Raw genomic sequence first — 115,343 nt, 5'->3', positions numbered from 1 at the left:
ACGGGGTTGCTTGTGAAGAACCCGAGCACCAAAAAAACAGAAGAACAGATTTTATTGTGCTTAAAATGAAATAACCTCATAACACTTTTGTTTATGAATTAAACTGAAAGCACTTTGACAAAATCAGAAAAATCAAGCCCAGCTTAATAACTACTAACGCCTTACAAAAATATTAGTGTAGAAATAATCTCCCTTTTTATTTTGGATGGCCGATATGCCCATGGCTGTATAATTTCCCTCAATGTTTTTTTTATGAGACTCGCTTTCCAGCCAAGCCTCAACAATACCTTTAGCCGTATGATAGCCATACCCTACGTTTTCCCCAACAGCCACTGCATCTGCGTTATAATGAAGGTTGTGTTCCCTGTCTGCAAAAAAATGATGGCATATTTCATCTTCAGCAATCATGTGCTCTGTATGAACTTTGGCTTCTTGAGATATTATGTTGAGCTTTTCTAAAGGAGAAAGGTTTTTACCAATTCGGTACTCGTTGATTAAATTGAGGACTTCATCTTCAATTTTAATATATGTAACCGCATTTTCAGCATTCAGTTCGTCTACGGTCTCAATTTCATCTGGGCTACAAGAATAGAAAGATGAATAAGACACCAGTAGCAAAATAACTACCATGGCTTTGGTTGGCGCATTCATAGTAAGATTCTTTTTAAGATTTGGTTTTGCTAAATTAGCAAATATCAAAATGTCTCATCTATGAAATGCCTAAAAAATCGACGAAATGCATGTTTTATCAGGGGTTTAACCGCTGAATTAGCCAATCATGATTTTTTTGTAAGATAAATCTTATTCTATCGTGAAGTCTATTCGGTCTTCCTTGCCAGAATTCTATGGCATGTGGAGAGACAATATACCCCCCCCAGTAATCGGGGCGGGTTATTTCTTTCCCCAGATATGCTTTTTCAAGGTTTTTTAATTTAGCTTCCAGTGCTTCCCTAGAGGCCAATACTTCACTTTGATGGGAAACAATTGCTCCTAATTGACTTCCTCTTGGACGGGATTCAAAATATCCATCTGAAAGGTTGGGGGCTATTTTTGCAGCTTTTCCTTTAACAATTACCTGCCGCTCCATATTGGGCCAAAAAAAGGAGAGGCAAACATTGGGATTTGCTGCAATTGCTTTCCCTTTTTCACTATTGTAGTTGCTATAAAAAACAAAGCCGTTCTCATTAAATTTTTTTAGCAGCACTACCCTGTTTTTAGGAAAACCATCCAAACCAATGGTAGAAACCGTCATGGCATTGGCCTCGTCTATACCACCGCTTTTTTCCACCTCGTAAAACCAAGTTTGAAACAACTGCATGGGGCTGTCCGGGATATTGGCTTCCAAAAGTTCCTTTTTATTGTATACTTTTCGGTAATCGCTTAAATCTTTCTCGTTTTCCATATGCCCAATTTTAAAAAGTAAATGCTTTTCCGTCTTCGGCGAGTTCCACATGTTTAAAAAGTTGTTCGGCTTCTTCTTTAAACACCTGTATGTTGTTGTACCTGGTAGAATAGTGTCCTAATATTAAATTCTTTACCTTGGCCTTGCTAGCTATCGAGGCAGCTTGCAAAGCTGTTGAATGCCCTGTTTGCTTAGCTAGCTTTTCATGGGGCTCCAAAAACGTGGATTCATGATAGAGGGCATTTGCATTTTCAATAATAGGGATTATGGTTTCGTTATAGGAAGTATCACTACAGAAAGCGTAACTTTTTGGCGGTAGCGGATCGTTGGTAAGCAAATTATTAGGGATTATCTCGCCATTTTCCAAAACCACATCTTTTCCCTTTTTTATATTTTGATAATAGCATTTATCAATATTATAATTCAGAACAGCATTGATGTCCAATTTTCTATCGCCTTCCTTTTCCTTAAACAAGAAACCATTTGTATACACCCTGTGCGTAAGCGGGATGGTATGCACCTCTACCTTCTCATCTTCAAAAATTATTTCTGATTCCATTGCCGTAAGTTCATGAAAAATTAACGGGTAATTTGTCCATGCATGGCCAACCCTCAACATGGTAACAACGGCCTCTTTTATGCCTTTTGGCCCATACACGTGCATGGGCGCATCCCGCCCCAACAGCCTAAAAGTAGACAATAGGCCCGGTAATCCAAAAAAATGGTCCCCATGAAGGTGCGAGATAAAAATATGCTTGATTCTGGAGAACTTGATTTTTTGCTTCCTTAACTGCACTTGTGTTCCTTCGCCACAATCTATCAAGAACAGATGCCCTTTTATCTCCAATACTTGTGCCGTTGGATTTGTGAATGCTCTTGGCGTAGCGCTGTAACACCCTAAAATATGCAGTTTTAATTCGCTCATTATTTATACAATACACTGTATTTTAGCATACTTTTTAAAAATCCAAATCCCTTTCTATGTCTTCCATTTCAATCACATCGTATGCTTCTTTTAGTGTGGGTGCAACCACCAGTTCTTCATGGACATCATTATAATTTACAGTATCTGTTACAATTACAAATGATTTGCCCGCTTTTCTATGATCCCTTGAAAGTTCTAAAAATTCCATTAAATCGTTTGCTGTCAATTTACTAAGCGACAGTAAATTCAAAATTAAATGATCGTTCTTGTATTTGGGGTAAGATTCATCAAGCCGATCTATAAACTTGCCCAAGGATACATTTTCTTGTGTAATTACAGTAGTATTTTCCTGTCTGTCTATTATCATAATCTTACTGTTTTATTTTAGAAGCTAATAAATAAATAACAGCCATTCTTATAGCGACCCCATTTTCAACCTGATTAAGTATAATAGCTTGTTTAGAATCGGCTACATCGCTTGTTATTTCAACGCCGCGGTTTATGGGCCCCGGGTGCATGATCACAATTTCCTTGTCCAGGGAATCCAACAAGGCCTTATTAACGCCAAACTGTTGTGTGTACTCCCGTGTGGAGGGAAAATAACTTATGTCCATTCGCTCATTCTGTACGCGAAGCATATTGGCAACGTCACACCATTCCAATGCTTTTTTAAGATTGGTTTCCACTTCTACGCCAAGAGATGTTATAAATTTAGGAATTAAAGTCTTTGGTCCGCACACCTTAACATTTGCCCCTTGTAATTTTAGGGCAAAAATGTTGGACAATGCCACCCTTGAATGCAAAATATCGCCAACAATAACTATATTTTTCCCGTTTACGTCGCCCAATTTTTCTCTAATGGAATAAGAGTCCAACAGAGCCTGTGTAGGGTGTTCATGGGCTCCATCCCCAGCATTTACAATGCTTGCTTTTACATTTTTAGACAAGAAAACCCCTGCACCGGGATTCGGGTGACGCATAACCACCATGTCCACTTTCATGGAAAGGATGTTGTTTACGGTATCTATGAGCGTTTCTCCTTTTTTCACCGATGATTGTGCCGCTGAAAAGTTAATTACATCGGCAGACAATCTTTTTTCGGCCAATTCAAAAGACAACTTTGTTCTTGTGCTGTTTTCAAAAAATAAATTAGCAATGGTAATGTCCCTGAGTGAAGGTACCTTTTTTATTGGACGGTTGATAACTTCTTTGAAATGATCGGCGGTTTCAAAAATCAACTGAATATCCGATTCATTTAAATATTTAATTCCCAGTAAGTGGTTTACACTTAATTCGCTCATTGTATGCGGCTATTTATTTATCAAATATACTTTATCTTCTCCCTCTTGTTCCTTCCACATTACCTTTACCTTTTCTTGGTTGATGGCATCTACCTGCCTACCCCGGTAATCGGGCTGAATGGGCAGGTGCCTGCTAAAACGCCTATCGATTAACGTTAAAAGCTCGATTTCATTGGGCCTTCCAAACGATTGTATTGCGGTTAGCGCGGCCCTTATACTCCTTCCTGTATAAAGTACGTCGTCTATAAACACGACGTTTTTATCTTCAACTAAAAAATCGATTTTGGTTTTGTTGGCTTCCAAGGGCTTATCGCTCCTTCTAAAGTCGTCCCGGTAAAAAGTTATGTCCAAATACCCCAGTTTTATATGGGCAACATTATAATCTTCTGTAAGTATTTTTTTTAATCGTTCGGCCAAAAAAACACCTCTTGGCTGAATACCAATTAATACGGTATTTTTAAAATCTATATGATTTTCAATGAGTTGACAAGCCAATCGATGAAGTATGATATTGATTTCTTTAGCGGAAAGCAAGACTTTTTGACTCATATTTTATGGAAATATACGGTTTGTAAAATTACATATTTTTATGGAGAAAACTAGAGCTTCTTCTGTTTATGTATGTTTTTTCTCTTTGAAACAATATAATTTACGGTTAACAGTGTCTTAACCCGCTATTTTATAAGAAGATATATCTTCGCAAAAAAAGAAAAGCAATGAAAACTCAAGAAATAGCCAACCGACTTATACTTCTCTGTAGGAAGGGAGCATATTTACAAGCATATCAAGAACTTTACGACGAACATGCCGTTAGCAAGGAAATGAATGCGGTTTTCAATGATGTTACCGAAGGGAAAAACAACATCATTCGGGAATATTTAAAAAGTAAGGATAATATTGTTGAGATACACCACCAATATATTTCCGATCCCCTTGTTGCCGATCATTTTTTTGTTGTGAAAATGGCGAGCGACATTACCTTTGCCGATATTGGAAGGCAGGAAATGGAAGAATTGTGCCTTTATAAAGTAGAGAACGGCAAAGTTGCCGAAGCTTTGTTTTTTTATGCACCCATCCAACCCCTAAATGGTTTTTTTGTTGATTATAAAAATAAAAAGCCCCTCGAAGAGGAGCTTTTTGTATAATTTTTTAAAGTCCAAAAATCAATCCATGCGCACAATTTTGGCACCAATGGCCTTTAGCCTTCCGTCTATGTTTTGATATCCCCTATCTATTTGTTCGATATTATGAACCGTGGATGTCCCTTTGGCCGAAAGTGCCGCTATTAGCAAAGATACCCCTGCACGTATGTCGGGAGAAGTCATTGTGGTAGCCTTGAGCGTAGATTTAAAATCATGCCCGATTACAGTTGCCCTATGCGGATCGCAAAGTATTATTTTTGCGCCCATATCGATAAGCTTATCTACAAAGAAAAGTCGGCTTTCAAACATTTTTTGATGTATTAAAACACTTCCGCGTGCTTGCGTGGCCACCGTTAAGATAATACTTAAAAGGTCGGGGGTAAAACCTGGCCAGGGCGCATCGGATATGGTGAGCACCGAGCCGTCTATAAAGCTTTGCACCTCGTACCCGTCTGCATGTTCCGGAATAACGATATCGTCATCCTGTTTTTCTACCGTTATCCCCAATTTTCTAAACACATTTGGGATTTGCCCCAAATGGTCCCAACCAACGTTTTTAATTGTCAGTTCGCTCCGTGTCATTGCCGCCATCCCTATCCAACTTCCAATTTCTATCATGTCGGGTAAAATAGTGTGTTCTGTTCCACCCAGTTCTTTTACGCCTTCAATGGTAAGTAAATTAGAGCCAACACCGCTTATTTTTGCACCCATCCTGTTCAACATAGAACACAACTGTTGCAAGTATGGCTCGCATGCGGCATTATAGATGGTCGTGGTTCCTTCGGCAAATACAGCCGCCATTACAATATTGGCCGTACCGGTTACCGATGCTTCATCGAGCAGCATAAAAGCACCCTTTAACTTTTTGGCCTCAACACCATAAAAATATTCTTCACGGTTATACCTAAAAGTGGCTCCTAATTTAATAAAGCCTTCAAAATGTGTATCCAGTCTCCTGCGTCCAATTTTATCGCCTCCGGGCTTTGGTATATAACCTTTCCCGAAACGGGCCAATAGTGGGCCAACAATCATTATGGAACCTCTTAATCCACGGCCGTCCTGTTTAAATTGTTCTGATTGTAAATAATCTAAATGTAGGTCGTCTGCCATAAAAGTATAAGAAGAAGCGCCTATTTTTTGGATTTTAACCCCCAAATTTTCAAGCAGGTCGATTAGCTTATTTACATCTATTATATTTGGAATATTGTGTATTGTTACCTTTTCGCTGGTAAGCAATACGGCGCAAAGTATTTGTAAGGCTTCATTTTTTGCTCCTTGTGGGATAATCTCCCCTTTTAATTGAGCCCCACCTTCTATTTTAAAAGTTCCCATGAAAAAATCCAGTAAGCTTTTTAATATCTTTTTTTACCTCTCCCCTTGTTGTGATGTTTTCTGGGATTATTGTTTCTAGATTTGCTATTGTTCCGGTTACGCACCAAGTTTTTGCTTTCTGCCAGGTCTTCGTCCCATTTGGCAAGGTTTATTTTTCCATTGCTCAACTCGTACAAATGTGCAAAAATAACATCATCCTCAACGGTATCTTTGTTCCAGTTAAGGTAACTTTTTTTCATATGGTTTGCAATGGTAAATTTAAGGCCGTCCTTTAAATCGCCGTCTTCCCAACTTACACAAACATCGATCATACGTTTGATATTGTTACCGTAAAACCTGTATTTGGGATGGTTTTGAGGGTATTCCAGCGGCTCAGGACGCTCCTCCAACAATTCTTTTGTTGGTTTTGGAAATGGGGAATCCACATCCAATTTAAAATTGGAAATGATAAAAAGCTGATCCCATAGTTTATGCTGAAAATCTGGAACGTCGCGCAAATGCGGATTTAAGTTCCCCATAACGGCGATAATAGCCTGCGCTACTTTGTTTCGCTCTTCCTTGTCTTCAATCTCGACGGCATAATCTACCATTTTCTGAATATGGCGCCCGTACTCGGGTATAATAAGTTTGGGACGCTCACTGTTGTATTCTAAATTTTCAACCAAAATATAATGAAATTATTAAATGAAGTTTCTTTTTCAATGTATAGGCATGCAAAATAACAAATTTTACGTTGTATCAAAGCAATTTACAAAGAAATAACACCTTCTACCGTACTTACTTCTTTATATTTTTCAATAACAGCGTCTGAATCTTTCATTTTTACCTCAACGGACAAACTTGTATATTTTCCGTTTGATGACGTTTTTGTGCTGATGACGGCCCCTGTATTATCAAAAATCGTTTCAATCTGTTTTATCTTTTCTTGATCTGTGGGGACTATGAATTTATACAAATATTGAGAAGGCCATTCTGTTGTATTGTCCAGTTCATTTTTCAGCCGTGCATAAAATTCTTCAACCTCTTTTTTATCCTTCATATGCTTTTTTCGTTTTATGCAAAGATATGTTTTTTCAGTTTTATAAACACCAATATGATTATTGGGTTGGACAGGAAATAAAAGGAGCATAGAATAAAAAGGAAGCCTGGGGCTTTTATTCTCCCGGCAATTCATTTTTTAAATCCATTGGCTTTTAGTTATTTTGCGTTTTGAAGCTACAGATGAACGCAAACAAAAAGATAGTTATTACCGGGGGGCCGGGTACCGGAAAAACATCGGTGGTCGATTTTTTAAAAAGTCAAGGGCATTATTGCATGTCCGAAATATCACGTCAGGTTACCCTGGAAGCAAGGGCACAAGGGATAGAACAGTTGTTTTTAACAGACCCGCTTTTGTTCAGCAAAAAATTATTGGAAGGCCGTATCGAGCAATATAAACTGGTGCCGGATACCGAAAAAACCATTTTTTTTGATCGCGGAATCCCCGATGTGCTGGCATATATGGATTACACAAAGGACCCATATCCCGATTATTTTGAAGAAGCGTGCCTAGAATACCGTTACGATCAGGTTTTTTTACTTCCTCCGTGGAAAGAAATTTATACTTCGGATAACGAACGTTACGAAAGTTTCTCGCAGGCCCAGCGAATTTACAAGTTTTTAAAGAGCGCATACCAACGCTACAATTACCAACTAACGGAAGTCCCTACCGGAACTGTTGACTACAGGGCCCGTTTTATACTTAACAATATTCAATAAGATTTTATTTATTTTTATCTGAAAAAGCAGAAAAGTGTATTTTTTATCTAAAACAAGGAAATGAGTTTAAAAAAGGATCCGCGGGAGGTTCTAAAAGAGTTTTGGGGATTTTCTTCATTTAGGGATTCGCAGGAAGAAGTTGTCCATACCATTTTGAACAATCAAGATGTATTGGCCCTTTTGCCCACGGGTGGCGGCAAATCTATTTGCTATCAGGTCCCGGCCATGACAAAAGATGGAATTTGCATTGTTGTTTCCCCGTTGGTTGCCCTTATTAAAGATCAGGTAAATGCGCTAAAAAGCAAAGGGATCAAGGCAATAGCCCTGACGGGAGGCTTAAAATTTGAGGAGCTCGATGCACTTCTCGACAACTGTATATACGGAAATTACAAATTTTTATATGTATCGCCGGAGCGATTGCAACAGGACATAGTACAGGAACGGCTTAAGAACATGAATGTCAACCTTATTGCCATAGACGAGGCTCATTGTATCTCGCAATGGGGAAACGATTTTAGGCCCGCATACAGGAACTGCGCTGTTTTAAAAGATTTTTTTCCTAATGTGCCCATGGTTGCCTTAACGGCCTCGGCCACCAAAAGGGTTGCCAAGGATATAGTTGAAAACTTAAAGCTGGAAAGCCCTTCGACCATAAAAAAAACTTTTCAGCGAAAAAACATATCGTACCAAGTTTGCGAGAGCGAAGATAAAATATACAAGCTGGAACAGCTTTTAAAAGAACATCCGGGACCGGCCATTGTGTATGTTAGGAGTAGGCGCGCAACAGTTGAAACAAGCAACATTTTAAATAAAGTTGGCATGGCCGCCACATTTTTTCACGGCGGACTTACCAATGCCGAAAAAACTAAAAAGCTCGATGCATGGCTCAACGACCAATCGCGAATCATGGTAGCTACCAATGCCTTTGGAATGGGAATAGACAAAGCCGATGTAGAAACCATTGTCCACCTTAATTTTCCCGAATCGGTTGAAAGTTATTATCAAGAAGCCGGAAGGGCCGGAAGGAACGGCGAAAAGGCATATGCCGTTATCTTAAAAAACAGCAGCGATGAAATTCAACTAAAAAATCAGTTTGTTAAAACGCTCCCAAGTGTTGTATTTTTAAAACTCCTTTACAAAAAACTGAACAATTATTTCCAAATACCCTATGGCGAAGGCACTCATCAAACATTCCCGCTAAACTTTAACCAGTTTTGCCATACGTACCAGTTCAATACCATGCTTACCTACAACGGGCTTAGAGCGCTCGACCGGCATTCTGTCATTAGTTTTACCGAAATGCATTTAAAGAAAAGCAACATACAGTTTATATGCACCAACAATCAGTTGTTTTACTATTTGGACAATAATCCTTCCGCAGAAAATATCGTACAAACAATATTAAGGACCTATGGCGGTGTTTTTGACATGGAAACCAATATAAATACTTTATTGATTTCCAAAAAGGCCCATACTTTTGAAGAAAAAGTGCACCATACATTAGAACAACTAAAAAAAGACGGCATTATAACCTATGATGCCACGGACACCGATGCCAGCATTACCTTTTTGGTCCCTAGGGAAGACGACAATACCATTAATATGGTTGCCAAAGACATTGAACAACAAAACAAACTAAAAACACAACAAGTAGAAAGCGTGCTTGCGTATATCAATAACAATACTATTTGCAAAAGCATACAATTGTTGCGGTATTTTGATGAAAATGCAAATGATCCCTGCGGAATTTGTTCGGTTTGTACACAAAAAGAAGAACATATTTCTAAAGATATTTTGGCCATAGCCCAGGAAGAAGTTCTAAAGTGCCTGCAAAAAAAGCCCCTAAACTCCAAAGAGCTGGTTGAAGAAATAACGTTTAAAGAAGCATACATTCTAGAAGCTTTAAAAGCGCTTCTTTTTGAAGAAATAATTACAATAAATGCCAACAACCAATATTGCGTAAAATAAATCTCAAGCAGCTTTTTCTTTCAACTAGTCATTACATCAACACCATATTTTATACGAATCTAAGTATCTTTGACATCTGGAACTATTACGAAAAGACACGATGAGCAAAGAGTTACGAATTGTTTTTATGGGAACCCCCGATTTTGCAGTGGCCACCCTAAAACAAATTATAAATAGCAATTATAAGGTAGTTGGCGTTATAACGGCACCGGACAGGCCGGCAGGAAGAGGACGAAAGTTACAGCAATCGGCCATAAAGCAATATGCCCTCTCTCAAAACCTCAAAATATTACAGCCCACCAACTTAAAATATCCCGCTTTTTTAGAAGAACTAAAGCAACTGGATGCCAATGTACAAGTTGTGGTGGCCTTTAGGATGCTCCCAAAAGCCGTATGGGCCATGCCAAAATACGGCACCTTTAATCTCCACGCCTCTTTGTTGCCCGATTACCGGGGCGCAGCACCTATAAACTGGGCTATTATCAACGGCGAAAAGAAAACGGGGGTCACTACTTTTTTTATAGATGAAAAAATAGACACGGGTGCTATTGTCCTTCAGGAAGAAACAACCATTGCCCCCAATGAAAGCGCCGGTGTTTTACATGACAAACTCATGGAGATGGGAGCCGGACTTGTTGTAAAGACACTCCAACAAATACAAAATGGCACTGTAAGCACAAGGATACAGCCCCAAACTGCCGAATTTAAAACCGCATACAAACTAGACAAAGACAATACAAAAATAGACTGGAATAGCCCGACCGAAGAAATTTACAACTTAATAAGAGGCCTAAGCCCATACCCTACTGCTTGGACCTACCTTGAAAATGGCGGGGAAAATGCCGTTAATGTGAAAATATACAAAGCCGGTAAAGAAATAAAACAACACAACGAAAAAGCCGGTAGCGTATTTGCGAACAAGAACGAAGTACATGTTGCTACAAATGACGGATTTATCTTACTGAAAGAGATACAGTTACCCGGAAAACGAAAAATGAATATCAAAAATGTATTGAATGGATATGAATTTGACAAAAATTCCAAAATGCTGTAAGACCGCATTATTATTGAGATTGGAGAAACCGAACAAAAAAGCTCCACTTTATTAACAATATGACCAAGTTATCAACAAAAATCCGTATTTCCATTGATATTACTTGCGTGAGAAGTAAATCCGTATAAATTTGTGGTGCAATTAAATAAATGTTTAACCGTATATTCATTTAAATCTTTAAATTATGAACAAAACAGAATTAATCGATGCAATGGCTGCTGACGCAGGAATTACAAAAGCAGCAGCAAAGAAAGCATTAGAGTCTTTTTTAGGAAGCGTAGAAGGCACTCTTAAAAAAGGTGGAAGAGTATCTTTAGTAGGATTTGGATCATGGTCAGTATCTAAAAGATCTGCTAGGGAAGGTAGAAATCCTCAAACAGGAAAAACTATCAAAATTGCTGCTAAAAATGTAGTTAAATTTAAAGCGGGTGCAGAATTAGCAGGTGCTGTAAATTAATAAAAAATAGCTCAATATAGAGAATAAAAAGCGTCTAAATAGACGCTTTTTTTGGCTTTATTACGAAAAAATGCAGCATAAATATTTGTTGATTAACCTTTTTTTTATAGATTTAAAAGAAAATCCGATTGCTTATGGTTGCTTTAACTCCAAAGAAAGGCCATTTGCTTATTGCCGAGCCCTCTATAATTGGCGATGTAGCTTTCAACAGGTCAGTAGTACTGCTCGCTGAGCATAACGATGAAGGGTCTATAGGTTTCATTCTAAACAAGCCATTAGAGTTTAGGCTTAACGAATTGGTGCCCGAAATCAACAAATCGTTAAAAGTATACAACGGTGGCCCTGTAGAGCAGGACAATCTTTATTTTATACATAAAATCCCGGAACTTATATCCAATAGCATCGAAATTTCCAATGGCATATATTGGGGCGGTGATTTTGAAACGATTATCGACCTTATCAACCAAGGCGACATTAAGGACTCTGACATTAAGTTTTTCCTTGGCTATTCGGGTTGGGACATTATGCAGCTCGAAAAGGAGCTTTCCAGTAATTCATGGGTTGTTTCAGAAAACAAGTACAAAAGCAATATTATAAAAAAAGCACCAATGTATTTCTGGAAAGAAAAAATGTTGGAACTGGGCGGCGATTACCTTCTTTGGTCGAATGCCCCAGAAAACCCCGTGTTAAATTAGCCGTGCTTTAGCGTTCAATCTTCCTAAAAGTTGTTTTGCCACTTCGTTTGTATATAATTTTTTACGGTATTTGGTTATCGACGTAATTCCCGAAATAACATTTGTTAAAAATAACTCATCGGCTTTTTGAAGCTCAAATGGAGATATTACTGCCTCTGTTATTTCCAGGCCTTCGGTTTTTTCAATGATATCGATTAATTGTTTCCTTAAAACCCCATTTAGGCAACCTTCGGTAATTGGTGGCGTTTTTACGGTATGTCCTTTCACCAAAAACAAGTTTCCGTTTGTCGCTTCAATTACATTTTTATGTTCGTTGACCAACAAGCAATTGTCATAGCCATTTTCTTTTGCAAAAATCCCTGCCAAAACATTTACAATTTTATTGTTGGACTTTAAAGTGGACAATAAACCTGAGTTAACATAATGATCTTTAAATAATTCAACCTCATAGGGTTGCGTGTTCAAAACATAAAAAGGGTTTTCTATTTTTTTTGCTTCAATAATATACAACACATTATTGGTTGCAGGAGTATACAGGCCGCCATTTTCCCTAAAAACCGTAAAGCGGACCCTTACAGCTTGGTCTTGCAACTCATTGTTTTCAATTGTATTTTCAATTTGCTGTTGTAGGAACTCCATGGTAAAGTTCATCGGGATGTCCATCCGCAGTATTCGCATGGATGCCATTAAACGCAAATAATGGGGCTCCCAAAAGAAAATTTTGTTGTTTACAACCCGTATTGTCTCAAACAGGGCATCTCCGTAGCGTAACCCCCTATTCGCTCCGTTTAAGAAATTGGCATTGTTTTCCAGTAGCTGCCCGTTAAAATTTATCATAAAAAAGTGCCTTGAAAATTTCAAGGCACAAATATACTTTTTATGATCAAGGATTCCTAAGCAGACCCCAATACTTGTTTTAAGTCGGATATTTGGTTTTCCCAAAGCATTTTTGCCTCGTCAACTTCATCTTCCTCCGTAAAATCGGTAATCATTAAAGATACATCTTTGGTAATTTCGTCTACCACGATTTTAATTTCGAAGAACGTATCTTCATCGCTTTCTACCCATTTAAACTTAACCAGTTCGCCGCTTTTTTTTCTTACCAGCTTGGCCTGTTCTTCGGTTCCGTCCCAAATAAATGTAAAAAGCTCTCCGCGCGAGTTTACATTATCGGCAAACCACTCTGATAGCCCGGAGGGTGTAGAAATATATTGGTATAGCAGTTGAGGTGAGGAGTGTATAGGGAACTCTAATTCATATTTAACTTTCTCTTCCATACGTTGATCTTTTTATAAAGTGACAATATAATTATTTCTAATTAACTAGTTCAATTTTTTTAAATAAAAATATTTTTCGTGTTTGGTTTGATTCGGATAAATTTGTTTTTATATTTGCACCCGCCTAACAAAAATAGGCGCGTACATAAAGGCAATGTAGCTCATCCCAACAATCAGCGGGAGGTTAGGGGTGCCGAAGACAAAATGGCGAGGTAGCTCAGTTGGTTAGAGCGTCGGATTCATAACCCGGAGGTCTCGAGTTCAAATCTCGATCTCGCTACTGGGAAAAAAGCTTTACAGAAATGTAAGGCTTTTTTTTATGTTTTTTCCTGACCTAAAGAAGGTTACCATAAAAATTAACTTCAATTTATAATATCATTTTTCTTACTATATAATATTATTTTTCTTACTTTGCAGCATCATAAAATAGATTCTATCTATAGCGTTAACTATAATGAATATAAAAGGTCTCCCCCCATATCGTTCCTTTAAAGGCTATTCTTATGTCTTTGTATTATTATTAATTGCCGTTTTATTGATTAGGTTTCCCTTTTTTTTCCGGGATTATATAGACCGTGACGAAAGTACTTTCATCCTTATGGGACAATCCATAGTGGACGGTTACCTACCTTATATAAAACTCTGGGACCTAAAACCCCCGTTGCTTTTTTATTTTTTTGCAGGGATCATCTTCTTGTTTGGCAAAAGTTTTCTTGCTATTCGCTTTATTGGTTGTGTGCTTATTAGCATATCGGCTTTTGTTGTATACAAAATGCTAAAAGAAATATCCAGCAAAAAAATTGCGCTTTTGGGAGGTGTCCTGTTTATTATAACCGCTAGCCTCTTTGGTAACATACAAGGCGTAATGAGCGAACATATTTCCATATTCTTTTTTATACCCGCTCTTTTTATATTGTGGAAAAACCATACCAATTATGTAAGTCTTTTTTTTGTAGGGCTATTACTGGGCTGTTCCATGATGACCAAACTTAATATGGCATACCCTGCATTGTTATTGGGGATTTTTCTGTGCATTAATAAATTATACCACGAAAATATCGTCAAGGCCTTTTTAAGTGGTTTCTTTTTGCTTTTTGGCACCTTGTTGACCATAACCATAACGGCCATTCCTTACCTATTAACCTCGAATTTCAATGTATGGTGGAATTCTGTCATCCTGGCCCCCATTGCCTATAATCCGGCCAGTTCGCTTATTACCAAACTGGTTTTATCTTTCTTTGTGGTATGTGCCATAGGGGTTGCTTATATTCTTTACAAAAAATACAATCACCATATTAAAAAAATACAGCGCTTATATGTCCTAATTGTTTTATCGTTAATAGGAGTATTGATTTCTTTTATTGATGCTGGAAAAGTCAACGGGCATTATTTAATACAGGTATTTCCATTTTTAATTGTATGCCTCATGATTTGGCTTTACAACACAAGGTTTAAAAATTATATTTCATTAAAACTGATAACCATTCTGCTGATTATTACCCCAATGGAATCTTATGTTGAATACGGCACTTTGGCCAACAGGCTTGTTCAGGGAAAAACGCTTTATAACGAAGAAGGTTTTGAAATACCCGAATATTTTACAAAAACACATGTTAATCCCAATAATATACTTTTTGTTGATTACCATATTGGTTATTGGCTGATGAACGAAAACATTCCCTCCAAGGCAATGACGCACCCCAGTAATTTATATCGGGAAGCGCTTTTTCCATACATGGGCATACATTCGTCTTCGAGTGAAGAAGAAATATTTCGCATCTTCAATATTGTAAAACCAGAATATATTGTAGGGCCGGACCCTGATTATTTGTTTTCAAAAAAAGAAAAAGATTATCCCTTGGAAAGCTCTATTTTCGACCGCTTATTGATAAGCAAATACCGTTTGCAAAAAACCATTGGCAATGCAGGCATCTATAAAAGAAAAATTTAGCACATTTTAATTCAATACGGCGCAGCAAATTAACTTAATTTATCCCGTGGTATGTAGCCATTGTCATTCCCCAAACCATTGCACACGACAAAAATATCCCAATGGTATTTGCCAAAAAAGCCTGTTGGTATGGCATCCTAAACAAATAAGCGGCAATGCTTCCTGCGTATACACCGGTACCGGGTATTGGCAGCATTACAAATATCAAGATTCCATAGAAACCAAATTTCCCTACGTTAGTCCCAGCCCCTTTTTTTATCCTGCGTGCAACTTTAATGGCGCTTTTTTTGTAAAAATTCCATTTTAGCAAATGTGCGTTCATATAATCCAAAAAAAACATCATTATTGGGTACACCAATACATTTGCCGCAAAACATACTAAAAAAGACAGGTAAATATTTACATTATTGAATATGGCATATGGAATACCAACTTTTGCCTCGCCAAAGGGGGATACACTCCACAGCATGGCCACGAGTATTTCAGCAATCATTTTTTTTATCAAATATATAAATTATGGCAAAGGAAAATATTTTTTTTCTGATAATTATCAAAAAGACAAAAACAGTTACGGACCTACATCGTATTAAAATTGATTCTTTAAACCTTAGCCAAACGCTATTTTTTATAGAATCGGCAATATTCACATAAAAAAATCAATCACCTCATAATCAAAAACGTTAAAATTAAAACTTTAACAAACTTTAACTTGTATCATACGCAAAATTCCATTCATTTTGAAGCTTCGATGAATTTGAAGCCTTTTTATAGGCCGGTTCATGCTAAAACCCTATTTAAAACGTACTAACTATTTACCCCTCATGAAAGTAAAATACATAGTTTATCTATTGTTGATTATTGGTATTGGCGGCCTCATAGGCTACCGGATCTATAAAAATAATGAACAAAATACCGGTCCCTTAAAAAGTGGCAACGCCTCATCCATAAAAGTTGGTGGCATGGTGCTAAAACCACAGGAGTTTAAGGACAACCTCTCTCTTTCGGGTTCGCTCGAAGCCAATGAGCAAATTGAAATCCGCAGTGAAGTTTCAGGAGTGGTAGAAAGCATTAATTTTGAAGAGGGAAGCAAAGTAAGCGAAGGGCAAATATTGGTAAAGGTAAACGATATTGAACTACGTGCCCAGCTATCAAAAGCAAAAACAGCACAAAAACTTGCTGCCGAGAACGAAAGAAGGGCAAAACTTCTTTTGGAAAAGCAGGCTATTAGCCAAGAAGAATACGATGTTGCCAGTGCCGACCTACAATCGGCGCAAGCAGAATCCGACCTAATCGCGGCGCAGCTCTCCAAAACTTCCATCAGGGCCCCTTTTTCCGGCACCATTGGGTTGCGGTCCATATCAAAAGGAAGTTATGTAACCCCGGTTACCATTATTGCAAAGCTGGTAAATACAAAACGCTTAAAACTTACCTTTTCCATACCCGAAAAATATGCATCGCGCATGCAGCTTAATAGCACTTTTACCTTTACAACCACCAACAACACAGAAGAGCATACCGCTAAAATCTATGCCATAGAACCCGAAGTGGAAGTTGCCACACGAACATTAAAAATGCGCGCCATAACAGACAATAGCGAACAAAAGTTGTACCCTGGAATGTACGTAAACGTTAACCTTCCCCTAGAAACCGTTACTAATGCATTAATGGTACCTACGGAGGCTTTAATACCGATACAAAACGGGAAAAAGATTTTTATAGCGCGCAATGGAAGGGCTCAGGAAATAGAAGTACAGACCGGAGCCCGTACAGACCGTTATGTCCGGGTACTTTCTGGGCTTAAACCCGGAGATACCATTCTAACATATGGCGTAATGGCCCTCGACAATGGTACGCCCGTAAAACTAGACCTCATTAATCCAGACGCTAGCACAGAAAATCCATGAATCTTTCTACCATAAGTATTAAACGTCCGGTTCTAACCATTGTAATGAATATATCAATTATCCTGTTCGGGATTATTGGTTATACCTTTTTGGGAGTTCGGGAATTCCCTTCCATAGATCCGGCCCAAGTATCCGTAAGAACAAATTACGCAGGTGCCAATGCCGATATTATTGAATCTCAAATTACGGAGCCTCTAGAAAAATCCATTAATTCCATTGACGGAATCCGGAACATTACCTCTTCAAGTATTCAAGGTTCCAGCAGGATTAATATTGAGTTCAACTTAGATAAAAACCTAGAAGAAGCGGCCAACGATGTTCGGGACAAAGTTTCCCAAGCCGTGCGCAGCCTCCCCGATGACATTGATGCGCCTCCGGTGGTTTCGAAGGCAGATGCCGATGCCCAGCGTATTTTGTCAATGACCGTTCAGAGCGACACCAAGAACATACTTGAACTTTCTGATTATGCCGAAAACGTAATCGCCCAGCGTATCGAAACCATTCAAGGGGTGAGCAGCGTTCAAATTTGGGGACAGCGCAAATATGCCATGCGGCTGTGGATAGACCCCGTAAAATTAGCTTCTTACGGAGCTACCGTTGCCGATGTGCGCAATGCATTGTTGGCTCAGAATGTAGAATTGCCTTCTGGGAAACTCACGGGCAACAATACCGAGTTGACCGTTAAAACAATAGGCAACCTTTCTACAGAAGAAGGCTTTAACAACATTATCATTTTAGCCGAAGGAGAAAAAGTAGTTCGCTTTAGCGATGTTGGTAAAGCAACCCTTGAAGGCGAAAATATGGAAACGAAAATGAGCGACTCCGGCCAGCCCATGGTAGCCGTTGCCGTAATACCCCAACCCGGAACAAACTATTTGGACATTGCCGATGCTTTTTACAAAGAATACGACAAATTGAAAAAAGACCTTCCCGAAGGCTTTAAGCTAAATGTTGTAATCGATGATACAATTTTTGTTAGAAAAGCAGTTAGTGAAGTTGCCGAAACACTTGTAATTTCGATTATTCTGGTAATTTTGGTAATCTTCCTTTTCTTTAGAAACTGGTCCATGGCATTACGTCCGCTTATCGATATTCCGGTTTCGTTAATTGCTACCTTTTTTATCATGTGGGCCTTGGGATATTCCATTAACGTGCTTACGCTTTTGGCCATTGTTCTTGCTACCGGCCTGGTGGTTGATGATGGAATTGTTGTTACCGAAAATATATACAAAAAAGTAGAAGAAGGCATGAGCCCCATAGAGGCGGCTATTAAAGGATCTAATGAGATTTTCTTTGCCGTAATATCCATATCCATTACTTTGGCGGCCGTATTTTTACCGGTTATTTTCTTGGAAGGCTTTGTTGGAAGGTTATTTAGGGAATTTGGCGTAGTGCTGGCTGCTGCCGTATTGGTATCTGCTTTTGTTTCCCTTACGCTTACCCCCATGCTGAACGCGTATTTAATGAAGCCCGGAAAGCAAAAACACTCAAAATTCTACAACATTACAGAAAACTACTTTGTTGCAATGAACAAAGGTTACGCCAGCTCATTAAGTGGTTTTATGAAACGCAAATGGCTTAGTTTCCCCATTTTATTGGCATGTATTGTAATGATTGGCCTATTTTACAATATTCTTCAGAAGGAAACCGCTCCTTATGAAGACCGTGGTTTTGTAAGCTTAAACGTAAGTGCCCCCGAAGGGTCTTCATATGAGTACATGGACCGGTACATGACACATATTACAAAACTCATCAACGATTCCATTCCGGAGAAAAAAGTAAGCCTCATATTAACCTCGCCAGGATTTGGCACTTCCTCCGTAAATAGCGGAAGGGCTTTTATCGCCTTAGAAGATGTGCACGACCGGGAACGTTCCCAGCACGAAATAGCCAATGATCTTGGACGGTGGACCAAAAGTTATGTCGGTGCAAAAACCAGTGTGTCCGAAAAACCCACAATTTCCGTAAACCGCCGTGGCGGGCCACCCATTCAATACATCATTCAGGCTCCTAATTTTGAAAAATTAGAAGAAAAAATCCCTGAATTCATGAAGGAAGCCGAAAACGATCCCACTTTTTCTTATACGGATGTAGACCTCAAATTTAATAAACCGGAAATCTACGTAACCATCAACAGGGAAAAAGCCGAAAGCTTGGGAGTTTCTGTACGCGATGTTGCACAGACCCTGCAATTATCGTTGAGTGGCCAACGCTTTGGGTATTTCCTCATGAACGGAAAGCAATATCAGGTAATAGGCCAGTTTGATAAAAAAGACCGGGCAACGCCTACCGACCTTACTTCTATTTTTGTTAAAAACAAAGAAGGCCAATTAATTCAGTTGGACAACCTCGTTACAACATCAGAACATAGTAGTCCGCCACAATTGTTTCATAATAACCGGTATCTTTCTGCAACGGTTTCGGCCAGTCTTGCTCCGGGAAAAAGCATAAGCGATGGAATAAATGCCATGAATAAAATCAAGGAAAAAGTTCTCGACGAATCCTTTACAACAGACCTCGGTGGCGAATCCAGGGATTTTGTAGAAAGCAGCTCGAATACCATGTACGCCTTTGGACTTGCACTTTTGCTGATTTTTTTAATTCTCTCGGCACAATTTGAAAGTTTTATCGATCCGTTAATTATTATTTTAACGGTCCCAATGGCGGTGGCCGGAGCAGTATTTTCTTTGTGGCTTTTTGGGCAAACCTGGAACATTTTCAGCCAAATTGGTACCATTATGCTTATTGGCCTGGTAACCAAAAACGGTATTTTAATTGTTGAATTTGCCAACCAGCTCCGTGAAGAAGGCGTTCCCAAAGAGCAGGCCATTGTTAGGGCGGCAGAATCGCGTTTGCGACCCATATTAATGACAAGTTTAACCATTGCCTTGGGCGCACTGCCCATTGCGCTGTCCTTAGGTGCCGCTTCTACAAGTAGGATTGGCATGGGCGTCGTTATTATTGGGGGGACCATGTTCTCGCTTATCTTAACGTTGTATATTATTCCCGCAATCTATTCTATGTGGTCTAAAACCAAAAAGCTTAAAACCGAATATGAAGCTCTTGATAAATATGAAAATGAATAAAAGCACCTCATTATTGCTGCTAGTTTTTGGCTTCTTTATTTTTTATGGATATGCTCAGGAGGCTGAAATCTTAACTGCTGAAAATGCCATAGCCATTACACTCGAAAACAACTATGAAATAAGGCTCGCAAAAAACGACCTAAAAATAGACGAAGTCAACACATCTCCCGGGTTTGCAGGAATGCTCCCGCGGGTAAACGCATCCTTAGACGATAACAACAGTGTATTAAACCTTACACAAACCAGATCGGACGGAACCGTAAATGCACTCGACAATGCCAAAAACAATAATTTGAGCTATGGTGTAGCGTTGGATTGGACTCTTTTTGATGGTTTTGGGATGTTTGCAAAATACGATCAGTTAAAAGAGAATAAAAAACTGGGCGATGCAGAATTAAAAAAATCTATTTTAACCAATGTAAGCAGTGTACTTGTAACTTACTACGATCTTGTACAGCAGCAACAGCAACTTGCTGCTTTAGATAGCACACTTGTAATCTCGCAACAAAGGGTTGAACTCGCTCAAAATAGGTTTACCATTGGTAAAGCTTCCAAACTGGAAGTGCTGAATGCCCAAGTTGATTTAAATACAGATCAAACCCTCATGCTGAAGCAAAAGGAAATTTATGCCAATACAAAAGTAGAATTAAATCAATTACTTGCCCGCGACAATAAAACCGAATTTAAAGTGGTAGACAATATCACGGTAGATGAAGACTTATTTTTGCCACAACTGGAAAGCATGGCAAAAGAAGGCAACCCCGAATTAATGGCCCAGGTTATAAACAAGCGTATTGCCGAACTGAAACTCAAACAGGTCAAATCGCTCCGTTATCCTTCATTAATAGCTACAACTGGATATAATTTTAGCGAATCGGAATCCAGTTTAGGGTTTACCACCAATTCTTCTTCTCATGGATTTAATTATGGCTTTGGCGTTAACTTAACCGTTTTTAATGGCTTCAACCAAAATAGAAACGAAAAAATTGCCAAAATTAAAATAGACAATAGCAAATTGCTTATTGAACAACAGGAAAGAACCCTTTTATCTCAATTAAGTATTGCCTACCAAACCTATCAAACCAATTTAAATCTTATTGAACTAGAGCGGAACAATGAGGCCATTGCCAAAGAAAATTTGGAGATAACCATGGAAAAATACCGTATAGGTGCCATCCCAACCATAGAATTTAGAACAGCTCAGCTTAATTACATCAATGCACAATTACGCTTTAGCAATGCCAATTTCCAGGCCAAATTGTCTGAAATAGCGCTAAAATCATTATCGGGGAGCCTTCCGCTATAGTTTTTATAGAAAAGTCTGCATATACGGGAATAACAATACATTAAAACCAAAGAACACTCTGGGCAAAGCACAAAAATAGGTGCTGCCGTTATTTTAATAATTAAGATGTTTTTTTGAAAACACTTTTGTAAGTTTATACTGTACAATTTAAAAAATAAAGAATGAAATTATTTCGTTTAATCGCTTTTCTTACCCTCGGATTTATACTAACGCAATGCAAGCAGGACAAAAAAGCTTCTGTTGAAGAAATTACAACAAAAGAAACTGCTTCCCTTCCACAGGAAAAGCCCAAGGACATAAAAACCCCAAAGGGAATGATCTGGGTTCCGGGAGGCAACTTTACACAAGGTGCAAGGAACGGCGACGACAAGGCACTTTCTCATGAAAGGCCGGCTCATCCCGTTCATATAGATGGATTTTTTATGGACGAAACAGAGGTTACCAACGATGAATATGCAAAATTTGTTGAAGAAACAGGTTATGTAACAGTTGCCGAAAGACCCGTTGATTGGGAGGAATTAAAAAAACAAGTCCCACCGGGGACACCAAAACCTCATGATTCTTTATTGCAACCAGGTTCTCTGGTATTTAAAAAAACCAAAACGAGCGTTCCAAATCTATACGATTTTTCCCAATGGTGGGAATGGAAAATCGGGGCCAACTGGAGACACCCAAAAGGGCCCGGAAGTACCATTGAAGGAAAGGGAGACTATCCCGTTGTACATATTGCTTACGAAGATGCCTTGGCGTATTGCAAATGGGCCGGAAAAAGACTTCCAACAGAAGCCGAATGGGAATTTGCGGCCAATGGCGGTTTAAAAAACACTTTGTATTCTTGGGGAAATGACACAGAAAAACTTACTGTTGAAGCCAATACATGGAATGGGGAATTCCCCACAGAAAACACCGAAGAAGACGGATACGAAAACAAAGCCCCCGTAAAATCTTTCCCTGCCAATTCTTACGGATTGTACGAAATGTCAGGAAATGTTTGGGAATGGACACAAGACTGGTACAATGTAGATTATTACAAGCAGTTATTAGACCAAGGAGTGGTGAACAACCCATATGGGGCAAAATCTCCATACAACCCAAACAATCCGCTTGTAGAAGAAAAGGTAATAAAAGGTGGCTCTTTTTTATGCAGTGCCAGCTATTGTTCCAGTTACAGAATATCTGCAAGAATGGCAACAGCTACCGATTCTGGGCAGGAACACCTTGGTTTTAGAACTGTTGCAACGCCAGACATGCTTAAAAACTAAGCCTTAAGGTACGGCCACATTTACAACCGGGCTATGATCTATTTTAAAATTGCAGGAATTGGCTATAAAACAATATTCATTTGCTTTATGGTGTAAATCCATAGCCTTTTCCTTCATAGATTCTTCCTCAACTTCTATTACCGGGTTTAGTACCACTTTGGTAAAACGGCCACCCCCATTTTTTGTTTCTTCCATAATACCAGACGGTGTGTCTTTGTAACTTTTAACCACCACGCCCGATATTGCACAAAAATGTAAATACCAAAGCATATGGCAACTCGAAAGTGAAGATAAAAACAATTCTTCAGGATTGTATTTGTCTTTATCGCCCCGAAAAGCAGGATCGGAAGAGGCTTGGATCAATGGTTTATTGTCAGAATTAATGGTGTGGCTCCGCTCGTAGGAACGGTAATCTATTGTTCCCTTCCCTAAGTTTCCCGTCCACCGTATGGTTGTTTTGTACTCGTGTTGTTTGTTCATTATTCTTCTATAACCGATAAAATATTACCCGAAGGATCTTTAAACCATGCTATGTTTGGCCCTTCATTTTTGTTTGAAGACCTAAAAATACCTCTTTTATCGGTTTTAGGGTACTCGTACTGCTCCATTTTTATTCCTATTGATACCAAAAATTCTACGGCATCATCAATATTGTTTACTGTAAAATTCAATACCGTAAAATTTGCAGCTTGGTGCGCATCTCCTTTCGGATAAGCAATAACTTCATTTCCGCCTTTTAAATGCAATTCCAAGGTTCCCATTTCGTTTACCGAAGTATCCAACCCCAATTTATCGCCATAAAATTGTTTTGCCTCGTCAATATCATGTACAGAAAAACTTGAAAATGTGCTTGTTTCATTTAACATCTTATTATTGTTTAAAATTAATCTGCTTCAGAAAGCTCTTTTATTTTTTCCATGGCCAATGGCCAGGTTTTGTCAAAATAATCTATATAATCCTCGGTTATGTCCATATCCACTTTTAAAAGCGTTTCCCCGTTTACAGGTTCCAATCTATAATTTTCATGGGCTCCGCACCACTCGCTTTCTTCCTTTCCAATTACTTCTTTCCCTTTGTGCACTTCGCCCAAATGTTGAAAGGACATATATTCATATGGAATTTTTCTTGCTATTTTACTTACAATCCCATCATCATCCTTACCTAAGAAAAAAATCTTGTCTCCTTCCTCCCAATTAGATTCGGCCCTGGAACCTTCGCCAAAAGCAGCACTCCATTGCACATACGTATCGTTGTTCCATAATACTTCCCATACTTTTTTTCGGGAAACCGCTATTTTAATTGTATAGACTTGTTTTTTCATTGTTATAATTTTTTAATTTGTTGGCATTTTTCCATATCCATATACAACATGCTCCAACGGTGCCCATCTGCATCCTGAAAACCAAAAGCATACATTCCACCCTTGCGATTTGGCGGGTTCGTCATGAACCTTTCCTCGGGCTTTTTACCTTGACCGCCAATACTGATTTTAAAAATTTACACTATAAAATTACTGATATTGTACGCTTTAAGCAATGGGCAATTACGGCAATTTATGAGGCGTATTGCGTAAAAATTTTTCATTTAAGACCTATGTTCGCATTTTGTGAAATAAAAACACAGATGCTTTTACCGCTATTTCTTTCTTATAAATTTACACAAATCACTATTTGTTTAAACTATCGTTATATAACTAAATAAAATTGTCTTTATCGCATAGAAATACTTAATTTTATGCTTTCTAAACATTGTATCCGTCTAAAGTGAAAATAGGAATTACAGCAGACCACGCAGGATTTGAAAAAAAGGGGGAATTAAAAGAACTCCTTGATAAAGCGGGTTATGCATATGAAGATTTTGGTGCCTTTTCCTACGATTCTCAAGATGATTATTCTGATATCATTGTCCCGTTGGCCGAGGCTATCTCTAAAGGGAGTATAGAAAAGGGAATTGCCATATGCGGAAGCGGTGTTGGTGTGTCTATTGCCGCAAATAAATTTCCGGGGGTACGTGCCACACTAATTACCGAAACCTATTCGGCCCACCAAGGAGTCGAACACGATAACATGAACCTAATTTGCCTAGGCGGAAGGGTCATTGGCACTGCACTTATCTGGGAAGTTACAGAAGCATTCCTAAAAGCCAAGTTTCAGGACGAAGAACGCTTTAAGCGCAGGCTGGACAAAGTTATGGATATAGAAAGAAAAAATTTTAAAGAACAAATTAACAATAAAAATTGACTATGAAAGATTTTGATTTTGGTATTGTTGGCCTTGGTGTAATGGGGAGAAACTTACTGCTAAACATGGCAGACCATGGTTTCTCTGTTGCCGGTTTGGACCTGGATGCCGAAAAGGCCGCTTCGCTGGAAAGTGAAGCCGACGATAAACATACCGTAAAAGGTACAACAAACGCCAAAGAATTTGTACAACTTATAAAAAAACCAAGGGCAATCATGCTTTTGGTACCAGCTGGAAAGCCTGTAGATGCTGTTATTAAATCTCTTTTACCTTATTTGGAAGAAGGCGATATTGTAGTAGATGGCGGGAACTCTTATTTCGAAGATACTAACAGAAGGGTTGACGAGCTGGCCGCACAAAATATTCATTACTTCGGAATGGGAATTTCCGGCGGGGAAAAAGGGGCGCGTTTTGGCCCTAGTATGATGCCGGGAGGCGATGAAAATTCATATGAAAGATTACGTCCAATTTTTGAAGCCATTGCCGCAAAGGTAAATGGAGAGCCTTGTGTAACCTACTTAGGACGTGGTTCTGCGGGAAATTACGTGAAAATGGTTCATAACGGTATAGAATATGCAATTATGCAGTTAATTGCAGAAACATACGATGTCTTGAAACGCGGATTTGAATTTGAAGATGACGAGCTTCAAAACATGTTTGCATCCTGGAACGAATCAGAATTACAATCGTATTTAATAGAAATCACGGCTGCTATTCTAAAAAAAGATGATGAAATTACCGGAAAACGTTTGGTCGGCTTGATTTCCGATACGGCCAAAGCAAAGGGAACAGGAAAATGGACCTCTCAGAACGCAATGGAAATTCAAGCACCCGTTCCATCCATAGACCTGGCCGTGAATATGAGGGATATTTCCAAATATAAAGAAGAAAGGACCCAGGCATCCAAAACCTATGCTTGGCACGGGGATTCGGAAAACATTAGCAAGGAGAGCCTAATGGCAAATTTTAAAGATGCTTTTTATTTTGGAATGCTTTCCATCTATGCCCAAGGAATGGCACAGCTTACCATTGCATCCAAAGAGTTTGATTATGGCCTAAACCTAGAAGAAGTTACTAAAATATGGCGTGGCGGATGCATCATCAGGGCAGCCGTTCTGGAAGATTTTAGGAAAGCCTACAAGGCAAACCCAAAACTGCCCAATTTGTTATTGGACGAAAATCTTGCTTCTAAGCTTAACGTTCATCAAAAAGCAATGCGCTCGGTAGTAAAAATTGGTATAGACAAAGGTATTCCCATGGCTGTTTACGGTACCGCACTAACATATTTTGATGCCTACAGAAGTGAGACTTTACCAACAAACCTTATCCAGGCACAAAGAGATTATTTTGGTGCCCATAAATACGAAAGAATTGATAAAGAAGGTATTTTCCATACTGAATGGGAAGAATAATTCATAAAAAATAAAAAGGGGCCTCCATAAATAAATTGGCAATATTCAATAAAATTTGTGGCAAATTCCAACCGCCTGAACCAAATGGGCAGGCCCGACCGATATACAAAATAAAAAAACCATGAAAACGAATAAAAAGGCATCTCCCACAGTTATTGTTATTTTTGGCGGTACCGGAGATCTTGCAAAAAGAAAGTTAATTCCAGCATTCTACAATTTGTTCAATGAAAACTGGATGCCAGAAAATTTTGCTATCTATGGGTTGGGAAGAACAGAACTTACCGACGATCAATATCGTGAAAACCTACACGAAGGATTAAAGGAATTTTCCAGAAGCGGCGAACCAGATCCTAAAAAATGGAATATTTTTAAGGAGTCGTTGCACTATTTCCCATCCAACATAAACGATGAAAACGACTATAAAGAGCTTCTTAAAAAAATTGAAGATTATGATAATAAATGGGAAGTTCGTGCCAATAGGCTGTTTTACCTATCGGTTTCCCCACGTTTTATCGAGCCATTAACAGTCAACATAAAAAATTCCGGACTTGCAACCGATAAATCAAAAGACAGGATAATTATTGAAAAACCTTTTGGTTACAACAAAGAATCGGCCGTTGAGCTCAATAAAATGCTTACCAAAACTTTTCATGAAGAGCAAATTTTTAGAATAGACCATTATTTGGGCAAGGAGACCGTTCAGAATATTCTTGCCTTCCGGTTTGCAAATACACTTTTTGAGCCACTTTGGAACAGAAACTATATCGATTCGGTACAGATAACCGTTGCCGAAAAAGTGGGCGTTGAAGACCGCGGTGGCTATTATGAAGGTGCTGGTGCATTGCGCGACATGATCCAGAACCATTTACTGCAAATTTTGTGCATGGTAGCCATGGAACCGCCAGCCTCTTTTGATGCTGAAGAAATACGAAGCCGAAAATACGATGTACTTAAAGCAATACGGCGCATAAAACCAGAAGAAGTGCATCATTATGCCGTAAGGGGGCAATATTCGGATGGATGGATTGAAGGCGAGAAAGTACCTGGATACCGTGAAGAAAAAGGAGTTAGTAAAAGTTCCAACACCGAAACCTTTGCCGCAATCAAGTTTTATTTAGACAATTGGCGGTGGCAAAATGTGCCTTTCTATTTAAGGACCGGAAAACGCATGCAGGAAAAAACTTCTTCCATAACCATTCAATTCCGACCCGTGCCGCACGCTTCGTTTCCGGCAACGCAGACCGATAGTATCATGCCAAATAGGTTGACCATCAATATCCAGCCACAAATGGACATATTATTGCGCTTTATGACCAAGCGCCCCGGATTGGAAATGAACCTCAACCCTTCTGAAATGATTTTTAATTACGATAACTGCTCTACGCAAACCCCCGAAGCATACGAGACCCTGCTCCTGGATGCCATGCTTGGAGATACAACCCTGTTTATGAGATCGGACCAAATTGAAGAAGCCTGGGATGTAATTTCAACAATTCTCGACGCATGGGAAAATAGGGATTCCATAGATTTTCCAAATTATCAGGCAGGAAGTTGGGGCCCCGAAACTGCGGAAGCACTTATTGCCCGGCAGGGACATGTCTGGGCCGTAAATAAACATTCAACAGAAAAAAAATAACAAATGATTCAAGTATTTGAAAATAAAGATATTCTAAACAAGCAAACAGCCGACCTCTTTATTGAGAAAGCTCAAGAAGCCATTGACAAACGGGATAAATTTACCGTGGCACTTACCGGTGGTTCCTCTCCGGCCGGTTTGTACAAATTATTGGCTTCGTCTGCTTACAAAGAACAAGTTGACTGGAGCAAGGTGTACGTTTTTTGGGGGGATGAAAGATGGGTTCCGCTGGACGATGAAAAAAGCAATGCAGGAGCTGCCTTTAAAGATTTTTTAAACGATCTCCCGATCCCGAACGACCATATTTTCCCTATGTGGAAAAAAAACATTGAACCGGAAGCTTATGCAAAAGAATACGAAGCCATTCTGGAAGATCATTTAGAACTTGGCGATATTTTCGATTTAATATTGCTCGGTATGGGTGACGATGGGCATACGGCCTCTTTATTCCCCAACCAAAAGGTGCTAAACGAAAAAGAAAAAAAGGTAGCTGCTTATTATCTTGCTCCACAAAACATGTACAGGATAACTCTTACCGCACCATTGATAAACAAAGCCCGTAAAATAGTATTTATTGTGTTTGGGGAGAAAAAAACAAACGCACTTTACGAAGTAATCGAAGGGGAACGAAACAGTACTTTGTACCCTTCCCAGCTTATCCAACCGGTATCGGGGAACATAGTCTGGATGGTCGACAAGGTTGCCGCAGGAAAATTAAGCATCTAAAATAATAACCTGAGTTCGGTTAATATAAAAAGAAGAGTGTGAAGGTGCCCAAAAGTAGGTATTACTTGTCTATGGCATGTTCACCTTTTTGTTTTTCAAGCATTTTGTTGATAACCAATTTGCGCTTACCGGAAAGCAGTAAAGGTATATCATTAACATATTTTACTTTTATAATGGCACTTTCGCCCAAATGTGTTTTAAATTCATCAATCATCTCGGTTTCCATGTCAAAATCATCATATACATTTAATTTGAAGAGATAAGTATTTGAATTTTCCTGAATAAACTGAAACTGCTTGATTTTAGGGTATTTCAATAAATGATAGGTAACATACGAGGTAATAAGTTCCCCTTTGGTATTGTATATCATATCCATTTTCCTGCCTTCAATCCGTTCTAAATAAGGTGCTCCATTGAAGCTGTCTTCAATGCCCATGCAACCTATATCTCCGGTATCGTATCTAATTAATGGCATGCTGTAATTGTAAAAGTCGGTCACTACAATCCTGCCCGGTTTTCCTGGAGCCACTGGAACATCTTCATCGGGCTTAAGGATTTCAATAAAATAGCTCGCCCAATTGATATGAAAATTAGTCCCCCCGGGAAATTGTTGCGCCAAAATACCGTTTTCAACATTAGAGTACCTCGATAGGCCTTCCACACCAAAATAATATTTTATTTGTTCTTTAGACTTTGCGCTTAGGTATTCGGACATTGCTATTACCGACTTTACATTGGCATTTATAGGTGGCGATTTCTTACTTTCCAGATAATTGCAAATTGTTGTAAGTGCCGAGGCATAGCCCAATATACTTTTAGGCGAAGGGTCTTCTGCTATTTTGTCCATTAGGCCTTGAATATCGCTATCGGATAATTTGGAGACCGGATGCATCAAAATATTTTGAAGAAATGAAGACAGGGTATCTTTACTATTGTATTGATCCCAATGCCGGATATAAACTAATTTTTGACCAACTTTGTACCCGCTTCTATTGGCAAAATAGAGTGTATCGGCCGTATTTCTATTTTTCTTGTTCCTATTGTAATATATTCTAAAAGGGGTTCCTGTAGATCCGCTTGTGTACCTTGAATAAAGTTTTTCGTCGTGATAGGCATCCGACTTAAATTCTTCAAAATAATCCCTTATAATATTTTTGTTTACAACGGGGAAGTTTTTAAGTTCGTTTAAATTGGTTATGTTTTTGTAATAGGGAACTGTTTTTTTTACATGTACCATTAAAGCTTCCAAGAGTTCCTTTCGTCTATATGCTGCTTGTGGGCTGTTGTATTTTTCCATGATGAATTCAATATCATCATAATGTTTTTTTATGCTGGCCCCTTTAAGTAGGTCCAATAGCCAAAAAGATTTTTCTCGAAACTTATTTATCATTCCCATAGTGCGCAGTAATCAAATCTTTTTATTGGTTAAACAATTGTATTAGTACATTTTTTAGAACAATTCTCGGTCGCCTTCATCTTATAAAACCATATTTATAAAACATAGCGGTTTGGGAAGAATTTCCCATAAAAATAACCGAATTTACCCCCCTGTAATGTAAAACTCCACCAATGGTATGGATTATCTATGAAATACCTATGAAAAGCAAAAACCGTAACCTCAATTCACAATTAAATAAAGTATCTTTAAATCAGAATCTTATAGCTATTTCTGCCCTATAAAAAGAACGCATAATACATGAAACAACATCAACCAACAATAATTGTTCTCGGTAGGTTTTTATTTTTTTTGTTTTTAGTTGTAGGCTCCAAAAATGTTAATGCCCAATTAAAAATAAAAGGAACTGTTTATGCAAACAATAATAACAATACACTATTCCCGATAAGCGGTGCCAAAATACATTGGCTAAACGATAATATTTCTACCATTACGGACAGCGATGGTGATTTTAACATTCCATACAGTAAGGCCTCAAAAAAGATTGTAATAAGCTATACCGATTTTAGAAACGATACCATTTTGGCAAATAGGCCAAACCTTGGAAAAATTATACTCTTTCCCGAAATTGCACTGGAAGCCGTAGTTGTTGAAGAAAGGGTAAACCCATTGCAACGCTCGCTATTTGAAGTTCAAAATGTGGTAACGGTAGACAATAGGGAAATGTTAAAGGCCGCCTGTTGCAATCTCTCCGAAAGTTTTGAAACCAATCCCGCAGTCGATGTAAACATATCCGATGCCGTTACCGGGGCTAAACAGATACAAATGTTGGGGCTTAATAGCCCGTATTTGTTGTTTACACAAGAGAACATGCCATCTATTAGGGGCGCGTCTCAAATATATGGTCTTTCGTTTATACCGGGCTCTTGGATAGAAAGCATACAAATTACCAAAGGGGCCGGCAGTGTTCTCAATGGCTACGAAAGTATTTCCGGGCAAATAAATTCTGAATTGGTGAAACCCTTTACCGACAAAAACCTATTTCTAAATGTATATGCAAACAATTATGCCCGGTTCGAGCTTAATTCCCGCTATAATACGGAAGTAACCGATAAATTGGCTACCGGACTGTATATTCATGGCAATTTAAGGACTGCTAAAGTTGATGAGAATGGAGATAATTTTTTGGACACCCCACTTGCTAGACAGATTAATTTTATGAACAGATGGCAATATACCGATCCAGAAAATGGCTGGGTTGGCTTTTTTAACATACAATATTTAAAAGATGAAAAACAGACCGGGGAACTGGATTTTGTGCCAAAAGAAGATAAATTTACAACAAATGCCTGGGGGAGCGAAGTAAATACCAGCCGATTGGACCTATCGTCTAAAATAGGATATGTATTTCCCGATTTACCGTATCAAAGTTTTGGGGTACAAATGGCATATACCGACCATGACCAAAACTCTTATTACGGGTTTAATACCTACGACATTCAACAACGGTCTATTTATACCAATGCCATTTTTAATAGCATTATTGGAAGTACACAACATAAGTACAAAACGGGCATAAGTTTTACATACGATGCTTTTAACGAACTGGTCAACCAGCAAATTTATGACAGAAAGGACAATTCGGTCGGGGCTTTTTTTGAATACACATACAACAACCTAGATAAGTTGAGTCTAGTAGCGGGGCTCAGGATAGACAACCATAACAGGTTACATACTTTTATTACACCTAGGCTTCATATACGTTATGCTTTATGGGACAAAGCAAGCATAAGGGCTTCCGCAGGAAGGGGGAAAAGAAATGCTAATATTTTTGCCGAAAACCAACAGCTTTTTGCCAGTTCCAGACAAATCAACATAGAAAACAACAACGGAAATACGTATGGCCTGTCTCCAGAAACCGCATGGAATTATGGCATCAGCTTTACACAAAAGCTCTATTTATGGAATAGGACCATGGTTCTTTCGGCCGATTTCTATCAAACGCGGTTTACCGACCAAGTTGTAGTTGACTGGGAAAATCCAAGGGAAATTTCTTTTTATAACCTCAACGGAAATAGTTTTGCAAATAGTTTCCAGTTTGATTTTACCTACGAGATTATCCAAAACCTGTCCGTAAGGGCCACGTATAAAAATTACAATGTAAAAACCCATTACAACAATGGGGAACTTGAAAAGCCCTTACAGCCCGAACACCGCTTTTTTGCCAACTTAAACTTTGAAACCGTAAAACAGCCTACGGGAAAACAATGGCGGTTCGACGCTACTTTGCATTGGCAAGGTGCACAGCGTTTGCCAAACACCTCCAGCAACCCCCTGCCCTATCAACTTAAAGCATTTTCTCCTTCGTATAGTGTAATAAATGCACAAATTACGCGGGTGTTCAGTAATAAATTTGAATTGTACCTTGGCGGAGAAAACATAAACAATTACACACAAAACAACCCGATTGTTGCCAGCAATGATCCTTTTGGCGAATATTTTGATTCTACAATTACTTATGCGCCCATTCTATCGGGAATTTATTACATTGGTATGCGTTTCAAAATATAATAAATAAAAAATTTAACCATACAAGTTCACCTTCATATAAAAAATCATGAAACAGTTAATAATTATCCTGACAATTGTAATGAGCGTTCCTTTGGCAGCACAGGACAAGAACAAAAAAGAGGTTTTTACGGTCAGCGGAAATTGTGCCATGTGCCAAAAACGTATTGAAAAAGCCGCCATTGAAGTAAAAGGTGTTAAATATGCCAGTTGGGACATCCCCAACAAAGAATTAACCATTATTATGGACGAAAGAAAATGCAATCTGGACGATGTTAAAAAAGCCATAGCCCATGCCGGCCACGATACAGAACTTTACACAGCTGCCGATGACAGTTATAATTCCTTGCCGCCATGTTGCCTGTACAGGGATCCCGAAAGCATTAAAATGGAACACCATAAATAGCTTATGGGTATTTTTTACTTTTGCTCCTCAATAATAGTACTGATAAATATATTATTTCTTTTTGGCTGAATGCTGTCTATAACATAGGTATATTTTTTGCCCGATTGGGGGTTTTCAATATAAATACCGTAATTGGTATTTTCGGCAAAGAGCATTAAGACAGAAGACCCTTCGGCTTTTTCTGGCGAAAGTGAAAGTGTTTTTACGGCTGATGCTTCATTTGGGGATAAGGCAATATGCATATCATATTCATAAAGCCTAATGTTAGTGATTGCATAGGGTGTTTTATTAACGATCTTAAACGAAAACCCTTGTTGAAAGCATAAAACGGCAAAACAATACCATATGAGCATCGACCTTATATTTTAATTACTTTTTTAACTACCAACGTTTCGCCATTACCTCCCAAAACTTTTACAAAATAGGTTCCTGAAGACAGTCCGAAAAGATTGTTGATTTCCAAGGTGTTGGTAAATTCGAAAAATTCCTGTTTTATCAATTGTCCTGTCATATTGTAAATTTCAATGACACAATCCCTTTTTTTGTTTAGTTTGATGGTAATCTTGGAATCAAACGGGTTTGGAAATGTCTGCATTACCACAGTTGGGTCGTTGGGATCTATATCTCCTTCGCTCCATAGCCAGACTTGGTCCAGTTGAACATCGTCAAAAGGCTTTTTCTTTCTTTCTTTTTTAACCATGGACCTTGCCGCCAATAACGAAGTAGTTTCCGTATCGATGGCTGCAACAAAATTTGCCCCAGATTCTGCAAAAAAGCCAGGCTTTAAAACCACTTCGGTTATGGATTCCATTTTAGAAGTGGTATTTTCGGGCGCTATAAAATTATTCCCGACCTCTATGGTGTACTGATAATAAAAAAGCTCCTCTGGATTATACGTATTGCTTACAATATAATTGTCGAGCGTGGCCAAACCATCTTCAGCATAAAAAACACCCAAGGCCCTACTATCAACAATATCGTTGGGATTTACCAACGGAATGGTTTGCCCATCAAAAACATAAGTCCCATCGTAACGTATCATGTCTGTACGGACATACGATGAGCTATGGTGCATTTCTTCCCAATCGTGCCAAAGTTTATCCACGAAAGCATGGTGAAGATAAAAAACCGGATCCCTTGGTGAAGCCGATGTCAACATGGGCCCTGCAACCCATCTATGGGCTCCCGAATGTGGCCGTTGGCGCTCAAAAAAGTCCGAAAACTCAAAAAAGTCGGTCATTGCCAACATATTGTCTACTTCCTGTTGTGTGGGCAAGGTTCCAAAACTGCTAAGGTTTCTGTTTAAGTTCCAATTGGAATTAAAACTCCCCATAAAATCTTCGTCCCAAAGAGACGATGTTGTAGATTGATCTACAGACGACTCCCAATACGGAATTGTAAGCTTAGGATTAATATCTTGCATGGCCTGTTCCATTTCAAAAATAAAACGCCTGTGCCACGCTAAAAATATTTCTTTTTCGGGTTCTTCCGGCAAGTTAAAATGTATGTCGAGCCTGTTGGGATCTATATTGTCGAAATTAAAATAATTCATATGAAAATCAGACATATCCGTTATCCGGTCCTCCCCTTCCCTAAGTTGATAAAATGCATTTACCAATTCTGTCTTCTCATAAGTCGTCATTTCCTGATAATTCTTCCGTATGCTCTGTGAATTACCTTGATAGAGAAAAACAACAACTGCAACAAGCGGTATGGATTTCAAGAGTTTTTTATAAAATAACATTGCATGTACCATTTTATACCTCTTATTGGTTGTTTAATTCTTTTTCTATTTTTTCAATACGCTTCAATAAATCGTTCAACGTATTCTTTTCGGCCTGAAGTTCATTTATTTTCTTTTCCTGCTGAAGCGTATACAGCGTAAGTTCTTCAATCTTTCGAAGTAGCTTGACGTCCATATCCCCCAATCCGATTCCGTTTTTTTCAATTTCGGAAGCACTTGGGATATTTATTAAATGCTTATTCTCTTTGATATGATTTTCTACTTCTTCTAAACTTGGCAAAGTATATGCATCTTCAAACACATAATCAGGCCAGTTTCCCTGCAAGGCTACCCTAACCTCTTCCGCAACAATATTTCCTGCAACAGCCAATCGATAACCCAATGTGGCCGAAGTACCAATGCCTACGTTTCCATTGGCAAACAAATTATTGGCCTGCCAATCTACGGTATCCAAATTGGCGTTCTCGGTAGTATATGGGGTCACGCCACCTCCACTTCCAGCAGTAGTCGTTACGTTTGCCGTGTTGCTAACCGCAGAGGTGTTCCCGGCGGCATCATGTGCAAATATTGTAAAGGCATAGCTTGTCGAGGCCGTCAAACCGCTTGCCGAAAAGTTTGTTGCACCCCCCGTTAGCCCAATGCTCGTTCCGTCACGGAAAACCTCATAATCGGTTACCGCTACGTTATCGGTTGAGGCTGTCCAACTTAGGTTTGTGGTGGTGGCTGTCGTTCCCGAAGCTGCCAAATCCGATACCGCCGATGGGGCTTCCGTGTCCCCGGCAGGTGCATTGGTCGTTACGTTTGCCGTGTTGCTAACCGCAGAGGTGTTACCGGCGGCGTCACGCGCAAATACAGTAAAGGCATAGCTTGTCGAGGCCGTCAAACCGCTTGCCGAAAAGTTTGTTGCACCCCCCGTTAGGCCTATGCTCGTTCCGTCACGGAAAACCTCGTAATCGGTTACCGCTACGTTATCGGTAGAGGCTGTCCAGCTTAGGTTCGTGGTTGTGGCTGTCGTTCCCGAAGCTGCCAAATCTACTACCGCCGATGGGGCTTCCGTGTCCCCGGCAGGTGCATTGGTCGTTACGTTTGCCGTGTTGCTAACCGCAGAGGTGTTACCGGCGGCGTCATGTGCAAATACCGTAAAGGCATAGCTTGTCGAGGCCGTTAAACCGCTTGCCGAAAAGTTTGTTGCACCCCCCGTTAACCCAATGCTCGTTCCGTCACGGAAAACCTCATAATCGGTTACCGCTACGTTATCGGTAGAGGCTGTCCAGCTTAAGTTCGTGCCCGTATCGGTAGTTCCCGAAGCTGCCAAATCCACTACCGCCGATGGGGCTTCCGTGTCAAGATCATCTGTTGTAATGTTTACGGCATCGATTAAAACGCCATCGCCTGATATATTTCCCCTGTAACTGGGGCTGGTATATATCCTAATGGTCGCCGTGCTTGCATTTGCCGTTAGGGTAAAATTGTAAGGTGCCCAATCGGGATTGGTAATATTTGTAGTAGAAAAGCCTGTAAAGCCAGACCAGTTTGCAAAGGCAGGCAAATAACTTTGCGGTGCCCTTTTTGCCCAAATGGTAATATTGTAGGTTTCTCCGTTTACAACATTAAAAGTATATTCCCCATTTCTTCCTGAAGAAACGCCAGATGATGAAATCAATAAAGAATAGGTTCCATTTTGGGCATCGGTAGCCGTAGAAGTTATTACGGCTCCTCCAGTCCATCCTGTTGTTGCATCTGCTTCATTTGTTATAGAAGCTGCATTAGCCTGTGTATGTAAATTTTGTGCTGTTAGGCCACAAAAACTCATTAGAAGGATAAAAAAAGTAATTTTCAGTCTCATTTTATTAAGCGTTAGGTTGTTTTATAATGAGATTAAATTACGGCTGGATATGGGGAAGAATACTTTGTAAAAGTAGTTATTCCATGCGCTAGTCTTTTTAAAATTCCATCAAGAACAAGAAAAATCTTTCAAATACACAACTTCCGACAAGAAGCCATTTACTTCGTTGAAATACAATGTATTAAGACAACAATATTAAACTGTAAAGATTTATATCTCTATGAGAGTCCAATACTTATGAGCCTGGCATCCAAAAATTTCTTTTAGCGATATTTATTGCCTTTTAAAGAACAATTTTTATTCTATTTTCCCTTTCAGCTAATTTTACCTTGTCATTAACACAAACAACCAAAACATTTGCAACTATGTACAAAAGCTTTTTTAAACGCTTTTTGGATATTATGTTGGCGGCCTTCGGACTTATATTTTTGTCGCCCGTAATAATTGTTATAACCATTATACTATTGTTTGTAACTAATGGCCGTCCTTTTTTCTTTCAACTTCGACCGGGAAAAGACGAAAAAATATTCAAGCTTGTCAAGTTTAAGTCCATGACCGATAAAACAGATACCAACGGCGAGCTATTGCCCTATAGCGAGCGTATTACCAAGTTTGGCAGTTTTATACGCAAATATTCCCTGGACGAAATTCCCCAATTGTTCAATGTACTTAAAGGTGATATGAGCCTTATTGGCCCCCGCCCACTGCTTATTAAATATTTGCCCCTTTACAATAATACACAAAAACAAAGGCACACTGTAAAGCCCGGTATTACTGGCTGGGCACAAATAAATGGCAGGAATGCCATCTCGTGGAACCAAAAGTTTGAATACGACATACATTATGTAAACCGGTTAAACTTTGCAATGGATTCTAAAATTATTTATTTAACTATGTTAAAGGTACTAAAGAAAGAAGGGGTCAATCAACAAAAAGATATTCCCATGGAACCTTTTAACGGTAACAACTAAAAAATATGGCTATTAATGTATTAATCAATGGAGTTGGAGGGCCAACGCCGCGTAGTATTGCCCGTTCTCTTCACCGTTACAGCAACATGGAATACACTATTATCGGTACCGATATTAACCCACGGGCCCATGGCCTGTATGAAAAAGACCTGTACCATGAAACCTATGTAATACCGCCTGCCGGAAATCCTGCCTATTGGAGTGCAATTAACAACATTATCGAGAAACACGATATAGAAATTGCCATAGTACAGCCCGAAATGGAGGTACTGGAATGGACAAAATATAAAAAAGAAGGCGGTATTTGGCCATGTAAGGTTTTTTTACCCGACCATGCCATTGTAGAAAACTTAATAGATAAGGCTTTAATGACCAATATCCTTAAAAAGGTTGGGGTGGTGCCCGCCTCTATAACCATTGACCCGCTTAATATAGATTATAGCGCCATAGAACAGCAACTTCCCTACCCGTTCTGGATTCGTTCTACCTCTGGATCCAGCGGCTTGGGCTCCCTAAAGGTAAAGGACAAAGCCAGCCTTAAAAACTGGATTACCATTAACCCTAAAGTAAACGAATTTATTGCAAGTACCTTTTTACCGGGAAGAAATCTGGCCTGCAAGCTGCTATTCCATAAAGGAAAACTGCTACGTGCTGCCTGCGGGGAACGTGTAAATTACATTATGAGCAAAGTTGCGCCATCTGGCATTACGGGCAATACCTCTTTTGGGCGGTTGTTAAACGAACCTAAGTTAATAGACGCTTCTGTAAAGGCGCTCGAACTAATATCTATCCATACAGGCCAGGAATTGCACGGTTTTTTTACGGCCGATTTTAAAGAAGACCAAAACGGCACTCCGTTTATTACCGAAATTAACGTAAGAATGGTTGCCTTTAACATGTCTTTTGCGGCCGGGGGCGCAAACTTTAGCGAGGACATAATAAGAATTTTAACAGAAGACTCCACCTTTGATTATTCCTATAAAATGTATGAATTTGAAAAAGATTTAATATTCCTCCGCGATGTGGACGCCGAACCAAAACTGATGAAAGAAACAGAGTTACTAAAACCCTATAACTTAAATACATTTTCCATGCGTTAATCCTGTCGGGTTATGGTTTTGGGTTCAAGGTTTCAGGTTTAAGGTTGTTATATTGCTATGCGTTGGTCGTTGGTAGTTACTCATTGTTTGCATTAAGTCGGTCTAATAACAAATAACATCTCTTTTCCCTATACTTGTAAAACTTTGAACCTTTGCAACTTTGAACCTCTGAAACAAAAAACCTTTCCTTTTTAACTTATTGGCTTATTTCCTTATGATAGTATGCGACTTCTCCTCCGTCGAAGTGACTGTGGATTTGAATGGTTAATTGTTAACTGTTAATAGTCAAGTATACTGATGACAACATAGCTATGTAGCTACCTAGCAGCGTAACATCGAAGTGACTGCTACTTTGAAGAGTGGTTAGGGAAAAGTGAATAGGGACTCGCTATTTGTTCATAATGAGCCTTGAACTTTGAACCTTTGCAACTTTGAGCCTCTGAACCATCAACTCTCAACTCTCAACTAACCAAAATTAAACGTTAAGAAAGATATTGTCTTCAATTTCCATTAGCTGCCGTATTACTTAATGTTGAAGGAGCCGGTGACTTCATAAAAAAATAATTCAAAAAAAATTTTAGCAAACTGTAACAATCTAAAAGGAACCTTATCTTTATAATAAACGAATTACTTTTTGAGCCAACAAAAGTTAAATACCGATCAACTATTAGCACGCTGCAAAGAAGGAGAGCAATCGGCACAAATGGAGCTGTACAACCGTTATTACAAGGCCATGTACAATACTTCGGTAAGGATTGTAAACGACCCCTTTGAAGCAGAAGACGTAATGCAGGAATCGTTTTTAAACGCGTTTACGAAACTTGACACGTATAGGGGCGAAGTTGCTTTTGGAGCATGGTTAAAACGTATTGTAATAAACAACAGTATTCATCATTACAGAAAACAACAAAGGAACAGTGTTGTGCCGCTGGACGATGTTTTACATAGGGTTGAAGACAGTAATGGAATTGAACCTGACCATGAGTTTACCAACATTAAGGCTCAAAAAGTGTTGCAGACCATGAAAATGTTGAAGGACAATTACAGGATTGCTTTAACCCTTCATTTAATAGAAGGATACGATTATGAAGAAATAAGTACAATTATGAACGTGAGTTATGCCAATTGCAGGACCACAGTATCTAGGGCAAAAGAAAGCTTAAGACAAAAATTAAAAGCAGAACCATATGAAGCCTAAAGACAACATAGAACATCTTTTTGATGAACTGAAAAACGATTGGGATGTTGAAGAACCCCAAAAAGGGCACGAAGCACGCTTTTTGAACAAGCTGGAAAAACAGCAAAAAGTAGTGGCGCTCCCTAAAAGGAAGTCACGGGTCCTTGTATGGAAAGCACTCTCTATTGCCGCTTCCCTGGCTATTTTGGTGGCTATCGGGGCGAAACTCTTTTATGAGCCTTCTCCTGTAGTGGAACACGTAAAAGAACCTACCGAGATAGAAAAGACCGAATTCTACTTTTCTTCTTTGATTAACGAAGAAATGGAAAAAATTCAAGCAGAGGCAACACCCGAGACCAAACAGATGATAGACGATGCCATGCTTCAAATAAAAAAGCTGGAAACCGATTATAAAGAGTTGGAAACCGATTTGGCGAACGATGGCAACAGCAAACAAATTTTAAATGCCATGATAATTAATTTCCAGACAAGGATAAATTTATTGCAAGATGTATTGTCTCAAATAGAAGAAGTTAAACAAATAAAAACCTCAAACAATGAAAGTCAGATTATATAAACTAGTATGTGTGCTTATTTGCCTGCCGCTATGGGCCAGTGCATCCGGACCGGGATGGAACGGTAAGTACACCAAAGAGAAAAAAATAAAGAAGGAATTTACCGTAAGCCCCACGGCCCGTTTGGATATCGAGAATAGTTACGGCAACCTGTATATTACTTCCTGGAACGAGAACAGAACCGTTATAGAAGTGCACATAAAAACCAATAGCAACAGCGAGGAAAAAGCACAAAGAAAACTGGACGAGATAGACGTGGAGTTCCATGCTTCGAGCTCTGTGGTCTCTGCCAAGACCATTTTTCAAAAAAACGGTTGGGGCTGGGGAAACAACAACAACATTAGCATGGAAATTAACTATACCATAAAGGTGCCCGTTGGGAACAGTGTAGATCTGGATAACGATTATGGCGGGATCTACCTTGACGAGATTAATGGCCTGGCCAACATTAGTTGCGATTATGGTAAAATGGAAATTGGCAAACTCAATGCCGACAATAACCAGTTGAGCTTTGATTATACTTCTAAATCTACTTTTGAATATATAAAAAGTGGTAAAATAAATGCTGATTATTCAAGTTATGAAGTTGAAAATGCCAGAGATCTTGTAATAAGTGCCGATTATACCACTTCGGAAGTAAAAAATGCCAGAAATATTGAATATTCCTGCGACTATGGCAGTATTAAACTGGAAAATGCCAACAATATAAAAGGTACGGGCGACTATCTTTCCACACATTTTGGGGTCGTGCACGGCAATGTTGATGTAAGCTCGGATTACGGTTCGTTAAAAATCGACGAGATGGCCGCCGATGCCGGGAACTTGAACGTACAAAGCGATTATACGGGTATTAAAATAGGCTATAACAGCGGGTATCATTTTGACTTTGAAATAGACCTTGAATATGCCGGACTAAGTGGTGACACCAACTTTGAGTATAAAATAAAAAGAGACAAATCTACCGAGAAATATTATCAAGGATACCACGGAAGCAGTGGAAAGAACAAAGTATACATAAACTCAGAATATGGGGGTGTGAGCCTTAATAAAAAATAAAAACCTTTGACGGTAACCAGCTACCAATCCTTCAAAAAAAATAATAACTTAAAAACATATAAAATGAAAAGACTCATCTTAATTAGTATGGCCCTAACCGCTACTTTAACGGCCAATGCCCAATGGTTTGGCAACGAAAAGGTAAAAGGGAACGGAAATGTTCAAACATTGGAAAGAAATACCTCTAATTATGCCGAAGTAGACGTTGCAGGATTTTTTGATGTTGAACTTGTTGCCGGAAACGAAGGGAAAATAACCATTTCGGCAGAAGAAAACCTTATTCCGCACATAGTTACCGAAGTTAGGGGCAGCAAACTTGTAATTAAAACCGAAGAGGGTTACGACTTAAGGCCAAGCCACAACAAAGAAATTTTAATAACCGTTCCTTTTGAAAGCCTCGATGCGGTTTCGTTAACAGGATCGGGCGATATTGTTACAAAAAACACCATAAAAACCGACCAGTTTGAAGCCAACCTTACAGGTTCTGGCGACTTACAGGTTATTGTCGAGGCAAATAGCGTAGAAAGCGATTTAACAGGCTCTGGCGACATAAGTTTAAGTGGTAAAACAACCGATTTTGAATGTGCAATTTCAGGCTCTGGCGACATCCATGCCAAGGAATTAAAAGCCACAAATGTAGATGCTTCCATTTCGGGGTCTGGAGATATTGATGTATATTGTGACGGCTTTTTAAAAGCAAGGGTCTCAGGATCAGGAGATGTTGATTATTATGGATCCCCTGAAAAAGAAGATTCTAAAGTATCCGGTTCGGGAGATATTTCCCGCGGGTAAGTTTCGGTGCAACTTTATAAGACCACCGAAAAGATTAACCCACATAGTGGGCAATCAAACAACCTAACTAAAAAACCCCCGAAAGCAATTGTTTCCGGGGGTTTGATTTTTTTAATACAAAGGTTTTTTATTTATGCCTCTATTTCAGCTTCTTTGCTCTCAACGGCTGCCAAATAGCGCTCTGCATCCAAAGCGGCCATACAACCAGTCCCGGCAGCGGTAATAGCCTGACGGTATTCCTTATCCTGAACGTCGCCACTGGCAAAAACCCCGGGCTTGTTTGTCTTTGTGGATTTCCCCTTGGTAACAATATACCCGGTTTCGTCCATTTCCAATTGGTCCTTAAAGATATCGGTATTTGGTTTATGTCCTATTGCTATAAATAAGCCTGTAATTTTAATTTCCTCTTTTTCACCGGTTTGGTTGTTTACCAACTTAAGGCCTTCTACTACTTGGTCTCCAAGAACTTCTTCTATTTCTGTGTAGTATTTAACTTCCAGGTTGGGCGTATTGTTTACCCGGTGCTGCATGGCTTTGGAAGCCCTCATCTCTCCTTTTCGTACCAATAGGGTAACTTTGTTGCAAATATTGGCCAAATAAGTACTTTCTTCGGCAGCGGTATCCCCACCGCCTACAATGGCAACATCTTGACCTTTAAAAAAGAACCCGTCGCAAACAGCACATGCAGATACCCCGCCTCCTCTTAAGCGTTGCTCGCTTGGCAGTCCAAGGTATTTGGCCGTTGCACCTGTAGATATTATTACCGTTTCGGCCTCTATGTTTGTAGCATTGTCTACCACCGCTTTATGGATGCCCCCTACTTCATCGCTCAATTCTATGGAGGTTATCATTCCTATTCTCACTTCCGTTCCAAAGCGTTCTGCCTGTTGTTGCAACTGTACCATCATTGAGGGGCCGTCTATCCCTTCTGGATAGCCGGGAAAATTATCAACCTCGGTTGTAGTTGTTAATTGCCCTCCGGGCTCCAACCCTGTATAGATTACAGGTTTCATATCGGCCCTGGCAGCATATATTGCAGCTGTGTACCCCGCAGGGCCAGAACCTATTATTAAACATTTTATTCTTTCAACTTTTTCAGACATGATATATCCTTTCTAAATATTTATATAGCAAAAGTAGGTTTTTTAGTAAAAAGCTTACAGCCGAAATGATGAAAAGTTATTATCAAACAATAAACAAATTTAATATTGAAAGTCGTGCATTAAAGAATGTTCGTTTTATTTCGTTCATAACATAAAAATTCGTAAATTAACAGTACTCAAATTAATAATTCATCAAAAATAAAGCAGTTATGAAGACAATATTTTATCCATTGGTTATTGTTTTTGCTCTTGTGCTTCTTTCGGGTACTTCTGAAGATGATGATCAAAAAAATTCTATTCAAGGTGTATGGGAACTGGAAAACCGCTATACCTACGACAATAATACCGTTATAGATACCATTCATAATGTTGACGGTTACCGGCAAATTAAAATGTATCATGAAGGTAAGGTTATGTGGACCCGCTTTGTGCCCAAGGATTCTGTTGAATGGTTTGGATACGGGTCTTACAATACTACGGATAATGCTTTACAGGAAAAACTTGAATATGGTTCTGCGTCCATGATGCGTATTATTGATACCATGCGGATTTTTTCGTTTAAACTGGTAACAGACAAAAACCATTTTAGCCAGATTACCATTGATGATGAAGGAAACTCCATTTTCTCGGAAAATTACAAAAGGATAAAATAACATCTACAACCAAAAATGCTAGAATTATCTAGTTTTTTTATTAATATAAATTTTGGTCCTTATCGTTTACTTTTTACTATAATGTACTTTTGGAAGGCCCCGGAGCGTTTCTGCCGCAGATTCTGCCGTGATGTCCCTTTGGGGATTGGCAAACATTTCGTACCCTACCATGAATTTCTTTACTTCTGCCGAGCGCAACAACGGTGGATAAAATGACATATGAAAATGCCATTCCGGGTGTTCCCCACCATCCGTAGGACGTTGGTGTATTCCTGATGAATACGGGAACGAAGTTTCAAAAAGATTATCAAACATTATGGTCAATTCTTTAATAATTTCAGCAAAGGCAACTTCTTCTTTTTCGTTTAACTGGGAAATGGCCTGGTAATGTTCTTTTGGCACGATCATGGCTTCATAAGGCCAAACGGCCCAATAAGGCATTAAGGCCACAAAATGATCGTTTTCCAGTAATATACGCTCTTTTAATTCAAGCTCCTGCTTTAAATAATCCTGCAACAAGCTGCTGTTGTTGGCCTCCCAATATTCTTTTTGCTTTTCCTGTTTTTTTACAACCTCTTGCGGAATAGAAGACTGCGACCATATTTGCCCGTGCGGGTGCGGATTGCTACACCCCATGATGGTGCCTTTGTTTTCGAATATTTGCACATGGTTAATCCCTTCTTTTTCTCCAAGGGATTTATATTCTTCTTTCCATAGTTTTACTACATTGGTAATTTCTTCGACTTCCATTAACGGCAATGTAAGCGCATGATTGGGCGAAAAGCAAACTACCTTGCATCTTCCCATTTCGGTTTCGGCCTGCAACAAACCTTCTTTGTATTGTTCTGGCTCCACATCGGGTAAAAGCGCGGCAAAATCGTTTGTAAAACTATAGGTTCCCTTATAGTCTGGGTTTACGTCTCCGCTCGCCCTTTCGTTGGTTGGGCATAAATAGCAATTTGGGTCGTAAGCTACTTTTTGTAATTCACTTTTTTGATCCTTTTTGCCTTGCCAAGGACGCTTGGTCCTGTGTGGCGAAACCAAAATCCATTCGCCAGTTAAAATATTATATCTTCTATGCGGTTTATTGTTTATTGTATTGCTCATTTTCAATGTATTTCCACCCCATTGCTTATGTTTACTTCGATAGGGCTCAATTCAATATTAAATTTTTCTTTGTAGGCCTTGCCAATTTTTTCAATGTATGAAGAAACATGATCCTGGTGAACTAAATTAATGGTACACCCTCCAAAACCACCGCCCATCATCCTGGAACCTAAAACATAATTGTAATCTTTTGAAAAATCCACCATAAAATCAAGTTCGTCGCAACTAACTTCATATAAATTACGTAACCCATGATGCGATTGATATAGTAAATTGCCAAATACTTCAAAAAGCTCATCCTCCAATGCATTTGCGGCCATGAGTGTCCGTTTGTTTTCCTGTATAACATACAAGGCGCGGTTGTAGACTTTTTCGGGAAGCTCGTCCTTAAATGTCATGATTACGTTTTCTGGTATTTCTACCAAATATTTGTACTGCGGATATTTTTTATTTACAACCCCCAATGCTTCATCGCATTCTTTCCTTCTTGTATTGTACTCGCTACTTGCAAGGTTATGCGATACATTGGAATTTAACAGCACAAGTTGGTATGGCACAAATTCAGATTTTATAAGCTGATGTTCCAAATCTTGGCAGTTGAGTAAAATTAAGTGCTTCTTTTTTCCTTTTACCACTGCAAACTGATCCATTATCCCGCATTTGGTACCTACATAATTATGTTCGGCATCGCGGGAGAGGATTATAATTTCACCTTTGGTAAGGCCGATATTAAAAAGCTTGTTGAGTCCGCTGGCAAAACCACATTCCAAAGCGGCCGAAGAGCTAATACCAGAACCCATTGGCAAATGGCTGTCAATAACGCAATCGAACCCCTTTACCGTATTTGGTTTTAACTCGTGTATGTAATGAATAACGCCCAAAATATAGTTTTGCCATTCTGTTTGGCTGGGTTTAACCTCATCGAGATCGATAGTAAAACCTGTTTGGTAATTTTTAGACCATATATGGCATGCATTCGTGCCGTTTTTTCTAAAAGAAAGGTAAATCTTTTTATCGATGGCAGCGGGCAAAACATGCCCCCCGTTATAGTCTATGTGCTCCCCTATTAAATTAATCCTTCCGGGTGAATGTACAGAAACCTCGCCCTTAAAATTTTTTAAATCCAAAAAGTTTTCTTGCCTATTATCAGATTGCGTCGTATTTTTCAAATCTTGCTAATTTTACGTGAAGCAAATATAATAAAAGTGATATATACTTTTATTGTAATTTTAAAATATTTTCAAATAAATTATAATCATCAATGATTTCAAGCGCAGAAGAATATTATAAAGATGAATCAAAAATGCACGTTGCGACCGACTGCATTGTTTTTGGTTTTGACGATGGAGAATTAAAACTCCTTATATTTAAAAGACGTGTAGCTCCCAAAAAAGGAGCATGGTCGCTCATTGGAAGCTTTGTCCAAATTAACGAAGATGTAGATAATGCCGCTCGAAGGGTATTAAAAGAGATTACCGGTTTAGACAATGTTTTTTTCGAGCAATCGCTAACCTATGGCAAGGCAGACCGAGACGATGGGGCCCGCTGTATTTCGGTTGCACAATTTGCCTTAATAAGAATTGATGAATACGATAGGGAACTTACCGAAAAACACGGAGCATATTGGTACAAACTCGACGAATTGCCCGATTTGGTTTTGGACCATGACCAAATGGTAATAGATGCCTTGGCCAAGCTACGCCGAAAAGCAAAACACCAGCCCATTGGTTTCGAACTGTTGCCCGAAAAGTTTACCATTCCGCAGTTACAAAGTTTATACGAAGCCATTTTTCAGCGTAATCTAGACCCAGGCAACTTTAGAAAGAAAGTGCTTTCGTTCAAGGTGTTGAAAAAACTGGACGAAAAAGATAAGAGTTCTTCCAAAAGAGGGGCCTATTACTATAGGTTCGACCACGAAAACTACAAAAAGCTTTTAGAGTCGGGTTATAATTTTGAAATTTTATAAGTATTATTTACAATCCCATGTAAAATTTGCAATTTTATAGTTTAAAGTGGGCTTGTAATTGTAATGCCACCATTCTGAAGTAATGGCACCAAAACCAAAGGATTCCATGGTGCTTTTCAATAGTTTTCTATTGTCAAGCACTTCTTCTGGAAGGTTTTGATAGGCATGCCTGGCCTTTCTCCCAAAGAAATCAAAAGGTGTACCCATGTCCAGTTCTTTGCCTTCCAAATCGGTAAGTGTTATGTCCACGGCTCCTCCTTTGTTGTGTATGGAGCCTTTGGCCGGATCTGCAACATAGGTTGCATTGGGTACTATTTTCCACATCTTTTTTTGTACATCGTGCGGGCGGTAACAATCAAAAAATTTAATGCGGTAACCCTTTTCCATAAAAGCTTTATTTGCCTTTAAAAGTGCCCTTGCCGTAATTGCCCGTACATAGCATTCGCCACAATCGTACACCTGTGCTTTTAAAAAATTATCGGTTGTGGCATATTTCATCTCATAAACAAAATCGTCGCTATAATCTGCCAAGCGTACAAAAGCAGTGTCCTTTACACTATCAAGAGCGGGCATTTCAACCTTTTTTTCTTCTTTTAACAGTGTACTGTCAACCGTAACTATACTGTCTTTCTTTATAGCCGGTTCCGCAGCTTTGTTAGTTTGTTTTGGTTCGTTTTTACAAGAAATGATTACAATTACAAGTACAAGAAGATAATTTTTCATTTAAAAGCATCTATTTTGTTAAGGTTGGTAAAGATATAAAATTTAAAAAGTTAAAGAATTTATAACACCTTTTTATGCATTTGCTATTATAATTGAAACGAAAAACAATACTCAAAATGGCTGTAATTAAATATATAGGAATATCCCATCAGCAATAAGACCGTATAAAAAAGAATATATTCTACATGGTTTTTAAGTTATTCTTACAATTAACTTATAATTCAATTAACGCTTTTGTATTTCCCTGCCTCCTAATTTTGGATTAACAAATTTGATTAATAACAAACAAAAGACAATTATGAAAAAGCAAGTTTTAATTATAGCAGCCTTACTAATAGGTAGTATTGCAAGTGCACAATCGTGGTCCAGCGAGTTCCAGATTGGGGCACGTGGAGGTGTAAACTTTTCCAGTGTTACCGGAGACGATATTGACAGTCCGGATTCAAGGACAAACTTTTATGCCGGTTTGGTGGCAGAAGCGCCATTAAGCGAGCGTTTTTCTGTTCAACCGGAGGTTTTCTATTCTGGTCAAGGTTTTGAAATAAACGACCGGGAAGACGAGCCCGATGGCGAATTTCAGGTAGATTACATTCAGGTACCACTTTTAGCAAAGCTATATCTAGCAGATGGCTTTAACCTGCACGCAGGTCCACAAGTTGGGTTTAAAGTAAACGAGGAAATTGATTTTGAACCCACTGAAGACGCAGGCGATTTTGATACAGACGCCATTAATGATGTTGATTTTCAATTAACGGGTGGTGCAGAATATAAATTTGAAAACGGATTCTTCCTTCAAGCCAGATATTCATACGGGCTAACAGAGATTGTTGAAGATAGCGATATCCACAACTCCGTATTTTCTGCAGGATTAGGATACATGTTCTAAAAGAACAACCATAAAATAGTAATAGGTAAACCCAAACCCAAAAATCCGTAGGCGTTTTTATAATGCTTACGGATTTTCTTTTTATGCATATGCATCATTAAACCGCTTAAAATTATCCATTTAAAAAATAAACCAACTTCAAATTTACAATTCCATAAAAATAAGTATCCATATCATAATTAAGTATTATACGTATTTTAAATTAAGTATTTTTACTTATATTTGAATTCAGATTTACGTAGTTATGAAGAAAGTCATTGTTATCGGAAATGGAATGGTTGGCTATAAGTTTTGCGAAAAACTGGTAAATAAAGCCAATAGCACGGATTTTTCAATTGAAGTATTTGGCGAAGAACCCAGGCCTGCTTACGACCGTGTTCATTTAAGTGAATATTTTGGCGATAAATCTGCCAACGAACTTTTACTGGCACCTTCAAAATGGTATTTGGAAAACAATATAAAACTGCATACTTCTTCATTGATTTCGTCTATAGACCCTTCAAAAAAAGAAATAAAAACCTATAAAAACGAAAGCTTTACATACGACTATTTAGTTATCGTTACGGGCTCCTCACCCTTCATCCCACCAATTAAAGGCGTAGAAAAAAAGGGTGTTTTTGTGTACCGTACCCTTGAAGACCTGGATGCCATGAAGAGCTATGCCTCTAAATTAAAATCTGAAGGAAAAATAGAAGCGGCCGTGCTTGGCGGTGGTTTATTGGGGCTAGAAGCTGCCAACGCCGCAAAAGAACTGGGCATGAACACACATGTAATAGAGTTTGCGCCCCGGCTAATGCCAAGGCAGCTCGACCTTCCAGCCAGCAACCTGCTCAAACAAAAAGTTGAAGCCATGAACATACAAGTCCACTTGGAGAAAGCAACCAGTGAAATCCTTGGTGAAAATGGCATTGAAAGCATGGCTTTTAATGATAATTCTTCCTTAAAAGTAGATATGCTCATTATCTCGGCCGGCATCCGCCCGCGGGATGAGCTGGCAAGAAACTCTGGAATTAAAATTGGCGAACGTGGTGGTATTTGGGTAAACAATAAAATGCAAACCTCTGAAAAAGATATTTATGCAATTGGCGAAGTTGCCCTGTACAATGACGGAATATATGGGTTGGTTGCACCGGGTTACGATATGGCAAATGTGGCCGTCGAGCAAATTACAGGTGGAGACCTAACCATGGCCCCGTCTATAGACATGTCTACGCAATTAAAGCTTATTGGAACCGAAGTTGCCAGTTTTGGCGATCCCTTTATTGAAAATGATGAAGTCGCGGTAATTTCTTTTGAAAACAAACACAAAGGAATTTACAAACGCATTAATGTTACCAAAGATGGAAAAAAACTTCTCGGCGGAATTTTAGTGGGAGATGCTTCAGATTACAACACGCTCTTTCAACTGTATATCAATGCAATGAAGCTACCCGAAAATCCTGAAGATTTAATCCTTGGCGCAAGGGGCGGCGAAGCTTCTTCCGTGGGAAGTGTTATGGATTTTCCAGATTCGGCACAAATATGTTCTTGCGAAAGTGTTTCTAAAGGGGCCATTTGCGGGATGATACAAGACGAAACTTGCTGCTCTGTCTCAGATGTTGTTAAAAACACTAAGGCTACCACTGGATGTGGCGGGTGTAAACCCATGGTTGTAGATTTGGTAAACGAATCTTTAAAAGCATTGGGGAAAGAAGTAAAGGAAACCTTGTGCGAGCATTTTAGCTATAACCGACAGGAACTGTACGATTTAATAAAAATAAACAAAATAACAACTTTTAACGAAGCCCTAAACCTCTTTGGCAAAGGTAATGGCTGCGAAACTTGCAAGCCTGCACTGGCTTCGCTTTTTGCAAGTATCTATATGGAAACCGCCAATAGACAGATTACCATTCAAGATTCTAACGACCGTTTTCTGGCAAACATTCAACGAAATGGCACTTATTCTATTGTACCCCGTGTTCCCGGTGGGGAAATAACCCCCGAAAAGTTAATGGTGCTCGGGAGCGTTGCCAAAAAATACGATCTGTACACAAAAATTACGGGCGGACAGCGCATTGACCTTTTTGGCGCAGAACTACACGAACTTCCCCTTATTTGGAAAGAACTCATCGATGCCGGGTTCGAAAGCGGCCATGCCTATGGAAAATCTCTTCGGACCGTAAAAAGTTGTGTTGGCTCCACATGGTGCCGGTATGGAATGCACGAAAGCGTTTCTTTTGCCATAGAAATTGAAAATAGGTATAGGGGCCTACGTTCTCCGCATAAATTAAAAGGCGGCGTTTCTGGCTGCATCAGGGAATGTGCCGAAGCCCGCGGAAAAGATTTTGGCTTAATTGCCGTAGAAGGTGGCTGGAACCTATATGTATGCGGTAACGGGGGTGCCACGCCCAAACATGCCATTCTACTGGCCGAGCAACTGGACGACGAAACCTGTATAAAATACCTTGATCGGTTTTTAATGTTTTACATCCGCACTGCGGCACCCCTTACCCGAACCGCGCCATGGCTGGAAAAATTGGATGGCGGGATTGAATACTTAAAAAAAGTTGTTATTGAAGATTGCCTGGGCATTGCCGAAGAACTTGAAAAAGAAATGCAGGGTTTGGTAAACCAATACGAGTGCGAATGGAAACAGGCCATTGAAGATCCGGAAATGATGAAGCGCTTTAAACATTTTGTAAATTCCAACGATACCGATAACAACATAGAATACGTGCCGTTAAGGGAACAGAAAATGCCAAAGGCCTGGAGATAAACACATACAGTGGTCAGCTATATCAGTTGGTAGGATGTGTCAGTTGTAAAACCTGCCAACTGAACGCTGAACCTTATTTTTTTAATAACGAATGCTCTCAAAATAATTATACACAATGGAACAAATACTTCAACAATATCAATCGGTTGCATCAACAAAAGTAATGACTTGGTTTCATGTGGGAAAAATTAATGATTTTCCCGAAAACGGTGGAGCCTGCATAAAATATAAGGCCAAACAGATAGCAGTATACAACTTCACCAGAAAATCAAAATGGTACGCCTGCCAAAATGTATGTCCGCACAAAATGGAAATGGTACTTTCCAGAGGAATGATAGGCGACCTAAGCGGAACACCAAAGGTAGCCTGCCCACTACACAAAAAAACTTTTTCGCTTGAAAACGGTGAAAACCTTAATGGCGACGATTATAAAATTGCAACCTATCCTGTTAAAATTGAAAACGAAAATGTGTATATTGGCTTCACCGATTAATTTATGAAGCTATGAGCCAACCGAGTTTTGAACAAGCCATTGAAAAAATAGACAAAGAAAACGCAAAAGACCCAAACAAAGAGGTCTATCAAGGTAAGGAATATCCAAAAGAGCTTTTATATGCCCAAAGAATGACCAAGGCATTGCTTGATTTTAATCCTCAAGCCAATGAAGAATTGCAAATTGCCGCAAGAGCACAGCATATTGCCCGTTGGAAAATAGACCGCTCCTCGTATCCCATGGACCGCGTTGGGTATTTAAAATGGCGGGAAGAACTTAAAAAGATGCATGCCGACATGACCTCCGAAATCCTTTCCGAAGTTGGTTACAATGTTGAGTTTATTGAACGTGTTTCTTTTTTAATACGGAAGAAAATGCTAAAAAAAGACCCCGATTCCCAAACTTTGGAAGATGTTGTCTGTTTGGTTTTCCTTCATTATTATTTTGAAGATTTCGCACAAAAACATCCTGATGAAAAAGTAGTAGATATCCTTCAAAAAACATGGGGTAAAATGTCGGAAAAAGGACACAAAGCTGCTTTAGAACTACCTTTGGACGAAAAAAGTTTTTCCCTTATTAAAAAAGCACTGGCTTAAAAAGAACCTTAATAAAACAGGAAAGACTTCCAAAATAAGTTATACATTCAATCATGGACAAAAAGGTCACATCGCTCGACCAGAATACCTTTAACCGTTTAAGGAAACTGTACATTATAGCACTTAGTGCCATTGCCTTGTCGGTTATTGTCAGTCAGTTGTTGGTACGCAAATATTTAAGCGATCAGCGGGACGATGCCAAGATTGTAAACATTGCGGGAAGGCAGCGTATGCTAAGCCAGAAATTAAGTAAGGAAGTGTTGCTGCTAAGCCATTCTATTTCCAAAACACAATTGGACACGCTGGAGAACACGCTTCGGTTATGGGTAAATTCACACAGGGCGTTGCAAAATGGAAGCGGACTTATGCAGCTTGAAGGGAATAATTCGGAAGTAATCAAAAGCATGTTCAACGAGCTTCAGCCTTCATTTATAGAAATACAAAATGCCACGAACGATATCCTGCAAAAATCGAAACAAAACGGTTTTTCTTCTGAAAAAATCAGCGGTGAGATTTCCAGCATACTTTTCCACGAAAAAAATTTTTTGACCCTCATGGACCGCATTGTAAACCAATACGACCGTGAAGCCACACAAAAAGTAGAAAAATTACAGAAACTAGAATTTGTACTGCTAATCATTACCCTTGCAATTTTACTAGCCGAATTTCTCTTGATATTCTGGCCGGCAGCCAAACGTACCAAGCAAACCATAAAGAATTTATTGCTATCGGAAGAAAGAGCAAAGGAGATGGCCTACAATGCCGATAAATTAAGCCAGGCAAAGGAAGAGTCTGTTAAACAACTAAAGGCTTTGAGCCTTGTTATGGAGCAAACACTACTGTTTGCCCGCATCTCTACCGATGGTTATTTAATAGAACTGGGAAATAAATTCAGCAGTTTGTTTAATTACAGGAGTTTTTCGGGAAACACAAAATTTGCCGAAGTCATTTCAACCCATGTAAGTGAGCAAGAGCAAATAAAAAAAATTATTGAAGACCACCTACAAACGGGCTGGCAAGGGGAAATTAAGGGAACTACGGCCGGCAATGCATCTGTATGGCTGGAAATGTCGTTAATTCCGTACCACCCGGTAACCCACAAAGAAGAACTGCTTGTAATTTGTTTTGATATTACGGAACGCAAAAAGGCGCAAATTCAAATAGAAAAACTTACAAAAGAGCGCTTCCAGGCCGAAATGGACCAACAAAAAGAGCTGTCAGCAAAAATTATTGAAAATCAGGAACAAGAACAGAACAGAATTGCCAAAGACATACACGACGGTATAGGGCAAATGCTTACGGGACTTAAATACAACATTGAAAGTATAGATGTTTCCAACCGGGAAAAAACGGCCGAAAAAATTTCTCACCTAAAAGAACTTACAAGCAATATTATTAAAGGCGTGCGGACGGCCACCTTTAACCTTACCCCGCCAGAACTTACAGACCACGGCATTGTTTCGGCACTTACAAAACTTACCTTGGAGCTTTCCAAATTTACGGGAAAAGACATTGTACTTTTTAATAAAACCAATTTTAACGATCGGTTAGATTCGCTTACAGAAATAAACATATACAGAATTACGCAAGAAGCAGTCAATAATGCCATAAAGTATGCAGAGTCTTCGCACATCATTGTTTCGATTTCCCATAGCAATGAAGTTTTAAGTATTACCATTGACGACAACGGAAAAGGGTTCGATCCCAAAAAAAACCAGTCCCGGAAAAATGGCGAAGGCGGCATGGGACTTACATTTATGAAAGAACGTATAAAATATATAAACGGACGCTTGTTTATTTCTTCAACACAAGGCGAAGGTACCCGGGTTACCTTAAATGTGCCTGTTTGAAACTTCAAAATGCTTATTGACAATCCCTATAAACGGATTAACCCTGGTTAAGTATTTTTCCGTATTTTCGTACTTAGAAAAGCTACAGGACATTCATGGGCACAATCAATATTATTTTGGCAGACGACCACGTACTTGTTAGAGACGGGATAAAATCGTTATTGGAAGATGAAGAAAACATTCAGGTAATAGATGAAGCTTCAAACGGAAAAGAAGCACTGGAAGTTATCGCCAAAAACAAACCCGATATCTTGGTGGTCGATATTAGAATGCCCGAAATGAATGGCATTGAAGTTGTAAAAAAGCTTAAATCTGCCCCAACCGATATAAAAGCCCTGGTTCTTTCCATGCACGATTCAGAAGAATACGTTGTACAATCCATACAGGCCGGGGCCGACGGATATCTGTTAAAAGGTGCCAGCAAAGAAGAATTCATCAAGGCCCTACATACCATTGCAGAAGGTGGCAAATATTTTGCAGGCGATGTTTCTTCTATCATCATCAATAATTTTGTTGACGGAAAACCTAAAAAGAAAGACACTACAAACACAAACGAATTTAACCTCACCAAAAGGGAAAAACAAATACTGGAACAGGTTTTAAAGGGATTGAGCAATAAAGAAATTGCCGAAGAACTAAAAATAAGCAAACGCACCGCCGAAGTACACCGTTTTAATTTAATGAAAAAACTGGATGTAAAAAACCAGATCGAGCTGGTCAACAAAGCGCAAATGCACAATCTTATATAAGGTTAAACATGCGTAATTCAACTTCGTACCCAATTACCTTCATATTTAAAAAACCACATAATAAATAGTTGATTTTTAGCATTTTTACAAAATAAACCAGCTTAATTCCTTTTTTAATAATTCTTTCTAAATACTTACATAATTTGATTTAAAATTACGTATTAATACTTATTTTTAAATCAAAATTAAGTATTATGAAAACTATAGTTACAACAAAAGCTACAAAATTAAATTTAACCAATTTAAAAAGCATTCCCATAAGAACGTTCTGGATATCTGCTATTGCCTTTTTCATGTGCTTTTTTTCATGGTTTGGCATTGTGCCCTTTATGCCAGATGTGGTAAAAGAGCTTGGCTTGTCTCCAGACCAAAAATGGAACGCGGTTATCCTAGCGGTCACTGGAACCGTGTTTGCGAGATTGCTAATTGGTAAATTATGCGATAAATATGGGCCACGGCTTTGCTACACATGGCTTTTAATATTGGGGGCCATTCCTGTAATCCTGACCGGTTTGGTGCAAACTCCTTTTCAATTTTTGGCGTGTAGGCTTTTTGTTGGCTTTATAGGTGCTTCCTTTGTTATTACGCAGGTTCATACTTCCTTGATGTTTGCTTCCAATGTAGTTGGCACAGCCAATGCCACCTCGGCAGGATGGGGTAATCTGGGCGGGGGAGCCAATCGTTTGGGGATGCCGCTAATTGCCGCGGCCGTAATAAGTTTTGGCGTTGCCGAAACCGATGCCTGGCGCTATGCAATGGTTATTGCAGGAAGCATTTGTTTTTTAATGGGCATTGTATACTATTTTTTTACGCAAGACACTCCCGAAGGGAATTTTAAAGAGTTGAAAGAAAAAGGAAAAAAAATACCGAATGCCAAAAAAGATGAAGTAGGCTTTCTGGAGGCCATTAAAGATTACAGGGTCTGGATTTTATTTATAGTTTATGCAGCGTGTTTTGGAATAGAATTAACCGTATATGGCACCATGGACGACTATTTGCAAAACACTTTTAGGCTGGAAAGGATTACCGCCGGGAACATTGTGCTATCGTTTGCTCTAATGAATATTTTTGCCCGGACTTTAGGCGGCTTTTTTGGCGACAGGTTTGGCAACAAAAAAGGCCTGCGTGGCAGGGTTTTGTTCTTGGCCATAATATTGGCGGTAGAAGGTATCATGCTTTCCGTGTTTTCTACCATTACCAGTTTAACATTGGGCATTTTCTTCCTCGTAGCATTTAGCCTGAGTGTACAAATGGCCGAAGGGGCTACATTTTCTGTTGTACCATTTATAAACAAAAGGGCCATTGGTTCTATTTCGGGTATTGTTGGTGCCGGTGGGAATGTAGGTGCCTTTCTGGCCGCTATTTTACTGAAGTCAAAATCGGCTATTGCCGAAAAAATAGCCATTGCCGAAAGTCAGGGACTAAGCAATGACCTTATTAAAACAGCTCAAGCTGAAGCTGCTGCAAATGCCGTATCAAGTGGATACCTAATTATTGGTTTTCTTGTAATTGTAACAGGCATAACGGCCCTAGCAATTAGATTTTCTGTTCAAGACGAAAAAGTTGCACGCATGGAAACACAACAGCCATCTGGAAAACTCAGCCCTGCAAATGGTTAATCATTAAGGATTAAAATTATGAATCTAAAAATAGTTGGCTGCTAAAATTATTGTATTCATAATAATGGGGAAGCCCTGTTTCATTTTAAAATTAAAATATGCAAATTAGTTTAAAATCGGTGATAGAATGATGACAGAAGAAGTAAAAACAACTTGTTCGTACTGTGGTGTTGGTTGTGGCATAATTGTAAAAAAAGATGCCCAAAACAGGATAACGGTCGAAGGCGATAAAGACCATCCCGTAAACAGGGGGATGTTGTGTTCTAAAGGAATGAACCTTCATTATGTTGCCAATGATATCTCTGATAGGATTATGTACCCCGAAATGCGTTGGAGCAAATCGCATCCACGGGAACGTGTTTCGTGGAAAAATGCCATGGAAAGGGCGGTTTCGGTTTTTAAATCGATTATAAAGAAACACGGCCCGGACAGTGTAGGTTTTTATGTCTCTGGCCAGTGTTTAACAGAAGAATATTACATTGCCAATAAGCTCACCAAAGGTTTTATAGGAACCAACAACATCGATACCAATTCTAGGCTATGCATGAGCTCGGCAGTTGTTGGTTATAAAAAGACTTTTGGCGAAGATTCGGTACCCATTGCTTACGACGACATAGAATTGGCCGATTGCTTTTTAATTGCAGGAGCAAATCCCGCTTGGTGCCACCCTATTCTCTTTAGAAGGATAGAACAGCATAAAGAGAAAAACCCCGAAGTGAAAATTATTGTCGTGGACCCGCGAAAAACCGATTCTGCTAATTTTGCCGACCTTCATTTGCAAATAATCCCCGGTACAGATATTGTGCTGTACAATGCCATTGGAAGGCGTTTATTGGAACGCGGACTTATTGATTACAATTTCATAAAAGAACACACCGAAAACTATCAAAAATACAAAGAGCAAATACTGTCCCTTTCCCTAAAAAAAGCCTCAAAAATATGTGGTGTCCCAGAAAACGATATTAAAAAAGCCGCCGACATGATTGGGCTTTCCAATGGCTACATAAGCATGTGGGCAATGGGGCTAAACCAAAGCGTAATTGGTACCGATAAAAATTTTGCACTGCTCAATTTGTCCCTCATTACTGGGCAAGTTGGCAAACCCGGTTCGGGTCCATTTTCGCTTACCGGACAACCCAACGCCATGGGAGGCCGCGAAGTTGGCGGAATGGCAAATTTATTGGCGGTTCATAAAAACCTTTTCAATGAAACCCACCGTAAAGAAGTAGCTCAATTTTGGGGCGTAAACAGTATTTCGGGGAAAGTCGGTTATACAGCTACCGAAATGTTTGATGCGCTCGAAAAAGGAAAATTAAAAGCCATATGGGTTGTATGTACCAACCCAATGGTGAGCATGCCCAATGCCAGAAAAATTGAAAAAGCCTTGAAAAACGCCAAATTTGTGATTGTTCAGGATATTTCGCATGCTTCAGATACTTCTAAAATGGCCGATTTATTGCTCCCCGCTGCCGGGTGGCTTGAAAAAGATGGTACCATGACCAACTCTGAACGCCGGATTTCATACCTTCCTAAAGCACTGAATGCCCCAGGTGAAGCCAGGCCCGATGTTGAAATATTATGCGATTTTGCTTCAAAAATGGGCTATCGGGGCTTTAATTATAATTCAACAGAAGAAATTTACAGGGAATATTGTTCCATGACCAAAGGAACAAACATCGACATTTCCTTTTTAAATTACGACCGACTTAAAAACGAAGGCACAATACAATGGCCGGTATCAGAATATAGGCACAAAGGAACCCAGCGCCTTTTTGAAGACCGGAAATTTTACACGCCAACGCAAAAAGCAATTTTCAATGTTCCATACAGCACAGAAAATGCATCTATTCCAACCGATGCAATGCATCCGTTAATTTTAACAACCGGAAGAATCAGGGATCAATGGCACACCATGACAAAGACAGGCAAGGTATCCCGCTTGCATACGCATTACCCCAGCCCAGTAATAGAAATAAACCCCGTAGATGCCTATTTGTACCATATAAAAAATGGCGACATTACCGAAGTTAAAAGTAGAATGGGTACGGTACGGCTTCGAGCAAAAGTTACCGACAGTGTTCGTGAGGGCGTTATTTTTATCCCGATGCATTGGGGAAAAGTATTAAAAAGCGACCTTAACCGGGCAAACAACCTTACCAATACCATTGTTGACCCACAATCTAAAGAACCCGATTTTAAATTTACGGTCGTTTCGGTGTCAAAATATAAAAAAGAGAAAGAAAAAATTATAATTGTTGGCGCAGGTGCCGCCGCGTTCAGGTTTGTTCAAAATTACCGGGACCATAACCCACTGGATGAAATTGATGTCTTTTCAGAAGAAGAAAATCCGTTTTACAACCGTGTGCTTTTACCGGAATATGTTACCGAAGAACTTACTTGGGAACAGCTTCAAAAAATGAAGGAAAACGAGCTGAAGAAACTCAAAATAGCCATTCATGGCGGAATTTCCATCACACAAATCAACAGGGAGCAAAAAACCGTTACGGACGCACATGGAAATTTATACAGCTACGACCGCTTGATATTGGCTACCGGAAGCCGGGCCTTTGTTCCAAACGATGTACAATTAAACCTGCCGGGCAGGTATACGCTTAGGAGCAAAGAAAATGCCGACCAATTTAAACTTCATCTGGACAAAATTAAACTCCCAACAAAAGAAAAACATGTGGTTATTGTTGGGGGCGGACTTCTAGGATTGGAGCTTGCCGCAGCTCTTAAGCACCAAGGCATGAAAATTACCATTATTCAACGTTCCTCAAGACTTATGGAGCGCCAGCTGGATAAAACTTCCAGTAAATTACTTGCCATGGACGTCCAGGAAAGAGGCGTACAGATTTATTTTGACAATGAGGTTAGCACTGTTTTTGACGATGAAGAATCTGGCGACCTTTTTATAACGCTTAAAAGTGGTAAAAGCTTTAATGCACATGCCATTGTGTATGCCATTGGTACACGGCCGAACATAGAAATTGCCAAAAAATCTGGAATAAACTGTGGAAGAGGCATCAAAATAAACCAACATTTGCAAACTTCAGATGCATCGATATTTGCAATTGGCGAAATTGCGCAGTTTAACAATCAACTGTTCGGAATTACTTCCGCAGCGGAAGAACAAGCCAATATTTTATCAAATTTTATCGCCGGAGATATCAGCAGTTCATACAAAGGTTCTGTGTTGATGAACATCCTTAAGTTTAACGACCTCAACCTGTGCAGTATAGGAGACCTTAACATTCCCGAAAACGATAGCAGTTATGAAGAAGTTATATTCATGGACGTAAGCAAGCGCTATTATAAAAAATGTATTGTAAAAGACGATTTACTGGTAGGGGCCATCCTTATGGGCGATAAAAACGAATTTGCCGAGTTTAAGGAGATGATCGAAAACAAAACAGAACTTTCGCACAAAAGGGACACCCTGCTCCGCGGAAGCGGAAATACAAAACCCGTAAAAGGAAAATTAATATGCTCGTGCAGCCAAGTGGGCACCGGAAATATAGAGGAGGCCATTTCCAGCGGATGTACCGACTTTACAGCCTTATGCAAACAAACCGGTGCAGGCCTGGGTTGCGGAAGTTGTAAGACTGAAGTAAGGGAACTCCTAAAAAACAGTGCCGTACTCACGTAAAAAACAAAACAATGAGAAAAGAATTGTACCGCTTAATTATAAAAGGAGGCGTTTTATCTCCCGGCGAGCTTAAAAACATAGTAACCTGCGCCGAAAATTCGGGCCTAAAAAGTATTTCTTTTGGCTCCCGGCAGGACATTCTTTTCAACAAAGAGATTAAACGGGAACAGCTCGATAATTTTAACGACCTGGAATGGATTGCGCCCAATGCTAAAGGTACAGAGAACATTATGTGCTCTTATATTTCTGCCGATATTTTCCCAAATACCAGTTGGTTGACGGGAGACCGCTATTTGTATATCTTAGAACAATTTAGGCATCAACCATTATTAAAAATCAACATTGCCGACCCCAAACAAAGGCTCGTTCCACTTTATACCGGACATTTAAACTTTATTGCTTCCCCGCACGAAGATTATTGGTATTTGTACATAAGGCTCCCGCAATGGGAAAAAACGGCCATGTACCCGGTATTGATCTATAGTTGGGATATTGCTAAGGTGTCGGTTGTCATTGAGGCGTTCCTGCAAGAAGAACCCGAAAATGTTTCAACGGTATTCGAGCTGGTAAACGATGCCGTGGATGCTAACAACAGAAATATAGACACTCCCTTGCATGTACCTTTTCACCCTTTTCCTTATTATGAAGGAATGAACAGGATGGGCACCGACAAATATTGGCTGGGACTTTATTGGAGAAACAATAAATATGACCTAGATTTTTTAAAATCCATGTGCGATCTGTGTGCCGAATGCAAAATAGGTAAAATAGGCATTACGCCATGGAAATCTTTTATCATTAAAGGAATCCAGACAGAGTTTAAATTAAAATGGGAAAAATTTTTAGGAAAAAGAGGCATCAATGTCCGCCATTCCATGTTGGAACTAAACTGGCATTTGCCCGTTGCCAATAAAGAAGCTTTGAAACTTAAAAGATACCTGGTCTCCAATTTCGATCAAAACGACATCAGTACTTACGGGCTTACCTTTGGAATTACCGATTATACCCGTAAAGCCTATTATTTTACCTCTATTGTAATTGAAAAGAACAAACAGCCCGAAATTTCGGTCGATTTTAAAATACGCGATACCTATAACCTACTTTATGCCAAAAACTTCGACCCAAATACAATGGAATACCTAATCCATGTGCAGGATGTAGATAAAGTGGAACTCCCCGGCCTGTTAATTGAACTTAGCAAAATGTATTTTGATGTTTTAGGTGAAGGACAAGACACCCCCAATAAAAAAACAGAAAAAAAAGATACCGTTGAAGCAGAAGTATACCAATGTACGCAGTGCCTAACCATTTACGACCCAGAGTATGGCGACATAACACAAAATATCGATCGGCAAACCCCATTCAACGAACTGCCCGAAACCTATTGCTGTTCCCTATGCGAAGCTCATAAAAGTGCCTTCGCCAAAAAAGTATTGGTAAAAGAATTGGAATGATGTGGGATGTTGTTCAATTAATAATTAGGTTTTTTTCGTTGTTATGTAGCTATGTTGTTGAGGGTTGAGAGTCCAGAGGTTCAAGGTTTCAGATTTCAGGTTTCAGATTTCAGGTTTCAAATATCGCTATGGGAGTGTTCAATTAACTAATCCCTAATCACTTTTCCCTAATAACAATTAACAAATAACTAACCCCCTTATCACTAATCACTATTCAAGGTTGTTACGCTGTTATGATGCTATGTTGTTGAGAGTTGAGGGTTGAGAGTCCAGAAGTTTCAGGTTTCAGGTTTCAGGTTTCAGGTTTTAGGTTTTAGGTTTCAGGTTTTAGGTTTTAGGTTTCAGGTTTCAAATGGGAGTGTTCAATTAACTAATCCCTAATCACTTTTCACTAATAACCATTAACCATTAACAAATAACTACCCCCCTTTCCTCATTTACTTATTAACTCATTGCATTATGCGACTTCTCCTTACGTCGAAGTGACCAGAAGCCAAAAACTATAAATCCTTGAATCCTCAACGCTAAACTAGAAAAAAGCCTTAAACTCAATCATGGCCTTGGCCGCGCAGTATTTTAAAAACATGGAGGACATGGGGAAAAATAGCTTCCATGGATTCTCTTGCACCATTGGTAGAGCCCGGTAAAGCAAGTACCAAACAATTCCCAATGGTACCGGCCACACTTCTGGACAACATTGCAAAAGGCATGCGCTCTTGCCCGTAACTCCGTATAGCTTCTTCTATTCCTGGTATTTCCCTATCCAACAAAGGCTTTAATGCTTCAGGTGTGATATCCCTATAAGACAATCCGGTTCCCCCGGTATAGATTAATAAGTTATGGTCACGTGATAATTCTTTGGCTTTCGAGGCGATAATATCTTTTTCGTCTGGAACAATTTCATAATTTAAAACTTCAACATTGCATTCCTTAAGCTTTTTAATAATGGCCTTTCCGGCGGCATCTTCCTTTTTTCCTTCAGAAATAGTATCAGAACACACAACAACTGCTGCCTTTAACCCCAATGGGTACATGCGTTTAAATTTATTGGTCCCGCCCTTGCCAGATACCATTTTTACAGGGCCCAAATCTACGCTCCCATCTGGGTTACCGTTAAAAAACTGCCTTAATGCAATTCCCGCTATCGATGCGCCCAACATGGCCTCTGCATCCAGATTGGTTTTATGGACGCCCTTTACCATAACGGTAAAGGTAAGTTTGTTCTCTTCCAATAGGTCGGTTATTTCAATGGCATCAATTAAAAAAGGATGAGCATTCGGCAATATCGATGGGGTATTTTTAACGGCCAATAAAACCGTAGTCTTTACCTCGGCAAAAACTTCTTTGGTATAAAGCGGCATCAAAGGGGTTCCGAGCGTAAGCGTAATTTCGGCCGTTGAGGCATAAAGTGTTTTTATTGTGGTTGAAATATCTTTCATCTTAAATAATATTTAACGATATATCATAAAAGGAGCGATACCGTTTTTCATTTTGCAATCCTTTTTCAAATATAAGATTATGTGAACGGTAAACGTGCTTAAAAAAAGAAGAATCTGCCCTGTTCGGGAAAAAAATTTCAACCCCCTGATGAATTTAAGCCCAAATACAGCGCTGCATTATATTAAAAACCTCATTATCAATTAAAAGAGATTGAAATATTTATTAAAATAAATACTGTGATGTCAATTAATAAGAGTACCTTTGCGCCCTTATTTTAAATAGATATATGAACAAATTTGAACAATTAGGACTGAACGAACAGCTACTCAAGGCCATAACCGACATGGGCTTTGAAACGCCTTCTGAAGTACAGGAGAAAGCTATTCCGGTCCTACTCGCCAACGAAACCGACATGGTGGCCTTGGCACAGACAGGTACAGGGAAAACAGCTGCTTTCGGATTTCCTATGATTCAGAAAATAGATGCAAATAGCAAGACCACGCAAGGGCTTATTTTATCGCCCACACGCGAACTTTGCTTGCAAATCGCCAACGAATTAAAATTGTATTCCAAATATTACCCATCGCTAAACGTGACGGCCATATATGGGGGCGCCAGTATTACAGAACAGGCAAGACAAGTAAAAAGAGGAACGCAGATTGTAGTTGCCACGCCCGGTAGGATGAAAGACATGATAAGCCGTAACATGGTAGACATTTCTAAAATTGAGTATTGTGTACTCGATGAAGCAGACGAAATGCTGAACATGGGCTTTTACGAAGACATTAAGGACATTCTTTCGCATACGCCAAAAGAAAAAAGCACATGGTTGTTTTCTGCAACCATGCCAAAAGAAGTAGCTACTATTGCCAAGAAATTCATGAAAAACCCACACGAAATTACCGTGGGAACAAAAAACTCTGCATCAGAAAATGTACAGCATGAATATTATGTAGTTAGCGGTAGGGACAGGTATTTGGCCCTGAAACGCTTGGCCGATACCAACCCGGATATTTTTTCGGTAGTTTTTTGCCGGACAAAGCGCGATACCCAAAAAGTAGCAGAAAGGTTAATTGAAGACGGATACAATGCCGGTGCACTTCACGGCGATTTAAGCCAGAACCAACGTGATATTGTAATGAAGGCCTTTAGAAGCCAACAAATACAAATGCTGGTCGCCACAGATGTTGCCGCACGCGGTATTGATGTAGACGACATTACCCACGTTATTAATTACCAATTACCAGATGAAATAGAAACCTATACGCACCGGAGCGGGCGTACGGGAAGGGCTGGTAAATCGGGGATCTCAATGGTTATTATTACCAAAAGCGAACAACGTAAGATACATGCCATAGAACGCATTATTAAACAGAAATTTGAAGCAAAGAAAATACCAACTGCCGACGAAATCTGTGAAATCCAGTTGTACCACTTGGCAAGCAAGATCAAGAACACCGAAATAAACGATGATGTTGAGAACTATTTGCCTGCAATAAACGATGTTTTAGAAGGCATTGACCGCGAGGAACTTATTAAAAAAATGGTCTCTGTAGAATTTGGCCGTTTTGCCGAATATTACAAAAAGGCAGGCGACCTTAATGTTGCTGCAAATTCAAGTTCCAACGGAAACGATTATTCATCAGAAGGAAACACAAGATATTTTATCAACGTTGGTTCCCGTGATGGCTATGACTGGATGGTTTTAAAAGACTTTTTAAGAGAGCAGCTTCAACTGGAAAAAGACGACCTGTTTAAAGTAGATGTTAAAGAAAGTTTTTCTTTCTTCAATACGGATTCTACGCATACCGAAAAGGTCTTGGCCACTTTCTCTGAATTTAAAATGGACGGACGTTTCATCAATGTAGAAGTTTCTAAAAATGCCCGCGAAAACTCAAGAGGGCGCGGTAAACGCTCTGGCGGAGGCGGAAAACGAAGCAGAAGAAGCGATAAAGGGTCTGGGGGCAATTATGGAGAAAAACGCTTTGGTAAAAAAGGCGGAAAAGGAAATAAGCCCGGGAGCGGAAAAAGAAGATCTAAAAAAAGATTTTAGTTAATTATAAATTAAAAATGCGCCAATAGGCGCATTTTTTCCTTTTGTTTGCTATTTTTAGCCGCAATTTAATTTACGTAACGAACTGTTGGTCTATTGTGATACCTACTATATTTGTTTATAAACCAATCACATTCTTTAGGCATCAGATTACTTTTTTAGTATGTTTGAAGTAATGAAAAAAATATTTTTGATATTAGCCCTTCTCTCCTTTGGCCTTGCCTTTTCGCAAGACAACGAAGGAGCGTTAAAAGGAACTGTCGTGAACACTTCGGACGATGCGCCTTTGGACAATGTCCATGTACTTAACCTAAACCAGGTTATCGGTACCATTACCAACGAAAAAGGCGAATTTAATATTCCCGCCCGCGCCAACGACACGCTATATTTGTCGTACCTCGGTTTTAAGTCCATTAAAGTCCGCGTTACCAACGACATGCTCAAATATCAAAATACCAAAATAGGATTGACCGAATTGGCTTATGCCCTGGAAGAAGTTGTGGTACGGCCATTCCAACTTACGGGCTACCTAGATATCGATGCCAAGAATATTCCCATAAACGAATCTGCCCGATACAGCATTTCGGGCCTAAACGTTGGTTACGAAGCCGGTAGCAGGAACCCCAATGCCTTTGCAAAGGTTATGGGCTCCATCTTCAACCCGGCCGATTTCCTCCATAACCTCTTTGGAAAGAAACCCAAACAAATGCGAAAGCTTAGAAAAATGCAGGAAGATGATAAAATCCGTAATTTGCTGGCTTCCAAATTCGACCGCGAAACCTTGATGGCCCTGTTGCAAGTGGACAAAGTGGATATTGAAGAAATTTTACGAAACTGTAATTATTCCGACAGTTTTATTGAAACCGCCAACGACCTCCAAATTCTCGATGCCATAAGTAATTGCTACGAAGAATACAAAGTACTTAACCGAGGGAATTAATCAAAGATATAAGATATCTATAAATTTTATTGAGTATACGTAATCAATCACAATGTACTTTCGCTTCCAACCGAGAGGTTATTAAAGTTAACACTTTTATAATTAAGAAGACTTCATGACGTTGATAAAAGTGGTTGGTTTATACTCGTTCCCCTGTATAACATAATACTACTTGCTACAGAAGGAGATAATGGTCCAAACCAATATGGTCCCGACCCTAAAAATGAAAATATCTCTGAAATAGAAGAAATCGGGAAAGAATAACCCTTCCCTTACTTTTTGTAACAAAAAAGTTTAGCGGCTACATTGCAACGGGATTTTATTCATTATTTTTTTTAGTATCTTCAGTATCAAGAAACTAAAAAATTAAAATATATGAAAACCCATACATTCATAATACTAGCCGCTATACTTTGCTTGGTTTCTTGTAAAAAAGAAGCCAAGAAAGGCAAAGATGTTACCGCCGAGGCTGTTTCTCAAATAAGCAAGGAGCTCTCCAACTCCGAAAGACACCACGAGTGGGTAGATTTAAAACGTGAAAAGGGTACTTTTAAAGCCTTTGTGGTTTATCCCGAAAGCAATGTTGCCACCGATGCCGTTATTGTAATACACGAAAACAGAGGATTAAACGACTGGGCACGTTCTTTTGCCGATAAACTGGCGGGCAAAGGATACCTTGTTATTGCCCCGGACATGATATCTAATACTGTTGAAGGAATTGAAAAAACAACCGATTTTGCCGATTCCGACAAAGCTCGGGAAGCCATCTATGCCTTAAGCCCAGATGAGGTTACAGCAGACCTGAACGCAGCTTTTGAATACATAAAAAAAGACCCGGCCAGTACCGGAAAAGTATCGGTGGTTGGCTTTTGTTGGGGCGGATCTCAAAGTTTTAGATATGCCACTAACAACCCTGCCATAAACAAGGCTTTTGTGTTTTATGGCACCGCTCCCGAAGACAAAAATGCTCTGGAAAGCATTAATGCACCCGTATATGGTTTTTATGGTGGAAACGATAACCGCGTAAATGCAACCATTCCAGATACCAAAACTGCCATGCAGGAATTTGGCAAAACTTATGAGCCCGTAATTTACAACGGGGCCGGACATGCATTTATGAGAAGGGGCGCAGAAACCGATACCGATGAAGCCAACAAAAAAGCACACGATGAAGCTTGGGAACGATTGCTAAAATTGCTTAAATAATACCACATCGGGCGACTGTTTGCCAAGGTGTTTCTAACAAGCATACTTTAAGGTATTTTATACATAACTATTGGCGTTTACTTAGTGGGTAAAACATTTAAATTGATTAGATTTGCCCTATTACACATTTGTTTATTCATGAAAAAAATAATTCTTATGGCATTGCTATGCACCATAGCAACTGCTAATGCACAAAATACCGGACTTTTTAAAGACGAAACTACATTTACAAGACAGGATACACTACGGGGCAGCATTACCCCGGAACGCGCTTGGTGGGACCTTAATTATTACGACCTCGATGTAACGGTAAAGCCAGACGAAAAGTACATCTCGGGTTTTAACACCATTCGTTATTTGGTATTGAACACAAATCAGGTAATGCAAATTGATTTACAGCCACCATTGAAAATTGAAAATGTAACACAAAACGGTAAAAAACTGGATTTTACAAATGATGGAAATGCACACTTTATAACCCTAAAGGAAAAACAAAAGGTGGGCGATTACAATGAAATTATTGTTTATTATTCCGGACATCCAAAAGAAGCCATAAGAGCCCCATGGGATGGAGGTTTCTCATGGAAAAAAGACAAAAACGGAAAAGATTTTATTGCCACATCCTGTCAAGGGCTTGGTGCCAGCGTATGGTGGCCCAATAAAGACCATATGTACGACGAAGTAGACAGCATGAAAATAAGTGTTACCGTGCCCAAAGACCTTACGGAAGTATCTAACGGCAGGCTTATTGGCGTAGACGAGCATAAAGAAACAAAAACCTTTCATTGGTTTGTAAGCAACCCAATAAACAATTACGGGGTCAATATAAACATTGGCGATTATGTACATTTTGGAGAGGTATACCAAGGCGAAAAAGGTCCGCTAGACATGGATTATTATGTATTGAGCTATAATTTGGATAAGGCCAAGGAGCAATTTAAGCAAGCCCCTAAAATGATGGAAGCCTTTGAACATTGGTTTGGCCCATACCCCTTTTACGAAGACAGCTATAAACTTGTGGAAGTGCCCTATTTAGGCATGGAGCACCAAAGTTCTGTTACCTATGGAAATAAATACGAAAATGGCTATTTGGGCCGTGACCTTTCTGGTACGGGCTGGGGCTTAAAATTCGATTTTATCATTATTCACGAAAGCGGACATGAATGGTTTGCCAACAACATTACCTATAAAGATATTGCCGATATGTGGGTACATGAAAGCTTTACGGCCTATTCAGAAAATTTATATTTAGATTATTACTTTGGAAAAGAAGCCTCTGCCGAATATGTAATCGGTACACGAAAGGCCATAAGAAACGATATCCCGATTATTGGCAAATACGATGTTAACAACGAAGGTTCGGGCGATATGTATTACAAAGGCGCCAATATGTTGCATACCTTGCGCCAGCTAGTTGAAGATGATGAAAAATGGCGTTCCATACTTCGAGGCCTAAATAAAGATTTTTATCATCAAACGGTAAAAACTAAACAAATTGAAGATTACCTATCTGAAAAAACCGGTATTGACCTTTCGGCATTTTTTAATCAGTATTTACGCACGGTCATGGTACCCAATTTAAACTACAAAATAGAAGGAAAAACACTAAGCTATAGATATACCGATGTTGTTGAAAACTTTGACATGCCGGTACAGGTATTGGTTAACGGCGAAGAACAATGGATACAACCAAATAAAGACTGGCAAGAGTTAACTGCCAAAACAAACATAAATAGCTTTGAGGTAGATAACGATTTTTACATCTATCATACAGAAATAAAATAATTGCTTGAGGAATTTTAAGATTAAAGCAAACCGATAGTTTTTGAATGTGCAATTGCAATAGAACTATCTACAAAATAGCAAGTCGGCACTTTAAATGTTTCAATATTTTGTAACATTTTTACCGTCTTGCTATTTTGTTTTTTAGTGGTTTGCCTAATATATACAGCAGCGACATTTTTAGGGAAGTACTTTACAATTTCTTCATAAATACCGGGATCTTTTTGAGAATCGTCCCCCATTAAAACAAAATTCATCTGCGGATAAAATTCAAGGATATCTTTAATCTTATTGAATTTATGCCTGTGATTTCCCCTACCGGAAAACAAGAAGTCTGTTAGTCCCGATTTTATTTTTTTCAGTTTAAAAACCGCTTTGGGCAATTGATGAAGTTTTGTAAAATTCAATATAAAACTATATAAATTCCATTCACTGCTGGAAACATAGAAAAAGGTATTGGTTTCCATTTTATCGGTTCTCCCGGCCTTGCTCAAGAGCGAATAATGAGTAGCTACATCATCAAATATTTTACGTTTTTGTACATTCTTGGTCAGCAAAACATACAGCTTCTTAAAAATATTGTTGGTATGCGAAATAAGAAAGGTGTCATCTATATCAGAAATAACCCCGATTTTCCCAGGAAAGGGTTTTAAAAATTCGCTTTCTGCCTCTACCATATGCCCTTTGTAATACGCCTCTACCCTATAGGCATGCCAACCTGCATCTATGCCATTGCACGGTATGCAGACTCTAAAATAACCTTCGTGCGTAGTCTGGGTAGAAATTTCCCGATTGTTAAAATAGACTTTTACGCTAGCATTTTTTAACGTTTTAATGGTAAACATTTCAAAAACGCCTTTGGCATGCCTATATCCTTTTTTATCGGTTAATAAATATTCGGGCGCCAACGATTTAAAAACATGCCCAAACAATATTACTTGTTCTTCGTTGGCATATCCTCTGTAAAGACTAAGATCGAATTTCATGTATCTTTTACCTTTTCTTTAGTAAATCAAGTTAGTTATTTTAATTAACTTAGATAAAAAGTCGTGCAATAAATGAATACAGCCCATAAAATTTTGTTAGTTGTAAACCCAATATCGGGAAACACAAAGAAGGAGAACATTATAGAGCAGGTACAAAATGAAGCAAAGGCAATAAAAAAGCAATTAGAAATTTACACCACAAAAGGTAAAAACGACAAAGACAATTTAATAAAACTGCTAGAGAAAAACCATTTTGAAAAATTGATAATTGCTGGCGGCGATGGCACCATAAAGCTTGGCGTTAGCGCAGTTATGGAAATCCATAAAAACATTCCCATTGGAATTATCCCTGCCGGAAGTGCCAATGGCATGGCGGTAGAGCTCAATCTGCCCCTAGACATACAAAAAGCCATACGCCATGCGCTAAAAAACACTCCAAAACCTGTAGATATTGTACAAATAAACGGCGAAGCATCCATCCATATAAGCGATATCGGCATTAATGCGGCGCTCATTAAAAATTACGACCAAAGCAACATCAGGGGAAAACTGGGCTATGCGCTACAGTCCATACCAACGCTTATTAATTTTAAGGAGCCTTTTCATTATAAAATCAATGCCAACGGAAAAGTTTTCTCTGGAGATGCCATCATGGTAGCTTTTGCAAATGCCCAAAAATATGGCAATGGCGCTGTTATTAATCCGCAAGGGAAATTAAACGACGGTAAATTTGAAATACTTATTTTTAAGTCGTTACAAATACCCAAGATTCTGGAAACTGTTTTTAACGAGGTTCCCATAGATGAAGAATTTATAGAGATTATTAAAACCAACAAAGCGGTTATTAACACAGAAAACCCTGTTCCGCTACAAATTGACGGGGAATATGGCAGGGAAACAAATTTTGTAGAAATCTCAATAGCCCACAAACAGGTACAAATAATATATTAGCCTCTCTTTATCAATGTTTAGTCTACTTTAAAATAACATTTTTCGGATATACAAATATCTTTTTTCCTTCAAAAAAGCAAGATTCAATACGTGAAAACTTCGTTAATTACGCTTTAACATTTTGGCGTTGGCTTATATCTTCTTAATTTTAGATTCAACTTAAAAAATTCAATACAATGAAAAAAATAGGAATTTCAATTATAGCATTAACCCTATTAGTAGGTGTTAGCTGTAAACAGAAAGAAAATAAAAAAGATGATGCTACCGAAAAAGAGACCATGACAGAAGTTAAAAAAGATGCTCCAAAGGAAGCGAAAAAAGTAAAAGTTTCCATGGAAGCAAAAAGCGACTCGAACGTTAGCGGTAACGTAGTTTTTAAAGAAGAAAGCGGTACCGTTACCATGACAGCTGTTTTTGATGGCTTGGAGCCCGGTGAGCACGCAATACATTTACATGAAAAAGGAGATTGCAATTCTCCAGATGGAAAATCTGCTGGAGGCCACTGGAATCCCACGCACGAAAAGCACGGTAAATGGGGCAGCCCAGATGGTTACCACAAAGGGGATATCGGTAATTTTACTGCCGACGATAACGGAAACGGGACCATTACCTTTAAAACCGACGAATGGTGCATAGGCTGTGGAGACGAGAAAAAAGATATTTTAGGTAAAGGTGTAATTGTGCACCAAGGAGCCGATGACTTTACATCTCAACCCAGCGGCGATGCCGGGTCACGCGTAAGTTGTGGCGGCGTTATTGAATAATAAAATACTTACATATATAATTGAAAAAGACTGCAATCCATGCAGTCTTTTTTGTGTATGTAAAAACTAATTTGTTACTTTAGAGAACTAACCCTCATTTTTTGGCATGGAACAAGAAACACTTATGCAGCGTATCAAAGAGAAAGACCCCATCGCTTTTGATACTTTATACCAAAACTACTCTAAAAGTTTATTAGGCGTTATATACAACATTGTAAAAAATGAGGAAGTAGCCGAAGAGGTATTGCAAGATGTATTTATTAAAATCTGGAACAAAGCCGACACATATTCTGCTTCCAAAGGCCGTATATTTACATGGATGCTCAATGTTGCCAGAAATGCAGCTATAGACAAAACACGTTCTAAAGGTTTCAACAAGGATAAGAAAAACCTAAGCGCAGAAAACTTCGTAGATATCATAAAAGACAATAACAATTTAAACAATCAAGTTGATGCCATTGGAATTTCTAAATACATCGAAAAATTAAAAAAAACCTGTAGGTCGCTTATAGAGTTATTATACTTTAAAGGATTTACACAAAAAGAAGCCTCAGAAGAACTAAACATCCCTATCGGAACCGTGAAGACAAGAAACAGAAACTGCATTGGTAACCTAAGGGAAATGCTACTTAACTAATGGAAATAAGAGAATATATAGAATCTGGAATTTTAGAGCTGTATGTTGCGGGCGTACTTACCGAAAAAGAAAATGAAGAAGTAACCGAAGCGATAAAAAAACATCTCGATCTTCAATCTGAAGTTGAAGAAATAGAAACCGCCATTATAAAATTAACGGCGGCAGTTGCACCAAAAGATGCCCAAAAACTATACAACAAAATAAAAACTGCGGTCCTAAACCAACCAAAAGTAGTAGCATTGCCACGCAAACGCTACAATTGGGCGGCATATACGGGCTGGGCGGCAGCAGTTGTACTGGCCGCAGGTATTTTCTACCTGTCTAACAAAAACAGCGACCTTGAATACAAGCTACAATCTTCTGATGCCAAAAACGCAGTACTAGAAACCAAAATAGCCGAAGCCAATGAAAGCCTTGAAAAAGCCGAAGAATTAGTTAGCTTATTGAGGGACAAAAACATTCAAACCATCAATCTGGGAGGACAAACAGTATCACCCCAGTCGTATGCCAAAGTGTATTGGAAACAAGAAGACAATGTGGTTTACATAGATGCGCAAGGCCTGCCCGAACCCCCACCCGGAAAAGTATATCAGGTATGGTCTCTTACATTGGAGCCCTTAACCCCTACCAGCATAGGTTTGCTGGACAATTTTACCTCGGATGACAATAAAGTCTTCGAGCTAAAAAACGCAAACCAATCGGAAGCCTTTGGTATTACCCTTGAACCGGCCGGCGGTAGCGAAACGCCAACCATGGAACAATTGTATACTTTAGGAGTGGTTGGGTCTTAAAAAAATAATAATCTAAATTTGTATTTTTAGTTTATTAACACAGCTTATGTACGACCGTTTTTTTGGAGACAACGAATATAAAGGCCAAAATTTTCAGCAAGCTGCACTTGAAAAAGGAGAATACGACAATTGCTCTTTTTACAACTGCAATTTTAAACAATCAGACATTACCAATGTAAGCTTTACGGAATGTAGCTTCCACGATTGCGATTTTAGTATGGCAAACATAAAAAACAGTGCCTTTAAAGAAGTCCACTTTTACAATTGTAAGCTTATGGGGCTACATTTTGACACGTGCAATCCTTTTTTGCTTTCTTTTAATTTTGAAGATTGCATTTTAAATTTTTCTTCTTTTTACAAACTGAAGCTTAAAAAAATGCTCTTTAAAAAATGTAGTATGGAACAGGTAGATTTTACCGAAACCGACCTAACAGAATGTGTTTTGGATAACTGCAATTTAGAGAATGCCATTTTCCACAACACCGTTTTAAGAGCAGCCGATTTAAGCACTTCTTACAACATGACTATCGACCCTGAAATAAACCAACTGCAAAAGGCAAAATTTTCAACCAAAGGGGCATTGTCTTTATTAAAAAAATACAACATTAAGATTGAATTGTAAAAACCCTTGCTTATGGAAACAAGGGTTTTTCTACAAAATTATATCATGTTAAAATAAGACATTACTTTTTCAAACCTACTTTATGCCCATGCAGTGCATAATAAAGAATTATGGCATAACAGGGGAATAATATCCAATACCCGGTAGTTGCCGCTTCGGCAGTGGCCGTTGCTTTGTCTACCCCTTCAGAAATTAGGTTTAGCTTATTAGAATCTACCAAAACCCCATACAAAGGCGGAATAATGGCCCCTCCGGAAATTGCCATTACCAATAATGCCGAAGCCGTTTTGGTAAATTTCCCCAAACCATTGAGTGCCAATGGCCATATGGCCGGCCAAACAAGGGCATTTGCAATCCCTAAAGCGGCTACAAATAATACGGAGGTAAATCCTGTGGTAGCAATAATACCTATTCCAAACACTATTCCCAGGACAGCACTTACTTTTAAGGCCGTATTCTGGCTTATATACTTTGGTATTAAAAAGACCCCCAAAGCATAGGTTCCCACCATGGCCATAAGTGTCATTAATGTAAACGATTTTGCTTCTTCGCCGGGCATTCCCAATGAAAGCCCGTATGAAATAATGGTATCGCCCGCTATTACTTCTACCCCAACATATACAAATAAGGCCAATATGCCCAACCACAAATGAGGGAATTGAAAAATACTCTTTTTCTTGGTTATAACCCCTCCTTCAACTTCTGTTTCTTCAATTTCTTCGGCTTCAACATGTGGCAAAGGAGCTTTTGTTATTAAAATGGCCAAAATAAACAGTACAATGGCCATGGTAATGTATGGCATTACAACACTGTCGGCCATTTCGTTTAGCAAGGTTATTTTTTCATCGGCCGAAACCTGTAGCAATCGCTCCTTAATTTCATCGATCCCCGACAATAAAATTGCACCAAATATAAACGACCCCAAGGCACCTGCTGTTTTATTGGCAATACCCATAATGGCAATACGCTTTGCGGCACTTTCCATTGGGCCTAAAATGGTGATATATGGGTTTGATGCTGTTTGTAAGATGGTCATTCCCAAACCTTGTATAAAAATTCCGGTAAGGAATATCCAATATGTCCTGGCCTCGGCAGCTGGTATAAAGACCAACGCCCCAATTGCCATAATGGCCAACCCTAGGGACATTCCCTTTTTGTAACCTACTTTTTCTATTATATAAGAAGAAGGCAGGGCCATTACCACAAACGAAATATAAGAAGCCGAAGCTACCAAATACGATTGCGCGTCGGATAAATCGTTAATTGTTTTCATAAACGGAATCAGCGCCCCGTTGATCCAGGTTACAAACCCGAAAATAAAAAATAATCCGGCAATGATCATTATTGGCACCAGCGTATTGGATTTTTGTGAGGTAGTTGTCATAATTATTCAGTGTGACTTAGTTAATATTAATTTATTTGATTATTCGCTCAAGAAATTCCCTTTATTTTTCAAAATGCGCTCTTTGGCATATTTGGCATAATTTCTACCTATCGGGATTTTTTTATTTTCAATCTCTATCAAATTTCCTTCAATAGATTTTACTTTGTCTATGGCGATGGTGTATGATTTATGTACCCTTATAAAATTTTCTGAAGGCAATTCTTCGCTAATGCTCGATAAGGATTTATGAGATATATAAGTTCCTTCCCTACTGTGGAGCTTTATGTAGTCTTTTAAACTTTCAATATATAAAATATCGTGTAAAAATATTTTAATAAGCTTTTTATCTACTTTTAAAAATACGTGCGGATCTTGGTCAAAATCTACTGTTTGCTTAATTCCGTTTAAGACCATCAATCTTGCGGTAAGCTTGTTCATGGACTTTAAAAAGCGGTTAAAAGGAATCGGTTTTACCAGATAATCCAAAACTTCCAGTTCATAGCTTTCAATGGCATATTCCCTATAAGCAGTGGTAACTATAACCAAGGGATGTTCTTTTAAGTTCCTTAAAAACTCCAATCCGTTCATTTTTGGCATGTTAATATCCAGAAAAATCACATCTATTTCTTGATTTTCCAATACCTGTAGTGCATTTATCGGGTTGTTAAAAGCGCCAACTATCTCCATGTTTTTAAATTCCTCGATGTACGATTTAATAACATCGACTGCTAAAGGTTCATCGTCTATTATTAGGCACTTTATATTCATTGAATGGGGATTTTTAGTATAACTACAAACATATCATTATTTATATCAGTCATCAAGTCAAATTTATCTTTATATAAAATTTCAAGCCTTCTTCGCATATTTTTAAGTCCAATACCTCCCTTCTTCTTTATCTTGTCCGGATGGATGTCGAAATTATTTACGGTTTTAAAAATAAGTTGTCCGCCTTTTTTTTCAAATGAAATGGAAAGCTTCAGTTTTTTATCGTTCTGGACACCGTGCTTAAAAGAATTTTCTATAAAAGGAAGAAACAACAAAGGGGGAATAATAATGCCATCTATATCTCCACTTATTTTAATTTCAGATTCAATATTATATTCATATCGTAATTTTTCCAGTGCAATATAATTGTCTATATAATTTATTTCTTCTATTAAAGGAAGCCGTTTTTTACTGGCGTCATAGATTACATAATGCATAATATCGGACAGGCGCAGGACAACATCCGGGGCCTGGGCCGACTTTTTCAAGGTCAGTGCATATAGATTGTTAAGCGTATTGAAAAAGAAATGCGGTTGCATTTGTGCCTTTAAATATTTTAGTTCGGTTTTGTACTGCAATTCCCTTAACTGTCGGTTTTGGTTATGCTCGTTTATGTAATCTACCGTAAATTTTATGGCAGCGGTAATTCCTATTACATAAAATTCCCCAAGACTTACCGCTACAATATGGTTAAACCCAAAAGCTTCCTGCGTTCCTTGGGCTTCCGGCCAAATATCTTTGGTAACCAACCAATAATTAAGAGCCGTCCTGGTAACATAATGAATCCCTAAAAGTGCAAGCAAACAAATAATATACAGTGCATATTTCTTTTTAAAAATGAGTTTCGGTATTAAATAATAAATGTTAAAGTACACTATTATTATATGCAATGGAAATTCCACCAGATTGGATGAAAACGAATATGAATAATCATTAAAATAACTTCCCCACCTTACAAAGTTTATAAGAAAATATATCGCCCAAAAGTACAAATGGTACTTCAACTCTATCGTTTTCGTTGCTGCAGAATCACTTGCGTTCATGTTAAATAAAATTCACCATTTTAGTCATTTTGCTTAAAAATCCGTGAAAAAATATGACTATTTGCATGAATAACCAAAAGATTTTTAAAAATGATGAAGTTAAAAAAACCGTTATCCAAAAATTGATGTTGTTTGTTGGAAGAATGATGCTGTTGGTATAAAAAGATTTTTGGACTACAGCTATTGAAGTAATTTTTAACCATTAATTAACAAATTGATAATATGAAACAAAAAAATTTACTTTTCATTCTCTTATCACTCATATCTATATATGGTGTATTTGGGCAAGAAGTTCAAATTACCGGAGTGGTAACGAGTAGTTTCGACGATGTCCCGTTACCGGGAGTAAACATTACCATCGTCGGGACTTCTGTAGGAACGCAAACCGATTTTGATGGAAATTACACCATCGATGCCAATCCCGGAGATGTAATCCGGTTTTCTTATATTGGCATGAAACCCACTGAGGTTACCGTTGGCTCACAGACCAACATTAATGTAACCCTAGAAGAAGACAGCCAACAATTAGATGCTGTTATCGTTACCGCATTGGGTATCGAAAAAGAAGAAAAAGCACTTACTTATGCAGCGCAAGAAGTTGGGGGCGACGAGCTAACAAGGGTTAAACAAACCAACCCCATAAACAGCTTATCGGGAAAATCTGCCGGGCTTACCATTACAAGGAGTTCTTCTGGTGCCGGTGGAGCCGCAAAGGTTGTATTAAGGGGTAACTCTTCTACCACCAACAACGACCCTCTGTATGTTATAGATGGGGTGCCAATGCTCAACAACGGTAACGGTTCTAACGGGGCCGAGCCCGGCACCGATGTTTTTGGTGGCCAAACAGGAAACAGGGATGGTGGCGACATTATGTCTATGATCAACCCCGACGATATTGAAAGCATGACCGTACTAAAAGGTGCTTCTGCATCGGCTCTTTACGGTAGCCAAGGGGCAAATGGTGTTATTTTAATCACTACCAAAAAAGGTAAAGATGGTGCATTGTCCGTAAACTTTAATACAAGCTTTACGGTAGACAATGTTATGTCGCTGCCAAAACTGCAAGACGAATACCAATCGAACTCGGTAGGACAGCCCATTGCAGAAAATGGTTTTGTAACCGACCCCAAATCGTGGGGTGCAAAAGCCGATGGTCTTGACAACGATGCCAAAGATTTCTTTCAAACTGGTTACACATCAATCAACTCACTTTCTTTAACTGCCGGAAACCAAAAAGCACAAACATATTTCTCGTATGCAAATACCAGCGCCGAAGGTGTAATCCCGGGAAATAAGCTTTTAAGAAATAACTTGACACTTAGGGAAACCGCTAAGTTTTTAGATGAAAAAATAGACGTTTCGGCAAGCATCAACCTTTCCGACCAGAGAATATGGAACCGCCCGACGAACGGACTGTACTCTAACCCGCTTACGGGTGTTTATTTGCATCCCGTTGGCATCAGCAGGGAAACTTATAAAAATAAGTATGAGTATTTTGATGCCGAAACAAATATGATGGATCAGTATGCAACTTCTTTTGATGAAAACATACAACAAAACCCATATTGGCTAATTAATAGAAACCCAACAAAAGATATCGCACAACGCGTGCTTGCCAACGTATCGGTGAAATATCAAATTACAGATGATTTTTCGTTACAATCCAGAGGAAGTTTAGACAAATCTTTCTTCACTTTTGACAAGAGGATGTATGCCGGGACAGACCCGAACGTAACAGGTACGAATGGGCGTTATATTTACGAAAAAACAGAAAATACACAACATTACATAGACCTCATTGCTAATTATTCAAAAGATCTTAGTGAAGATTTTTCAGTTTCGGCATTGGTAGGTACCAGTTTGACTAAATACAAAATCGGAGATCAATTGTATATCGATTCTGGCAGGGACGGAACTGCGTTAAACTATCCAAACATTTTCAACATTGCAAACATCACCACAACCAATAATATGCGTCAATCCGTTGGAAACAGGGACGTACAATCGGTTTTTGGTTCAGCAAATTTCGACTTTAAAGGGATGCTTTATTTAGACGTAACCGGGAGAACCGACTGGTCGTCAACATTGGTAAATACCGATAGTTATTCATTTTTCTATCCATCTGTAGGTTTAACTGGGGTTCTATCAGAAATGTTTACCATGCCCGAAGCCATTTCATTTGCAAAAATAAGGGGGTCTTATGCCGAAGTTGGTAAAGACATTCCTGTATATGCAACAGTACCAATTAATCAAATAAACGATGCCAATAAATATGTTGGGGTTCCGGTATTTGCTCCTATTGAAGGAGAAACATTAAAACCGGAAAGACAAAAATCTTTTGAAATTGGTACCGAATGGCGCTTTTTTCAAAATCGTCTAGGCTTTGATTTTACCTACTACAATACCAAAACAACCGACCAGATTTTTTACATTCAGGCACTTCCCAATCCCGAGGGATATTCACAGAATATTGTAAATGCAGGTGAAATTTCCAATACAGGGGTTGAAATTGTACTAAACGGAAAACCCTTTTATAACGACAAGTTCAAGTGGAATACTGCTTTTAACTTCGCAAAAAACGATAACAAAGTAGTCTCTGTTCACCCGGCACTTCAAAATAATGAAGCCATCATAACAGCACATGGTGTAAATGGTTACGAATATTCATTAGTGGAAGGAGAAGATTTTGGTAGTATCAAGGCAAGATCTTTAATAAGAGACGGGAATGGCACCCCAATGGTAAACTCTTCCGGAACTTTAATGGCTACCGATTTTGAAACCGTAGCACATGCCCAACCAGATTTTACCCTGGGATGGAACAACTCGTTTGATATCGGGAATTTTACGTTGAGCTTTTTAATAGACGGGAAATTTGGCGGTGATGTATTGAGTGTTACAGAGGCTATAAACGATTATTACGGGGTATCCAAAGCTACTGCCGACGTTAGAAACACCAATGGAGGCATGATTGATGTTGTGGACGAAAGTGGAAATCCGTCGCAGATTTCTGCCCAGGAATATTATACCGCTGTTGGCGGTAGGGCCGGTATGCTTGGCGAATATGTATACGATGCCACAAATGTTAGCTTACGGGAGTTTTCAATTGGGTATAGGCTCAATATGAAAGACAGCTTTGTACAGAGAATTAATTTCTCCTTAATTGCGAACAATTTATTTTTCTTTTATAAAGATGCGCCGTTCGACCCAAATATTACAGCTAGTACCGGTTTAGGACTTCAAGGTGTAGATATTTATAACCAACCTTCTACAAGAAGTATCGGGTTAAACATTAACGTAAATTTCTAAGAACAAGAAAATATGAAAAAACTAATAACATATACACTCGCTTCAGTTCTCGCCATTAGCTTGGTAAACTGTACCGAGGATTTTGATGACATCAATACCGATCCTTACGGGATTTCAGATGAAAGTCTAAAACAACAATTCAATAATATCGGGGCCAAGTTCCCACCCATGTTTGCCAACGTTATCCGTATAGAACCTGCATGGAACTATCAATTGCAACATAACTTAAACGCAGACCTTTTTTCGGGCTACATGACCTCGCCAACCCCTTTTTCGGGTAACATTAACAACCAGACCTATAGTTTGGTAAGTGGCTGGAACCAGACTATCTGGACCGATGCCTACGATGCTAACGAAGGTAATGGTATAATGCCATATGCAAGGGGCGTGCATGAACAGGTACAAACGGTTGACAATGAAAATGCCATTATGTTTACCTATTTGTCGGATATTATAAAAGTAATGGGAATGCACCGTATTTCTGATGTCTTTGGACCTATACGCTATACAAAGTTCAACGATTATGAAACTACAGGACAATACGATTCGCAAGAAGAAGCATATCATGCATTTTTTACAGACTTGGGCACTGCCATTGATGAATTAAAAAAGTTTGAAGGAATAGATGCTTTTAAAAATTTTGATGCATCAATGTTCAAGGGAGATGTCACTATGTGGCGGGCCTTTGCCAATTCTTTGCGCTTGCGCTTGGCCATTAGGGTCTCTAACGTAGATCCGGCTTTGGCCAAAACCGAAGGAGAAAAATCGCTTGCCAGTGATGCCGGACTTCTATTGGAAGACAATATGGAAATAGATATGGGTGGCTTTGTACATCCTCTTTACACCATTAGCGATAGCTGGGGAGATATCCGTATGTCTGCCGAAATGGAATCTGTTTTAAAAGGCTTTAATGACGGAAGACTGGAAACATATTTCATGCCAGCTTTGGGAAATGGTGTAGAAGGCGAATACAAAGGTATAAGGATGGGAGTTGCCATTGAAGCTAAATCAGAATATGGCGATCATTCAAAATTAGGTGAATATTTAAAAGATTTAACTTATAAAGACTGGATGACCTCTGCCGAAGTTTATTTCCTAAAAGCGGAAGCCGCACTTAGGGGATGGGCTGGCGCCGGTGATGCCCAGACCAATTACGAGAACGGTATCAAGGCCTCTTTTGCCCAACATGGTGTTGGCGGTGCAGATGATTATATAGCAGACAACACAAGCACCCCGGCCGATTATGTAGACGCCATAAACCCAGCTAATGATTATGCGTATCCCTCGGATGTAAAAATAGCATACAATGCTGCTGGGACCAAAGAAGAACAATTAGAGCAGATCATCACCCAAAAATGGATTGCCATGTTCCCTGATGGTCAAGAGGCTTGGAGCGAATACAGACGTACCGGATACCCCAAAGTCTTTCCTGTTGTAATAAATAACAGCGGAGGAGAGATCGATACCGATATCCAAATAAGAAGGATCAACTTTGTAGATTCAGAAAAAAACACCAACGGTGCAAATGTAGAAGCCGCCACTTCCCTATTGAAAGGGCCAGACAATGGTGGAACGCGTTTATGGTGGGACACGGGATCGAATACTTTTTAGCCAACTAAAGCCAATGATTTAAAATTGCAGACAGGCTCGTTACGAGCCTGTCTTTTAAAAAAAAGAACGAGAAAAAGAATATAAAAAGGCTATTTAAAAATGATACAAGAAATTAAGTACAAACAGGTAGGTAAATTTGAAGACACCAAATTTGAAAAAATTCATAATGAAATCTTTAACGATTCTAATTATGCTTCTGTTTTGGTGGCCCATGAAATTGCCGAACTTATCAAACAAAGGCAACAGGAAGGTAGGCCTTGTGTTCTCGGACTTGCAACAGGATCGTCCCCAATTAAAGTTTACGAAGAACTTGTAAATCTTCATAAAAAAGGCGAACTCAGTTTTTACAATGTAATTACCTTCAATTTGGATGAATACTATCCAATGGAACCCGAAAACCGCCAGAGTTATTACTATTTCATGCACCAACATTTGTTTGACCATGTAGATATCAACCCAGAAAATGTTAACATTCCTTCCGGGGAAGTCCCTCAAGAAGAGCTAGATCAATATTGTATTGATTACGATTTAAAAATAAAACAATTGGGCGGACTCGATTTTCAATTGCTGGGAATTGGAAGAACGGGACATATTGGTTTTAACGAACCCGGTTCGCATAAAAATTCGGGAACCCGGATTATTACCCTGGACCATGTTACCCGCCGTGATGCAGCATCCGATTTTAACGGAATAGAATACGTGCCCAAAAAGGCAATTACCATGGGGGTAAGCACCATCATGAAAGCAAAACGGATTATCATGCTGGCATGGGGGCACAAAAAAGCCTCTATTGTAAAAGAAACTATTGAAGGGCAAATTACCTCCAATATCCCCGCTACTTTTCTCCAAAATCATGACAATACCACCATGATTATGGATAACGAAGCAGCTTCAGAACTTACGCGTATTAAAACACCATGGATTGTTAGCCAATGTATCTGGACAGACGATTTAAAAGTGCGCGCTGTTACCTGGTTAAGCGAAGAATTGCAAAAACCCATTCTCAAGCTTACCGATAAAGATTATAATGAACACGGCATGGCAGGATTACTAACTATTGAAGGCTCAGCTTACAATCTTAACATTAAAATCTTTAACAAGGTACAGCACACCATAACCGGTTGGCCGGGCGGTAAACCCAATGCCGACGATAAAAACAGACCAGAACGCGCCAATCCGGCAAAGAAAAGGGTTATTATTTTTAGCCCGCATCCAGATGACGATGTTATTTCCATGGGAGGTACTTTTTCACGATTAATCGAACAGGGGCACGAAGTACACGTAGCATATCAAACCTCTGGCAATATTGCCGTTACCGATGAAGAAGCGCTTAAGTTTGCCGAAGTGGCCCAATTACTGGACAATGATAAAAAGGAGACCAATTTTAGTAAAATCATAGCTTTTCTTCAAAATAAAACAACGGCTTATGGAGACAGCATTGAAACCAGGAAGATTAAAGGCTTAATCCGAAGGATGGAATCGTATGGCGCAACAAGATATCTGGGGCTCAACGATGCTAAAGTTCACTTTCTCGACCTTCCTTTTTATGAAACTGGCGAAGTAAAGAAAAATCCGGTTGGGGAAAATGATATTCAAATTATATCAGATTTAATTACAAGCATTCAACCCCACCAAATATATGCCGCAGGAGATCTGGCAGACCCGCACGGAACGCACAAGCTGTGCCTTGATGCCATTTTTGAAACCATAGAACGCATAAAAGGGCAAAAATTCATGGAAGATTGCTGGGTTTGGCTATATCGCGGTGCATGGCACGAATGGGACATAGCCGACATAGAAATGGCCGTTCCTTTAAGCCCCGACGAGATGAACAAAAAAATAAATGCCATTCTTTTCCACCAATCGCAAAAAGACAGGGTGATGTTTCAAGGAGAAGACGCCCGCGAATTTTGGGTAAGGGCACAAGAAAGAAACAGAAATACAGCTTTACTGTACGATAACCTTGGCTTGGCAGAATACGAAGCCATTGAGGCATTTAAAAGATATCATTTTTAAGTTTTAAGTTAGTAGTTAGCAAATTTTATTTGCGTTAGTTTCTCAAAACAGCCTTTCTTTAAAGAGAGGCTGTTTTAAACTACCATGTAAATATTTGGCAACGCCAAACCATGAAAATTGTTAAAGGTAAAAACAACTTGTATTCAAGTTAAATTTAGTACCTTATCTGTTTAAAATGATGTCTAAACTAAAAATAAATAAATAACCAACAATGATTTTAATTGCCGATAGTGGATCTACCAAATGCGACTGGATCCTCGCCGATATAAATGGAGAACAGCTATTATCTTCCCAGACAGAAGGAATCAACCCCATGGCTTTGTCCGACAAGGCCATAACTTCTATTATCCGAAACAATAAAGACCTTCAACCTTACAAAACCTTGGTTACCCAAATACATTTTTACGGGGCCGGTTGCGGTACAAGAAGCGCCGATAAAAAAATGAAGCTCATCCTCGAAGAAATATTCGAAAACAATGTCCATATTGGCATCAAGGAAGATGTTGTGGCGGCCATTCACGCAACAACTACTAAGCCCGGCGTAATTTGCATTTTGGGAACAGGCTCTAATTGTTGCTATTTTGACGGGACCAACATTATCCAGAAAATCCCTTCACTGGGTTACGTTCTTTCGGATGAAGGCAGCGGTAATTACATAGGCAAAGCACTCCTTCGGGCACATTACCATCATAAAATGCCAGCAAACATCAAAGCAGCTTTTGAAGACGACCATGATACCGATATGAACCAAATGTTCCAACACCTTTATCACAATCAAAATCCAAATAAATATTTAGCTTCCTTTGCGCGCTTTGCTTTTCAGCACCGTAATGATCCATTTATTGAAAACATTCTCCATAAAACCATTGCATCTTTTATAGAAACCTATTTAACACATTACCATAACGAGTTACAACGGCACCCTATTCATTTTGTTGGCTCCATTGCTTATTATTCGCAGGACATTCTAACCAAACAACTTAAAGAAAAAGGGTACCGGGCAAGTACTTTTGTGAGAAAGCCAATCGACAATCTCATAAAATACATTGCCGGACAAAAAATACATACCAAAAATTAAATCTATGAAGTTACATTCCCTTTTATTGCTCCTCATCGTCTGTATGAGCTGTAATAATCCTGAAAAAAACACTTTGGAAAACACACATGCATTTGTAACTCCAAAGCCACAGGAACTAACTGTACAAAACGGTAGTTTTACCATCGATAACAATACCGCTATTGTATATACCGATGATGAAACCAAACGTATTGCTAATTTTTTTGCTGATAAAATCAAGGCCTATACCGGCATAAAGCCCAAAACAAGTAACAAAACGGTCAAAAAAAACACCATTGTGCTAAAACCCAGCACTACTTTTGAAAATGATGAAGCCTACACCTTAAACATTTCCAATAACCAGATACTTATGGAGGGAAGCCACCGCGGACTTTTCTACGCCATGGAATCTTTGCTTCAGCTTATTCCCGTTGCCCCAAAAACGGCATCCAATAATATCACTGCCGTAACAATTCCTGCACTTTCCATTAAAGACAAGCCCGCTTTTTCATGGCGCGGCATTCATTTGGATGTTTCCAGGCATTTTTTCACTGTTGAGGAAATTAAAAAACAACTGGACGTTCTCTCCCTTTTCAAAATAAATAAGTTTCATTGGCACTTAACAGACGACCAAGGTTGGCGGGTAGAAATTAAAAAATATCCAAAACTTGTAGTCAATGGTATTAAGGACAACCCAGAACGAAAAGGCGAAGAGTATTATACCCAAGAAGATATCAAAGAAGTGGTGGCTTATGCAAAAGAACGTTACATAGATGTTGTTCCCGAGATAGAAACCCCCGGCCATGCCGTGGCCGCGCTTGCAGCCTATCCCGAATATGCTTGTAACGATACTTGGACCTACCAACCAAGAGAATTATGGGGAATAGATTACAATATATTTTGTGCCGGAAAAGAAAGCGTATTTACCTTCCTTGAAGACGTGTTTGAAGAATTGGTTCCCTTATTTCCATATAAATATTACCATGTTGGCGGAGACGAAGTACCTAAAAAACGTTGGGAAAAATGCCCTCTTTGCCAAAAACGCATAAAAGATGAAGGCTTGGCCAACGAAGAAGAGCTGCAAAGCTATTTTATAGCACGTGTAGAACAGATTTTAAAGAAGCACGACAAAGAAATGATAGGATGGGACGAAATTCTGGAAGGCGGTATTACCCCCACTACCAATATTATGTCATGGCAAGGCGAAGAAGGTGGTATTAAAGCGGCTAATGCCGGTCACGATGTAATTATGTCGCCTACCAGCCATGCATACCTTAATTTTCATCAAGGCGATTACCGCGTCGAGCCAATGGCGCACGGCGGCTATATCCCTTTGGAAAAAATTTATAATTACGATCCCGTTCCCGAAGCCATAAATGAAGACAAAAGGCACCACATTCTCGGGATGCAGGGAAACCACTGGACAGAATACGCCTATGAAGGCAAGGACATAGAATATTATGCCTATCCACGCATTATTGCCCTTGCCGAACTTACATGGACAGGAAAAGAAAAGAAAGATTATACGGATTTCCTTACACGGCTTGACGAACTGTACCCGGTTTTGGACCATTATAACATAAATTACCATATACCGTTGCCGGAAGGGCCCACCGCAAACGGAATTGTATTTACCGATAGCGTTACATTAGCCTTCCATACCACACATCCGGTAAAAATGGTGTATACTATAGATGGAACATCCCCTACCGCACAAAGCCCTGCTTATAAAAAGCCGATTACCTTTACGGAAAACACCGAAATTAATATTGCAACAGTGCTTCCAACGGGAAAAATAAGCACCGTTAGGACCTTGCACGTTAAAAAAGGTAATTTAAAAAATGCCATTGCTGAAAAAGAGCTCGCCCCCGGATTAACAATGACGACACTAAAAGGACATTTTACCGATGCCAGTGCCATAAAAGGAACTTTTAGCAACCCAACCACAATTAAGCATATAAAAGATGCCAATGTAACCTACGATTGGGGGAAAGAAATAGACACAACCAAGTTTAGGGCCGTTTCCATAAAAGGCTATGTGGATATCCCCGAAGATGGTGTCTATTATTTTGCGAGCAAGCAAGAAAAAGTGAAGATTGCCGACTCTCTCATTATCGATCCCGAATATACCCTAAAAAGATTTCCTTTGGAAGGTACCATTGCCCTTAAAAAAGGCCTCCACCCCATTGAAATTTTATACTTGAACAATGTTATTAAGGGATGGGCTTCCGATTGGAACGAAGTAGAGGTAAAATACCGTAAAGCCAATGAAATCGAATATAAAACTATTGATAGTACCATGATATACCATATGCCTATTAAATAACCACATACATAATAACTTTCATTGTACCGCCACAATGTTGTTTGGTTCAGCCTGCCTTTCGGTAGGCTGATTTTTTTTGGCTTCCCACGCATATTCTTCCCTTCCCCATACATTTTTTTAGGTTTCCCATCCATATTTTTGGCGTCCCACGCACATTTTTCCCTTCCCCATGCACTTTTTTAGGTTTCCCATCTATATTTTTGGCATTCCACGCACATTTCTTCCTTCCTCATGTGTATTTTTTTATAAAAAAAGGCTGAACTCTAAGCTTTCGCTTAAAATTCAGCCTCAAACTAATTAAAACTAACTGATTGGTTTTTACTTTGCTGCTCTATTCGGGTTTAAATACCCAAGTCCAACCAGTTCCACCTGCATTGTTAGATAAATACAATATCAATTCGTCTTCTGTTAAAGAAATAATGGTATACAATCCTTCCGGATTTCCTTGTTCTGCTCCAAGAATGTTTTGCCCGTTTACCTGTAATGTTTGATTGGCAACATCCAACACAAAGCTTCCTTCTTGCGGTGTTGCACCTGGCTTAGAATAGTAGGTATAGTTTGCAGCACCATCCAAGTCGAAATGCATCTTCCCTGCGGCATCTACCGGCGGACAACAATCTCCTGCTGCATTCCACCATGCTGTTTCCCATTGCGAAGGATCATCTGGTGGTGACATATACCACCATTTACCGCCATCTGCTGCAGGACCTCCGGCAAAAACCCATGTTTTTCCTTCTGAAGTTTCTTCGCTCACCAAGTCGTACCAATCCTGATCTAAAGGATGATCCAATTCATCAATTTGTACATCTATGGTTTTAGAGAAAAACTCGCCTCCCAAGGTTCCCGTATAAGTAAAGGTGGATGTTCCCGGGATAGGATATACAAACTCTACTTTATCGGTTAAAGCTTTTCCCAAATTATAATCCCAATAGCCTGTTATACCCGGGGTTTCCATACTTAACTCTACTAAGTTCCCTCCTTCTGTAGCTTGTGTGGCAACCAGTTTTACCCCGTCAATATCCGTAGTGTTTTCCAACACTTCCCTGTCGTCTATAGGTTGGCATGCCGAAAACAATAACAGCAAAGTACTCCCGCATAGACCTATTATTTTATTTATTTTCATGTCTTAAATTTTATCAGTTAAAATAATTACCAACCCGGGTTTTGTTCGTAAACTCCGTTTGAAAGTCTTACTTCCGATTCAGGAATCGGAACCAACCCCTTTGTTTCGGGTCTGTATTGTACACTGTATGTAGCATCTACACCAGAATTTCTAACATTGATTTGAGCTCCAAAAGCATCATCTACATCTCCCCAGCGTACCAAATCGAACCAACGTAAGCCTTCAAAAGCAAATTCGTGTAAGCGTTCCTCTTTTAAGGCATCTAAAGAATACCCTACAGATGTTAACCCTGCCCTGCCCCTAACGGCATTTATACCATCGGCTGTTTCAGAAATTTCAGAATGCATTAACAATACATCGGCAAAACGCAGGTATACATAATCTTGAGCTGCCCATAATTGCATTGGGTCTCCATTATTCATATCGTATAAAAAATAGAACATTCCTTTAACTCCATCTTCTCCTTCAGGATCAGGATCTTGATGTTGAATGGTGGTATACTTTTTATTTACCAATCCGGTTTCATGATCGCCTTTATCTGCCTGCCAACCACCAGTACCCTGATCGGCATCGCCCAATTGAAGAATAGATCCTTCTTTTCTTGGATCGGCATCGTCCCATTGGTTCCAGAGCGTAGGATTTACAGGTCCCCAGCCCCATCCTTGTCCGAATGGCACCATAGAGTTATCGCGAATACCAAAGAAAAGCGGATATCTGTTGTTGTATTGTTGCCCCCAATCCCAGTTGGTGGTAGAATACCGTTGTACAAACATAAACTCTTCGTTACCAGTTCCAAAAGTTGGGCTTAACCCATCTTGACCAGCCCATGCCAAGCCTTCGGTATCTGCCCAAGGAAGAACCACGTCTCCAGCACTTGTATTTACATAAGAATATGGCCATAAGTTTCTAAAATCGTCTACTAAGCCATAGCCACTATTATTGATACAATCATCTAAATATGCGATTACTTGCGATTTTGAAACCGAGCCGCCTTCCGGCAAAGGTAAATCGCTTGCCGCCTGCCCTTCAATATTGGTCATATACCCTGTATAATACAAGTAAGCCCTTGCCATATAAGCTTCTGCCACCCATTTATCGGCATGTCCATATCGAGCTGTTGGCGTTGATGTAAATGGTGTGGAAGGGAATAAATCTATTGCCATTTTAAAATCGGCGGTAATTTGCGCATAAGTATCTGTATATGATGATCTTGGCACATCTCTTGGGGCATTGATACTAAGAATTAAAGGTACCCCTCCAAAAAACTTAGCCGCTCTAAAGTAAAAAAAGCCTCTCATAAAATGAGCTTCTGCCAAGGTTTGGTTTTTATATTCGGTAGCTTCGGCCTCGGTATTGAAATAGGATGAGAAATCGGCATCAGGAACTGTTTCAATAATGGTATTACATCTATTTACGCCATAATAAGTTTGTACCCATAAATCTTTATAGGTATCTTCTTCGGGATCTTGAAAGCTGTCTACATTTTTGGCCGATCGGTCGTCGGGACCTCCACCGCCAAACATCATATCGGAGAGTAGATTTGCAGCTATTGCCTCATCGCTATGTGGCCCTGCCGTATATAAGGCATTGTACACACCTCCCATAGCTTCTTCTATATCTTGCGGACGACTATAATAATTATCAAAATTTTTATGATAGAGGTCTTCTGTATCTGTAATATCTTGACTACAACCCACTAATAGTGTTATTGTAGCAACAGATATACTATATATTATTTTTTTCATTGTCTTTTTATTTTATGATTAAAAGTCAACACTCAATCCAAGCATTACTGTTCTTGGTAGGGGGTACAACCCTAAGTCTACACCAGATGCCCATGGAGTATTATCGTTACCACCATAAGCAACATCGGGATCCATTCCATCGTAATTGGTAAAAGTGTACAGGTTATTGATTGCAGCATAAATATTCACTTCCTTTATATAATCAATATCCTTTAAGTACTGACCCAATTTAAATCCAAAAGTTAGGTTGCTTATTCTTAAATAATCGGCATCCTGCATATAGATATCAGAAATCAAGTTGGTATTTCTATTGGATACTGAACTCATGCGCGGCAACTTATTGGAAGTTCCTTCCCCATGCCAACGGTTAAATATGTCCGTGGTATAATTTTGATCGAAATTATCGGCAAACGAACGGTACGATTGCATTACCTGCATTCCGAATTTGCCTGTCAACGTAGTATTTACATAAAATCCTTTGTATTCGGCATTTAACTGTATTCCCAGTTCGTAATCTGGTAACGGGCTCCCTAACATGGTTTTATCGCTTTCGTCGATTACCCCATCTTGGTTTTGATCTACAAAACGAACATCTCCGGGGCGTTGGTCGGCAAAATACGGCGTACCATCTGTAGGTTTTACATAAGCATCAACTTCATCCTGGTTTTGTAGAATACCATCGGTTTCATATCCATAGAAGTATCCTATTGGATATCCTACTTCTGCCCTTGAAATATAAGCGGTGCCTTGCGATAATATATGTGGTTCTCCATTAATAATACCCTCAGCATTTGCTAATTTAACAACTTCATTTTTATTATATGATCCCGTAACGGTTGCTCCATAAGAAAAATCTCCGGCGGTATCGTTCCAAGACAACATTACTTCAAACCCTTTATTTTCTATATCTCCTCCATTTATAATTGGCGGTCCTGCTCCAGCTGTTCCGGGTTGTGGGGCTTCAACTAACCAACCTTTGGTTGACTTTTTATACCAATCGGCCGTAAATGCCAATCTTGAATTTAAAAAACGTGCATCCAAACCAAAATCCAATTGTTCTGAAGTTTCCCAAGTTACCTCAGGGTTTGGAATTCTTGTTGGAATTGTAGCATTGGCCGATATTGGTTTGGTATCCCCAAAATAATAACCAGGACTTATATATGAAACTGTTGAACTATATATAAAATTATCAATGCTCTGATTACCATTTTGCCCCCAACTTCCTCTTAATTTGATAAAAGTATTGGTATCTGACATGAAATTCTCCTCACTTATTACCCAACCGGCAGAAACAGAAGGGAAATACCCCCATCTATATCCCCTAGCAAAGTTGGATGAATTATCGGCCCTCATAACAGCTGATAGCATATACTTTTCTTTATAATTATATTGTAATCTTCCAATATAAGATAGTACACCGCCACCTCCGGAAGCACCATCTGATCCCCAAGTATCTATAGCTCCAATAACACTTTTAGTTACGTTATTTAAAAAAGCATTATCAGGATTGTAATATTGAGAATTCGCCATAGTTCCTCCAACATTAAAATCAATTTCATTTTTATTAATCTCATTACCAATCAAGGCTGTCAAATTATGGTTTCCAAAACTATGCTCGTATGAAAGTGTATTGGTAAAAGTAGAAGTGTTGCCTAAATATTGACTTTGGTTAACACCGTCTGTAGCGTTTTGGTATAGTGTACCTAATGCATATGTAGGTGTCCAGGATCTACCAGTACCAAACCATGCATTAATACCGTATGAAGATCTAAACTTTAGATTCTTCATTGGTTCTATCTCCATATACACGTTCCCGACAATGTTATTTCCTTTATTGCCTAAGTTGGCATAATTATGACGGTAATACATTACAGCCAATGGGTTGTGCGAGTTGTTGGAAATCCCGTCCATAGTTGGCGTAAAACCATATTGGTCTGGCGAATCTGCCCAATAAGCCGGCATTAACGGGTGTTGAACCAAGGCATTGTGCAAGTCGTTCCAGTAAATATTTCCTGTGGCTACGCTTCTGTTTTCTGTTTGTGAATACGTAAAGTTCTCTCCTAAGGTAACAAGGCTTCTGTCGTCGTTTTTAAATAAAACAAACTCCGTATTTAAACGTGTGGTTAAACGTTTAAAACCTGCATCGGTTACATCGCCCCCTATAATACCCTTTTGGTCGTAATAAGAAGCCCCCAATGAGTAGGTTATATCTTCGCTTCCTCCGGTTATATTTATGGAATGGTTAGAAACAGGTGCATTCTTCATGGTAATTTCGTCAATCCAATTGGTTCCTTCCCAACCATTTTGAAGCATGTTCCATACATCCTCGCCCAGTTGTGTTCCCAACTGCCCGGGATAGGTGTTGTTTAACCAACTATTGTTCTTTATTAAAGCTTCCCAATTGTTTGGTGCCAATCCGTCATTTACACGGCCTTCGTCCATAATATACATGTATTCCTGTGCATTTAAAGGCGTTAGGTTTTTGTATATGTTCTGGAAACCATAAAACGATTCGTAATGCACCTGTGCCTGTCTGGACTTTTTACCTTGACGTGTAGTTACCAAAACCACTCCGTTTGCGGCACGCGAACCATAAATGGCAGCAGAGGCAGCATCTTTTAATACATCGATGCTTTCAATATCCCCTGAGCTTAAATAATCTATATTTCCAACCGCAACACCATCTACAATATAAAGTGGGTTTGAATTTCCAATAGTTCCCAAACCACGGATGGTTACTTTGGTACCAGCTCCGGGAGCACCATTATTTCTTGTAACACTTACCCCAGGTGCAACACCTTGTAAGGCCTCCATAGCTGTTCCCGTATTTAGTTTGGCTATATCTTCTCCTTTTACATTTAAGTTGGCCCCTGTTACCAAGGCTTTCTTTTGTACACCATATCCAATTACCACAACTTCTTCCAAAGCTTCCATAGATTGCTCTATAGTTACGTTAATAGAAGTTTGTTGGCCAACCAATACGGTTTGTGTTTTCATACCTACGTATGAAAAGATCAAGTTGTCAGATGGATTTACGCCACTAATGCTGTAGTTCCCATCAAAATCTGTCTGAACCCCATTGTTAGTACCTTCTACCATAACCGAAACTCCTGGCATAGGCATTCCGGTATCGTCGATGACAGCACCACTAATGGTTTTTGTCTGTGAAAATATGCTTTGTATGCAGAGCAGCATCAAGGCAAACATCACAATTTTAAGTTTTGGCATCATTTTAATTAATTTAAATTATTGAGTTAGTACTTAATTTTTATTACGGCAAGCATATAGAAATAATACGCTGTGTATTAAAACACATAAAACACAAGAAACACCAATAGCCCTATAATAATGGCTATTAATAATACTTCGCATAATGTTCTCCAGCTAAACCGCATAAAACTTTGATTGTGTTATGTAAATGTTAAAAAACCATTAACGAAATCGTAATAGTTTTTCAGCAATCAGTGTCACATTTGAAGCAATCTTGCCCAAACACATACCTTTTGCAACATTTGTTTCTACAAATGCAACATAATTACCATTTGTAAAAACCCTATAAACACAATAAAGAGGAGCGGTTTTGATTAATTTCTGAAAAAATGGAGAGCTTTAGAGGAATAATTGCGTGCAAAGAATGGTAACAGCAATTAATAGTTAACAGTAACGAGGTATGAAATCTTTAAAAAATGTTAATTCAACAAATGCTATATTGAAAGAAGAATATGAATTGACCCACAAAATAATTGGTGACATGAACCAAACATGTATATAGTATTTGTATTTGTTATACAATGAGTAAAATCTATAAAATAACTAGTAGAAGTAACATCGAAAAGATGCTTTTTTTTATATTTTTTTGCCTGTAGTTTTTTATTTTCTAGAGTTGGTTGCCACTCTAAATCCCAAGTCGTCTATTCTGAAAGAAAAAGGATGGCTTCTTCTTCGAGTTGTTGCCATAACGCTCCTTTCTTGGTCACACCAACCACCGCCACGAAAAACCCGATATGTTCCGTAAACAGTTTCATCATAAATGTCCGAGCACCATTCCCAAACATTACCCAGCATATCGTAAAGCCCCCATTTGTTAGGTTGTTTTTGTCCGACTTCTTGAGTTTGGTTATTGGAATTGTTTTTAAACCAAGCAACATCGTTCAAATCTCCGTACCGAATGTCTTTAGTTCCTGCTTGGCAGGCATATTGCCATTCGGCTTCTGTTGGCAATCGAAATCCATTTGTTTTTGAATTTAAGCTTACTTTTTCAGTTGCTAAGTCAATTATATAACAATTCTCCCTGCCTAAAGATCTAGATAGTCCATTACAAAAATTCACGGCATCAATCCATGAAACGGTTTCAACCGGCAATCTATCTCCCTTGAATGCCGAGGGGTTTTCGTTGGTTATTGTCTTATATAATTGTTGTGTTATTGGGAATTTAAAAAGTTCAAAAGAATTTATATCAACCGACCAGGTTTCTTTTTTTCGGTCATCTCGCATGTCGATAGTTCCCATAGGAATGTTCACCAACAACTCGTCAATTCCTTTTTTATCTATGTTTTTTATCGTGTTCACGGTTGTTTTTTTAAATAAAGACTAGCTACCTAATATAATACATTTGTTTGTTTTATATTGAAACCAGAGTTCATTTTATTATATGGAAGATGGCCCCTGAATATGAAGGGTAAAAACCAAAACTTAAAATCATTTAGTCTTTACTTCTTCCTCTACTTGGGTTGGAAGCATCCCAAAACAAGCTTTAAAACATTTTGTAAAATAGGATGACGATGAAAAACCAACGGCATATGAAACCTCGCTTATATTATTATTCCCAGCCTGTATTAAAGCCTTTGCCTTATGAAGCCTGATGTTTCTAATAAACTCATTGGCAGTTTGCCCTGTCAATGCCTTTAATTTTCTATAGACCTGACTCCTACTTAAATTAAGATGCGACGCAAGGGATTCAACATTTATATCGGGTTCGCTGATGTTTTTATTAATATAATTAAGCGCCTTTTGTATAAATTCTTTGTCTAGTGATGTGGTATTGACATTGGAGGGGACATCGCTTATGGCACTAAAATATTTGTTGAAGATTAATTGCCTGCTGGTAATTAATTGCGATAACCGAAGCTTTAACAGTCTCATATCAAACGGCTTCACCATATATGCATCTGCCCCAATTTCTATCCCGTCTATCCTGTCGTCTATTTTGGCCTTGGCCGTGAGCATCAACAAAGGAATATGACTTGTACGGATATCGGTTTTTATATATTTACAAAAATCAAACCCGTTCATTTCCGGCATGATAACATCTGTTATTATAACATCGGGAAGTACTTCTTTTGCCATTTGCAGCCCTTCTTTACCGTTGTTTGCCGCAACTACCTTATAATGCCCTTTTAGTTCGTTTTTTAAATAGTTTCTAAGTTCCGGGTTGTCTTCAACCAATAATAATGTATAAAAATTGGCTTGCCCGTCCATGGCACATTCATCTTCTGCTTCTTCGCTCATGGTCGCTTCTATATATTTTGGGGCATTTGGAAGTTGCTCGTTTAAATCAGAATAAATTTCATTCTCTTTAAAGTGACCTTTTCCCTTTGGAAGTATTATTTTAAAAACAGTCCCCTTTTCCAATTCGCTTTCAACTTCAACCTTGCCCTTATGAAGCTCCACAAAACTTTGTACCACTTCTAGGCCTATTCCCGTACCGCTAAAGTACATTTTGTTGGAACCTTCAACTTGATAAAAACGTTCGAACATTTTTTCGACTTGTTCTTTCGCTATCCCGATTCCTGTATCTGAAATAATAATTTCTACCGCTTGAGATTTATAATTTTCATTCACTAAAGGGAAACGTACCAAATCGTCTTTGGACCGCAGTGAAACACTAATGGTACCTCCATTGGGCGTTGCTTTAAAAGCATTGGAAATTACGTTGAAAATAATTTTTTCCAGCATACTTTCATCGGCCCAAATAGCAAGGTCATTTTCATCTGTATCCATGCTTATAGCTATATTTTTGGCATGGGCTTCTTCTTTAAAATAACTCAAGACTTCGTTGGCCAGCGTTACCAAGTTAAATTCCCTGGCCTTTACGCGTATTTTATTCAGCTCCAACTTTCTAAAGTCCAACAGTTCGTTTACCAACCTATGGAGCCTTGCCGTGTTTTTGTGTATAATGTTGTGTTTTTCCCGAATCGACTTAGGAAAATCTACACTTTCATTATTAATAATATCCTGAAGCGGGTTCATTATCAAGGTAAGCGGCGTTCTGAACTCATGTGATATATTGGTGAAAAACTGAAATTTTTTCTCGTTTAGGTCTTTTTCCTGTTGTCTTTTCTCTTTTTCGTATTTTACTATTTGCTTTTCCCTAATCCTACTTTGTGTCATTTTATTCAAGACATACAATCCTATAAAAAACAATGCGATATAACCAAACAATGCCCAATTTGTTTTCCACCATGGGGGCAATATCGTTATTTTTAACTCTAAAGGATCTGTATTCCATACCCCATCGTTATTAGACGATTTTAACTTAAACGTATAATTTCCTGGATCCAAATTTGTATAGGTGGCGCTCTTAGCGTTCCCTACGTAATTCCATGTATCTTCATAACCTGCTAAATAATAGGCATATTCGTTTTTTTCAGGCCGTGTATAATTTATCCCCGAATATTCTATGGTAAACACCGGTTGCTTATTTGTCAATGCAATGCTGTCGGTTTCTGCAATTACCTTGCTTAAAGGGGAATCGGGCTGTGTTGGTAGCACCCGCTTGTTAAAAATCCTTAAGTCCGACAAGTATAATATGGTTTCGTGCCGGTTTGTTTCTATATGCTCCGGGTTAAAATAATCCACGCCTCCGTAACCCCCAAGGTAAATTTCGCCGTCTTTGCATTTATACGTGGCGTTCATATTAAAATCGTTAGACAACAACCCATCGTTCACGCTATAATTAACAAACTCATTGGTTTGAGAGTTCATTTTAACGATTCCCGAATTTCCGGTAAGCCATATATCGCCTTCGTCACTTTCTATAATTCCGCAAATGTTTTCCAAAGGAAGCCCGGTAAGTTTATTGTACCATTTAAAAGTTCCGGTATGGACATCGTATTTTGCCAGCCCGGCGCCCTTGGTCCCTATCCAGATCGTTTTATCTTTCCCTTCGTATAAAGACAAAACATGATTGGCCGTGGTTGGGTTATTGTATGCTTCCTGCATCTGTTCCCGCATGGAAACTATTTGAAACTCGCCGTCCTCCTGTTTTTTTATTTTAAAAAGACCATGCGTTGCCCCCAACCATATATTGTCTTGATGGTCTACCAATACTTTCCAGACATCGCTGTTGTCTAGGCCATATTCTTCAAAAACAGCCGAGTTATAATTTGTAAATTTCCCTGTTGAAGGATTATACGAATGCAACCCATTATGAAAGGTGCCAATCCAGATATTACCTTTTGAATCTTCATCAATGCTCACGATGGTATTCGATAAAAGAGCACCATTGGTAGTATCTATATTGTAATTTATAAAGTTTTTGCTCCCGTTTTTCAGCAAATAAATACCATTGTCCCAACTTGCCACCCAGGTGTTGTTCTGGCTATCTTTATATATCGTCTGGATATAATTACTTGTTAGGCCTGTATATGGACTTTTATCAGAAGTATTAATATGGGTAAATTGCTTTGTGGTATTATCTACAATATCTATTCCGCCGCCGTCCATTCCTATCCAAAGCTTTCCTGACATATCCTTGGATATGGAAGTAACCGAAGGAGCGTGCAACGAGTTAGGGTTATTATACAAGCTTTCGATGCCCTCAAACTTGTCGTAAAGCCTATCGTAAACAGCAATTCCCTTGTTGTAGTAACCCAGCCAAATTTTTCGGTCCCTATCTTCAAACAAAGACCATATAGAGTTTACCAACAGGCTTTTCTCGTCTTTGTTGCTCGTTATGTAATGATTAATTACATTTCCATTGCCATCAACATGAAACAGCCCGTCGTTTTCGGTACCACAAAGTACGGTTCCCCCATGCAGGGCTGTAAGCGAAAACAAAGGATTTTTTGATATTGGGTAATGTTCCACGCTTCGGGCCTTGTTTTTGGTATGCTGAATGTTGTTTATTTTGTACAACCCTTTAGAATATGAGCCCACCCAAATATTATCCTGCTCATCTATGGCCAAGGAATGTATGCCATCTTTAATTACAATCCCATTTGCAAACACCGAAGGCTTTAGCATGTTTTTGCCTGCATCATATTCCTGCACCCCCAAATTTGTGGCGGCATACAATTTCCCCATTTCGTCCATCTGTATGGCCAAAATGGTTATTGGCGTAGTTCCGTTTAGTTTGCTTATCCCTACTTTATCGATTTCGGGTTTAGTGGAAAATTTCATCTTATATAGCCCCCTGCCAAAAGTTCCTATAAACAGGTTTCCGTCTTTATCTTCTTTAAGGCTTCTTATGGATAAATTGGTATTGGGCGGTAGACCAAAGCCATCGTTGGAGATTCTTTTAAACTGGTCTTTATCGCTATCGTATAAGTTTAGGCCCTGCTCTGTCCCGACCCAAAACCTATGCTGGCTATCCAGATAGGTGCAATACACCACGCTACTGCTTAATGAAGTGGTATCGTTTAAAACGTATTTATAAGAATCGTATTCTAAACCATCGTAACGGTACAACCCGGCTCCATTGGTTCCTATCCATATAAAACCATAATCATCTTGATTTATGCTGTATATCCCTACTTTTGGAATATCTTTCATTGTGCTGACAAAATTGAACCTAGGCAATGGTCTTTGAGACCATAACCCTGTGACCGTCAACAATAAAAGGCATATATAAATGTACTTTTTAGGCATAGATTAGGAATGTTAGGTGTTTAGCTTTAATGTAGTACCAAATTCAAAAATATAAAAAATATTAAAAAAACAATTTTTACACTTATTAATTAACAAATAATCAGATAAAATGATATTTTTAAATTATTTTTCAAGAATAAATCCTGCACAATAATTTATTTTTAAATATGTATGAATTTCCTTCAGAAGATTTTAAAAACCTTTTACATAAAATTTATTTAAACAAAATACATACCGGAGAAGGAGCATCTATTTCATCCATATAGGTCAACAATCCTGTTTCGGGATTTTTTTTGAATGAAACTATATTGTTGGTATATTGATTGGCCACCAAAAGAAATTCTTCTTTGGGGGAAATGGCAAAATTTCGCGGGCCATCACCTTTAACCGACTCAAAACCAATGGATTTTAAAGAGCCATCTGCGCCTACTTCAAAAATAGCAATGGAATTATGACCGCGGTTTGAAGCATATAAAAATTTTCCGTTGGATGTAATATGGATATCCGCGGCGGTATTTTCTCCTTTAAAGTCACTTGGTACTGTACTAATGGTCCTTTCTATTTTATAAGTTTCGTTTTCAAGGGACAATTGGGTAATTGTACTGTTCAATTCATTAAAAACATAAGCCCATTTTCCATTTGGATGAAATGTCATGTGCCTTGGTCCTGCACCCCTTTCCATTGCAAGCTTTGCACTTTTTTTAGGCGCTAGCTTTTTATTTTTTTCATCTATGGTGGTAAACCATAGCTCATTGGTACCCAAATCTACTTCAACAACGTCTTTTTGAGTAGGCTGCAACCATACAGAATGTGCATGCGGCCCTTTTTGTCTTTCGGTGGTTCCTCTTCCCGTGTGCTGGTGCACGTCCAATATACCCGAAAGTGCTCCTGCTGAGTTTAATTGAAGTAAGCCTACATTTCCGCTGGAATAATTGGCCGTTAAAACAAAATTAGCTTCATTGGCAACAATAAAGCACGGATGTGCACCGCCCGATGGGCTTTTGTTTATAAGTTTTAAAGTATCTGCTTCTATTTTATACGATTCTACCCCTCCTTGACCTTCGGCATCTTCTATTTCGTTTACGGCCAACAAGTATTTTTTATCATCAGAAAAAGTTAAAAAAGACGGATTTTCGCTCATGGCCGCCAATCCATTGTTTTTAAGCTTCCCGTCTCTGTTTACCGAATAACTGTATATTCCTTCACTTTCACCATTGGTATATGTCCCTACATAAAAAGCAATATTTTTAGGTTCTGTTTGTTTTTTCGTCTCGGCAGCCACTTTTACAGTTTCTTGTTTTTGATTTGATTCTTTACACCCTATCATTAAAAGTAACGAAAGGGATATTATGGATAGTTTCATCTATTGAAAATTAATTGGTGCTTTTATTTTTTTGGAAAGATACAATATTATAGATGATTCTTATTATATGAAAAACAGGAGCAATATTATTTAAGCATTTTTGTTGTTATGCCATAAAAAAAAGGTCCGGTGCAATACCGGACCCCATTTTAAATAAAAATCTATCTATTATGAAATTATCTTTTCCATTTTCCGCCACCAAAGTAGAAACCAACGGAAACACCAAAGTAGCTATTCTTAATTTCAACAGAACCAACTTCAACGCTTGATCCGTCATCTGTTATAGAAAAACCTTCTGATTTTGTTTTAGGAATGATGTTGTATTCAAGTCCAAGCCTGAATTTTCCAACTTCAAAACCACCACGGACCATTCCTCCAAATTTTCCTGAAACATCAATTTCAGCATCACTATTATCAAACCCGATACTGGACAATCCATAATATCCTACACCGGCACCAAGAAAAGGTGCGAAAGAACTAGAGCCATTATGAAAATAATAATCATACGTACCTAAATAAGAGGAAGAAGTAGAAACTTTGGCATCTTTTCCATTTACGTCCCTTGCAGTGGCGGCTCCGGCAATTCTTAAACCTACGTTCATATTATCGGCGATATTGTATTTGGGCTCAATATCAAACAACATTCCACCTCCACCTGAAGCAGCTGCGTAGCCTATATCCAGGCCTACTCTAAATTTTCCTTTTTCCTGTGCTTGAGCCGAGTAGGCACCCGCCATAATAACAATAAATAGTAATAGTAATTTTTTCATAAGATTATAATATTATATAGTTTATGGCACTAATATAAACATATAATCTATAATAAGAGAATATTTTTTGTTAAATTTATTTTCTACAACAAAAAAATTATTTTGCTATATTCACGGCTCTTGTCTCCCTGATAACCGTAATTTTTACCTGACCAGGATACGTCATGTCTGTTTGAATTTTTTGGGATATCTCAAACGATAGTTCAGAAGCTTTATCGTCGCTTACTTTTTCGCTTTCTACAATTACGCGCAATTCCCTTCCTGCCTGGATTGCATAAGCTTTTTTAACTCCTGTAAAGCCAAAAGCAATTTCTTCCAGATCTTTTAAACGCTGTATGTAAGAATCCAGCACCTGGCGCCTTGCACCTGGCCTTGCACCGCTTATGGCATCGCACACTTGGACTATTGGCGCCAATAAGGTTTTCATTTCTATTTCGTCGTGGTGGGCCCCAATGGCATTACATACATCTGGCTTTTCGCCATATTTCTCGGCCCACTCCATTCCAAGGATGGCATGAGGGGTTTCTATCTCGGTTTCGGGTACTTTACCAATATCGTGCAACAATCCTGCTCTTTTGGCAAGTTTGGCATTAATGCCAAGTTCTGCGGCCATAACGCTACAAAGTTTTGCCACTTCCCTTGAGTGCTGCAATAAGTTTTGTCCATAAGAAGAACGGTACTTCATTCTACCTACGGCCTTAATGAGTTCTGGATGCAGTCCATGAATCCCCAAATCGATTACCGTACGTTTTCCTACTTCAATAATCTCTTCTTCAATTTGTTTTTTGGTCTTTTTAACCACTTCTTCAATACGTGCCGGGTGTATTCTTCCATCGGTTACCAAACGGTGGAGCGACAACCTTGCTATTTCCCTTCTTACCGAGTCGAAACACGAAAGAATAATGGCTTCTGGGGTATCGTCTACTATAATTTCTACACCTGTTGCAGATTCGAGCGCCCTGATATTTCTTCCTTCACGGCCAATAATACGGCCTTTTACATCATCCGACTCTAAATTGAACACAGACACACAATTGTCTATGGCTTCTTCGGTACCGATACGCTGAATGGTGTTTACAATAACTTTTTTGGCTTCTTGCTGGGCGGTTAATTTGGCTTCTTCCATGGTATTTTGGATATACGTCATGGCATCGCTCCTTGCCTCTGTCTTTAAAGATTCTACCAATTGGCTTTTGGCCTCTTCCGCAGAAAGCCCTGAGATAACTTCTAATTGCTCGATTTGACTTTTATGGAGCTTTTCTATTTCGCCCTGTTTTTTATCTAGAAAGTCCAGCCTAAAATCGTAATCCTTGCTCTTGGCCTCCAGTTCGGTATTGGCCTTCTTGTTTTTTGCCAGTTCGCTAGATACCTGCGACTCTTTATCACGGGTTCTTTTTTCGGCCTCGGCTATCTTTTTATCTTTTGCAATAATCACTTTTTCGTGTTCTGCCTTGAGCTCTAAAAACTTTTCCTTGGCTTGCAGTATCTTATCTTTTTTAATGCTTTCGCCTTCTGTTTTTGCCTCTTTCAATATTTTCTGGGCTTCTTTTTTTGCCCCGGAGATCATTTTTGTTGCATTGTTCTTCTCAAGAACCTTGGCTATTATAAACCCAACTATTATACTTATTACTCCAACAATTATTGATAGTGTAGTATTATCCATCTTTACATATATTTAAAAAAAAAGCCTACATTGGCATTGAAGTTTTGTACAAACTCCATAAAACAGGTTTAAGGCTACCAAACTGATCAAGGGTCCGCGGTTCCTAAGTCCTGAAATTAATCAGAGGAGCGGCATGCTTTTACAATTTGAACTCACCTTTTTTAATTAATACTTGTTGAGTTTGTCAAAAAAATGCAACCAATGTAGGCAGTAACATTATATTATTTAAAAGAACATTCTATTTTTTTAGCTTAAATGCCCAGAAACAAGAGCGTCCAATTTTTTTAACCGCTCGTTCATTTCTTCGTTTATATTTTCCTTATCAATACCTTTTTGTTCTACTTTGGAGGCAAATTGCAGGGCACACATTGCCAACACGTCCTGTTTGTCCCTTACGGCATAATTCTGTTCGAATTGCTTGATCAATGCATCTATGCTCTTTGCTGCCTTTCTTAATCCTTCTTCCTGTTCTGGCGCTACCGTTAGGGGATATACCCTGTCTGCAATAGATATTTTGATTTTAAGCTTTCCTCCCATTGTTAGAACAATTTATTCCGATAGTTGAGCGATACACTGATCAATTTCACGGATTAAAGTATTTATTTTAAGCTTAGCTTCTGTTTTACTTTGATTACTGCCAAGCATTGAATTTGCTAGCTTGAGCGATTCATATTTTTCTTCCCATTGGGTAACGGAAAGTGCTAAATCCTTATTTTCATTTTTAGAAACCGCCAATTCTTCTTTTAATTGCCGATTGACCTCTTGTTGTTGCTTCAACTTTTTAAGCAACTGACCAATCTTATTCTCCAGAGAATCAACAATTTCTATAATTTCGCTCATACATGCAATGTTCAACACATATCTTTACAAAGTTAAGACACCTTTACATACCTCACAATAGTTTGCAAAAATTTCTTTTAATAAACTAATATAACGAAATTTGCGTTTTAAGAGTAGTTTTTTCTCGTTTAATTATCAATTCTTTAATTTAGCAGCATAACAATTTTCCCATGCGGTATTTTTTTATTTGTAGTATTTTATTTTCCCAATTTATTTATGCCCAAACCAGTTACCCTGAGAATTATTTTCGTTCGCCATTGGATATCCCCATAGTATTGGCGGGGACTTTTGGCGAATTGCGCTCCAATCATTTTCATTCGGGCATGGATATAAAAACACAGCAACGGGAAGGCCTGGATGTTCATGCCGTGGCCAATGGATATGTTTCAAGGATTAAAATTCAGCATTATGGTTACGGAAAAGCCATCTATGTAACGCATCCAAACGGTTACACGTCGGTTTACGGGCATTTACAACGTTTTTCACCCGAAATTGAAGCCTATGTAAAAAAGCATCAATACAAAAACCAATCATACGAAATTGAACTTTTTCCCGAAAGCAACGAGTTTCCGCTTAAAAAAGGGGATATCATTGCCTTTAGTGGAAATACGGGCGGCAGTGGCGGACCGCATTTACATTTTGAAATTCGCGACAGTGCGGCCAAACCCATAAACCCGTTATTGTTTGGGTACGAGGTAAAAGATACAAAGGCACCGCGCATCCTTGGGGTTTATGCATACCCGCTTGCCAACGGCGCTATTATTAACAACGGAAACAAGCGAACAGAATTGCAACTTGTAAAACAAGCAGACGGAACGTATCTGGCCAATAAAATAACTGCCAGCGGAAACATTGGCCTTGGAGTGGAAACATACGACCAGCTTGATATGGCCTATAATAAAAACGGAGCATACAAAGTATGTTTAACCGTAAATGGCACGCTTAATTTTGAATACGATTTTGAAACTTTTTCTTTTAACGAAAGTAGGTACATAAACACCTTGATAGATTACCCAACCTATATTGAAGACAATAAAAGAATACAAAAATGCTACATAGAACCCTATAACAAACTTAGCATCTATAAAAAAAGAAACGATGAGGGCATAATTCCCATTGCGGAAGGCCTGTCGTACCAAATTGTAATGGAAGTGTCTGATTTTGCTGGAAATACAAGCACCATAATTGTTCCAGTTGAAGGCAAGAAACAAGAACTTATCCATAAAAAAGATGATGCGAATACGGGAAAATACCTCATCGCTGCCCGCGACAACATCTACAAAGTGGGAGATGCGACCGCATTTTTTCCGGCAAATACTTTTTACCACGATTTTTTTATAGACCTTAAAGGAACCGGGGACAGTATTTCCATACACAACGAAAGTGTTGCCGTAAAAAGCAATTACACGATCAGTATGGACATAAACCGTTTAAACGAAGACGATATAAGCAAATTATTTATAGCGCATTTAGATGAAGACGACCGCCCCTCGTATGAGCATACCTACAGAAAAGGAAACATTTTAAGCACCCGTACAAGAGACCTTGGCAGGTTTACCGTTATGAAAGATACCATATCTCCCACCGTAAGGCCCTCTAACTTTAGGGACGGGCAGTGGCTTTCTAATTTCGGCAATATAAAGCTGGAAATTCATGACGATTTAAGCGGCATTAATTCATACCGGGCAACCATAAACGGCGAATGGATATTAATGGAATACGAATATAAAGACAATACACTTACGTATGATTTAAACGACATCGATTTTAAAGATTCGGCAAATTATTTAGAAGTATTTGTTACCGATAATGTTGGAAATAATACTACTTTTAATGCTGTTTTTTACCGTAAATAAACTTTAGTGTATTGAAAATCAAGCCTAATATCCTTTTTTTACTGTTTTTCTTGACCGTAAACCTATTTTATAGCCAAACCGCTACCATTCGGGGTATTGTTCTTGACAATTCGAATATGCCCATTGAAAACGTATCGGTAATCGTTTCAGAAAAAGGGGTAAAAACCAATTCTAACGGCTTTTATAAGGTAATAGTCCCAGCAAATAAGGATGTTACGCTTCATTTTACCCATATTTCATTTGAAGAAATTGTATTGTCCGTTCAATTGGAAAACGGGGAAGACATGGAGTTTAACCCGATAATGGAAACGCAGATCAAACAAATAGGGGAAGTGGTGGTTTCTTCAAAAAATAAAAAAACCGTTGAGGGCATTCAAAATATCGATCCCGAAATCGTCAGGACGATTCCTGGGGCCAATGCCGGGGTGGAAAACATTTTAAAATCGCTTCCGGGCGTTAACTCAAACAACGAATTGAGTACGCAATATGCCGTAAGGGGCGGGAATTACGACGAGAATCTGGTATATGTTAACGAGTTTGAAATTTACCGGCCTTTCCTCGTTCGTTCCGGTCAGCAAGAAGGTATGAGTTTTATCAATACAGACCTTATCCAAGATATTGATTTTTCTGCGGGCGGCTTTCAGGCCAAATATGGAGACAAATTATCGTCGGTACTCGATGTTACCTACAGAACCCCTTCAGAATTAATGGGCGGCGTGGACATAAGTTTGCTTGGAGGAAGTGCGTATTTGGGGACCACCTCTAAAAACAAGCGTTTTACAACTTTAAGCGGTGTTAGGTACAGGAACAACAGCCTTTTGGTTAATAGCAAAGACACCGAAACCAATTACAACCCTATATTTGCCGATGCGCAAACTTTTTTAACCTACAGGCTGTCGGGGAAGTTCCAGCTTCATTTCCTTGGAAATTTATCGTTAAACGAATATGATTATCAGCCAGAAACCCGACAAACCACTTTTGGCACCATAGACGACCCGGTTTCGGTCAGGGTTGATTACAGGGGAAATGAAGAAGACAGCTATAAAACGACTTTTGGAGCCTTAAAGGGGGTTTATCAGGTTAATCAAAATACATCGTTAAAATTTATTGGTTCTTTATATCATACCAAGGAAAAGGAATATTACAATATTGCAGGCCGTTATAGCATGGGGGAAATAGACACTGTCATGGGCGGACTGGTTGAAGAATACCAAAACATTGGCCGACAATATGAATATGCCAACAACAAACTAAATGCTACCATTTTTAATATACAGCATAAAGGGTTTTACGAAAAAGAGAACACCACCATAGAATGGGGCATAAAATATACTTTAGAGAATTTTAAGGACCATTTGAAAGAGTACGAAACCGTGGATACCGTAACAGTAGACACCGTTGACTTAAACTCCCCGTACAACTGGAACATTCCGCCATTGCATGCCCTAAAAGCCGATAATAATGTAACCAACAACAGACTTATGGGGTTTATGCAATGGAGCAGGTATGTTTTTTTGGGAGAAAACAAGGTATGGCTCAATGCTGGAATAAGAGGGCACTTTTGGAATGTCTCCGGAGACAGTATCGACTCAAACTCTCAATTTGTGGTAAGCCCCAGAATGCAGGTTGCCATAAAACCAAACTGGAAAAAGGACATGCTTTTCCGTCTGGCCGGGGGGCTTTACCAACAACCCCCATTTTATAGGGAAATGCGTGATAGCACCGGGCATGTTAACCCTTTTGTAAAAGCACAAAAATCATATCATATTGTATTGGGGCACGATTACAGCTTTAAGCTTTGGGACCGTCCTTTTAAACTAACTTCGGAAGCGTATTATAAATATTTAAATGATGTAAACCCCTACACGCTCGAAAATGTGCGCATTCGGTATGAAGCAGCAAACAATGCCGTGGCTTATGCTTATGGATTGGATTTTAGGCTGAACGGCGAGTTTGTTCCCGGTACCCAATCGTGGTTTAGCTTTGGCTACTTAAAAACCGAGGAAAACATAGACAACCGCGGTTATATTCCAAGGCCAACGGACCAGCGCCTAAAATTTGCAGTACTTTTCCAAGATTATATACCAAGTATCCCCAATGTAAAACTGTACCTAAACGGAGTGTACAATACTGGGCTGCCCGGTGGAAGCCCCGATTATGCCGACCCGTACGATTACCAATTGCGACTTCCCGATTACAAAAGAATGGACGTTGGCATTAATTATATATTGCTAGACCGTAAACAAAAAGTTAAAAACAGCAATTGGAACAATAAATTTGAAGAAATTCATGTGGGCTTCGAGATTTTCAATATTTTTGATGTCCAAAACTCGATTACCAATACATGGGTAGACGATTATTACACCAATACACAATACGCCATACCAAACTACATGACCGGAAGGATTTTTAATATTAAGGCCGGATTAAAATTTTAACCAGCTATTCATTTAATTAGAAATTAATAAAACAAATACAGCAAAACAGGATTCTGTGAAATAGCATTTTAATGAAAAAACATATATTTTTAATTGTATTGATGATGAGTGCCCTTGGTTTTGGCCAAAAAACCATTTATCAAAGCGAATCTTTTAAAGAACTTAGCAAAGACCATAAAACCGTGGCCATTGTTCCTTTTGAAGCCCGGCTGGAACTGGACAATAAAAACTTGACCGCGGAACAATTAAAAAAACTTCAGGAAAAGGAAGGCTACGAAGCACAAAATGCATTGGAAAGCTATTTTTTAAAAAGACACAAACGAAAAGATTACCGTATTGAATTTCAGGATATAAAAAACACAAATGCCCTATTGGCAAAAGAAGGCATCGATTTACTGAACCTCGATATATATACCACTCAGGATTTGTGCAAAATTTTAGGGGTCGATGCGCTTATTTCGGGCGACCTAACCTTAAACGCATTAATTTCAGAAGGCGTCTCTACCGATTTTGACTTCATGTCCTTTATCTCCGGTACTTCAGATTATGGGCGGATTGCCATTAAATTAAGTGATGGCGCCACCGGAAAACTTCTTTGGAAATACGAAAAGGTAATTACACGTAAATCGGGGAAAAACACCTACGACATTATTGAAGCCATGATGCGCAAGTCTACACGGAAGTTTCCTTATGATAAGTAAATAGCTATTCGTCCTTGCTGCATTGGTTGCAATAACCAGAAATAAAACCATTAAAATTTACAGATTGGTAACCTTTGGGCAGTTTAACGTCAATTTCATTAGGCAGGCATTCTACTTTTCCGCAGTTTAGACACCGAAAATGAAAATGACTGTGCAGGTGCTTCTTTTCGCCACAGTTAATGCAATAGGCATAATACTGTTTTCCGTCGTCTCCCAATATTTTATGCACAATCCCGTCGTCATAAAAACTGTTGAGCACCCGGTATATGGTTGCCCTGTCTATTACATTACCAATTTCTTCTTGTATAATGTCCTTGTTTACCGCCGTTGAAGCATTTTTTATGGTTTCCAGTATTAACTCCTTTGCCTTTGTATTTCTTTTGTTCTTCACCATTGTATCCAATCTCCTTAACTGTTTTTTTTCCATTGATGGGTTTTGTCCTCAAAGATTTCCTTTCCAAAGATAGGAACCTGTTCTTTTATCATATTTACAATGGCTTCGGTAGCAGCATAGACTTCCTTTCTCCTTTCAGCCGAAACAAATACAAAAAAACAAATTTCGCCTACATTTACTTTGCCCAGGCTATGGTATGTGTGCATACAGGTTAAATTAAACCTCTTAAAAGCCTCCTCCCTGATTTCGTGTAATTTCTCTTCGGCCATTTTCCTATAGCATGAATATTCAATGGCCGAAACTTTTTTTTCTTCAATAACATCGGCACGTACCTGCCCCAAAAAAATATTGTGCGCGCCAATACCGTGTTTTGATTGATGCTTGGCTATTGAATTGGCTATAAATTCTGGAGAAATTGCCCCTTCCATAAAGACCGTTTTCTTTTTATGAACTGTCATTAAATTAATTTTATTTGAAAATATAAATTTACTGAAGAATATCCAGATAAAGAACTTCTTTGCCTTTTTCTATGCAAGCGGTATCTGCTGGAACATACACCAAAACATCTGTTTTTATTAAGCTAACCAGCATGGAAGAACTTTGGTTTTTATGTATCTCTATACCGTCAACAGTTTTGTTTCCACGCAAAAAAAGCGATTTTCCGTTGGAATTTTCTATACTTTCCTTTAAAACAGCCTTTTTAAACCCTCTTTCTTTGCAATTCATTGCCTTTTGTATGGCCGCAACCACATATACCTGAAAATTAATAAAACAAGCGGCAGGATTGCCCGGAAGCCCAAAAAGAATGGTTTTTTCTTTGGTGCCGAAATAAATAGGCTTTCCTGGTTTTTGGTTTATTTTATAAAAATGTTGCATTACTCCCAATGTTTCAAATGCCCGTTCCATTAAATCGTAATCTCCCACCGAAACTCCTCCGGAAGCTATCAATATATCGTAATTTTCAATAGCTTCTTTTAACTTATGCAGCGTATCGTCCATTTCATCAGAAACATAAAAACACCGAATGGTTTTTATCCCCAATTTTCTTAGTAACAATTGAAGCATTATGGAATTACTGTCATAAATTTTACCTTCCTCAAGCTTATCGCCGGGCGGCTGAACCTCGTTTCCGGTTATTAGCAAGGCTACATCTGGGCGTTTGTACACTTTTACCCTGTCAAGCCCCAAAGCGGCCGCATATGCCAGTGCCGAGCTATTAAGCAAGGTATTTTTTGGTATGGCCAGGTCTCCTTTTTTTACCTGTTCGCCCGCAAGCTTGATATTGGTTTTACCGGTATATGGCCTGGCTTGTTTTATATATCCGTTTTTTTCAACTACATGTTCCGCCATCAGTACGGCATCGGCCGAAAATGGAACTTTTGCACCAGTATAAATACGCACGGCCTCTCCTTCTTTTAAAATTATATCACTTATATCCCCTGCTTGGACACAGCCTACAATTTTATAGTTTTCTTCTGATGTAAGCTTGACCGCAAAACCATCCATAGCCGATTGTTGAAAAGGCGGCAGCGAAATAGGCGCATGAACATCTTCGGCCAGCACATGTCCTTCTGCATTTATAATTGATGCTTCTGTTATTGTAGCTGCAATACTTTGTTGAAATACAATCTGAAGCGCTTCATATACGGAAATCATTTATCTTTAATAAATTATTACATCAAAAATAGGTATAAATTTCATTTTAAAGAATAAATAATTAAGTATTAATACTTAATTTTGTTCACGAATACTTATTTTTGATTTAAAAAGCACGATTTAAACTGTCATATTTTTTAAATTACTACCTATGAAGAAGCTACCTCAACTAACATAAAAAGAAAATAAACCAATGAAAAAATTAACCACTACCCTATTTTTAACATTTTGCTTTATACAACTTACTCATAGCCAAACATTCGACCTTTCGGCAGACCTCCGTCCAAGATTTGAGTACCGACATGGATACGGCTCTCTTTTTCCCGATGATACAGACCCAGCGGCCTTTGTTACACAACGCTCAAGGCTTAATTTTAATTATACTGATGAAAAACTAAAACTGATGCTGAGCGTCCAAGATGTAAGCACATGGGGCGATACCCGGCAAACTTCACCAGTAGACGGAAACGATTCGTTTTCATTATTTCAGGCTTGGGCAGAACTAAGCATTACTGAAAATTGGGCCATTAAGGCAGGACGGCAAAGTATTGCTTATGACAACGAGCGTATTTTTGGGGCCCTAGACTGGGCCATGCAAGGCAGGTTTCATGATGCAGCACTTATTAAATACCGAAACGATGGTTTTATGGCCGATGCAGGTTTTGCCTTCAGCCAAACAGAAATATCCAATGAAGGTACCGCATATGATGTTCCGGGCTTTTTTACCTATAAGACCATGCAATACCTTTATGCACAAAAAAGTTGGGAGAAAGCATCGGCCAGTCTTTTGTTTTTGAATACCGGGTTTCAAAATTTTGATGAAGACGATGAGGCCGATGGCGTTTATTACACCCAAACGTTAGGTTCTTATTTTAAGTTTCCTGTTTCCGTAATCGGTATTTCGGGGAGTTTTTACTATCAATTTGGCAAGGCATATCCCGTAAATGTTGATTTAAGTGCCTACGAATTCATGCTTGAAGCAAGCTACAAACCTGTAAACACATTGTTTGCACTGGGCTTTGAAGCCATGAGCGGATCGGATCAAGGTGGGAGCGACAATAATTCTTTTTTCCCGCTTTACGGTACCAATCATGCTTATAATGGATTTATGGATTATTTTTATGTTGGCAACTATGCCAATAGTGCCGGTTTGAACGATCTTTATGGAAAAGTGGTCTGGAAAACAGGAGAAAAATCAGATTTACTTGTTTCTGCACATTATTTTGGTGCCAATGGCGACCTTGCCAATGATGCCGATGCTTATTTGGGCACGGAAATAGACTTGCAATTTACCCAAAAACTCATGAAGTTTGCTACCCTTAAAGTAGGCTACTCGCATATGTTTGCCTCAGAAAGTATGAGCTTGATTAAAGACGGGAGGCCAAACGACAATTCCAACAATTGGGCCTGGGCCATGTTGGTAATCAACCCGACGCTTTTTACGCATACCATAAAATAAATGCCTAAACATTAACTATTTTTGTCAACACATAGCCGTTATCAACATTGCCGGTAATAGTGTCCAGCATATTATTTTCCAAGCTGTTGGCAAATACATTGTCTTGTTTGTTGGATGTATCTGGATTTATGTGGTGCACGTTTGTACTATAGCCCGAACTCGTTAAATCTTCCGGAAAAGCAGATAATGTTGCCGGCATGAGTACCAATGTACCCATGCCAACCATACTTTTTTTTATAAATTTCTTTCTGCCCGCCTTTTATGCTTTTTCTATTTAATTCCCAACCTATCAAAAAAATCTTCCTTATAACTATCGCCAATGGGAATCCTCATATCGTCAATTACTACTTTATTTTTCTGTATTGTTTTTATATAGTGCACATTAATGGCAAAAGACCTGTGTATCCTTACAAAATCCCTGTCGGGCAATTTGCTCAATAAATCTTTAAAGCTCATCAGGGTAAGAATGGGTTTGTTGGTACCCAGAATATGGACCTTTAAATAATCTTTTAGCCCTTGAATATATTTAATTTCTTCAATATTTACTTTTATATTTTCGTAATCTGCTTTAATGAAAATAAAATTTTCTGCCTTCTTTTCTTCTCCTGTAGAGGGAAACACATTGGTTGTCATTGATAAACTTCTATTTGTTATAATTTCTTTTGCCCTTGATACAGCTTTTATAAACCGATGATAGGGTATTGGTTTTACCAAATAATCTACTGCATTGAGTTCAAATCCTTCAACTGCATATTGGGAGTATGCCGTTGTGAAAATAAACAGCGGTTTATTGTCTAATGAATTTATAAAGTCAATTCCGTTAATCTGGGGCATTTCGATGTCGGAAAAAATAAGATCGACCTTCTTTTCCTTTATAATCGAAATGGAATCTAGGGCATTTGTATAAATACCAACGAGCTCGATAAAATCTATTTTGCTACAATATTCCTTAATAAGGTCTATCGCCAATGGTTCATCATCAATTATTATACATTTCATTTTCAGCAATATAAATAGTTAAACTTATTGAATAATAATCCCCATCATTTTCAATTTTTAGTTCGTGCCTGCCCGGATATAGTAATTTTAACCGGTTTTGAACATTTTGCAGTCCGATACCGGAACTGTCGGGCGATTTTTTAATTATCCCGATTTTGTTTTTTATAAAAAAGAAGACATTATCGTTATTAATGGTAATGTTTATTTTTACTTCTGTGTTCCCTTTATAATCTGTTCCATATTTAAAAGCATTTTCTATAAACGATATAAACAATAAGGGGCGTATTACCTTTCCCTTAGCATCTCCGTATATATTTATGGTAACGCGTTCGTGGTTGGAGAGCCGCAACCGTTGCAGTTGTATATAATTGTGTATATAATTTAGTTCTTTTTCCAGGGAAACCATGTCTTTATTGGCCTCATAGATCATGTACCTCATCAATTCCGAAAGGTTTAAAATGGCTTCGGGCGTATCTGAGGATTTTTTTATAGATAAGGTATATACCGCGTTTAGCGAATTGAACAAAAAATGGGGGTTCAATTGGGTTTTTAAAAATTGTAATTCGGAATGTACCTTTTCGTGCTCTGTTTTTTCCCTGACGCGTTCGTTTTTATTCCATTCGACATACATCCTAATAATTGCCCCGATAATAAAATAAAACATCAAATTGATTGTTGGCCCGATAAGCATTCTAAATTTAAAATAGATATTTCCTGCTATGTCGTCTTTTGATAACTGCAAAGGAAAACCGTCAAGAGAATGGGCCCTAATAGACATTACCGAATGGCGTCCGGGTATTGTTCCGGGAATTGGGAACTCCGGGGGCAAAAAAGTATCTACCAGATAGCTACAAACAAGGATTACAAAAACCGAAATCAGTACATAAATTAGTATTCTTTTTTTCAATAAAAAATAAGGCACCAATACATAATAGTTAAGGTAAAATAAGACAATGTTTACCAAAAACCTCGGGGATAAATTAGAAAACACATCAACAACGCCAGTACGGCTGTATGATTGAAAAAGCATTACCCCATATAGGCACGACCACACCAATATGTGCAGTATTATTTCTTTTTTTATGGACTGCTTGTTTTCCATATAATCCTTCTAATTTACCTAATTTTAATTTGCAAGCTGTCCAACACTTCTTTTTGGAGATAGGGTGCCTTTTTATTTTTTAACCGGTTTACCACTAACGAAGCTGTTTTTTTTGCATCATCTTTTGACAAAAATGGTTGTTTTGCGGAAATTGCCGGGATATATTCCTGCCGTATCACTCTAGTGCCTTTATATGTAATTTCGTACCCATAACCACCATTTACATCGATGACAGTATATTTTAGCTTTTCCTCTTGTTTTTCGCTTAAAAAAAACCATCCGAAAATTAAAATACAAACACCTGCCAATATCATTATTTTTGTTTTGTCCCACTTCATATAAAAAACCCATTTTTTTATAAGGGGGCTATCCACACCCCCTTTTAAAACTCAACAAACAAGCAAGTAACACCTTGCTTTAATCTTCATCGTCGTATTCCATATCCGGGAAAAACTCATCCAGGTCGTCGAGGTAAAGGCTTCCGGTTTTTCCTAGCCCTACAAAAGCCCTGCTACCGTTACAAAATGCAATAGCATCTTGCCTGGACGAGCCTTCAAATCCGGTTACTTCTTCCCAGGTGTCATTTAGTGGGTTGTATTGCCAAGCAGAGGCTAC

General features: G+C 38.8%; 99 protein-coding genes, 1 tRNA gene, 1 other RNA gene and 1 pseudogene (2 of these 102 running past the window's edge). 55 read left to right on the top strand and 47 right to left on the bottom strand.

What is annotated here, in order from left to right; translation table 11 throughout:
• Positions 1-74 carry the final stretch of an OmpA family protein gene (locus PSF86_RS14125; RefSeq protein ID WP_277900740.1) on the top strand. The gene continues 1,834 nt to the left of window position 1, outside the view, so 74 of the gene's 1,908 nt are visible here — the last part of the coding sequence; its start codon lies beyond the left edge, outside the window; its stop codon occupies positions 72-74.
• Positions 75-153: 79 nt separating this feature from the next.
• Here PSF86_RS14125 and PSF86_RS14120 read toward each other — a convergent pair whose 3' ends face one another.
• The 6 genes from PSF86_RS14120 to pyrR form a co-directional block, all read right to left on the bottom strand.
• On the bottom strand, positions 154-651 hold the full coding sequence (locus tag PSF86_RS14120; RefSeq protein ID WP_277900739.1) for a CAP domain-containing protein: 498 nt from the start codon (positions 649-651) through the stop codon (positions 154-156).
• Positions 652-748: 97 nt separating this feature from the next.
• Positions 749-1,402, bottom strand: coding sequence for a pyridoxamine 5'-phosphate oxidase (gene pdxH / locus PSF86_RS14115; protein WP_277900738.1), 654 nt, complete (start codon positions 1,400-1,402; stop codon positions 749-751).
• Positions 1,403-1,412: 10 nt separating this feature from the next.
• Positions 1,413-2,327: a ribonuclease Z gene (locus tag PSF86_RS14110; protein WP_277900737.1), complete on the bottom strand. Its 915-nt coding sequence runs from the start codon at positions 2,325-2,327 to the stop codon at positions 1,413-1,415.
• 34 nt (positions 2,328-2,361) lie between these two features.
• Entirely contained in the window at positions 2,362-2,694 is a 333-nt protein-coding gene (locus PSF86_RS14105; protein ID WP_277900736.1) for a ribonuclease Z, read from the bottom strand.
• Between the two features lie 4 nt (positions 2,695-2,698).
• Positions 2,699-3,628 (bottom strand): aspartate carbamoyltransferase catalytic subunit, encoded by a 930-nt coding sequence (locus PSF86_RS14100; RefSeq protein ID WP_277900735.1) that lies wholly within the window; start codon positions 3,626-3,628, stop codon positions 2,699-2,701.
• A 9-nt stretch (positions 3,629-3,637) separates the two neighbouring features.
• A complete protein-coding gene (gene pyrR, locus PSF86_RS14095) occupies positions 3,638-4,177 on the bottom strand; it encodes a bifunctional pyr operon transcriptional regulator/uracil phosphoribosyltransferase PyrR (protein ID WP_277900734.1) in 540 nt (179 codons plus the stop codon).
• A 167-nt stretch (positions 4,178-4,344) separates the two neighbouring features.
• On the opposite strand from pyrR, the gene PSF86_RS14090 reads away from it, so the two are divergent.
• Entirely contained in the window at positions 4,345-4,773 is a 429-nt protein-coding gene (locus PSF86_RS14090; RefSeq protein WP_277900733.1) for a SnoaL-like domain-containing protein, read from the top strand.
• A gap of 18 nt (positions 4,774-4,791) precedes the next feature.
• On the opposite strand, the gene murA is transcribed toward PSF86_RS14090, so the two are convergent.
• The 3 genes from murA to PSF86_RS14075 form a co-directional block, all read right to left on the bottom strand.
• Positions 4,792-6,102: a UDP-N-acetylglucosamine 1-carboxyvinyltransferase gene (gene murA / locus PSF86_RS14085; protein ID WP_277900732.1), complete on the bottom strand. Its 1,311-nt coding sequence runs from the start codon at positions 6,100-6,102 to the stop codon at positions 4,792-4,794.
• A 20-nt stretch (positions 6,103-6,122) separates the two neighbouring features.
• Positions 6,123-6,767: a DUF4290 domain-containing protein gene (locus PSF86_RS14080; RefSeq protein WP_277900731.1), complete on the bottom strand. Its 645-nt coding sequence runs from the start codon at positions 6,765-6,767 to the stop codon at positions 6,123-6,125.
• Positions 6,768-6,850: 83 nt separating this feature from the next.
• Complete coding sequence (locus PSF86_RS14075; RefSeq protein WP_277900730.1) at positions 6,851-7,141, bottom strand: DUF493 family protein; 291 nt, start codon at positions 7,139-7,141, stop codon at positions 6,851-6,853.
• A gap of 182 nt (positions 7,142-7,323) precedes the next feature.
• On the opposite strand from PSF86_RS14075, the gene PSF86_RS14070 reads away from it, so the two are divergent.
• The 5 genes from PSF86_RS14070 (at position 7,324) to PSF86_RS14050 (ending at position 12,034) form a co-directional block, all read left to right on the top strand.
• Positions 7,324-7,860, top strand: a complete 537-nt coding sequence (locus PSF86_RS14070) for an AAA family ATPase (protein WP_277900729.1) — start codon at positions 7,324-7,326, stop codon at positions 7,858-7,860.
• A 60-nt stretch (positions 7,861-7,920) separates the two neighbouring features.
• Entirely contained in the window at positions 7,921-9,828 is a 1,908-nt protein-coding gene (locus PSF86_RS14065; RefSeq protein WP_277900728.1) for a RecQ family ATP-dependent DNA helicase, read from the top strand.
• A 100-nt stretch (positions 9,829-9,928) separates the two neighbouring features.
• Positions 9,929-10,882 (top strand): methionyl-tRNA formyltransferase, encoded by a 954-nt coding sequence (gene fmt / locus PSF86_RS14060; RefSeq protein ID WP_277900727.1) that lies wholly within the window; start codon positions 9,929-9,931, stop codon positions 10,880-10,882.
• A 184-nt stretch (positions 10,883-11,066) separates the two neighbouring features.
• Entirely contained in the window at positions 11,067-11,339 is a 273-nt protein-coding gene (locus tag PSF86_RS14055; RefSeq protein WP_277900726.1) for an HU family DNA-binding protein, read from the top strand.
• Between the two features lie 134 nt (positions 11,340-11,473).
• Entirely contained in the window at positions 11,474-12,034 is a 561-nt protein-coding gene (locus PSF86_RS14050) for a YqgE/AlgH family protein (RefSeq protein ID WP_277900725.1), read from the top strand.
• Here PSF86_RS14050 and PSF86_RS14045 read toward each other — a convergent pair.
• Both PSF86_RS14045 and PSF86_RS14040 read right to left on the bottom strand, forming a co-directional pair.
• A complete protein-coding gene (locus PSF86_RS14045; RefSeq protein ID WP_277900724.1) occupies positions 12,026-12,871 on the bottom strand; it encodes an aminotransferase class IV in 846 nt (281 codons plus the stop codon). The genes PSF86_RS14050 and PSF86_RS14045 overlap by 9 nt on opposite strands.
• Before the next feature lie 56 nt (positions 12,872-12,927).
• Entirely contained in the window at positions 12,928-13,311 is a 384-nt protein-coding gene (locus PSF86_RS14040) for an START-like domain-containing protein (protein ID WP_277900723.1), read from the bottom strand.
• 206 nt (positions 13,312-13,517) lie between these two features.
• Here PSF86_RS14040 and PSF86_RS14035 point away from each other — a divergent pair.
• Positions 13,518-13,591: transfer RNA gene (locus PSF86_RS14035), tRNA-Met, on the top strand.
• A gap of 174 nt (positions 13,592-13,765) precedes the next feature.
• Positions 13,766-15,262: an ArnT family glycosyltransferase gene (locus PSF86_RS14030; RefSeq protein ID WP_277900722.1), complete on the top strand. Its 1,497-nt coding sequence runs from the start codon at positions 13,766-13,768 to the stop codon at positions 15,260-15,262.
• A 34-nt stretch (positions 15,263-15,296) separates the two neighbouring features.
• On the opposite strand, the gene PSF86_RS14025 is transcribed toward PSF86_RS14030, so the two are convergent.
• Positions 15,297-15,755 (bottom strand): COG2426 family protein, encoded by a 459-nt coding sequence (locus tag PSF86_RS14025; RefSeq protein WP_277900721.1) that lies wholly within the window; start codon positions 15,753-15,755, stop codon positions 15,297-15,299.
• Between the two features lie 328 nt (positions 15,756-16,083).
• Between PSF86_RS14025 and PSF86_RS14020 the strand changes: the two genes are divergently transcribed.
• From PSF86_RS14020 to PSF86_RS14005, 4 genes are all read left to right on the top strand, one after another.
• Positions 16,084-17,166, top strand: coding sequence for an efflux RND transporter periplasmic adaptor subunit (locus PSF86_RS14020; RefSeq protein WP_277900720.1), 1,083 nt, complete (start codon positions 16,084-16,086; stop codon positions 17,164-17,166).
• The gene (locus PSF86_RS14015) at positions 17,163-20,252 is read left to right on the top strand and encodes an efflux RND transporter permease subunit (protein ID WP_277900719.1); all 3,090 of its coding nucleotides are present in this window, start codon (positions 17,163-17,165) and stop codon (positions 20,250-20,252) included. The genes PSF86_RS14020 and PSF86_RS14015 overlap by 4 nt, the downstream gene beginning before the upstream one ends.
• A complete protein-coding gene (locus PSF86_RS14010) occupies positions 20,245-21,558 on the top strand; it encodes a TolC family protein (protein WP_277900884.1) in 1,314 nt (437 codons plus the stop codon). The genes PSF86_RS14015 and PSF86_RS14010 overlap by 8 nt, the downstream gene beginning before the upstream one ends.
• 161 nt (positions 21,559-21,719) lie before the next feature.
• Positions 21,720-22,820 carry a formylglycine-generating enzyme family protein gene (locus PSF86_RS14005; protein WP_277900718.1) on the top strand — a complete coding sequence of 367 codons (1,101 nt, stop codon included), beginning with the start codon at positions 21,720-21,722 and terminating at the stop codon, positions 22,818-22,820.
• 3 nt (positions 22,821-22,823) lie between these two features.
• Here the strand turns inward: PSF86_RS14005 and PSF86_RS14000 are convergent, their stop codons facing one another.
• The 3 genes from PSF86_RS14000 to PSF86_RS13990 are packed head-to-tail and all read right to left on the bottom strand — an operon-like array spanning position 22,824 to position 24,141.
• On the bottom strand, positions 22,824-23,300 hold the full coding sequence (locus PSF86_RS14000; protein ID WP_277900717.1) for an OsmC family protein: 477 nt from the start codon (positions 23,298-23,300) through the stop codon (positions 22,824-22,826).
• Complete coding sequence (locus tag PSF86_RS13995) at positions 23,300-23,686, bottom strand: VOC family protein (RefSeq protein ID WP_277900716.1); 387 nt, start codon at positions 23,684-23,686, stop codon at positions 23,300-23,302. The genes PSF86_RS14000 and PSF86_RS13995 overlap by 1 nt, the downstream gene beginning before the upstream one ends.
• Before the next feature lie 17 nt (positions 23,687-23,703).
• Positions 23,704-24,141, bottom strand: a complete 438-nt coding sequence (locus PSF86_RS13990; protein ID WP_277900715.1) for an SRPBCC family protein — start codon at positions 24,139-24,141, stop codon at positions 23,704-23,706.
• Between the two features lie 442 nt (positions 24,142-24,583).
• Here PSF86_RS13990 and PSF86_RS13985 point away from each other — a divergent pair, with 442 nt between their 5' ends.
• The 4 genes from PSF86_RS13985 to pgl all read left to right on the top strand — a co-directional run bounded on the left by PSF86_RS13985 (position 24,584) and on the right by pgl (position 28,834).
• Entirely contained in the window at positions 24,584-25,060 is a 477-nt protein-coding gene (locus PSF86_RS13985) for an RpiB/LacA/LacB family sugar-phosphate isomerase (RefSeq protein ID WP_277900714.1), read from the top strand.
• A gap of 2 nt (positions 25,061-25,062) precedes the next feature.
• Positions 25,063-26,472, top strand: a complete 1,410-nt coding sequence (gene gnd / locus PSF86_RS13980; RefSeq protein ID WP_277900713.1) for an NADP-dependent phosphogluconate dehydrogenase — start codon at positions 25,063-25,065, stop codon at positions 26,470-26,472.
• A 121-nt stretch (positions 26,473-26,593) separates the two neighbouring features.
• Positions 26,594-28,108 (top strand): glucose-6-phosphate dehydrogenase, encoded by a 1,515-nt coding sequence (gene zwf, locus PSF86_RS13975; RefSeq protein ID WP_277900712.1) that lies wholly within the window; start codon positions 26,594-26,596, stop codon positions 28,106-28,108.
• A 3-nt stretch (positions 28,109-28,111) separates the two neighbouring features.
• A complete protein-coding gene (gene pgl / locus PSF86_RS13970) occupies positions 28,112-28,834 on the top strand; it encodes a 6-phosphogluconolactonase (RefSeq protein WP_277900711.1) in 723 nt (240 codons plus the stop codon).
• Positions 28,835-28,895: 61 nt separating this feature from the next.
• On the opposite strand, the gene PSF86_RS13965 is transcribed toward pgl, so the two are convergent.
• Positions 28,896-30,188 carry a phenylacetate--CoA ligase family protein gene (locus PSF86_RS13965; protein WP_277900710.1) on the bottom strand — a complete coding sequence of 431 codons (1,293 nt, stop codon included), beginning with the start codon at positions 30,186-30,188 and terminating at the stop codon, positions 28,896-28,898.
• 342 nt (positions 30,189-30,530) lie between these two features.
• On the opposite strand from PSF86_RS13965, the gene PSF86_RS13960 reads away from it, so the two are divergent.
• Both PSF86_RS13960 and PSF86_RS13955 read left to right on the top strand, forming a co-directional pair.
• The gene (locus tag PSF86_RS13960; RefSeq protein ID WP_277900709.1) at positions 30,531-32,801 is read left to right on the top strand and encodes a TonB-dependent receptor; all 2,271 of its coding nucleotides are present in this window, start codon (positions 30,531-30,533) and stop codon (positions 32,799-32,801) included.
• Positions 32,802-32,847: 46 nt separating this feature from the next.
• Positions 32,848-33,204: a heavy-metal-associated domain-containing protein gene (locus PSF86_RS13955; protein ID WP_277900708.1), complete on the top strand. Its 357-nt coding sequence runs from the start codon at positions 32,848-32,850 to the stop codon at positions 33,202-33,204.
• 14 nt (positions 33,205-33,218) lie between these two features.
• On the opposite strand, the gene PSF86_RS13950 is transcribed toward PSF86_RS13955, so the two are convergent.
• Genes PSF86_RS13950 through PSF86_RS13940 form a run of 3 tightly spaced genes read right to left on the bottom strand, consistent with a single transcriptional unit; the run spans position 33,219 to position 36,794 of the window.
• Positions 33,219-33,557 carry a hypothetical protein gene (locus tag PSF86_RS13950; protein ID WP_277900707.1) on the bottom strand — a complete coding sequence of 113 codons (339 nt, stop codon included), beginning with the start codon at positions 33,555-33,557 and terminating at the stop codon, positions 33,219-33,221.
• A gap of 5 nt (positions 33,558-33,562) precedes the next feature.
• Positions 33,563-34,948 carry a tyrosinase family protein gene (locus tag PSF86_RS13945; protein ID WP_277900706.1) on the bottom strand — a complete coding sequence of 462 codons (1,386 nt, stop codon included), beginning with the start codon at positions 34,946-34,948 and terminating at the stop codon, positions 33,563-33,565.
• A 22-nt stretch (positions 34,949-34,970) separates the two neighbouring features.
• Complete coding sequence (locus PSF86_RS13940; protein ID WP_277900705.1) at positions 34,971-36,794, bottom strand: fibronectin type III domain-containing protein; 1,824 nt, start codon at positions 36,792-36,794, stop codon at positions 34,971-34,973.
• Between the two features lie 365 nt (positions 36,795-37,159).
• On the opposite strand from PSF86_RS13940, the gene PSF86_RS13935 reads away from it, so the two are divergent.
• The 6 genes from PSF86_RS13935 (at position 37,160) to PSF86_RS13910 (ending at position 42,465) form a co-directional block, all read left to right on the top strand.
• Complete coding sequence (locus PSF86_RS13935) at positions 37,160-37,765, top strand: sugar transferase (protein ID WP_277900704.1); 606 nt, start codon at positions 37,160-37,162, stop codon at positions 37,763-37,765.
• 5 nt (positions 37,766-37,770) lie between these two features.
• The gene (locus PSF86_RS13930) at positions 37,771-38,865 is read left to right on the top strand and encodes an ATP-grasp domain-containing protein (RefSeq protein WP_277900703.1); all 1,095 of its coding nucleotides are present in this window, start codon (positions 37,771-37,773) and stop codon (positions 38,863-38,865) included.
• Between the two features lie 634 nt (positions 38,866-39,499).
• Positions 39,500-40,063, top strand: coding sequence for an RNA polymerase sigma factor (locus PSF86_RS13925; protein ID WP_277900702.1), 564 nt, complete (start codon positions 39,500-39,502; stop codon positions 40,061-40,063).
• A complete protein-coding gene (locus tag PSF86_RS13920) occupies positions 40,053-40,619 on the top strand; it encodes a hypothetical protein (protein WP_277900701.1) in 567 nt (188 codons plus the stop codon). The genes PSF86_RS13925 and PSF86_RS13920 overlap by 11 nt, the downstream gene beginning before the upstream one ends.
• Positions 40,600-41,673, top strand: a complete 1,074-nt coding sequence (locus PSF86_RS13915) for a hypothetical protein (protein WP_277900700.1) — start codon at positions 40,600-40,602, stop codon at positions 41,671-41,673. Before PSF86_RS13920 ends, PSF86_RS13915 begins: the two co-directional genes overlap by 20 nt.
• Positions 41,674-41,736: 63 nt before the next feature.
• Positions 41,737-42,465 carry a head GIN domain-containing protein gene (locus tag PSF86_RS13910; protein WP_277900699.1) on the top strand — a complete coding sequence of 243 codons (729 nt, stop codon included), beginning with the start codon at positions 41,737-41,739 and terminating at the stop codon, positions 42,463-42,465.
• 131 nt (positions 42,466-42,596) lie between these two features.
• Here PSF86_RS13910 and trxB read toward each other — a convergent pair whose 3' ends face one another.
• Positions 42,597-43,568, bottom strand: a complete 972-nt coding sequence (gene trxB / locus PSF86_RS13905) for a thioredoxin-disulfide reductase (protein WP_277900698.1) — start codon at positions 43,566-43,568, stop codon at positions 42,597-42,599.
• Positions 43,569-43,777: 209 nt separating this feature from the next.
• Between trxB and PSF86_RS13900 the strand changes: the two genes are divergently transcribed.
• A complete protein-coding gene (locus PSF86_RS13900; RefSeq protein WP_277900697.1) occupies positions 43,778-44,221 on the top strand; it encodes a hypothetical protein in 444 nt (147 codons plus the stop codon).
• 66 nt (positions 44,222-44,287) lie between these two features.
• Here the strand turns inward: PSF86_RS13900 and PSF86_RS13895 are convergent, their stop codons facing one another.
• Together PSF86_RS13895 and galK are read right to left on the bottom strand one after the other, a co-directional pair.
• Positions 44,288-45,328 (bottom strand): UDP-glucose--hexose-1-phosphate uridylyltransferase, encoded by a 1,041-nt coding sequence (locus PSF86_RS13895; RefSeq protein WP_277900696.1) that lies wholly within the window; start codon positions 45,326-45,328, stop codon positions 44,288-44,290.
• Positions 45,329-45,330: 2 nt separating this feature from the next.
• Positions 45,331-46,497, bottom strand: coding sequence for a galactokinase (gene galK / locus PSF86_RS13890; RefSeq protein WP_277900695.1), 1,167 nt, complete (start codon positions 46,495-46,497; stop codon positions 45,331-45,333).
• 92 nt (positions 46,498-46,589) lie between these two features.
• Here galK and PSF86_RS13885 point away from each other — a divergent pair, with 92 nt between their 5' ends.
• Positions 46,590-47,294: an NUDIX hydrolase gene (locus PSF86_RS13885; protein WP_277900694.1), complete on the top strand. Its 705-nt coding sequence runs from the start codon at positions 46,590-46,592 to the stop codon at positions 47,292-47,294.
• A gap of 3 nt (positions 47,295-47,297) precedes the next feature.
• Here the strand turns inward: PSF86_RS13885 and PSF86_RS13880 are convergent, their stop codons facing one another.
• Positions 47,298-48,017, bottom strand: a complete 720-nt coding sequence (locus PSF86_RS13880; protein ID WP_277900693.1) for a M15 family metallopeptidase — start codon at positions 48,015-48,017, stop codon at positions 47,298-47,300.
• 298 nt (positions 48,018-48,315) lie between these two features.
• Here PSF86_RS13880 and PSF86_RS13875 point away from each other — a divergent pair, with 298 nt between their 5' ends.
• The 9 genes from PSF86_RS13875 to PSF86_RS13835 all read left to right on the top strand — a co-directional run bounded on the left by PSF86_RS13875 (position 48,316) and on the right by PSF86_RS13835 (position 62,068).
• Complete coding sequence (locus PSF86_RS13875) at positions 48,316-48,903, top strand: porin family protein (RefSeq protein ID WP_277900692.1); 588 nt, start codon at positions 48,316-48,318, stop codon at positions 48,901-48,903.
• 244 nt (positions 48,904-49,147) lie between these two features.
• A complete protein-coding gene (nirB, locus tag PSF86_RS13870; RefSeq protein ID WP_277900691.1) occupies positions 49,148-51,658 on the top strand; it encodes a nitrite reductase large subunit NirB in 2,511 nt (836 codons plus the stop codon).
• 115 nt (positions 51,659-51,773) lie between these two features.
• The gene (nirD, locus tag PSF86_RS13865; protein ID WP_277900690.1) at positions 51,774-52,151 is read left to right on the top strand and encodes a nitrite reductase small subunit NirD; all 378 of its coding nucleotides are present in this window, start codon (positions 51,774-51,776) and stop codon (positions 52,149-52,151) included.
• 11 nt (positions 52,152-52,162) lie between these two features.
• Positions 52,163-52,747, top strand: coding sequence for a DUF4202 domain-containing protein (locus tag PSF86_RS13860; protein ID WP_277900689.1), 585 nt, complete (start codon positions 52,163-52,165; stop codon positions 52,745-52,747).
• Positions 52,748-52,800: 53 nt separating this feature from the next.
• Positions 52,801-54,597: a sensor histidine kinase gene (locus PSF86_RS13855; RefSeq protein ID WP_277900688.1), complete on the top strand. Its 1,797-nt coding sequence runs from the start codon at positions 52,801-52,803 to the stop codon at positions 54,595-54,597.
• A 95-nt stretch (positions 54,598-54,692) separates the two neighbouring features.
• Positions 54,693-55,346 (top strand): response regulator transcription factor, encoded by a 654-nt coding sequence (locus tag PSF86_RS13850; RefSeq protein ID WP_277900687.1) that lies wholly within the window; start codon positions 54,693-54,695, stop codon positions 55,344-55,346.
• Between the two features lie 194 nt (positions 55,347-55,540).
• The gene (locus tag PSF86_RS13845) at positions 55,541-56,965 is read left to right on the top strand and encodes an MFS transporter (RefSeq protein WP_277900686.1); all 1,425 of its coding nucleotides are present in this window, start codon (positions 55,541-55,543) and stop codon (positions 56,963-56,965) included.
• Between the two features lie 127 nt (positions 56,966-57,092).
• The gene (locus tag PSF86_RS13840) at positions 57,093-60,614 is read left to right on the top strand and encodes a nitrate reductase (RefSeq protein WP_277900685.1); all 3,522 of its coding nucleotides are present in this window, start codon (positions 57,093-57,095) and stop codon (positions 60,612-60,614) included.
• Positions 60,615-60,625: 11 nt separating this feature from the next.
• Positions 60,626-62,068 carry a rubredoxin gene (locus PSF86_RS13835; RefSeq protein WP_277900684.1) on the top strand — a complete coding sequence of 481 codons (1,443 nt, stop codon included), beginning with the start codon at positions 60,626-60,628 and terminating at the stop codon, positions 62,066-62,068.
• A 548-nt stretch (positions 62,069-62,616) separates the two neighbouring features.
• Here PSF86_RS13835 and PSF86_RS13830 read toward each other — a convergent pair.
• Complete coding sequence (locus PSF86_RS13830) at positions 62,617-63,507, bottom strand: molybdenum cofactor synthesis domain-containing protein (RefSeq protein WP_277900683.1); 891 nt, start codon at positions 63,505-63,507, stop codon at positions 62,617-62,619.
• 287 nt (positions 63,508-63,794) lie between these two features.
• On the opposite strand from PSF86_RS13830, the gene PSF86_RS13825 reads away from it, so the two are divergent.
• The 5 genes and pseudogenes from PSF86_RS13825 (at position 63,795) to PSF86_RS13805 (ending at position 69,492) form a co-directional block, all read left to right on the top strand.
• The gene (locus PSF86_RS13825; RefSeq protein ID WP_277900682.1) at positions 63,795-65,561 is read left to right on the top strand and encodes a DEAD/DEAH box helicase; all 1,767 of its coding nucleotides are present in this window, start codon (positions 63,795-63,797) and stop codon (positions 65,559-65,561) included.
• 175 nt (positions 65,562-65,736) lie between these two features.
• A complete protein-coding gene (locus PSF86_RS13820; protein WP_277900681.1) occupies positions 65,737-66,501 on the top strand; it encodes a carboxypeptidase-like regulatory domain-containing protein in 765 nt (254 codons plus the stop codon).
• 117 nt (positions 66,502-66,618) lie between these two features.
• Positions 66,619-66,765, top strand: a pseudogene (locus PSF86_RS13815) (DUF805 domain-containing protein); the annotation flags it as partial.
• A 111-nt stretch (positions 66,766-66,876) separates the two neighbouring features.
• Positions 66,877-67,707: a dienelactone hydrolase family protein gene (locus tag PSF86_RS13810; RefSeq protein WP_277900680.1), complete on the top strand. Its 831-nt coding sequence runs from the start codon at positions 66,877-66,879 to the stop codon at positions 67,705-67,707.
• A gap of 138 nt (positions 67,708-67,845) precedes the next feature.
• On the top strand, positions 67,846-69,492 hold the full coding sequence (locus PSF86_RS13805; protein WP_277900679.1) for a M1 family metallopeptidase: 1,647 nt from the start codon (positions 67,846-67,848) through the stop codon (positions 69,490-69,492).
• A 20-nt stretch (positions 69,493-69,512) separates the two neighbouring features.
• Here PSF86_RS13805 and PSF86_RS13800 read toward each other — a convergent pair whose 3' ends face one another.
• Positions 69,513-70,475 carry an App1 family protein phosphatidate phosphatase gene (locus tag PSF86_RS13800; RefSeq protein ID WP_277900678.1) on the bottom strand — a complete coding sequence of 321 codons (963 nt, stop codon included), beginning with the start codon at positions 70,473-70,475 and terminating at the stop codon, positions 69,513-69,515.
• A 72-nt stretch (positions 70,476-70,547) separates the two neighbouring features.
• Here PSF86_RS13800 and PSF86_RS13795 point away from each other — a divergent pair, with 72 nt between their 5' ends.
• The 5 genes from PSF86_RS13795 to PSF86_RS13775 all read left to right on the top strand — a co-directional run bounded on the left by PSF86_RS13795 (position 70,548) and on the right by PSF86_RS13775 (position 74,240).
• Complete coding sequence (locus PSF86_RS13795) at positions 70,548-71,426, top strand: diacylglycerol/lipid kinase family protein (RefSeq protein WP_277900677.1); 879 nt, start codon at positions 70,548-70,550, stop codon at positions 71,424-71,426.
• A gap of 176 nt (positions 71,427-71,602) precedes the next feature.
• Positions 71,603-72,190 carry a superoxide dismutase family protein gene (locus tag PSF86_RS13790; RefSeq protein ID WP_277900676.1) on the top strand — a complete coding sequence of 196 codons (588 nt, stop codon included), beginning with the start codon at positions 71,603-71,605 and terminating at the stop codon, positions 72,188-72,190.
• Positions 72,191-72,296: 106 nt separating this feature from the next.
• A complete protein-coding gene (locus tag PSF86_RS13785; RefSeq protein ID WP_277900675.1) occupies positions 72,297-72,827 on the top strand; it encodes an RNA polymerase sigma factor in 531 nt (176 codons plus the stop codon).
• Entirely contained in the window at positions 72,827-73,618 is a 792-nt protein-coding gene (locus PSF86_RS13780; protein ID WP_277900674.1) for an anti-sigma factor, read from the top strand. The genes PSF86_RS13785 and PSF86_RS13780 overlap by 1 nt, the downstream gene beginning before the upstream one ends.
• A gap of 46 nt (positions 73,619-73,664) precedes the next feature.
• Positions 73,665-74,240 (top strand): pentapeptide repeat-containing protein, encoded by a 576-nt coding sequence (locus PSF86_RS13775; protein WP_277900673.1) that lies wholly within the window; start codon positions 73,665-73,667, stop codon positions 74,238-74,240.
• Positions 74,241-74,301: 61 nt separating this feature from the next.
• On the opposite strand, the gene PSF86_RS13770 is transcribed toward PSF86_RS13775, so the two are convergent.
• Genes PSF86_RS13770 through PSF86_RS13760 form a run of 3 tightly spaced genes read right to left on the bottom strand, consistent with a single transcriptional unit; the run spans position 74,302 to position 77,195 of the window.
• Entirely contained in the window at positions 74,302-75,624 is a 1,323-nt protein-coding gene (locus PSF86_RS13770; RefSeq protein ID WP_277900672.1) for a sugar MFS transporter, read from the bottom strand.
• Between the two features lie 39 nt (positions 75,625-75,663).
• Positions 75,664-76,392, bottom strand: coding sequence for a LytR/AlgR family response regulator transcription factor (locus tag PSF86_RS13765; RefSeq protein ID WP_277900671.1), 729 nt, complete (start codon positions 76,390-76,392; stop codon positions 75,664-75,666).
• A complete protein-coding gene (locus tag PSF86_RS13760; RefSeq protein WP_277900670.1) occupies positions 76,389-77,195 on the bottom strand; it encodes a sensor histidine kinase in 807 nt (268 codons plus the stop codon). Before PSF86_RS13760 ends, PSF86_RS13765 begins: the two co-directional genes overlap by 4 nt.
• Before the next feature lie 462 nt (positions 77,196-77,657).
• Between PSF86_RS13760 and PSF86_RS13755 the strand changes: the two genes are divergently transcribed.
• The 5 genes from PSF86_RS13755 to PSF86_RS13735 all read left to right on the top strand — a co-directional run bounded on the left by PSF86_RS13755 (position 77,658) and on the right by PSF86_RS13735 (position 87,751).
• Entirely contained in the window at positions 77,658-80,741 is a 3,084-nt protein-coding gene (locus PSF86_RS13755) for a SusC/RagA family TonB-linked outer membrane protein (RefSeq protein ID WP_277900669.1), read from the top strand.
• 12 nt (positions 80,742-80,753) lie between these two features.
• Positions 80,754-82,352 carry a RagB/SusD family nutrient uptake outer membrane protein gene (locus PSF86_RS13750; protein WP_277900668.1) on the top strand — a complete coding sequence of 533 codons (1,599 nt, stop codon included), beginning with the start codon at positions 80,754-80,756 and terminating at the stop codon, positions 82,350-82,352.
• A gap of 99 nt (positions 82,353-82,451) precedes the next feature.
• Complete coding sequence (gene nagB / locus PSF86_RS13745) at positions 82,452-84,368, top strand: glucosamine-6-phosphate deaminase (protein ID WP_277900667.1); 1,917 nt, start codon at positions 82,452-82,454, stop codon at positions 84,366-84,368.
• Positions 84,369-84,579: 211 nt separating this feature from the next.
• Positions 84,580-85,446 carry a BadF/BadG/BcrA/BcrD ATPase family protein gene (locus tag PSF86_RS13740; RefSeq protein ID WP_277900666.1) on the top strand — a complete coding sequence of 289 codons (867 nt, stop codon included), beginning with the start codon at positions 84,580-84,582 and terminating at the stop codon, positions 85,444-85,446.
• A gap of 4 nt (positions 85,447-85,450) precedes the next feature.
• Positions 85,451-87,751, top strand: a complete 2,301-nt coding sequence (locus tag PSF86_RS13735) for a family 20 glycosylhydrolase (protein WP_277900665.1) — start codon at positions 85,451-85,453, stop codon at positions 87,749-87,751.
• A 331-nt stretch (positions 87,752-88,082) separates the two neighbouring features.
• Here the strand turns inward: PSF86_RS13735 and PSF86_RS13730 are convergent, their stop codons facing one another.
• From PSF86_RS13730 to PSF86_RS13680, 11 genes are all read right to left on the bottom strand, one after another.
• A complete protein-coding gene (locus PSF86_RS13730; protein WP_277900664.1) occupies positions 88,083-88,874 on the bottom strand; it encodes a hypothetical protein in 792 nt (263 codons plus the stop codon).
• 26 nt (positions 88,875-88,900) lie between these two features.
• Positions 88,901-90,619, bottom strand: a complete 1,719-nt coding sequence (locus PSF86_RS13725; protein ID WP_277900663.1) for a RagB/SusD family nutrient uptake outer membrane protein — start codon at positions 90,617-90,619, stop codon at positions 88,901-88,903.
• A gap of 18 nt (positions 90,620-90,637) precedes the next feature.
• Positions 90,638-93,850 carry a SusC/RagA family TonB-linked outer membrane protein gene (locus tag PSF86_RS13720; protein WP_277900662.1) on the bottom strand — a complete coding sequence of 1,071 codons (3,213 nt, stop codon included), beginning with the start codon at positions 93,848-93,850 and terminating at the stop codon, positions 90,638-90,640.
• 639 nt (positions 93,851-94,489) lie between these two features.
• The gene (locus PSF86_RS13715; protein ID WP_277900661.1) at positions 94,490-95,188 is read right to left on the bottom strand and encodes a formylglycine-generating enzyme family protein; all 699 of its coding nucleotides are present in this window, start codon (positions 95,186-95,188) and stop codon (positions 94,490-94,492) included.
• 129 nt (positions 95,189-95,317) lie between these two features.
• A complete protein-coding gene (locus PSF86_RS13710) occupies positions 95,318-99,391 on the bottom strand; it encodes a hybrid sensor histidine kinase/response regulator transcription factor (RefSeq protein ID WP_277900660.1) in 4,074 nt (1,357 codons plus the stop codon).
• Positions 99,392-99,701: 310 nt separating this feature from the next.
• Positions 99,702-100,850, bottom strand: coding sequence for a lactonase family protein (locus tag PSF86_RS13705; protein WP_277900659.1), 1,149 nt, complete (start codon positions 100,848-100,850; stop codon positions 99,702-99,704).
• Positions 100,851-101,026: 176 nt separating this feature from the next.
• Positions 101,027-101,620 (bottom strand): outer membrane beta-barrel protein, encoded by a 594-nt coding sequence (locus PSF86_RS13700; RefSeq protein WP_277900658.1) that lies wholly within the window; start codon positions 101,618-101,620, stop codon positions 101,027-101,029.
• 97 nt (positions 101,621-101,717) lie between these two features.
• On the bottom strand, positions 101,718-103,283 hold the full coding sequence (gene rny, locus PSF86_RS13695) for a ribonuclease Y (RefSeq protein WP_277900657.1): 1,566 nt from the start codon (positions 103,281-103,283) through the stop codon (positions 101,718-101,720).
• 50 nt (positions 103,284-103,333) lie between these two features.
• A non-coding RNA gene (gene ssrS, locus PSF86_RS13690) (6S RNA) lies at positions 103,334-103,464 on the bottom strand.
• Between the two features lie 65 nt (positions 103,465-103,529).
• Positions 103,530-103,820, bottom strand: a complete 291-nt coding sequence (locus PSF86_RS13685) for a cell division protein ZapA (RefSeq protein WP_277900656.1) — start codon at positions 103,818-103,820, stop codon at positions 103,530-103,532.
• Positions 103,821-103,832: 12 nt separating this feature from the next.
• Positions 103,833-104,123, bottom strand: coding sequence for a coiled-coil domain-containing protein (locus tag PSF86_RS13680; RefSeq protein ID WP_277900655.1), 291 nt, complete (start codon positions 104,121-104,123; stop codon positions 103,833-103,835).
• A 170-nt stretch (positions 104,124-104,293) separates the two neighbouring features.
• On the opposite strand from PSF86_RS13680, the gene PSF86_RS13675 reads away from it, so the two are divergent.
• From PSF86_RS13675 to PSF86_RS13665, 3 genes are all read left to right on the top strand, one after another.
• Entirely contained in the window at positions 104,294-105,979 is a 1,686-nt protein-coding gene (locus PSF86_RS13675; protein ID WP_277900654.1) for a M23 family metallopeptidase, read from the top strand.
• Positions 105,980-105,990: 11 nt separating this feature from the next.
• A complete protein-coding gene (locus PSF86_RS13670; RefSeq protein ID WP_338424036.1) occupies positions 105,991-108,417 on the top strand; it encodes a TonB-dependent receptor in 2,427 nt (808 codons plus the stop codon).
• A 71-nt stretch (positions 108,418-108,488) separates the two neighbouring features.
• Positions 108,489-109,118 carry a hypothetical protein gene (locus tag PSF86_RS13665; protein ID WP_277900653.1) on the top strand — a complete coding sequence of 210 codons (630 nt, stop codon included), beginning with the start codon at positions 108,489-108,491 and terminating at the stop codon, positions 109,116-109,118.
• 4 nt (positions 109,119-109,122) lie between these two features.
• Here the strand turns inward: PSF86_RS13665 and PSF86_RS13660 are convergent, their stop codons facing one another.
• From PSF86_RS13660 to PSF86_RS13650, 3 genes are read right to left on the bottom strand one after another with little or no spacing between them, the layout of a single operon-like run.
• Positions 109,123-109,545, bottom strand: a complete 423-nt coding sequence (locus PSF86_RS13660) for a Fur family transcriptional regulator (RefSeq protein WP_277900652.1) — start codon at positions 109,543-109,545, stop codon at positions 109,123-109,125.
• Complete coding sequence (locus tag PSF86_RS13655) at positions 109,527-109,970, bottom strand: molybdenum cofactor biosynthesis protein MoaE (RefSeq protein ID WP_277900651.1); 444 nt, start codon at positions 109,968-109,970, stop codon at positions 109,527-109,529. The genes PSF86_RS13660 and PSF86_RS13655 overlap by 19 nt, the downstream gene beginning before the upstream one ends.
• 28 nt (positions 109,971-109,998) lie before the next feature.
• On the bottom strand, positions 109,999-111,168 hold the full coding sequence (locus PSF86_RS13650) for a molybdopterin molybdotransferase MoeA (protein WP_277900650.1): 1,170 nt from the start codon (positions 111,166-111,168) through the stop codon (positions 109,999-110,001).
• Between the two features lie 193 nt (positions 111,169-111,361).
• On the opposite strand from PSF86_RS13650, the gene PSF86_RS13645 reads away from it, so the two are divergent.
• Complete coding sequence (locus PSF86_RS13645) at positions 111,362-112,627, top strand: alginate export family protein (RefSeq protein ID WP_277900649.1); 1,266 nt, start codon at positions 111,362-111,364, stop codon at positions 112,625-112,627.
• A gap of 4 nt (positions 112,628-112,631) precedes the next feature.
• Here the strand turns inward: PSF86_RS13645 and PSF86_RS13640 are convergent, their stop codons facing one another.
• The 5 genes from PSF86_RS13640 to PSF86_RS13620 form a co-directional block, all read right to left on the bottom strand.
• A complete protein-coding gene (locus PSF86_RS13640) occupies positions 112,632-112,844 on the bottom strand; it encodes a peptidase associated/transthyretin-like domain-containing protein (RefSeq protein ID WP_277900648.1) in 213 nt (70 codons plus the stop codon).
• 53 nt (positions 112,845-112,897) lie between these two features.
• Positions 112,898-113,626, bottom strand: a complete 729-nt coding sequence (locus tag PSF86_RS13635; RefSeq protein ID WP_277900647.1) for a LytR/AlgR family response regulator transcription factor — start codon at positions 113,624-113,626, stop codon at positions 112,898-112,900.
• The gene (locus tag PSF86_RS13630; RefSeq protein ID WP_277900646.1) at positions 113,607-114,728 is read right to left on the bottom strand and encodes a sensor histidine kinase; all 1,122 of its coding nucleotides are present in this window, start codon (positions 114,726-114,728) and stop codon (positions 113,607-113,609) included. Before PSF86_RS13630 ends, PSF86_RS13635 begins: the two co-directional genes overlap by 20 nt.
• Positions 114,729-114,742: 14 nt before the next feature.
• Entirely contained in the window at positions 114,743-115,066 is a 324-nt protein-coding gene (locus tag PSF86_RS13625; RefSeq protein ID WP_277900645.1) for a DUF4907 domain-containing protein, read from the bottom strand.
• 79 nt (positions 115,067-115,145) lie between these two features.
• On the bottom strand, positions 115,146-115,343 hold the end of the coding sequence (locus tag PSF86_RS13620) for a Kelch repeat-containing protein (RefSeq protein WP_338424035.1). Its footprint extends 795 nt past the window's final position; 198 of the gene's 993 nt are visible here — the last part of the coding sequence; the start codon falls outside the window, past its right edge — the gene reads right to left on this strand; the stop codon is at positions 115,146-115,148.

Source organism: Galbibacter pacificus (assembly GCF_029603165.1).
GTDB lineage: Bacteria > Bacteroidota > Bacteroidia > Flavobacteriales > Flavobacteriaceae > Galbibacter > Galbibacter pacificus.
This window is presented reverse-complemented; position numbering and strand designations above follow the sequence as displayed.

Coding starts and splice junctions, on each gene's coding strand:
- PSF86_RS14120 (WP_277900739.1), bottom strand. CDS start 651: ATGAATGCGCCAACCAAAGCCATGGTAGTTATTTTGCTACTGGTGTCT.
- pdxH (WP_277900738.1), bottom strand. CDS start 1,402: ATGGAAAACGAGAAAGATTTAAGCGATTACCGAAAAGTATACAATAAA.
- PSF86_RS14110 (WP_277900737.1), bottom strand. CDS start 2,327: ATGAGCGAATTAAAACTGCATATTTTAGGGTGTTACAGCGCTACGCCA.
- PSF86_RS14105 (WP_277900736.1), bottom strand. CDS start 2,694: ATGATAATAGACAGACAGGAAAATACTACTGTAATTACACAAGAAAAT.
- PSF86_RS14100 (WP_277900735.1), bottom strand. CDS start 3,628: ATGAGCGAATTAAGTGTAAACCACTTACTGGGAATTAAATATTTAAAT.
- pyrR (WP_277900734.1), bottom strand. CDS start 4,177: ATGAGTCAAAAAGTCTTGCTTTCCGCTAAAGAAATCAATATCATACTT.
- PSF86_RS14090 (WP_277900733.1), top strand. CDS start 4,345: ATGAAAACTCAAGAAATAGCCAACCGACTTATACTTCTCTGTAGGAAG.
- murA (WP_277900732.1), bottom strand. CDS start 6,102: ATGGGAACTTTTAAAATAGAAGGTGGGGCTCAATTAAAAGGGGAGATT.
- PSF86_RS14075 (WP_277900730.1), bottom strand. CDS start 7,141: ATGAAGGATAAAAAAGAGGTTGAAGAATTTTATGCACGGCTGAAAAAT.
- PSF86_RS14070 (WP_277900729.1), top strand. CDS start 7,324: ATGAACGCAAACAAAAAGATAGTTATTACCGGGGGGCCGGGTACCGGA.
- PSF86_RS14065 (WP_277900728.1), top strand. CDS start 7,921: ATGAGTTTAAAAAAGGATCCGCGGGAGGTTCTAAAAGAGTTTTGGGGA.
- fmt (WP_277900727.1), top strand. CDS start 9,929: ATGAGCAAAGAGTTACGAATTGTTTTTATGGGAACCCCCGATTTTGCA.
- PSF86_RS14055 (WP_277900726.1), top strand. CDS start 11,067: ATGAACAAAACAGAATTAATCGATGCAATGGCTGCTGACGCAGGAATT.
- PSF86_RS14050 (WP_277900725.1), top strand. CDS start 11,474: ATGGTTGCTTTAACTCCAAAGAAAGGCCATTTGCTTATTGCCGAGCCC.
- PSF86_RS14045 (WP_277900724.1), bottom strand. CDS start 12,871: ATGATAAATTTTAACGGGCAGCTACTGGAAAACAATGCCAATTTCTTA.
- PSF86_RS14040 (WP_277900723.1), bottom strand. CDS start 13,311: ATGGAAGAGAAAGTTAAATATGAATTAGAGTTCCCTATACACTCCTCA.
- PSF86_RS14030 (WP_277900722.1), top strand. CDS start 13,766: ATGAATATAAAAGGTCTCCCCCCATATCGTTCCTTTAAAGGCTATTCT.
- PSF86_RS14025 (WP_277900721.1), bottom strand. CDS start 15,755: ATGATTGCTGAAATACTCGTGGCCATGCTGTGGAGTGTATCCCCCTTT.
- PSF86_RS14020 (WP_277900720.1), top strand. CDS start 16,084: ATGAAAGTAAAATACATAGTTTATCTATTGTTGATTATTGGTATTGGC.
- PSF86_RS14015 (WP_277900719.1), top strand. CDS start 17,163: ATGAATCTTTCTACCATAAGTATTAAACGTCCGGTTCTAACCATTGTA.
- PSF86_RS14010 (WP_277900884.1), top strand. CDS start 20,245: ATGAATAAAAGCACCTCATTATTGCTGCTAGTTTTTGGCTTCTTTATT.
- PSF86_RS14005 (WP_277900718.1), top strand. CDS start 21,720: ATGAAATTATTTCGTTTAATCGCTTTTCTTACCCTCGGATTTATACTA.
- PSF86_RS14000 (WP_277900717.1), bottom strand. CDS start 23,300: ATGAACAAACAACACGAGTACAAAACAACCATACGGTGGACGGGAAAC.
- PSF86_RS13995 (WP_277900716.1), bottom strand. CDS start 23,686: ATGTTAAATGAAACAAGCACATTTTCAAGTTTTTCTGTACATGATATT.
- PSF86_RS13990 (WP_277900715.1), bottom strand. CDS start 24,141: ATGAAAAAACAAGTCTATACAATTAAAATAGCGGTTTCCCGAAAAAAA.
- gnd (WP_277900713.1), top strand. CDS start 25,063: ATGAAAGATTTTGATTTTGGTATTGTTGGCCTTGGTGTAATGGGGAGA.
- zwf (WP_277900712.1), top strand. CDS start 26,594: ATGAAAACGAATAAAAAGGCATCTCCCACAGTTATTGTTATTTTTGGC.
- pgl (WP_277900711.1), top strand. CDS start 28,112: ATGATTCAAGTATTTGAAAATAAAGATATTCTAAACAAGCAAACAGCC.
- PSF86_RS13960 (WP_277900709.1), top strand. CDS start 30,531: ATGAAACAACATCAACCAACAATAATTGTTCTCGGTAGGTTTTTATTT.
- PSF86_RS13955 (WP_277900708.1), top strand. CDS start 32,848: ATGAAACAGTTAATAATTATCCTGACAATTGTAATGAGCGTTCCTTTG.
- PSF86_RS13950 (WP_277900707.1), bottom strand. CDS start 33,557: ATGCTCATATGGTATTGTTTTGCCGTTTTATGCTTTCAACAAGGGTTT.
- PSF86_RS13945 (WP_277900706.1), bottom strand. CDS start 34,948: ATGTTATTTTATAAAAAACTCTTGAAATCCATACCGCTTGTTGCAGTT.
- PSF86_RS13940 (WP_277900705.1), bottom strand. CDS start 36,794: ATGAGACTGAAAATTACTTTTTTTATCCTTCTAATGAGTTTTTGTGGC.
- PSF86_RS13935 (WP_277900704.1), top strand. CDS start 37,160: ATGTACAAAAGCTTTTTTAAACGCTTTTTGGATATTATGTTGGCGGCC.
- PSF86_RS13930 (WP_277900703.1), top strand. CDS start 37,771: ATGGCTATTAATGTATTAATCAATGGAGTTGGAGGGCCAACGCCGCGT.
- PSF86_RS13920 (WP_277900701.1), top strand. CDS start 40,053: ATGAAGCCTAAAGACAACATAGAACATCTTTTTGATGAACTGAAAAAC.
- PSF86_RS13915 (WP_277900700.1), top strand. CDS start 40,600: ATGAAAGTCAGATTATATAAACTAGTATGTGTGCTTATTTGCCTGCCG.
- PSF86_RS13910 (WP_277900699.1), top strand. CDS start 41,737: ATGAAAAGACTCATCTTAATTAGTATGGCCCTAACCGCTACTTTAACG.
- trxB (WP_277900698.1), bottom strand. CDS start 43,568: ATGTCTGAAAAAGTTGAAAGAATAAAATGTTTAATAATAGGTTCTGGC.
- PSF86_RS13900 (WP_277900697.1), top strand. CDS start 43,778: ATGAAGACAATATTTTATCCATTGGTTATTGTTTTTGCTCTTGTGCTT.
- PSF86_RS13895 (WP_277900696.1), bottom strand. CDS start 45,328: ATGAGCAATACAATAAACAATAAACCGCATAGAAGATATAATATTTTA.
- PSF86_RS13885 (WP_277900694.1), top strand. CDS start 46,590: ATGATTTCAAGCGCAGAAGAATATTATAAAGATGAATCAAAAATGCAC.
- PSF86_RS13880 (WP_277900693.1), bottom strand. CDS start 48,017: ATGAAAAATTATCTTCTTGTACTTGTAATTGTAATCATTTCTTGTAAA.
- PSF86_RS13875 (WP_277900692.1), top strand. CDS start 48,316: ATGAAAAAGCAAGTTTTAATTATAGCAGCCTTACTAATAGGTAGTATT.
- nirB (WP_277900691.1), top strand. CDS start 49,148: ATGAAGAAAGTCATTGTTATCGGAAATGGAATGGTTGGCTATAAGTTT.
- nirD (WP_277900690.1), top strand. CDS start 51,774: ATGGAACAAATACTTCAACAATATCAATCGGTTGCATCAACAAAAGTA.
- PSF86_RS13860 (WP_277900689.1), top strand. CDS start 52,163: ATGAGCCAACCGAGTTTTGAACAAGCCATTGAAAAAATAGACAAAGAA.
- PSF86_RS13855 (WP_277900688.1), top strand. CDS start 52,801: ATGGACAAAAAGGTCACATCGCTCGACCAGAATACCTTTAACCGTTTA.
- PSF86_RS13850 (WP_277900687.1), top strand. CDS start 54,693: ATGGGCACAATCAATATTATTTTGGCAGACGACCACGTACTTGTTAGA.
- PSF86_RS13845 (WP_277900686.1), top strand. CDS start 55,541: ATGAAAACTATAGTTACAACAAAAGCTACAAAATTAAATTTAACCAAT.
- PSF86_RS13840 (WP_277900685.1), top strand. CDS start 57,093: ATGATGACAGAAGAAGTAAAAACAACTTGTTCGTACTGTGGTGTTGGT.
- PSF86_RS13835 (WP_277900684.1), top strand. CDS start 60,626: ATGAGAAAAGAATTGTACCGCTTAATTATAAAAGGAGGCGTTTTATCT.
- PSF86_RS13830 (WP_277900683.1), bottom strand. CDS start 63,507: ATGAAAGATATTTCAACCACAATAAAAACACTTTATGCCTCAACGGCC.
- PSF86_RS13825 (WP_277900682.1), top strand. CDS start 63,795: ATGAACAAATTTGAACAATTAGGACTGAACGAACAGCTACTCAAGGCC.
- PSF86_RS13820 (WP_277900681.1), top strand. CDS start 65,737: ATGAAAAAAATATTTTTGATATTAGCCCTTCTCTCCTTTGGCCTTGCC.
- PSF86_RS13810 (WP_277900680.1), top strand. CDS start 66,877: ATGAAAACCCATACATTCATAATACTAGCCGCTATACTTTGCTTGGTT.
- PSF86_RS13805 (WP_277900679.1), top strand. CDS start 67,846: ATGAAAAAAATAATTCTTATGGCATTGCTATGCACCATAGCAACTGCT.
- PSF86_RS13800 (WP_277900678.1), bottom strand. CDS start 70,475: ATGAAATTCGATCTTAGTCTTTACAGAGGATATGCCAACGAAGAACAA.
- PSF86_RS13795 (WP_277900677.1), top strand. CDS start 70,548: ATGAATACAGCCCATAAAATTTTGTTAGTTGTAAACCCAATATCGGGA.
- PSF86_RS13790 (WP_277900676.1), top strand. CDS start 71,603: ATGAAAAAAATAGGAATTTCAATTATAGCATTAACCCTATTAGTAGGT.
- PSF86_RS13785 (WP_277900675.1), top strand. CDS start 72,297: ATGGAACAAGAAACACTTATGCAGCGTATCAAAGAGAAAGACCCCATC.
- PSF86_RS13780 (WP_277900674.1), top strand. CDS start 72,827: ATGGAAATAAGAGAATATATAGAATCTGGAATTTTAGAGCTGTATGTT.
- PSF86_RS13775 (WP_277900673.1), top strand. CDS start 73,665: ATGTACGACCGTTTTTTTGGAGACAACGAATATAAAGGCCAAAATTTT.
- PSF86_RS13770 (WP_277900672.1), bottom strand. CDS start 75,624: ATGACAACTACCTCACAAAAATCCAATACGCTGGTGCCAATAATGATC.
- PSF86_RS13765 (WP_277900671.1), bottom strand. CDS start 76,392: ATGAATATAAAGTGCCTAATAATAGACGATGAACCTTTAGCAGTCGAT.
- PSF86_RS13755 (WP_277900669.1), top strand. CDS start 77,658: ATGAAACAAAAAAATTTACTTTTCATTCTCTTATCACTCATATCTATA.
- PSF86_RS13750 (WP_277900668.1), top strand. CDS start 80,754: ATGAAAAAACTAATAACATATACACTCGCTTCAGTTCTCGCCATTAGC.
- nagB (WP_277900667.1), top strand. CDS start 82,452: ATGATACAAGAAATTAAGTACAAACAGGTAGGTAAATTTGAAGACACC.
- PSF86_RS13740 (WP_277900666.1), top strand. CDS start 84,580: ATGATTTTAATTGCCGATAGTGGATCTACCAAATGCGACTGGATCCTC.
- PSF86_RS13735 (WP_277900665.1), top strand. CDS start 85,451: ATGAAGTTACATTCCCTTTTATTGCTCCTCATCGTCTGTATGAGCTGT.
- PSF86_RS13730 (WP_277900664.1), bottom strand. CDS start 88,874: ATGAAAATAAATAAAATAATAGGTCTATGCGGGAGTACTTTGCTGTTA.
- PSF86_RS13725 (WP_277900663.1), bottom strand. CDS start 90,619: ATGAAAAAAATAATATATAGTATATCTGTTGCTACAATAACACTATTA.
- PSF86_RS13720 (WP_277900662.1), bottom strand. CDS start 93,850: ATGATGCCAAAACTTAAAATTGTGATGTTTGCCTTGATGCTGCTCTGC.
- PSF86_RS13710 (WP_277900660.1), bottom strand. CDS start 99,391: ATGAAAGATATTCCAAAAGTAGGGATATACAGCATAAATCAAGATGAT.
- PSF86_RS13705 (WP_277900659.1), bottom strand. CDS start 100,850: ATGAAACTATCCATAATATCCCTTTCGTTACTTTTAATGATAGGGTGT.
- PSF86_RS13700 (WP_277900658.1), bottom strand. CDS start 101,620: ATGAAAAAATTACTATTACTATTTATTGTTATTATGGCGGGTGCCTAC.
- rny (WP_277900657.1), bottom strand. CDS start 103,283: ATGGATAATACTACACTATCAATAATTGTTGGAGTAATAAGTATAATA.
- PSF86_RS13685 (WP_277900656.1), bottom strand. CDS start 103,820: ATGGGAGGAAAGCTTAAAATCAAAATATCTATTGCAGACAGGGTATAT.
- PSF86_RS13680 (WP_277900655.1), bottom strand. CDS start 104,123: ATGAGCGAAATTATAGAAATTGTTGATTCTCTGGAGAATAAGATTGGT.
- PSF86_RS13675 (WP_277900654.1), top strand. CDS start 104,294: ATGCGGTATTTTTTTATTTGTAGTATTTTATTTTCCCAATTTATTTAT.
- PSF86_RS13665 (WP_277900653.1), top strand. CDS start 108,489: ATGAAAAAACATATATTTTTAATTGTATTGATGATGAGTGCCCTTGGT.
- PSF86_RS13660 (WP_277900652.1), bottom strand. CDS start 109,545: ATGGAAAAAAAACAGTTAAGGAGATTGGATACAATGGTGAAGAACAAA.
- PSF86_RS13655 (WP_277900651.1), bottom strand. CDS start 109,970: ATGACAGTTCATAAAAAGAAAACGGTCTTTATGGAAGGGGCAATTTCT.
- PSF86_RS13650 (WP_277900650.1), bottom strand. CDS start 111,168: ATGATTTCCGTATATGAAGCGCTTCAGATTGTATTTCAACAAAGTATT.
- PSF86_RS13645 (WP_277900649.1), top strand. CDS start 111,362: ATGAAAAAATTAACCACTACCCTATTTTTAACATTTTGCTTTATACAA.
- PSF86_RS13640 (WP_277900648.1), bottom strand. CDS start 112,844: ATGGGTACATTGGTACTCATGCCGGCAACATTATCTGCTTTTCCGGAA.
- PSF86_RS13635 (WP_277900647.1), bottom strand. CDS start 113,626: ATGAAATGTATAATAATTGATGATGAACCATTGGCGATAGACCTTATT.
- PSF86_RS13630 (WP_277900646.1), bottom strand. CDS start 114,728: ATGGAAAACAAGCAGTCCATAAAAAAAGAAATAATACTGCACATATTG.
- PSF86_RS13625 (WP_277900645.1), bottom strand. CDS start 115,066: ATGAAGTGGGACAAAACAAAAATAATGATATTGGCAGGTGTTTGTATT.